Raw genomic sequence first — 112,062 nt, forward strand, 5'->3', positions numbered from 1 at the left:
AAGCCCTCCCATCCCGGAGGGCACTTTGCGTTTAGAGCCTTGGATACCGCAAATGAATTGCTGGCGGTATAGCCACGTGGGGCTCTGATAGCGTGCAGCGGTCGATCCATTACGCCCACTCGAGCTTCGCGAACTCAACAGGCTCACGGCCCCAATTCATTGAACACCTCCATCAAAAGTTCTTCTGACCCCATCAAACAGCCTATCGTGCTAGGTCTAAGGCAGCCGAAAGTGACCCCGATCGTGCGGGATTACCGGGTGGCTTTGGACAATGCCGAGTACGCTTATGGACCTGCCGAAGATAAAGACGCTGATTGATTTTGTCGGACGAACGAACGTCACCGAACTCATGGTGACAGAGAAAAGCGTAACTGTGCGGATATTCAAAACCGCACCTCGAACAGAGACTGGCAGCAATGTCCCGGTCAAAGCCGAGGATGACGCGCTGATCGATCGGTCGGAGTCGATCCTTCCCGCCACCACATCGGCCACCTCCGTTCATGCCCCGATTTTTGGCGTTTTGCATCGCGCTTCCGCGCCTGGACAACCTTCATTTGTCGAGGCTGGAGATGTGGTCGAGGAGGGGCAGGCCCTCTTCATCATCGAAGCCATGAAAGTCTTCAATAAAATTGTTGCGCCACGCGCTGGCCGGATCACCTATCTGACGGAGGTTGATGGTGGCGAGGTTGAGGCCAATGATTTGCTGGCGGAGATCGCGTAGTGACGGAAGGTCTCAACACCACATCGGATATGCCGGGTTTCGACACGGTTCTGATTGCCAACCGGGGTGAAATTGCTGCACGCATTCAGCGCGCCTGCCGCGAATTGGGCTTGAAGACCGTAGCCATCTGCTCTGAGGCGGACAGGCAGGCTCCATATGGCCAAACGGCTGACACCTTCCTTTGTGTTGGCCCGGCGAATGCTGCCAAGAGCTATCTCAATCAGAATGCTATCTTAATCGCTGCCCGTCTGACGGGTGCGGGTGCGATCCATCCCGGTTATGGATTTCTGTCCGAAAATGCCGCCTTTTCTCAGGCTGTCGAAGATGCCGGTCTCGTATTCATCGGTCCGGACGCAAGGTCGATCTCCACGATGGGCGACAAGATCGCTGCCAAACGGGCAATGATTGCGGCCGGTGTGCCATGTGTACCGGGACCGGATACAGCGCTTCCCGAGGATGCTGCAACGGTTGAGCGTATCGCGAATGAGATCGGCTATCCAATCATCATCAAGGCTGCGGGCGGTGGTGGCGGGCGTGGCATGCGGGTGGTGCAGGAAGCTGCCTTGCTTCATGAAGCCATTACCTTGACGAGGGAGGAGGCGAGGCAGGCTTTTGGCTCTGCTGTCCTCTACATGGAGAAGTTTCTCCAGCATCCCCGTCATATCGAGATACAGGTCTTGTGCGACACGCACGGCAATGCCGTCTGGCTTGGTCACCGCGACTGTTCGATGCAACGTCGTCATCAAAAAGTGGTCGAAGAAGCGCCAGCGCCTGGAATTTTGGTCGATGTGATCCAGCCGGTTGGTATGGCTTGCGTCGAGGCTTGCCGGCAGATCGGCTATCGCGGGGTGGGAACTTTCGAATTCCTGTTTGAAGACGGCAAGTTCTATTTCATCGAGATGAATACGCGCTTGCAGGTCGAACATCCCGTCACGGAAATGACGAGCGGCATCGACATCGTTCAGGCCCAGATCAAGGCGGCGCAGGGTAAGCCTCTGGACTTGCGGCAGGCAGATGTTATCTGCGACGGACATTCTTTCGAATGCCGGATCAATGCCGAAGATCCTGATAAGTTTCTCCCCTCGGCAGGCATCGTGACCGATCTTGTGCTGCCGGAAGGAGAGGGGATTCGCGTCGATACCCATATCCATGTCGGCTACCGGGTGTCACCCTATTATGATTCCTTGATCGCCAAGTTGATCGTACATGCGCCGACCCGTGCTGAAGCCATGGTTAGGATGCGCCAAGCGCTTGCGGGTACACGGGTGGAGGGTATTTCGACCAATCTTCCGCCCCTGCGCGCCCTGTTTGAGGACGAGGCTTTTGCGCAGGGCGAAACAGACATTCACTATCTTGAACAATGGCTAAAAGAACGGAGCGCGGCATGAGCAGGCCCGACTTTAGCGACCCCGTCTTACTCACAGCTTTGACCGATATGCTGACGGATGCAGGCGTGGACGGCGTGGAAATCACGACGCCTGAGGGTCAGGTACGCATTATTGTTTCTGCCTCGGCAAGATCTGCAATTTCCGTCGCTGGCACTGTTTGCTCACCAAAGGCCGCTGTTTCGAAAGTGGTGGTAAAAGCGCCGATTGCCGGTCTCTTCTGCTCTTCTAAGCCTGCTCTGCCTGCAAAAATGCAAAATCTTCCGCGTTTGGTTGCTGCAGATGACGTGATTGGATTTATCCGGATCGACCACATTCTCATCCCCGTTGTCGCGGGTCGTAACGGTTCGCTCGTCAATCAGCTTGCCGTGCAGGATGCTCTGGTTGGTTTTGGTGATCCGCTGTTCGAAATCGAGCTTCAATCATGATTGCGACATCGAACACTCTAGCACCTCGTCACGAAATCCAGCCCGTCATCAAAGGCCAGGCGCGCGTTTCGTTCATAGGCTCCCGGTCATTCTTGCTCGAAGCATCCGGCGAATTTGATCTGCCAGCACAACGCTGGATCTGGGCGCTTTCGCAAACGGTAAAAGTCTGGGCAGGTGTTGCGGAAGTCATTCCCGGCATGACGAACCTTCTGGCGATTTTTAAGGAAACGCCTGAAGATCCAGAGTCCATCGTGTCTCAGTTGCTCGATGCCTGGGATAAAGCAGCCAGTCTGGATATTGTCGGGAAGACAGTTGAAATACCGGTACATTATGGGGGCGAATACGCTGCCGACCTTCCAGCCATCTGTGATTTTTCAGGGCTGAGCGACCGCGAAGTCGTGCGGATTCACCATGAGGCGACCTACCGCGTCTTCGCGCTTGGGAGCGCGCCGGGCTTTGGCTATCTGCATGGTCTTGATGCGCGCATCTATATGCCCCGAAAAACCGTGCCATCGATCAAGATGGAAAAGGGTTGCGTGACGATCGGTGGAATGCAGACGGGTGTGGCGATGTTGACCGGACCGAATGGGTGGAATTCCATCGGTTACGCCGATTTGCAGATGTTCGATCCCGCCTCTTCTGCGCCAGCTCTTTTGGCACCCGGAGATACGGTACGCTTCATACCTACAGGGATCGAGCTATGATCGAGATTATCGAAACCGGCCCCTTCAACACCGTGCAAGACCTCGGTCGCCCCGGTTACCGTGACATCGGAGTTTCTGCTGGCGGTGCCATGGATCCTCTGTCGCTTAAGATCGGCAATATTCTGACCGGTAATGCCGCAGATGCTGCCGTCATCGAGGTCCAGACTTTTCCATTCAGATTGCGTTTTACGAAAACAGCAACATTTGCCGTTACCGGGACGGATGGGCGCCCGTTGCTTGACGGGAAAGAGCTGCTTTCCTGGTGCGCTCATATCGGCAAGGAAGGTCAGATACTGGAACTGAGGCAGCCGCCGAAACTCGCCCGCGCCTATGTCGCGGTTACGGGCGGGGTGGACGTTCCGGTTTTGATGGGATCTCGAAGCACGGCACTGCGCGGCAGTTTCGGCGGTCACGATGGGCGACCGCTTGCAAAAGGTGACAGGCTGGAAATAGGGGCTTCCGCCGATCTGTTACCACTGCCATCAAACGGGCTTGGTGTAGTTGAGCCTTCCGTGGCTTTAAGCGATATTTTCCCGCCTGTAGTGGACGGCGTTTTGCCGATACGTGCTATTCCGGCCGGTGAACAAAAGCTGTTTGCCAATGATGGCGAGGAATTCTGGAGCCAGATCTGGCGCATATCCTCCCGCAGCGACCGGACCGGTTACCGGCTGTCGGGTGATCCTATAAAACCGACCGAAACCATCGAAATGCGTTCCCACGGTGTGATGCCGGGCGTTGTACAGGTGCCGCCAGGTGGCGAGCCGATCATCCAGATGAGCGATGCAAATACGGCGGGCGGTTATCCAAAGATTGCCGGCGTGATCGAAGCCGACCTGTGGCGGTTAGGACAGGCACGCGCGGGTGGGAAGATCAAATTCGTGAAGTCCAATCACGAGGAAGCGCGTGTGGCCGAGCGGGCAGTTGCGAAATACGTCGATGATGTTCGCCAGACCTCACAAATGGTCAAGCGAGCGCTGAATGCGATGGGTTGACGGACAACCAGGGAGCAAAGGGAGGAAACGATGAAGATTGATCTGAACTCCGACATGGGCGAAGGCTTCGGTCCTTACCGGCTCTGTGACGACGAAGCGATGATGAAGATCATATCGTCGGCTAATATTGCCTGTGGTTTTCATGGCGGCGAGCCAGATACCATGGCGCGAATGGTTCGCCTTGCCAAAGAAAATGGCGTTGGCATTGGCGCGCATCCGGGATTGCCTGATAGGGCGGGCTTCGGCCGACGCGAAATGCCCTTTCAGCCGGATGAGTTGAGACAGCAGATGCTCTATCAGCTCGGGGCCTTGATCGCGATTGCCAAAAGCGAAGGCGTCGAAGTCGGGCACTTCAGTTTTCATGCGGCCATGGGCAATATGGTCAATCGCGACCCGGCGCTTGCCGATTTGATGATGAATGCCATTTCTGCCGTTGATCCGAAGCTTGTGGTGTTCGTAACGCCGGACAGCGAAATCGAGAGAGCGGCAAAACGCGCTGGATTGAAGACCCTGGCATTGTTTTTGGCCGATCGCGCCTATGACGCCAAGGGAAGCCTTGTCGCGCGGGGTCTTCCCGGCGCGCTGGTCAAGGATGAACCATCGGTGCGCGCCCGTGTCCGCCGGTTCCTGACCAATAGCACGGTCGAAGCCATCGATGGCACGATCATCACAATGCCGGCTCGCTCCATCCTCGTCCACAGCGATACGCCCGGTTCGCTGGAGCTGGCGCGTATCGTGCGTAGTGAAATCAGCGCCTCCGGCGCAACGCTCGCGCCTGCCGCAGAACTCGCGTCTTAATGGGCCTCTGGTTGGCCCGTTCTCTAAATCTTACTGAAAGATCATGCAGATGCCCTCTACATCAGACCGCCTGAAAAACGTTTCCATCTCCGCTTCCGCCGCCATGACCCAACGCGCCAGAGAGCTCGCCGCGCAGGGTGTCAAGGTGGTCAGCCTCTCCTCAGGTGAACCGGACTTCCCGACGCCTGCTCACGCAATCGAGGCCGCGCACGAAGCAGCCCTTGGCGGGCAGACGAAATATCCACCGATGGATGGCACGCCTGCGCTCAAAGCCGCGATTGCCAGAAAGTTCAAGCGGGACAATAATCTGACATACGATGCCAGCCAGATCATCGTTTCCGCAGGCGGCAAACAGGTAATCTTCAACGCCATGCTTGCAACCTGCAATTCGGGCGACGAGGTCGTTATTCCCACCCCGTCATGGGTCAGCTATGCGGATATCGTCAAATTCGCAGGGGGTGTTCCCGTCGCTGTGCCGTGCGTCGAACAAACCGGTTTCAAACTGCGTGCCGAAGATTTGGAAGCTGCGATTACGCCACGTACGAAGTGGCTCATTCTCAATTTTCCCAACAACCCCACCGGCGCCGCCTGCTCCCGTGCGGAGATGAAAGCAATCGCAGAGGTTATGCTGCGTCATCCCCATGTCTGGATCCTGACTGACGATATTTACGAGCATCTTGTCTATGATGGCTTCGAATTCGGCACAATTGCCGATGTGGAGCCGCGGCTTTATGACCGCGTTCTGACAATGAACGGCGTGTCGAAGGCTTACGCCATGACGGGATGGCGTCTGGGCTATTGCGCCAGCGGCTCGAAGGAACTTATCGCCGCAATAAGCAATGTAAACGGTCAGAACGGCGGCGGCATTGCCACTGTTTCGCAGGCGGCAGCGATTGCAGCGCTGGACGGTCCCCAGGATCTTCTTAAAGAACGCGCCGCTATCTATCGCGACCGTCGCGATTTTGTTCTGAGCAAACTCGGCGAGATTGACGGTTTGCGCTGCCATAAGCCGGAAGGCGCTTTTTACCTCTATCCCAATATGTCTGGGCTTATCGGCAGGACCACCAAAGGCGGACGCAAAATCGAAGGCGATGTGGATTTTGTGATGGCGCTGGTGGATGAGCATCACGTGGCAACGGTACAGGGCGCCGCCTATGGTATGAGCCCATACTTTCGGATTTCCTATGCGACGAGCATGGAGATGTTGAGCGAAGGTTGCGCCCGCATTGCGCAGTTCTGCCAGGATATGCGTTGATCCTGAAAACGATCCTTTGGCTCGGTTGCCGGGCCAAAGGATACTCTAAAGTTTCAATTTTTCCGTCAGTTCCACCAGGATATCCTTGACAGCAAAAGCCGGCTCAGACAGCGAATTCTGGTCGGACATGCAGAGCGACAGTGTTTCTTCGATCCGTGGCGACAGCAGCCGGCAAATAAGTGGTTCGCTCGTTTCCGAGACGATCCGGTTGGCTATCGCTTTTGGCATGATGGTTGCGCCGAGACCACTGGCAACGGCGCGGGCAAGCGTCCTGACGATTTCCACTTCCGCGACGACCTTCAGATTGATCCGGCTGCGGGTAAATGCCGTGTCTACAGCGCGCCTGACAAAATTATACGCGGGTGGCATCAGCATGGGCATGCCATCAAGCGCGGCGATCGGCACCGGTTTTGAATCCGCTTCGATTGCGAAATCGCGATGTGCGACAAGATAAAATTCTTCGCTGAGCATGGGCTCGAATTTTACGCCCTTGATTGGTCCGACGCCGTGGATCAAGGCCAGTTCCAGACGTCCATTCATGATCATCTGGCTATAGGTTTGTCCCACACTTTCCGTCAGGTGGATCAATATCCCCGGATGTCGCTTGCGCGTTTCCGCCAACAGCTCCACGGAAAGCGTTGCAGCGCTGCTGAATGGGACGAGACCGACAGAGACGCGTCCCGCAATTGAGTTACCCGCCGCCGATACGTCAACCTGCGCCTGTTCCATCTGGCGCAATATGATCTGTGCATGGCGGTAAACGGCATGTCCCGCATCCGTCATCGTCACGCCCTGCTGGCTGCGGATGAGCAATTTCTGGCCGAAATGATCTTCAAGCGCGGCTAGTTGCTGGCTGAGTGCCGGTTGCGCCAGATGCAGAATATCTGCGGCGCGCGTGATGCTGCCACTGTCTACGATGACGATGAATGATTTGAGACGTCTTATATCCATGCTTGGCGCAGCTTACAGGCTCGCACGCGTTTTGCAATCTGGGCGCCAGAGCGGAAAGCTCCTGACTGGAACAAGAACATCCCGGAATTCCGTCTCTAATTGCCTGTTTGCGGGTCTCCATAAAACTTACTTATTACTCCAAAAATAATCGGTCTTAGGCAAGCAGGGAAAGCTTCGCTAGTGTTGATGGTAACAAAAAAGGGGATCAGAATGCCATTCTCCGATTACAAGACCGCTTTGGTCACCGGTGCTTCATCCGGTATCGGTGCCGCTGTCGTAGAGCGGTTTTGCCGCGAAAACATTGAAGTCCACGCGGTTGCCCGCAGCGCCGGCGCCCTGAATGAACTCGCCGAACGCACCGGATGCATACCGCACGCGATCGACGTTACCGATCGCGCTGCAATTGCCGATCTTGCAAACAAGGTGCAGTTCGACATTCTCGTGAACAATGCCGGCGTCGACAGGCCGAAGAAGTTCCTTCAGGCTGATGCGGAGGATATCGACCTTTTGATCGATGTGAATCTCCGTGCCGTTCTCCACATCTGCCGGCTGATTGTTCCGGGCATGGTGGAGCGTGATCGCGGGCATGTCGTCAATATCTCGTCCATCGCCGGAAACTATAATTTCGGCGGCAACTCGACCTATCATGCCGTTAAAGCTGGTGTCGCCATGCTTTCGAACCAGTTGAGGCTGGATGCATTCGGCAGACGCGTCCGCGTAACGGAGATCTGCCCCGGCCGCGTGGCGACGGATATCTTCACTCACGTTCACGGCAACGATCCGAGCGTGCGCGAGCGCTTCATCGATGGTTTCGAGTTGCCGAAAGCGGAAGATATTGCCGACGCGATAGCCTTTGCCGTTGCCGCGCCAGTTTCCATGAATATCGGCCATATGGAAATCACCCCGACATTGCAGGTTATGGGCGGACTTCAGACGGCCAAACCGCAGACTGTGGCGCAAGCTGACGCAGCGAAGGAACAAAAGCCGTGAGCGGTTTCGACCTGTCGGCAATCCTGAGCGACCCGCAATATATTGCAATGCTTTGGCACGGATTGCATATGACCTTCGTCATCTTTATCGGGTCATGGTCTCTCGCCATGACGCTCGCGCTGGTCCTGTTATGCGTGCGGTTTTCATCGTCGCGTTTTGCTGATCGCGCCGTGGCGGCCTATGTTTCCTACCACCGCAATGTGCCCACACTCGTGCAATTGATGCTGTGGTACTTCGGGATATTCACGCTCCTGCCTTCAGGTTTGACGGACTGGCTGATCGGTCACAATGCCGAAGCGATCTTTGCCGTGGTGGGTCTTGGTCTCTGTCAGGCAGCCTATTTCAGTGAGGATCTGCGTTCAGGCCTGCGCTCCGTCAGCCCGGGACAGATGGAAGCGGCCAAGGCATTGGGCCACGGTTATCTCTCCGCGATGCGCTTCATCATCATGCCGCAAGGCGTGCGCAATGCCCTGCCGCCGCTCATCAATCACAGTGTCTCCCTGTTCAAGAACAGCAGCCTCGCCCTCATTATCGGCGCTTCCGAATTGACGCATGCCATCAAGGAAATTGAAAATCTCAGCTTCCAGACCTTCGAGATCTATCTTGTCGGAACCGTTCTGTACCTCTTCTTCTCGCTGTTGATCATGGGTGCCGGTGCGTATCTTTCGATGCGCCTTGATCCGGCGTGGAGGGCACGCGGATGATCGGCGACATGATTACCATCGTTCATGACAACTGGTTGCTGCTGCTGATCGGGCAATATCCGAACGGCCCGCTTGGAGGGCTTGCGAACACGATCATCCTGTCTGCCCTTGCCATCGCACTGGCCTTTCCTGTCAGCATCCTTATGGCGATGGCGCGCCTGTCCAAGTGGCGGCTCCTGCGGTGGCCGGTAACGGGGCTGGTCTATGTCACGCGCGGCGTGCCTTTGCTCATGCTCATCCTTTGGAGTTATTTCCTCGTTCCGCTCTGGACCGGCGCAGACGTGCCGAGCTTCGTCATCATGTTGACGACGCTTGTCATCTATCAGGGCGCATTTCTCAGCGAAGTCGTAAGAGCGGGTATTGTCGCTCTTGGTGCGGGGCAGATGGATGCGGCGAGAGCGCTTGGCCACAGCTATCTCGGTGCAATGCGCTTCATCATCTTGCCGCAGGCGCTTTACAACATGATCCCCAGCATGATCTCGACATTCGTCGCCACGATCAAGGATACGACGCTCGGTTACGTCATCAACGTACCCGACCTCACCTTTGCGGCAAGTCAGGTCAATAATCAGCTTCTGACCCAACCATTCCAGGTCTTCCTCATCCTCGCGGTTGTCTACTACGCCATTTGCTGGAGCTTGACGTATCTCGCAAATGCCGTCGAGCGGCGTATCGCCAAACGCCGTGCCGGTGTGGTCGGTCGCCGGCAACAGGCATTGCAGGCGCAGGCAAAAATCATAACGGAGCAGCCATGACAAACACGGCATCATCAACACAGCAGACCATCCGCATTTCCAATGTCTGCAAGAGTTATGGCGACTACGAGGTTTTGAAGAATGTCGACGCCGAAGTCGCGCGGGGCGAGGTTATCGTCATCTGCGGCCCTTCCGGCTCCGGCAAATCCACATTGATCCGTACCGTCAATCGTCTCGAAGAGATCAACAGCGGATCCATCACGCTCGATGGGCAGGATATTCACGCGGCAACCAAGACAAAGGAACTCAATCTTCTGCGCAGCAGAGTTGGTTTTGTGTTCCAGAATTTCAATCTCTTCCCGCACCTGTCCGTTGTCGAAAATGTCACGATTTCCCCGATCCGGGTGAAAGGCGTCGCACCTGATGTTGCCCGCCAGAAAGCTTTGAAGCTTCTGGATCGGGTAGGCCTCTCCGACAAGGCCGGGGCCTATCCGGGGCAATTGTCCGGTGGTCAGCAGCAGCGCGTGGCAATTGCGCGTGCGCTGGCCATGGAGCCGCCCGTCATGTTGTTCGATGAACCGACAAGCGCTCTCGACCCGGAAATGGTTGGAGAGGTGCTGGCCGTCATGAAGGGGCTCGCGGCAGAGGGCATGACCATGCTTTGCGTGACCCACGAAATGGGCTTTGCCCGTGAAGTTGCCGACCGCATCTGGTTCATCGACGCCGGCGAAATTCTCGAAAAAGCGACGCCGGAAGAGTTTTTTACAGCACCACGCCATCCGCGCGCGCAGCGGTTCCTTTCCGATCTGCGCCACTGATACCAATCAATCATAAGAGGAGAACTGACCATGAACTGGAAATGCCTGACACTTACCGTTGCACTGGCTGGAACCGCTCTCGCGTCACCAGCGGCGGCTGATCAACTCGATACGATCATGGCGAACAAGGTGCTTCGTTGCGCAACCTTTGCTGATGTCGTGCCATTCGCGGCACCCGATCCGAAGACCCGTGAAATGGCCGGTTTTGACGTTGATCTTTGCAACGCGATCGCCAAGGAACTGGGCGTGAAGGCCGAAGTCAAACCGGTGTCGGTGGAAGCCCGTGTGCCGGAAGTCAAGCTTGGCCGCGTCGATATCACTGTCGCCAATCTCGCCTACACACAAAGCCGCGCCGAGCAGATTCAGTTCAGCGATCCCTATTATCTCGCCAAGGAAATGCTCATCGTGCCGGTTGATGATGCCGGCAAGAAGAAGTCGGATTACGAAGGCCAGCGTGTCGCCTCCACCAAGGGCTCGACCTCTGAAATGTCTATCAAGCTCAACAAGTCCGAGCCGCTGACCTTCCAGGATACTGCCTCTGCCTATCTTGCCGTTCAGCAGGGCAAGGCGCGGGGTATGGTGGCCAACACCATGACCACCACCAAGTTCGTCAATGAATCGAAGATCAAGGGCAAACCGATGCGCATGATCGAGGAGCCGATGCTCTATCAGCCGATCGGTGTCGGCATGGCAAAGGACAATCCTGCCCTCACAGCGAAAATCAATGAAGTGCTGCGCACACTCGACGCCTCCGGCGAGATAAACAAAATCTGGGACAAGTGGCTTGGCCCGAATACCGAATACAAAATGACCCGTACGGACAAGGTCGTCCCGCTCTCCGAGCTGAAATTCGACCCGATCCCCTGATCCCGCCTGGCTTCAAGCCACGGCAACGATTGACACATGACAATTAAACTCAATGCGAGTGGCGGGACGTTCCCGCCGCCAGCCTTACCGTGGGAGGTTTTATGATCCACATTAAAGATATAGCAGAACGGCCAAGCAAGGCAGACATCGAAGCCCTTTCGAAGTTTTCGCCGGCAACCATCCACGAGGCACAGGGTCGCAGGGGCGCACTTTCCTCCCGCATCAAGCCTGTCGATTACCGCATGAAACTGTGTGGTCCCGCTTTTACCGTCAAATGCGCGCCGCGTGACAACATCATGTTGCAGCTGGCCATTAATTACGCCAAGCCCGGCGACATCATCGTGGTTTCAGCTGGTGAGTACGAAGAGGCTGGTTCCTTTGGCGACGTGCTGGCAAATGCCTGCCTTGCAAAGGGGATCGGTGGTCTGGTGACGGATACCGGTGTGCGTGACACCTTGCAGCTTCGAGACCTTGGCTTCCCTGTGTTCTCGTTCAGCGTCTGCATCAAGGGTACCGTCAAGGAAACGATTGCCGCAGTAAACGATACGATCATCATTGGCGATGAGATCGTCAATCCCGGCGACATCATTGTTGGCGATGCGGACGGTTTGGTGGTTGTGCGTCGTGCTGACGCTCAGGAATCGGCACGTCTTTCGCAAATTCGCGAAGATGCTGAAGCGGGCTTCATTGAAGCTTACAAGCAGGGCAAATCCGTTATCGAGGTTAGCAATCTGGAGCCCGTCCTGAAGGCAAAGGGGCTTGTCGTCGATATCTGATTTTTGCGTGGTGCAGCGAGGCGCGTTTGGCGTTTTTGGACTTTTAAAACCGTCGCAACCATAGCTACAATCAATGCAAACAAAAGCCCTTCCCCCGTGGAGGGCTTTTGGCTTCACGTCTGACGAGACCATCGAACTCCAGGAAGCCCCAAGGGCGGCCCTTCTTGCGCGCTGCGTGTCCAAGGATCCAGTACCGGCGGATCGCGGTTTTTTATGCGTTCCGAGCTATGAAGATGCGTCCGATCGTGTTGAGCAGAATCTGCGCAGCCAGAATGGCGGTGGAGCCGGTGTGATCGTAATCAGGCGCGACCTCGACCAGATCAATGCCGACGATCTCGCCACGCTTCGCAAGACCTGCAATCAGTTCCAGTACCTCGTAATAGATGAAGCCGCCATGGCTCGGGGTCCCGGTTCCTGGCGCGATGGACGGGTCGAAGCCATCGATATCGATCGAAAGATAATAGCGCTTGCCCGCGGGGATGCGCTCCACTACGGCGTCCACGCCGAGTTTGCGGATCTGGCGCACGGAGAGAATATCCGAGCCCTGGGAGCGGGCATAGTCGTATCCTTCCTTTGCGGTGGAGGAGACGTTGCGGATACCGAGCTGGGTCATTCCGGTGACCCACGGTTTTTCCGAGGCGCGGCGCATGGGGCTGCCATGTCCGAAGCGGACGCCGTGACGCTCATCGACGAAATCCAGATGCGCGTCGATCTGCACCAAATGGATCGGCTCCTGATCGCTGAAGGCATTGATGCAGGGGATGTTGATGGAGTGGTCTCCGCCAAGCACTACAGGCAAGGCGCCGGCTTTAAGGATTTTGCGGACGCCGAACTCGATATTCGCGTGGCTGTTCACCGTATCGGTATGAACAATGTCGGCGTCGCCTATATCGACGATCTTCACGCCTTCCAGATATGTGACGTCGTCCTCGTGATCGTAGGCGCCCGCGTGGCCGAAGGAAAACAGGGTGGAGGCCTCACGGATGCTGCGCGGCCCGAAGCGGGCGCCGGGGCGCCATTGCGTCCCAAAATCGAACGGGGCACCGACAACCGCTACATCCGCGTCGATCGCGTCCCAGTTTTCGACGTAGGGACTTTTGGCAAAGGTGGAAATACCGACGAATGGCAGGTTCAATCGTCCGCCGTCATAGCCGTGGGCAGTCATGGAGATGTCCTTTCAGATATCAAAGTGCGCGCTCGCGCCAGGTTTGCAGAAATTGTGAAAGGCGTTCGCTCTTCGGATTACTGAAAAGCGTCTGCGGCGCGCCTTCCTCGACGATCTCGCCGTCATCCATGAAGACGACACGGTTGGCCGCATGCGCGGCAAAACCCATTTCGTGCGTGACGATGACCATGGTCATTCCTTCCGCCGCGAGCGTCTTCATGACGGAAAGCACTTCACCGACAAGTTCGGGATCGAGTGCGGAGGTCGGTTCGTCGAACAGCATGGCGCGGGGGTTCACCGCCAGTGCGCGGGCGATGGCGACGCGTTGCTTCTGCCCACCAGACAGGCCGTCGGGTCGGCGGTCAGCGAAAGCGGCAAGCCCGACTTTATCCAGCATGGCGCGGCCGCGCTTTATCGCTTCGGCCTGGGGAAGACCATGGACGAGCCTGAGCGCCAATGTCACGTTTTTGATGACGCTCATATGCGGCCACAGATGAAAGTGCTGAAAGACCATTCCAAGCGGGCGGCGCGTCTCTGCCAGTTCTTTCGGACCGGCGCGTTCGCGGCCAAGCGGGGTTTCACGCCAGCCGATCAGGCGGCCGAAGACATCGACATCACCCGCGTCATAGGGATCGAGAAATGCAAGCGAGCGCAGAAGCGTGCTCTTGCCCGATCCCGAAGGTCCGATGATGCACAGGACATCACCCATATGAATGTCGAGATCGATGCCTTTCAGAACGGTCTTGTCACCGAACCTTTTCTCCAGGCCGCGCGCGGAAATAACAACTGTTCGTTCGCTCATGTCAGGAGCCTTCGGTGGAAAGGCGGCGTTCGAGATAGAGGCCGAGCCGCGACAGGATTTCGACGATTGCCCAGTAGAGCAGGGCAATGGTGAGATAAGGGGTTACGACCGCGAAGGTGATCGAGCTGATCGTACCGGCGACCTTGGTCAGCTCGCTGAGCGTGATGACGGACAGAACGGCGGATTCCTTGACGAGATTAATGGCCTGGCCGACGGAAGCCGGCAGCGTCAGTGCCAGCGCCTGCGGCATCTGGATGTGGAGAAAGGTGTCGCCGGAGGTAATGCCCAGCATTCCCGCCGCTTCGATCTCGCCTCTTGGAACGGCATTGAAACCGGCGCGGAAAATCTCCGCAAAGGGGCCAGCGCCATAGAGGCCGAGACCGACGATGCCGGCGGCATAGGGGCTGAGGATCAGCCCCAATTGCGGGCCGCCATAATAGAAAAGAAACAGGATCAGCGCGAGCGGCGCGCCGCGGGCAAACTCCACATAAAGCCTTACCGGCAGGGAGATGGCCATGTACCGCGACCGTAGCGCCGCAGCCAGCACGATACCGATGATGACGGCCAGCGCGATACCCGCAATGGAAACTGTCAGTGTTGTGAACAACCCGGCCGCATAGAGAGGAATATCGTTCAGGAAGCCGGAAATCATCGCGTCGCTCCCTTTGTCAGGTGGCGTTCGACAAGGAGGCCTATTCCCGCAAGCAGCGCTCCAACCGCGACATAAAGCAGGAGAGCCGAGAGATAGGCGTCGAGTGGCCGGAAGGTGGTTGCTGCATATTGCTGGGCACGGCGCGTCAAGTCGGTGACGGCGATGACCGAAACGAGTGAGGAGTTCTTCACGAGAGCCTGTATCTCGCCGACAAGTGCCGGCAACATGGTTCTGAAGGCCTGAGGCACTTCAATGTGCAGGAATGTACGACCTGCGGAAAGGCCGAGCATGGCGGCGGCTTCCCGTTCTCCCTTTGGAATGGATTGCAGGCCTGCCCTGTATATCTCCGACTGGAAGGCGGCTGTGTTTAGCGCCAGCGCCAAAGTTGCGGCAGCAACCGGCGTCAGATCCAGCCCCAGAAGTGGCAGGACGTAGAAGACGATCAGCAGCTGGACTAGAATGGGCGTGCCTCGCCAGAAGGAGATGTAGAGACCGGATGCCAGGCGGGGCAGGCGGCCGCTGCGACCGCAGGCCGCGAGGAGAAGGGCCAGCGGCGCTCCCAGAAGAAGCGCCGAAAGGCTGACGGTCAGCGTGGTGAAGAGGCCGTCCACAAGAACCGGCCAGATGGCAAAAGATATCTTGTCCATGACCGGTTCGACCTGCCGGTCACTCAGTCGCCGGCAGAGTGGCGGGAAGCTCCATCTGCGCGCCGAACCATTTCTTCTGGAATTCGGCCAGTTTGCCGGATGCATTGAGCTTTGCCAATTCACTGTCCATGAAGGCATTTAGCGTCGCACTGTCAGTATCGTTGCGGCCCGCCCATGAGAAATAGGTCTTCGGTCCGAAGGTCGGCAGAACGACTTCAAAAGCATCCGGCCGCTGGCGTGCAGCTTCCAGAAGGTTTGGAAGCGAGTTGACGACGGCGCGCAGGCGCCCGGCACCGAGGTCGGCATAAGCTTCCGAGAAATCCGTGTAGCTGGAGACCGTCGTGGCATCCTTGCCGGCCGCCTTCAGTTCGGCGGAAAACGTCTCAAGCGCCTTGAGCTGCGCGGAGCCCGCCTGCGAGCCGACGGGCTTACCCGCGATATCTTCCGGCTTGGAGATCTCGGCATCGCCCTTGCGTTTCAGGATTGCCATCGTCGCATCGGCAACGGGTGCTGAGAGCTTGTAGGCCTTCATGCGTTCCGGCGTCACGGTGACCGAGGTCACGACATAATCGAAGCGGCTGGCGGCAAGGCCTGGCAGGATGCCCTGCCAGGGCAGATCGAGACGCTTCAGCTCAACGCCCGGCAAGGCTTTCATGACTTCTTGCATGATGTCAGCGGAATAACCGACGATCTTGCCGTCCTCGACAAATTCGAACGGCGCAAACCGGGCCTCGGTTGCGACAGTGAAAACCTTATCGGCCTTGATCTTTTCCAGAAGATCGGCGGCATGGGCGGATGCGCCGAGGCTGACGGCGAAGACTGCGCAGAGCGTGAGAGATTTCAGAGTGGGCAGGTTTTGCATGGTTTCGTTCCCTTATTGGTTTGTGATTGGGGAGGAGGAAACCATGGACATTATTCCAGAAAAATAGGAAACTGATGGAGTTTATATTTGTAAAATTGATGTAACGGTCCCCATGCAGCTCGCGCAATCCGACCTTCGTTCTCTCGCCGTCTTCCGCGCCGTCGTGGAGCACAAGAGTTTTCTCGGCGCGCAAATCACGCTCGGGCTGAGCCAGTCCGCTGTCAGTTTCCATATCAAGGCGCTGGAAGACAGGCTCGGTTTCAAGCTGTGTCGGCGAGGGCGATCCGGTTTTGAATTGACGGATCGCGGCGCGCTCGTACATGAGCGTTCGAAAGTGCTGTTCCTGGCGCTGAACGCCTTCGAAAGCGATATCGGTACGCTCAAGAACCGTATTACCGGTACGTTGCGACTGGGACTTGTGGACAACACGATTACCGATCACGACCTGCCCATTCACCGGATCATCGCCCGCATCAGCGAAAAGGCACCGGAAGCACGTATCGAGCTGGTGATCGACACGCCGGACGCCCTGTTGTCGGAAATTGCCAATGGCGGCCTGGACATCGCACTTTTACCGGAAACGCTGCCGTATCAGGGCCTGAAGCTTTCGCGCTTCAGGGAAGAGGCGCATTCACTGTATTGCGCGAAGGGACACCAGCTCTTTCATCTTCCCGATGCCGAACTTTCCGTCGAGCGCATCGAATCCTTCGATTTTGTCGTGCGGCCCTATGCCAATATGCGTGAGCTGCAATATTTTCCGCAGGCACGGGCGCGCGCTTCGGCCTCCAACATGGAGGCGCAGGCGATGTTCGTGATGTCCGGCCACTATGTTGGGTATCTGCCTGATCATTATGCGGATGATTGGGTCCAGAAAGGAATTTTCCGGCCGTTGATGGCAGCAAAGACCCGTATCCAGTCCACCTTCGTTATTGCCACGCGGTCCGCTGAAAAGCCTTCGACGGTGCTCGATTTCTTCATTCGCGAACTCGCCGGTTTCGCATCAGAGGCGTTTCACAAGAACGCGCGCAAGGCGTAGAGCATACGCCGCTCATAGCCCCGTCGCCGCGAACGCCTACGTATGTTCCAGAGGGGCAAGTGTGATCTCGGGAAGAAATTGCCTTGCCGATGGCATCGCCGTTCGCTATCCATACTTCAATAATTCAAGGATTATTGAAGTATGGATCAGCATCAGGCTCTTTCGGCATTTGCTGCCCTCTCTCAGGAGACGCGCCTCGCGATCGTTCGAGCACTTGTCGTTGCCGGTCCTGACGGACTGGCCGCCGGTGCAATCGCCGAGCGCATGGGCGTCTCGGCGACGAACGTGTCGTTTCATCTCAAGGAACTGGAGCGGTCTGGCCTGGTCTCGCAACGACGAATATCGAGGTCTATCCTTTACAGCGCCAGCTACGACACTTTGGCCGAGCTTGTGAAATTCCTGGTAGAAGACTGTTGTGCCGAACATCCGGCGATTCTGGAGAATGTCGAGCGAAGCGATGGATGCGCCAGTCCGGCCGGCACTTCCTCCGATGGGGGCAATGTCGTTGCATAATTCGAAAGTACCTGCTGGCATCGTCTCAGCGCTTGGCCTCACGCAGATCATCGGTTACGGCACTCTCTATTACAGTTTCAGTATTCTTGCCCCCGGCATGGCGGAAGACCTCGACCTGACATTGGCGGAGGTATTTGGCGTCTTCTCGGTGTCGCTTTTCATCGGAGGTCTGTCGGCAACCTATATCGGCAGGCAGATGGATAGGATCGGAGCCGCCACGGTGATGACGGTCGGCTCAGGCCTTGCGGCCTTGATGCTGTCGCTCTGTGCCTGGTCACCGTCAGTCGCAATCTTCGCCGTTGCCATCATCCTGCTCGAGGTATCGTCCGGAATGGTGCAGTATCAGGCCGCATTCGCGACGCTGGTCGAAAGCGATCCCAGAACCGCATCCAGGAGCATCACCTACCTCACGCTGATCGGTGGGTTCGCATCGACGATCTTCTGGCCGATCTCGGCCGCGCTTTCCGAATGGATGTCGTGGCGTGAGATCTATCTGGTCTTTGCAGCGCTGAATCTGTTCCTTTGCATGCCTCTACACGTCTGGATCATGCGCGTCGGCAAGACCGGACCGAATGCGGATGCGGCCGTCCCTCGCGAAGCCATAATCGGAGCAATCCCCCACGATGCGCGCCGCCGAAGCATGATCATGGTGTCGTTCGCCTTCGCGCTTCTCGGATTTTCGCTTGCCGCGATCCTCGCGCACATGGTGCCGATGCTCGGTTCCATCGGGCTAGGTGGCGCGGCAGTAGTTATAGGATCTCTGTTCGGTCCGGCACAGGTCGCAAGCCGCCTGATCAACATGGTCTTCGGAAAGAACCTGTCGCCGCCAGCGCTCGCCGTCCTGTCGGCGGTGCTGATCGTGTTCGGCATCCTGATCTTGCTGGCAACGCGAGACTGGCTACCGGGGGCAGTCGCGTTCGCAATCTGCCTCGGGCTTGGGTCAGGCATCAACAGCATCGCGCAGGGCAGCCTGCCACTCTATCTGTTCGGATCGGAAGGGTATGGCGCGATCACGGGCAAGATGGCGGCAGCTCGACTGGCGCTCGGAGCCGGGGCACCCTTCGCGTTCGCGGCGTCCATGGAAAACTTTGGCCTGAGCCTGTCACTCATTGGAAACGCATGTCTCGGCGCGGTCAGCATCACGGCATTCGTTGCGGTGGCAGCATCCTGTCGGCGGCCAGCCACCGCAACAACCTAGGTCGTCAGATCGATTTCAGGGAGACCCGCTTCTCCAACTCGACCGCTTCTTCCTTCCGCTCGCTGTAGCGGTCGGTCAAATAGGCCGAGGCATCGCGGGTCATGATGGTGAACTTCACCAGCTCCTCGCAGACATCTACCACCCGGTCGTAATAGGGAGACGGCTTCATCCGTCCGCTAGCATCGAACTCCTGATACGCCCTTGCGACCGACGATTGGTTGGGGATGGTGATCATCCGCATCCATCGCCCGAGGATACGCATCTGGTTCACGGCATTGAAGGACTGGCTGCCGCCGGAAACCTCCATGACGGCGAGCGTCTTGCCCTGTGTCGGGCGAACAGATCCGAGTGAGAGAGGAATCCAGTCGATCTGCGACTTCATGATGCCGGTCATCGCGCCGTGGCGCTCGGGGCTTACCCAAACCTGCCCTTCCGACCATTGCGAGAGCTCACGCAATTCCTGCACCTTCGGGTGGCTCACCGGTGCTTCGTCGGGCAAAGGCAGGCCCTTCGGATCGAATATCCGAACTTCGCATCCAAGCCGTTCGAGCAGCCGCCCTGCTTCGAAGGCAAGCAAACGACTGTAGGATACCTCGCGTAGCGAACCGTAGAGGATCAGAATGCGGGGCTTATGTGTCGAAAAGGCCGGACGCAGAGCATCGAGATCAATCGCGTGCAGGTGCTGGCCCTCAAGTGCGGGGAATGTGTCAGGCAATGCGCTTTCCTTCATCATCGAGGACCTGTTCGCCGTCTTCTTTGGTAAACGGCCCCTTGAATGCGTCTGCCGGAAGTATATCCAGAACCACTTCCGAGGGGCGCGACAACCGCGTACCCATCGGGGTGATGACGAATGGCCGGTTGATCAGGATTGGCGTCTCGAGCATGGCATCGATCAACTGGTCATCGGTCAGTTCAGGATATCCAAGCCCAAGCACCGTATAGGGCGTGCCCTTCTCGCGGATCGCCTCGCGGACGGTCAGCCCGGCGTCGGCGATCATCTTGACGAGTTGCTCGCGGCTCGGCGGGGTTTTCAGATACTCGATCACAGTGGGTTGAATACCGGCGTGCTCAATGAGTGCGAGGGTGTTGCGCGAAGTGCCGCAATCCGGGTTGTGATAGATGGTGACGTCCATGCTCATTGCCTTTCGGTAATTGTGTTTCGGGAAACGGCTGGGGCCGCCTCGTACCAATCCTTCGAGCGGTTCACGATCCAGACGACCGAGAGCATGACCGGAACCTCGATGAGGACACCGACAACGGTTGCCAGTGCTGCGCCTGATTGAAAACCGAACAGGCTGATAGCGGCCGCAACTGCGAGTTCGAAGAAATTGCTTGCACCGATCAGTGCCGACGGACCGGCAATGCAGTGCCGTTCGCCGCTCATCCGGTTCAGAAGATAGGCGAGCCCGGAGTTCAGATAGACCTGGATAAGGATGGGGATTGCAAGCAAGCCAATAACGGCCGGTTGGGCGATAATCTGCTCGCCCTGGAAGGCGAAGAGAAGAACCAGTGTTGCAAGCAGCGCTAGCAGCGAAATCGGCTGCAGCCTTGCGAGAATGCGATCGAGCATCCGTGACGTTCCGTCCGCCATGAGCCGGTGCCGGATGAACTGCGCGAGGAAGACGGGCACGACGATATAGAGGGCAACGGAGAGGACGAGCGTGTCCCATGGAACGGTGATTGCGGACAGGCCAAGCAAAAGGCCGACAATGGGAGCAAAGGCGATGACCATGATCGCATCGTTGAGTGCGACCTGCGAGAGCGTGAATAGTGGTTCGCCGCGTGTCAGGTTAGACCACACAAAGACCATGGCAGTGCAGGGCGCTGCGGCAAGAATGATCAGTCCCGCAATATAGGAGTCGATCTGGTCAGCGGGAAGATAGGGGCGGAACAGCCAGCCGATGAAGAGCCAGCCCAGCAACGCCATCGAGAACGGCTTGACGGCCCAGTTGATGAACAGCGTGACGCCGATACCCCGCCAGTAGGTGCCGACCTGCGTGAGAGAGCGGAAATCGATCTTCAGAAGCATCGGAATGATCATCAGCCAGATCAGGATTGCGACCGGGATATTCACCTTGGCAATCTCGGCCGCGCCAATGAGCTGGAAGACGCCGGGCAGCAAATGGCCGAGGGCGACACCGACGATGATGCACAGAAACACCCAGACGGTTAGGTAACGTTCAAATGTGGACATCAGGCGGACTTTCCCGCGTGTGGAGTGCAGCAGGGCGTCAACTCGGCGATCAGCGGAGCGCAAAGCTCTGCCGATCCACCACAACAATCTTTCAGGAGAAACAGCGTCATGTCGCGAAGCTGTTCTATCTGCGCGCGATACATGATGATTCTGCTCTGGCGTTGCGATGATACGAGGCCCGCGCGTGACAGAACATTCAGATGCGCGGACATGGTGTTTTGCGGCACCACCAGCGCGCGCGCGATGTCACCCGCCGGCAAGCCTTCCGGTGCGTGCCGCACAAGAAGCCGAAAAGTTTCGAGACGGGTTGGCTGGGCAAGCGCCGCCAAAGCGAGAATAGCTTGTTCTTGTTCCATATATCCAGATTAATGGAAATATAGGCATAGTCAATGTGTTTTTGCGGGTGTTACCAAACACCACAAACTCCAGGGGATCATTTTACGACTATCGACAGAAACCCATTTCGGGCCGGTTTTTAGTGCGAAAAAGTCGTCGGCCCAGTCGCTTCGGCGACTTGGTATTATTGTACATGCGAGTCCGCCTGCATGAGTGGGACGCTACCCATGCAGGCTTGCTTCAAGGCATTGCGGACGAAACCGGCAAGCGTTCTGTTCGGCTCACGCGCCCGAACGGTCTCTCTGTTCGCGCCATACGGCGAAAGCTTTCTGGTGTTCGTCCTTCGTGCAGGGATAAAGACCGATGATGGTTGCGCCGCCCTTCACCTGTTCGACCACGAAATCCTCGTAAGCGGTCATTTCCACCGCTTCTGTCGCGATTTCGTCGGCAATTCCGGCGGGGATGACGATGACGCAATCCGCATCACCGACAATGATATCCCCGGGGAAAATCGGGGCATCGCCGCAGCCGATGGGGCCGTTGATTTCAATTGCTTCGTGTTTCGTGAGGTTTGTAGGGCTGGATGGTCGGGTGTGGTAGGCTGGAATATCCAGCTCCGCAATCGTCGCAGCATCGCGGAAACCGCCATCCGTAACGACGCCGGCAGCACCGCGCACCATCAGGCGGGTGATAAGAATATCACCAGCGGATGCGGCGCTCGGGTCTTTGCGGCTGTCCATGACCAGTACGTGGCCGGGCGGGCAGGTCTCAATGGCGACGCGCTGGGGATGTGCTGGGTTGCGGAATTCCACCAGCTGGTTGCGGTCTTCGCGGGCGGGCATGTAACGCAGCGTGAATGCAGGCCCGACCATGTTCGCGCCCTTGTGGCCAAGCGGGTGGACGCCCTGAATGACCTGGTTGCGCAGGCCGCGCTTGTAGAGTGCGGTTGCGAGGGTGGCGACGGAAACCGTCATCAATTTTTCCCTGGTTTCTGTATTCATCTTATTCTCCTCGAATAGCGTGAGTGTCTGCACATCAGTTTTTGTGGATCGGTTCGTCTATGAAAACGCCGCCCTGGTATTTCGCGATTGCGGCATCCGGATCAGGGCGAGGGACATCCCGTTCGATATCGGCCCGGAAGCGTGCGGCATTATCCCGCCGCTGCCAGCCGAGAAAATCGACGTGGGAATTATCCCACCAGCTGTCGTCATTGGCAGAGACGCCCCAGATGACCAGGCAACCGAGTTTTGGCGCGTGAAATACGGCCTCTACCAGGGAGACCAGATCGTCATGGCTGAGCCAGGTGGATAACATGCGCCAGTTGGTGGGCTTCTCTTCGCAGGAGCCAATGCGGACGATGGCCGTTTCCTGTCCGAATTTGGAATGGTAGAGGCTCGCCATTGCCTCGCCGAAAATCTTCGAGACGCCGTAAAGGCCATCCGGCAAAAACGGCGTCTGCGGCGATAGCTGCTCACCCTGCGGATAATATCCGATGGTGTGGTTGCTGGAGGCAAACAGGATGCGTGGCATGCCAGCAAGCCTTGCTGCCTCGTAAAGATTATAGACACCGCGCAGATTGGCGGCCTCGATGGGATCGTAAGCCTTTTCGACGGAGATGCCGCCGAGATGGACGATGCCGTCGCAATCCTTGACCAGCGTATGGACGGCGCCACCGTCCTCCAGAGAGCAGCGGATGATCTCTTCATTCGCTGCCGCCGCACCCATATCAACCACATCCGAAAGGCGGATGATCTCCGCGAGATGGCCGAGCCTGCCGCGCAACATGCTGCCCAGCTTGCCGCCGGCGCCCGTAATCAGCAAACGTTTCATCATTTTGCGCGCTCCCGTCTCAGAATATGTCGGGTTCGCCAGCTGTGCGGCCGAAATCCGTCTGCAGGAAATCGAAATCGCATCCGGCATCCGCCTGGGTAACGTGTTTCGAGAAGATGTAGCCATAACCACGCTCGTAACGCGGCGGCGGCGCCTGCCATGCGGCCCGACGCTGGGCGATCTCCTCTTCGCTGACCAGCATGTCGAGACGGCGCTGGGGCAGATCGAGCCGCACGATATCGCCGGTCTTCAGCAGGGCAAGTGGACCGCCGACGAAGCTTTCCGGCGCGACATGAAGAACGCAGGCGCCATAGGAGGTGCCGGACATGCGGGCATCGGAAATGCGCACCATATCGCGGTGACCCTTCTTGATCAGCGCCTTGGGGATGGGCAACATGCCCCATTCGGGAAAGCCTGGGCCGCCAAGCGGGCCCGCATTACGCAGAACCAGAACGTGATCGGGCGTCACATCCAGATTTTCATCGTCGATCGCCGCCTTCATCTCAGGGTAGCTATCGAAGACCAGCGCCGGACCTTCATGGAAATGGAGTTTCGGATCGCAGGCGGCGGGCTTGATCACAGCACCATCCGGGCAGAGATTGCCGCGTAGAACGGCAAGCGATCCTTCAGCGTAAACAGGGTTATCCAGCGAGCGGATGACGTCGTCATTATAGACCCGCGCGCCTTCGAGGTTTTCGCCCATGCTGCGGCCGGTGACGGTGAGCACGGAACAGTCTAGACGGCTTTCGATCTGCTTCATCAGGGCTCGCAGACCGCCCGCATAGTAAAAATCCTCCATCAGGTAATCTTTGCCGGAGGGGCGAACATTGGCGATAAGCGGCGTCACGCGGCCGAGTTCGTCCAGCTCGTCCAGCGTCATCGGCACACCGGCGCGGCGCGCCATGGCAATCAGATGCACGACGGCATTGGTGGAACAACCGGTCGCCATGGCAACGATGGCCGCATTCCGAAACGCGGGCGCAGTCAGAATACGATCCGGGGTCAGCTCCTCGGCCACCATTTCCACAATGCGACGGCCACAGCCTGCCGACATGCGTTGGTGTTCGGCGTCCACCGCCGGGATGGAGGAAGCGCCGGGCAAAGTGAGACCGAGCGCATCGGTGATTGCCGTCATGGTCGATGCCGTACCCATGGTCATGCAGACGCCGGCGGAGCGGGCAATGCCGCCCTGCACGCCGCGCCATTCTTCATCGGTCACGTTACCGGCCCGGCGCTCGTCCCAGTATTTCCAGGCATCGGAGCCGGAGCCCAGCACCTTGCCGGCATAGTTGCCGCGCAGCATCGGCCCGGCCGGAAGATAGATCATCGGCACGCCGGCCGAGATCGCTCCCATGACGAGGCCGGGGGTGGTCTTGTCGCAACCACCCATCAGCACCACGCCATCCAGCGGATGCGAACGGATCATTTCCTCCGTCTCCATGGCGAGCATGTTGCGATAGAGCATGGAGGTCGGCTTGGTGAAACTCTCATCGACCGAAAGCGAGGGCATCTCGACCGGGAAGCCACCTGCCTGTAGAACGCCGCGCTTCACATCCTTCACACGTTCGGGAAAATGCGAGTGACAGGTATTCAGCTCCGACCAAGTGTTGAGAATGCCGATGACGGGCTTGCCGGCAAAATCCTCCTCCGAATAGCCAAGCTGCATCATGCGTGAGCGGTGGCCGAAACTGCGCAGATCGTCGGGCGCGAACCAGCGGGAGGAACGGAGTTTTTTGTCGGTCATGTCAAAGGTCCTGCTTTACGGGGGCGTGGCGACGGAGGCTTAGTCCTGCTTCAGCGTAAGCCCGCTTTTCGTATCGAAGAGGTGGATATGTTGGAGCGGCGCCGACATGCGGATGACTTCGCCAGCTGATGTCGATGTCTGCCCCGCAAGATGCAGGGTGACGTGGCTGCCGTCACCGAGGTTGCCATAGAGATAGGATTCCCCGCCGAGCTGCTCTGCCGTGCGCACGGACATGGTCACCGCACCATCCGGTGTGGGCTGCACATGGTTGGGGCGAATGCCGAGCGTGACCCTCTGGCCGGGTGCGTAGGAAAAGCCGCTCTGCGGCAACGGGATCAATTCGCCGGTCGCGATTTTAAGGGACGGCTGACCTTCTGCTACTACTTCGCCGGCGAAGAAGTTCATCTTCGGCGAACCGATGAAGCCTGCTACGAAAAGGTTTGCGGGGCGATTATAAAGATCGAGGGGAACGCCGAACTGCTCGAGCTTTCCGGCGCGCAGCACGGCAATCTTGTCGGCCATCGTCATGGCCTCCACCTGATCGTGGGTCACATAGATCATGGTATTGCCAAGACGCCGATGCAGGCTGGAAATCTCGCCGCGCATATCCACGCGCAGTTCCGCATCGAGGTTCGACAGCGGCTCGTCAAACAGGAAAACCCGCGGTTCGCGCACGACAGCGCGACCGATCGCGACGCGCTGTCGCTGGCCGCCCGACAGATCCTTCGGCCGCCGCTCAAGCAGCTGGTCGATCTGCAGCATCTTGGACACCTGTGAGACCTTCTCGACGATGTCTTTTTTCGGAGTGCCGATGTTTTCCAGGCCGAAGGACAGGTTTTCCCGGACCGTCATATGCGGGTAGAGCGCGTAGGACTGGAACACCATGGCAAGCCCGCGATCGGCAGCCGGAACCGCGTTCACCACATCGCCGCCGATGACGATATCGCCGCCGCTCAGCTCTTCAAGACCGGAGATCATGCGCAGCAGCGTCGATTTTCCGCAACCGGACGGGCCGACGAAAACACAGAACTCGCCGTGCTTGATATCGAGATCGATACCCTTGATGACGTCGAGGGCGCCATATGTTTTTTTGACCTGACGAAGCTCTATACTTGCCATTGTGTCATTCCCTCCCTTGAGGATCATTTTCCGCCGGTCGATGCGATGCCGGTGGCGATATATTTTTGCAGGAACATGAAGACCAGCGCGATTGGCGCCAATGTCAGCACCGTCATGGCCAGCAGATTGCTCCACTCTGTCGTCATTTCGCCCTGGAAGGAGTTGAGCGCCAGTTGCAGGGTGAAATTGTCGTTACGCGTCAGCACGATAAGCGGCCACAGGAAGTCGTTCCAACGCCACATGATGGCGAGGATGGCCAATACCGCGAGCGCCGGTGCAGACAGCGGCAGGATGATGCGCCAGTAGATTTTCCATTCGCTGGCCTTGTCCATGCGTGCCGCATCGAGGATTTCATCCGGGATGGTCAGCATGTATTGGCGCAGCAGAAATACCCCTGTCGGTGTGGCCGCTCCTGGAATGATCACACCCCACAGGCTGTTGATCATGCCGAGCTGGCTGGTGATGAGAAAAAGCGGAACGAGCACGACGGTCTGCGGGATCATCAACGTTCCGACGACGAGTGCCAGAACCACGCCTCTGCCCTTGAAGCTGTATTTCGACAGTGCAAAGGCCGCCATGGAGTTCACGATCAGCATGATGACGGTCGACGTCACGGTGATGAAGGTCGAGTTCCAGAAATAAAGCGGAAAGTTGAAGCGCTGGAAAAGCTCGGTGTAGTTCTCCGTCGCCAGTGCAACCTTCTCGGCCGGGCGCAGCTCGTTGAACGGCATCTTCATGACTTCGCCGGGCTTTGCCGGATCCACCACCTGGGCGACGAGCCCGACGCGCCTGATCATGCCGAGCTTGCGGCCTTCCTTGTCGACAAAGGCCGGCAAAGGTGCGGCCTGACCGTCAATGACCACCGTTTCCTGCGCATAGGGAAGCAGGCGCGGCGGAAACCGCTGGAGGTCGGCTTCCGTCTTGAAGGAGGAGAGAACGAGCCAGAGAACGGGTCCGAACATCATCAAAACGGCAACGCCGAGATAGGCGTAGGACAGCCAGTCGGTCCAGTGCAATTTGCCGTTTCTGCCGCGTGTGCGGGTTAGAAATGCGCCAATCCTAGCCATCGACTTTGCTCCTGTTGGCCCGGAATTGCAGGGCAGTCAGCACCACGAGAACCACGGCAAGCAGCAGCGAAGCGGCCGCGGCCAGTCCGAAGTTGCGGGGTGTTCCGGCAAAACCAGTCTGATAGATGAATTGAATGATGAAGGTCGTCGCCGAACCCGGCCCACCGCCGGTAAATGCGAAGACTTCATCGAAGGTCTGTACGCCCTTGATGAGGGACAATACGAGAACCACCAGCATGGTCGGGGCGAGAAGCGGCATTGTGATCCGTCGGAAAATCCGCCACGGGCTTGCCTTGTCCAGCTGTGCCGCCTCATAGACGTCACGCGGAATGGCCTGAAGGCCGGCAAGCAGGATGAGCGTGTAGAAGCCCATATGCGCCCAGACGGACAGGAATACCGACCATCCAAAGGCAAGGTTGGCCTCCAGCAGCCAGTCCACCGAACCGATACCGAGGGAATCGAGCGCAGCGTTCAGGACGCCGAAACGCTGCAATATCCACTTCCATATCAGCGCCACGACCACCGGTGAAAGCAGCACGGGAAAGAAGAAGACGGCGCGGAAGAAACCGCGTGCCCTGATGTCACGGTTGAGCACGACCGCCGTAATCAGCGAGAAGCCCACCATGAACCCGACCTGCAGCACGACGAAGAAAAGCGTGTTCCAGACGGAGCGCCAGAAAAGATCGCGCTGACAGGAATTGGGATCGAAATAGTTCTGGCACGAGAGAAGGACCGAGAAGTTTTCGCCGCCCACGGAGGGGCGTTCCGACAGCAGGATATGCTCGCTGCCGGTCACTGAATAAGCCATGTTGAGAACGATCGGCAAAAACGCGAAGACCGCAAACAACAGGAGGTTGGGCGTCAGAAACACCCATGCGATGCGCCGATGCCCGAGCATTTTCTGCAAGAGGGCGAAAGGCAGCTCTATGATGCCCATGACGGGCGCAAGAAGTCTGTACATTGATGGTCCTCCTTCGATCCGGCGCGGCGCGGCAAGGCCGCGCCGGAAGGCGATGGATCACTTCGCCTGTTTCAACGCTTCCTCAAGATCGGCCTTCGCACGTGTCATGGCGTCGTCAACCGAGCTTTCGCCAACAATCGCCTGCGTGACGCGCTGGACGGAAATGTTGAACATCGCACGGTTGTTCTTGTAGCCCTGATAGGCGTAGGCGACGGGGCTGATACCGGGGACCTGATCCAGCCACGCGTTCATGGCCTTCTGGGTCGCCGGGGTTGCGCCGGTGTAGTCGATAGGCTTTGCGCCGACGGCCTTGTGAGCCGGGACGTTGCGGGTACGGACGGTGAAATCGAGGTAATTTTCGTCCTGCGCGAGGAAGTTCAGAATATCCGCGACGATCTTGGGGTTCTTGGTCTGTTTGAAGCCCACGATACCCGTTCCGCCCGGCATGCCGGTGCATGCGGCCGGTCCGCATGGCTGCGACACGACTTCCCAGTCGAAAGCATCGCCGACCTGACTGTCGAAGCGCGCTGTCTGCCAGCTGCCGGAATAATAATAGACGAGCTGACCGTTGATGAATTCCTGCGCCGCATCGCGGTAGGTGTTGCCACCCTGACCGGCCCAGACGTCGCGCGCCATGGTACCGTCCTTGTTCCACTCGACGAATTTCTTCACGAAAGTGGTGAAGCCCTCGTCGACCAGGATCGGCTTGCCGTCGGCGTCGAAAAGTTTCGCACCGTAGGAAATAGCCGGACCGGCGATACGGTGACCGGAGCGGTCGATCGCCATGGGGTATGGCGAGCCGGTGGCCTTGGCCACTTCATTTGCTGCCTTCGCCCAGTCGTCAAAAGTCGCATCCTTGCCGGGAACGGCGACTTTCGCCTGATCGAACAAGGTGCGGTTGATGAAGGCGCCGGTAATGGTAAGCTGCGTCTGCATACCATAGATGCCCTTGTCGTCCGGGCCGCTACGATACCATTTCAGCACATCGCCGAAATTGTCCTGCCAGTACTTCGCATCCACGTAGGGCGTCAGGTCGAGATAATAGCGATTGAGGCCGCCAAGATCGGTGACGGTTGCGAAATCCGGGCCGCTGCCGCCGGCGAGCTGCACCGGCAGGCCTTCGAGAAGCGCCTTGTAGGGCACGATATCCGTAACGATCTTGACGTCAGGATGCTGTTTTTCGTAACGCGACAGGATGTCCTTCAGGACTTCGCAGCCGTTGCCGTCATAGGCGCAGGTGAAGCGAACTTCCTGTGCCTCAGCGGCACCGGCAAAAGATGCCGTCCCCAGGGCCAAGGCAAACGCCAGGCTGTATTTTCTGCTCATCTGGTTTCCTCCCTTTAGATGATTATGCCGTGGCGGACGCGCGCGGAGCCCAACCCTTGAGCCGCTCATTGTCAGCGGTCAGCGGCAGGCGAACGGCCGTGCCTTCCTGTACCGATGTGTAGATTGCGGTTACGAGTTCGATGGACTGCAAGCCGTCCGTAATCGTCACTTCCTTGCCCCCGCGACCCTCCATCGCATTGGCAATCGCCTCGACAAAACCGGTAAAGCCGTTTTCGCCATCTTCCACCGTTGCGAGAACGGCGTCGATCTGGTCCTGCGTGGTCGGCGCCCGCGCCGTAAAGTGCCATTTATCTTCCGCCGGACGATAGGGCAGCGTTCCGCTTTCGGCCGTGAAGCCTTCGAAGCAGAACCGCAGACGGGACGTGTCGTCGGCTGCACCAAGCGTGACCGAGCTGGTGGCGAGCGCGCCGCTCTTCATGCGGAAGCTGATGGCGGCGCAGTCTTCCGTCTCGATCCTGTTCACCCGGGTGTCGGCCATGGCGAAGACCTGTTCCACCGGACCTAGGACATGGCACAGAAGGTCGTGGGCATGGATGGCGTGACCGAGGATCGCGCCGCCGCATTCACCCTTCCAGGTGCCGCGCCAGGGAATGTCGTAGTAGCTCGCGCCACGGTTCCAGTGAACTTCCGAGCTTGCCACATAGGCTTTGCCAGCAAGTCCGGCGTCGATGAGGGCGCGCAGCTGCCGCAGGGCGGGACCAAAACGATACTGGAAAACCGGAAAGACGCGCCGTCCGGTCTTCTTGACAGAGTCCATCAGCGCATTTGCTTCCTCCAGCGAACGCACCAGAGGCTTTTCGCAGACCACGTCCTTGCCGGCCGCGTGGGCCTTCAGCATTACGGGGAAATGCAGATGCGGCGGCAGGCAGACGTCTATGAGCGAAATGCTTTCATCGGCGAGGACTTCTTCGAGATCCGCCGTGATGCGGATGGAAGAATTTTCGCCAGCCACCGCCCGTGCCCGCTCCACATCAAGATCGCAGATCGCCTTGACGGTGAAACGTTCCGGCAGCGCCAGATAACCGGTGAGATGCTGTGCGCCGATACCGGCGCCGATAATGGCGACGCCGATCATGCTGCGGTTCCTTCAGCCTTGGCCTGCGCCTGAAGCGAGAGGTCACAAACCTTGAAGACGTGTTCCTGCGTCATGGCAGTTTCCGTGCGGTTGCGGATATCGTCGCATACACGGGCGAAGTAGGGCAGGCCGGCACCGGATGCGTCGACATATTCGCAACGGTCGCCATTGACGAGGATCAGACGGTCTGTCCCCTCGGTGTTGCCGACATCGACGTATTTGCGCAGTTCGATATAACCTTCGGTACCGAGGATCGTCAGGCGGCCATCACCCCATGTCGGCAGTGCATCGGGTGTGTACCAGTCGACGCGGATATACCCATGGCCCTTGTCGCCGCGCAGCACGACTTCGCCGAAATCCTGCAGGCCCGGATCGCCCGGGTTGGCGTAATTGGCAACGGTGGCAGATACGATCTCAACTTCGGTGGAGCCGGTAAAGAACATGAACTGGTCGATCTGGTGGCTGGCAATATCGGTGAGAATGCCGCCATAGGCCTCGCGTTCGAAGAACCATGTCGGGCGGATTTGTCGGTTCAGGCGGTGCGGACCAAGGCCAACCGTCTGGATGACGCGGCCGATGGCACCCTGTGCAACCAGCTCGGCGGCTTTCGTGACGCTCGGGACTTCGAAGCGCTCGGAAAAATCGACGGTCCAGATTCTTTTGGTCTTGGCAACGGTCTGGCGCAGGCGCTCAAGCTGGTCGAACGTGGTGCAGCCCGGCTTGTCGGACATGACGTCCTTGCCCGCTTCCATGGCAGCGATGGCAAGATCGGCACGCTTGGACGGAATGTCGGCAATGATGACGAGATCGATGGTTTGGTCAGCCAGCAAATCCTCCTTGGAGGCAGCACGCGGCACGTCCGGGAAGCGCTTTACGAAACCTTCGACCACGTCCGGCTCGCCTTGCGTCCACCAGCCCGCAAATTGCGCACCGGCATCCAGCATGTTCTGCGCCATGCCGAAAATGTGCCTGTGCTCTATGCCGAGAGCCACGAACTTGATTGGTTTACTCATCCTGCAGTTCCACTTCCTTGCCGGTTTCGGCTGAGTTGATGATCGCGTCGATCAGTCTGTGAGACAAAAGAGCTGCTTCACCGGTGACGACCGGCGGGCGCCCTGAAGAAATGGCGTCGACGAAATCGTCGAAAACGCCCTGATGCCATTCATGCGTGAAAGCCATAGGATCGGCGCCGCCGCCGGTGCCGGAAGCGGCACCACCGAAGGTTTCCTGGCGGCCGTCGCGCCAGTCTACATGCAGCAGGCCGGATGCGAGCCGCAGGCTTGCCTTGTCGAAATGGAGAAGAATGGATTCAGGCGCACCGGGAAAGCTTGCGGTGCTCGCGACGAGCGAGCCGACGGCGCCGTTTTTGAAACGAAGGCCGGCCGATACGTAATCCTCGGTTTCCATCTTGTGAAAACGCGTCGTTGCCGCCATGGCCTGCACGCGGGCCACGGGGCCTGCAAGGCTCAGGGCCAGATCGATCGTGTGGATTGCCTGCGATATCAGAACGCCGCCGCCGTCACGCGCAAGCGTGCCGCGTCCCGGCTCATCATAATAGGCCTGGGTACGCCACCACGGCACCGAAATCTCGCAAAGGCCTAGTTCGCCGAGCGTGCCGGATGCGACCAGTTCGCGCGCCTTTTGCGATGCGGCGCGCATGCGGTGCTGGAAAATGATACCGAGCGTTACACCCGCATCGCGGCAGAGCGCTACCAGATCGGCCGCTTCCCGCGTGTTGCGGGCGACAGGCTTTTCGAGAAGAATGTGTTTGCCGGCTTTTGCAAGCGGACCGACGATATCGGCGCGGGCATTGGGCGGCGTTGCGATGATGGCGAAATCGACATCGCCGTCACGCGCGGCTTCCTCGATTGACGCGTATACGGCAACGTGGTGACCGGTGTGTTTTGCCGCTTCGGCAGCCAGCGCTTTCGCGCGGCCGGAGCCACCGTCAACAATCGCTTTCAGGCGGATTTTTTCAGGGCTTGCCGCACAGGCAAGCACATGCGTCTTCGCTACCATTCCGGCACCAACGATGACGCAGGTCTTGATATTTTGCATTCGGGAGCCTCCTTCCCATGGCCATTCAATTGCATACCGGTATGCCGGTTGTCAACACACCAGTGTTCCGGTATACCGGTTATAGAGAAAGACATTTGGAGAGCGTATGCCAAAGATCCCGATGACAGGCGGCACGGTGCCGATGATGGAACGACTGGATTTCAACCGACCGGTTGTGGACCAGATCTATTCGGCGCTGAAATCTGCCATCCTTTCGAGGGAGCTGTTTCCGGGCCAGGCCGTGTCGGAAAACGAGATTGGCCAGTCCTTCAACTCCAGCCGCACCCCGGTGCGCGAGGCGTTGAGCCGGCTGCGAGATGACGGTTTGATCGTCACCCTGCCGAGCCGCGGGACCTATGTCTCCAGACTGTCGGACAAAAATATCCGCAGCGCGCAGTTCATTCGTGAGGCGCTGGAGGTTGCCGCTGCCCGCAGGCTCTGCCAGACCGGCATTCCGGCCGAAGCGGACCAGGAAATCCTGCATGCGCTGGAAGGCCAGCGTGTGGCGATGGAGCTTGGCGACAAAAAGGTCTTCCGTATCCATGACGACCAGTTCCACAGCGCCCTTGCCGCCGCAACCGGCCTCGAAAGGCTGGAGACCCTGTTGATCCGGGAAAAGGCTGGGCTAGACCGCCTGCGAGCGCTGGCGATTACCGACGAAGCACACATGGCCAGACTGCTGACGGAGCATGAGGCCGTATACAATGCAATCAAGGCGCGTGAGGAGGAGAGCGCGGTGGATTATCTGCGCCAGCATCTCCGCCGCGTCCTCGGCATTCTGTCGCAGATCTTCGAAGCACATCAGGAATATTTCGAATAACGCCACGCTGCGCAATTCAACGGTTCAGACAGAAAATGACAACAGCAAATTTCGACAACGCGCCTGCGGTCGATCAGGCAGGACTACTGTGCGACGAAATCAGCATTCTTGCGGAAAGCCCGGTGTGGGACGAAAGACGTCAGGTCCTGTTCTGGTGTGACATTCTTGGCAAGAAGCTACGTTCAGCTGGGCTGGGCGGCGTCCAGTATCGTGAATGGACGTTCCCGGAAACCGTCTCCAGTCTTGGGCTCTGTCAGAGCGGTGATCTGATTGCCGCTTGCGGGATGGATATACTCATCCTCAATCCGGAAAGCGGCGCGCGGCGCACACTTCATTCCATTCCCGCACCTGAAGGCATCGCCTGCCGGCTGAATGACGGACGTGTCGGTCCGGATGGAGCTTTCTGGGTTGGTACCATGCACAATGTCCCGCTCTCGCAGATGCAGCCCCATGGAGAGCTCTGGCGTATTACGAATAACGGGGCCGAACGTATCCAGACCGGACTGACATGTCCCAACGGCCTCGCTTTTTCGCAGGACGGTTCCGTCATGTGGCAAAGCGATTCCGTGCAGAAATGGATACGCAGGCGGAATTTCGACAAAACCAACGGTGTATTTGATGAAGGTGTGCTCGTCGCACAAATGCAGGAAGAGACCGGAAGGCCCGATGGTGGATGTCTTGACATAAGCGGCCGATATTGGAGCGCGGGTGTCTCTGCGGGCGTTTTGAACATTTTCTCGGAAGACGGCAGTCAACAGATCGGGACGGTAAGGATGCCTGTTCCGCATCCAACGATGCCCTGCTTTGGCGGGCCGGATTTCGGCTCGCTTTTCGTGACATCGCACCGCCATAACATGACGCAAGACAGGCTGAGCGAGGTACCTCTTTCCGGTGGCGTTTGGGTCATTCCGTCCGACATCAAGGGCTTTCCCGCATTCCGTTTTGAGGATGGCAGGTGAAGCCCAAATCGTAAGTCTTTGTTCTTTGTTGCCCAACGCAAGTGATGGGTTTCGGCCAGTCTACGTCAGGCAAATTCGTCCTGTTGATCCTGTAGTCTGGCCGTAATCAGCATCGCTTCCGCATTGGTAGATATTGCGGTCGAGATCAGCGTGTTCCGTGCTTTTCCTGCAAAAGCCGGATGGTGAGGTGCTGGAGCAGAATGATGGTCTTGGCGTCGCGAATATCGCCGCGGCTGATCATCTGCATAGCGTCTGGCAGAGCGATTTCCAGCACGTCTATGTCTTCTCCCTCGTCTGCGGAGCCGCCGCCTGTGCCCACTTTATGGTTCTCGGCATATTCGCCGTAGAAAAAGGCGAGGTATTCGGTGACCGATCCGGGACTCATATAGATATCGAACAGATGGGTGAGCTCGGAAACCTCATAACCGGTCTCCTCCATCAGTTCCGCACGCATGCGCGCTGCCGGTTCAGCGCCTTCCAGCAGCCCCGCCGGTGTCTCGATCAGCGACTCGAGGCCGCCGTTCAAGAGAACCGGCAAACGGAACTGGCGGGTGAGCAAAACATGGTCGTTTGCGGGGTTGTACAACAGGCATGTCGCTCCGTTGCCGCGATCATAAGCCTCCCGGGTCTGCCGTTGCCAGCTTCCGTCCCTTAGCTGAAGTTCATACTCATATTTGGTCAGCCGTCCCCAATCATCCGCCAATACGCGTTGCGAAATCGGGCGGTAAACACTGCTATTCATCGAGTCACCTCGTCATTATCTGTCTTTTCAAAGGCCGTGCAGCCGGCCTTCGACTTGCGTGCGTGTCTCGCCGCCGACCCATATCTGGCCGGTATCATCGCGGGTCAGGTAAATGCGGCCTTGACGGCCAAGACGTGTGCCCTGGGCGGCGACATAGTCTTCCGCGACCACGCCTGTCGCAAACAGCCATTGCGCCAGCGAGGCGTTGAGGCTTCCGGTGACAGGATCCTCGGCGATGGCGCCCAGATGATCGCTGAAGAAGGCGCGAACCTCGAAGGCGGCTTCGCCGCCATTTGCGTGCGGACCAACGACGCCAACGTCAATGCGGCCGGGCCAGCTGCGGACCGGCTCAAGGGTAAGCACCTTCTCAGCCGATGCCAGCCTGATCCCCAACCAGCCGGGGCCATTGTCGATCCATGCGGCATCAACGATGTCGCGTGTCTCTATTCCCAGCAGCTGCCGGGCCTCTTCCAGCTCTGCGGGTGTCGGCGCGCCGGAACGGACAAGGGGCGGAGCGGCAAAGGAAAGTCGACCATGCGCGTGCCGGATCGTCACCAGACCGGCACCGCATTCCTGAACGATGCCCGTTTCGCTTTTGGGCAGGCCGTTTTCGGAAAGCCAGGTATGGCAAGTGCCGAGCGTAGGGTGTCCGGCAAAAGGCATCTCCCGGTCCAGTGAGAATATCCGGACACGGTAATCAGCCTGGGGGTGGGTGGGCGGCAGCAGAAACGTGGTTTCGGACAGATTGAACCACCGCGTCAATCGCTGCATGTCATCCGTGGTCAAGGTGTCTGCACCCGTGACGACCGCCAGCGGATTGCCAGAAAGCGGGCCGGAGCCGAATACATCGATCATATGGATAGTAAAGGTCATGGCATCGTTCTTTCTGTTCGGATCGATTGTCGGCGCGCACTGTCTACTGCGTAATCCGTTCCAGCACGCGGCTCAATGCCCGCTTCAATGCGCTCGAACCGCCATTGCCGTCAAAGTCCTGAAGAACCTGCTCGTTCAGGCCACCCTTGGTGGCGAATTCGCGGCTGAGATCGGTAAAGTCCGTGTCCTTGCCGGCAAGCAGCGCCACTTCGGAGAGGCCGGCGAAGAGGGGTGCAAGATAGGCGCGGCCCTTTTCTTCCGGCAGGCCGTTTTCGGCCAACCACTCCGTCGTCTGTTGCAGAATGCCGAAATAGGTTGCCATCAGGGCGCTTGCGGCGGCGAGAAGGTCGTATTCCGCCTTTATTTCACATTCCACCGCATTGCCGAGCACGTTGAAGATCGCGGCGGTATCCGCATCGGAGGGGTAAACGGCCGTGACGCCTTTGCGGCGGGCGACAAAAGGCAGCGGGATCGCCTGGGTCAGGCGCACATCCGCGCCGATCCAGTCAAGCAGTGCATGTCGACCGGTTGCGGCAACGACGCTTATGACTTTCTGCCCCTCGCGAAACCGCAGCGGCCGGATGACGTCCTCGGCGATCTGCGGGCGGATGGCCAGAACGACGGTATCGCAGCCGTCAACAATCGCCTGAATGTCGCTGGAGACGATCACCTGCGGGAAATCGGCGGCAAGCCTGGCCGAGATATCCGCGCTGCGCTGGGACACCATGACATGCGGCACGGCGGAAGGCGTGCTGAGGAGCCCCCGCACCATCGCATCGGTGATAGCGCCGGTTCCGATAAAGCCGATTTTCTGGGGAAGGGACATGATGACTCCATTGCATTGATAGGAAGGACGATACATCGGTACGGCTGACGCAGGAAGGCAATGAAACAATCTCTAGATTGCCGGGGGCTGGCATATCTGCCGAAGAAATGGCTTGGCAACCGGATCGGCCACTTCACATAACCTTCAAATCTCTCCGAACCAACGGGCTGCTGCCCTTGCGAATTTCTCCTTGTCCGGAGCAGACTCCGTGGCACAGGCGACGATACCATCGGGGCGCACCAGGACTGTGCTCAAGCCCAATTGGTCGACGGCATTGCCGGCGACATAGGAGATCCGGCCGTTCCAGCGGCCTGCCAGCGCTTCGCGCGATGCGTCCGCGCTAAAGTGCAAAAGCAGACCTTTGCCCTCTCTCAGAAGTTCGCCGGTCCTCCTCCCGTCCGCCAGTGCGAAGTCCGGAACGCTGCAGCCCACCAGCGGATGGTTGCCGCCTAGCTCATAGCGGATGGAAATGCCCCATACTCGTTCGGCGAAATATGTCGCGCCATCGCGGGTCTCGATGAGATCGCGGATGATGGCTTCCAGCGCCCGTGTACTCCGGCTTGGGCGCATCCGTGCGACCTGGGCGCGCGACCAGTCAAGGACCTGTGCACCCACTGGGTGTCGCTCACAGTCACGGCCGATGCTCCCGGAAAGCGGCGGCCAGTGTGCGCAGCGCCTCACGGGATCTGCTGTCGGTAAGGGTCGAGAACATCACGATCTCGGTGGAAGGCAGCGGCGGGAGGCTGAAACGCTGGCTGACCTCGATTGTACCGGGTGGCGCTAGGCGGCAGGAGAATGCCGAAATGGCGAGACCTGCCGAAACGGCCGCGGTCACCATCGATGAGGTGCCGCCAAGAAAGACTTCCGTCCACGCGATGGCGGCGGAATCAAGAGCACGGGCGGCGATGTCGCGTACACCGCAGGCGGGCGAAAGCGCCGCCAGTCGCAGCGGCTCGCCCTGACGATGCTCGAATTGCGGGGCTGCGAACCAGCCGAAATGCTCTGGCCCGAGCACTTCGCCATCACGCCTGTCATCCTCGCGCCGGATGATTGCAGCATCGATCTCGCCGCGGTCGAAGGCATCCAGCAACGTGCGGGAATTGTCCATCCGCACTTCTATCGTCAGTCCCGGATCGTGCGCGTTGAGCCGCGCCAGCAGCGTTGGCACTTCCGGCCCGGCAACATGGGCGGCGATGCCAAGGCCAAAGCGTCGGCGCGTGGAAAAAAGCCCTGCCATGGCGCGATCGTGCGCGGCAAGGAATTCGCGGGCTGGTGTGAGAAACACGGCGCCTTGCGCGGAAAGCCGCACCGAACGCGGCGTCCGTTCAAGAAGCCGCTGGCCGAGCCGGTCTTCCAGCCGCTTGAGCTTGACGCTGATGGCACCCTGCGTGGTTCCGAGCGTTTCGGCAGCGCGGGTAAAGCTCTGCAGATCGGCGATGGTGACGAAAGCCTGAACGGCATCCACATCCAGAGTGGTCACTTTTAATAATCCAAATTTGTTGTCTCTGAAATATCCAAGCATCCAATTCAGTTATGGTCAAGCTTTCACTAATTTGCCTTGGACTCTGCAAAACACGGATCGAAGCGTGCATGTCTTCTGATGCTTCAGTCCGAACCACGAAAGGCTGAAGAATGACCCTTGCCGTTACCGCCCCAACCCGGAGTAGAAGTGCCATTGCGCTCGCAGCCGTCTGTCTCTCCGCTCTGATGTTCGGGCTGGAAATCTCCAGCGTGCCGGCGATCCTGCCGACGCTCGAGCAGGTGCTGCACGCGGATTTCCGGCAGCTTCAGTGGATCATGAACGCCTATACGATCGGCGTGACGATGGTGCTGATGGCAACCGGCGCGTTGGCCGACCGCTTCGGTCGCAAACGCGTCTTCATCGCGACCATCGTCGCTTTCGCCATTTCCTCCCTCGCCTGCGGCATGACTGAAAGCGTGGCGGTGCTGATCGGCGTCCGCTTCCTTCAGGGACTAAGCGGTGGAGCGATGCTGGTATGCCAGATCGCCATTCTGTCACATCAGTTCCGCACGGCCCGCGAGCGTGGAATGGCTTTCGGCTGGTGGGGTATTGTCTCCGGCGTCGGGCTGGGTTTCGGGCCGATCATCGGCGGAGCCATCGTTGCGCTGTGGAGCTGGGAGTGGGTATTCCTCGTTCACGTGGCCCTCGGCATTGTGACACTGTTCCTTGCAGCAAGCGGTGTCGAAGAATCGCGTGATCCGGATGCGACCCGTCTTGATCTTGCCGGTATCGCCACACTCTCGGTTGCCGTGTTCTGCCTTGCGTTTTTCATCACCCAGGGACCGGAACTCGGCTTTGCCAGTTCAAAGGCACTTCTGATCCTTGGTCTATCAGTCGCGAGTTTCATCGCCTTCGTGATCGTCGAAAAGCTCACGCCAAGGCCGATGTTTGATTTCTCCGTATTCCGCATCCGGCCATTTTCCGGCGCGATTATCGGCTCGGCGGCGATGAACATCAGCTTCTGGCCGTTCATGATCTATCTGCCGATCTGGTTTCAGGCGGGCCTTGGTTATGACAGCGTCACCGCCGGTCTCGGTCTGCTTGCCTATACGCTGCCAGCGCTGATCGTACCGCCGTTGGCCGAGCGTCTGTCGCTGCGTTATCAACCCCGTCTTGTCGTCCCGGCCGGGCTGTTCACCATCGGTCTCGGTTTCATGCTGATGAAACTTGGCAGCAGTGTCGCAGATGCGAGCTGGCTCACCATGCTGCCCGGCTGCATCCTGTCCGGTGTCGGGCTTGGCCTCACCAACACGCCGGTCACCAATACGACTACCGGTGCCGTTCCCGCTGCCCGTTCCGGCATGGCCTCCGGCATCGACATGAGCGCGCGAATGATCTCGCTTGCCATCAACATCCCGATCATGGGCTTCATTCTGGTTGAGGGCGTCTGGTCGTCGCTTAGGGTCAACCTGCCGTCCGGCGCGGATTTGCCCGCCCTGCGTTCGCTCGCGGAGAAGATCGCGGCGGGAACCGCGGGATCGTCGGTTGAGCGTGTTTCGGATGCACTCGTCCATCAGGCACTCGCAGACGGTTTCGGTCTGGTCATGCTTTATGCCGGCATCAGTGTCTGGTTGCTCGCCGCTCTGAGCTTTGTGGTTTTCGGCCCGGCGCGAAAGCTTGCCCACGGTTAGTGGTGCCCTGGCGCTGGGACGATAGTCAGGCGGATTTCAGGATTTGCAGTCCTGCCGAAGGTTGGGCGGCCGCAGTCTCCTCGCGGCTCCAGCGGCCAAAGGCGGAGCGGCCCAAAATCGCAATCGACGTATCCTCCTGCGGCGCATGGACGAGCACCGTCTGGATGTCGCGGAAATGTCGTTCGAGGCCCAGTTCGCTACCAAGACCTGGATTGCCGATGCCGCGCACTGCGATCTCGACGGCATCACGCAGCTGCCGGCCGGCAAGCAGCCTTGCCCTGATGAATCCTTCCGCATCGCCATTGTTGTTTTCGAGCGTGCCGAAAATGATCTGGCGGGCGCCTGAGACCAGAAGATCGATTTCGCCTGAAAGCGTTATGAAACGTTCCGTGCGGGCGATGGGATGGCCGAGATTGGCCGGCACACGCTCATGCGCGAAGCGGATGAACTTGGCCTGAGCGGCTTCTGCCACGCCGAGGTAAAGCGCTGTCAAAGCCAGCGTGAGTGCCGCATGCGCCCGGTTGTCCTGCTGGGCGACCGATGGATCGACGAGGTCGATGACGTTTTCTGCCGGGATTTCGACATTGGCATATTCGACATCGTGCGATCCCGTAGCGCGCATGCCGAGGCTCTGCCAGTTCTCGATGACCTTGATGCCCGGCAACCCATTCGGCACCACGAATGTTCCCACCCGCGCCGGCGTTTCGTCAGTATGCGCCCAGACAAGGAAATGCGTGAGACCATATGCGCCCGTCACGAAGCGTTTTCGGCCCGTGATAGACCAGCCATTGTTTGTCCGGCGGGCGAGCGTCGCGGGCAGGCCACCGCGCGCCGGCGACCCCAGCTCCGGCTCGACACGCGCGGCATTGAGCAGCAACGGCCGTTGTTTGGCGTCCGTCAGAAGCCGCCGGTAGAGATCTTCGGGCCAGTGGTTTTTCGCGGCCTGGGCGAGATGGGTAAAGATCGTCATGGCGCTGATCAGCGCCACGGAAGGATCGCCCCGGCCAAGTGCCGCCAGAATGTGGGCGGTATCGGCAAGCGTCGCCCCCTGGCCGCCATAACGTGTCGCAACCGTGCTTTCGAGGAGGCCGCTTTCATGAACGGCACGGATACCCGTCCAGGGAAACTGGCCAGTCTGGTCCGCATCCGGTGCGGCCTGTTCAAGGATGCGAGCGGTTGCGTCTAGGACAGTTGGGTCATGAGACATGCGTGGTCGAGGCTCTCTGGCTGTGGGGAATACCATTTCCCCATCAGGGGCGATTGGCTCCGTCTGCACTTCAAAAAAATGCCCGGTCAGGCGACCGGGCTGGATCGCGGCATTATGCAGCGGTCTTTTTCTTCGCATCTTCCCGTTCGCGAATGCCTTCGCGGACAAGAGGCAGGATGTAGCGGCCATAATCCACCGCGTCGTTGTAATTGTCGTAGCCGCGGATCGAGATCAGGTCAGCGCCAAGATCGATGTAGTCGAGGATGGAATCCGCAATGGTGCGTGGCGAACCGACCAGCGCAGTGGTGGCGCCGCTGGCATTGGTGGCGGTGACCGTCGGATACCAGAGGGCGCGATCATGCACATCGCCGCGTGCGGCGATTTCCAGAAGCCGTTGCGAACCGACATTGGCCGGGCGCGGCGCGTTGAGCGGTGCGCGTGTTACACCTTTCTGGCGGTTCTCGTTCAACCGATCCAGAGTTCTGTGAGCCTTTTCCCAGGCAAGCTCATCCGTCTCGGCGACGATTGGCCGGAATGTGACCCAGATCCGGGGGCGATCCGTGCGGCCCGCCTTTGCGGCTTCCGCATAGACCCGCTCGATCTGCTGCTTGGTTTCGGCAAGCGGCTCTCCCCACAGGCCGAAGATATCGCAGAGCGAACCGCCGATGCGATAGGCGGCGTCCGAGGAGCCACCGAGCGAAATCGGAATGAGCCCGTTTGTGGGCCGCACCGCGCTGCGGAATTGCTTGAACTGGTAATATTTTCCGTCGAAGTCGAAGGGCTCTTTCGAGGTCCAGGCCAGGCGCAGGATGCGGATATATTCCTCCTGGCGCTCATAGCGTTCTTCCTTGTTGAGGAAGTCGCCTTCACGCGCCTGTTCTTCATCGCTGCCGCCGGCAATGAAGTGCACCACGACACGTCCACCACTCAACTGATCGAGCGTCGCGAGCGACTTGGCCGCAACTGTGGGATAAACCGTGTTCGGCCGCAGGGCGACGATGATCTTGATGTTTTTCGTGTGCGCGAGCACCGTGGCGCCCAGCGTGAAAGGATCGAAAGACGATGAGGAGTAAGGGATCAGCGTATAGTTGAAACCGTAATCATCAAGGGCGCGGGCATAGCGCTCCAGAAAAACAGGATCCACAGGTGCGTCTGGAACGGGGTTTAGATCGTTCGATGCATTGGGAAAGCTTACGCTGATAAATTCCGCGGACATGGGCGCTCCTTCAGGTTCAATGCAAGCATGTTAGGGCGCGGCGCAGGAACGAGGAAGACAGGTCTTTCTTTTTCTATCGAATATGTAGAAAATATTCCCTGCGACGGCCTTCGATATAGGACCAGCAACCGCCGCCGCGTTTCCGTCTTCAAGTCGCGGCCACGAAGTGGCAATCGCTCGGTGCCCTAACGGTTAAAAGGTGGGCGACCAGCCCAGGCTCGGAGCCACCGTGTCCGCCAGATCGGTCAGCAGTTGTATGTTTTCGGCGAGACCGAAGGCAGGCGGCAAAAACAGTACGACCTCATCGGCTGCTGCAAGGCCCGGATCGTTGAATACCGATTCCAGCACCTGATCGGGCGTGCCCTGGAAAACGGGCGAAATTTGAAACCCCGCTGGCTGGGCTGCCTGTTCGAGAGCGCCTTTGGGGCGAGATGCGGCAATACCCTTGGTACGCCGCTCCAGATCATAGGCGGCGTATTTTTCGCGAAGCTCGGCTGTGGTGCCAACCAGGATGGAGGCGGCGACGGCGACCGACGGCGGTTCCGTTGTCCATGTCTTTCGCCATGTGGAACGGAAGGCCTCGATGATTCGGGCCTGATATTCCCCGAAGCTCTCGCCTTCTGCCTGATCGTGCTGGACGGTTCCCGAGATAAGGCCGATGCCGAGTTCCGCCGCCTGCACAGCCGAAGCAATGCTTGCTGCACCCTGCCGGATGCGCGAACGCAGTGTCGGGCTATGCGGCGTGACACGCAGTGCCGTGCCCTCCGGGTTGGATTGGCCGCCTTCGACACGGTGCAGGACATCGCCAGCGATTGCCGAGAGGAAGCGGGCCTGACGACGCCTGGCCTCTGTGCGGGCATCGGTGTCGACCGTGCCGAATACCGCGTCAAAGGCGGCGTTTGCGCCGGTCGAAATGGCAAGTTCCAGTCGCCCATCAATCAAAAGATCGGTCGTGCCGGCCGCCTCGGCAAGCAGGATCGGATCCTGATAGCGCATGGGGATGACCGCAGAACCGAGCGTAATATGCCGGGTATGCTGGCCGGCAGCGGCGAAGAACGGAAGTGGCGAGGACAGATAGTGATCGAAATGCCGCTGATAGGCCCAGCCGGACTGGTAGCCCAGTTGTTCGGCAACCTTGAACAGTTCGATACCCTCACGCAGCCCCTGCGCCGGCCCGGCATCGTCGCTGAAGGATACACGGGTATTGAAGCCGAGCCGCTGTTTGGGGCGGAAGGACGTAGACGCAGTATTGATGGGTGCAGCGATGGTCATGCGATCTTTTCCTTATCGTGAACCCGCCGGGGCAGCGGCTGTGGCGCACGGGCGATGGTTGCGGCACCGGATGGGATCGATTCCAGCAGCGACGCGGTATAGGGATGCTGCGGATTGTCGAAGATATCGACGACCGTTCCATGTTCGACGATACGCCCGCGCTGCATCACCGAAACGGTGTGGGCGAGCTGGCGTACCAGTGCCAGATCATGCGACACGAAAACATAGGTCAGGCCGAGCTTCGCCTGCAGCGAGAGCAGCACATCGACGATGTCTGCCTGGACGCTGACATCAAGTGCGGAGGTCGGCTCGTCGAGCACGATCACATCCGGTCGGAGAACCAGCGCCCTTGCAATGGCAACGCGCTGGCGCTGGCCACCCGAAAGGGCCGTCGGCTTGCGGTTGAGAAGGTGTTCGCTCAAGCCCACATTGGCCAAAGCCTCACGAACAGTTTCGAGCCGTTCCGCACGGGTTCCGATCTTGAAACGATCAAGCGGCTCGCGCACCAGCTGTTCGACGCTCCAGGTGGGATCAAGCGAGGTAAACGGGTTCTGGTAAACGAACTGAAGATGGCGCCATGTTGAACGCAGCGACGTGCGGGAGCGACCGGTCAATTCTTCGCCGGCTACCGATATCGTGCCGGTGTCGGGTTCCTCGAGGCCAAGCAGCAGCCGAATGGTTGTCGTCTTGCCAGAGCCGGACTCGCCAACCAGCGCATGGGTGGTACCTGCAGGCACGTTGAAGGAGACGTTGTTGACCGCCGTCAACACCCTGTCGCCGACCCTGAAATTCTTGGTGACGGCATTGACCGCGATCTTTGGCGTCGTGGTGGACTCTGCCTTCAGCAGACGGAAACCCGGATCGCGCAGCCGGGCGTAGCGATCCGGATTGAGTGCCGGCACGTCCGCATGCAGCTTCCTTGCATAGGCAGAGGCCGGTGCGGAAAACACCGATGCGGTGCTTCCGGCTTCCTGAACCTTGCCACCCTTCAGGACTACCAGCGAATCCGCCCGTTCGGCGGCGATCGCCAGATCGTGTGTGATGAGGAGCAGGCTGATATCCAGCTCGTGCTGCAACCGCGAGAGCAGATCGAGGATCCGCTTCTGGATCGTCACATCGAGCGCAGACGTTGGCTCGTCTGCGACCAGAAGTGACGGGCGCGGCAGAACCGCAAGGCCTATGAGCACCCGCTGCAACATGCCGCCGGATAATTGGTGCGGGTAGGACTCGTAGACAACACCCGGGTTGTCCAATCCCACCTGCGCGAAGGTCTCGAGAATGAGGGCCTTGCGGATCGCCTTGTCAGGCTCGTCGAGAAGTGCGGCCGCCTCCATGGCCTGCGCGCCGATTGTCCGCACCGGATTGAGCGAATTGCCTGGATCCTGCGGGACAAAGCCGATGGCGCGTCCCCGCAGCGGTCGGAAGCTGCGCTCTGGCAGTCCCAATATCTCCTGATCACCAAAGGTGACGTGGCCGGTGGCATGTCCCCCGCTTGGCAAAAGCCGCAGGACCGCACGGGCGATTGTCGATTTGCCGGAGCCGGACTCGCCAATAAGGGCAAGGCTCTTGCCACGGCCGAGTTCGAAACCGACATTGCTGACGACCTCCTGGCCTCCATAGGCGACCGAAAGATCGTTGACCCGGAGAAGCGGGACAGGAGCCTGCTGCGGCTGCGGTCTGGCCGCAAAGGTAACGGGGCGGGCGATAGTGGTGGTCAGTCTGTCTTGCGTAGCCATCGGCTGATCCTGTTTACAGAGAGGACGGTCGCGATTGTGACGAAGGCGGGGGCGTATACGAGCCACGGCCATTTGAGGTAATCCTTGCCGATCGAGATCAGCAGGCCCCAGTCGGAGGCGGGCGGCGGGTCGCCGTATCCGAGAAAGGCAAGGCTTGCGATCACGAGGATCGACTCGCCGAACTGCAACACGGCAAGCGGCAGCACCGAGCGCGACGCGTTAGGCAGAACGTGGCGCAGAAGGATGAACCAGCGCGAGCCGCCGAGCAGGTACGAAGCCTCCACGAATGTCGCCTGTCTGGTCTTGATGACCTCCGCACGCGTGACGCGGGCAAAGACCGCCACGGCGGAGACGCCGGTGGCGATGGCGGCATTGATGGTCTCGAAACCGATGGCGGTGACCACGATCACCGCCAGCAGAAACTTTGGAATTGCCAAGAGCACATCGACCAGCCGGGCAAGTGTGATATCGACCCAGCCGCCGAGAAAGCCCGCAAGAAGCCCGATGAGACCGCCAGCGAAGACGCCGATCACGACCGCGACGAGTGCGCTGGAGACGGAAGAGGACGTGCCATAAACGACGCGTGCATAGACATCGCGGCCGAGGTGGTCGGTGCCGAACCAATGCGCAAGACTTGGGCCGAGCAATTTGTTCGTCGGCACCCCGACGACCGGGCTGTGACTGGTAAACAGGCCGGGCGCCAGTGACCAGGCGACGACGAGCGCGATAATGGCGAAGGACAAGGCGACGGTCAGCGGTATCCGCAGGCCTGTCAGCCTGTTTGCAGGGGTCGCACCCGGCAGGGAAGCGTTCGAGGCGAAAGTCATGGTGTCACCGCCTTGGTGGTGGTGGAGGAATCCTCTGTAATGGCCAAGCGAGGCTTTCGCGCGCCGAGAATTTGCACGCGTGGATCGAGCAGGGGATAAAGAAGATCGGCAATCAGGTTGACGAGCACGAACACCACGGCTCCCAGCGAAACGATCGCTTGCAGGACGGGCAGGTCCTGCGTGCTCACGGAGCGCTGCACCAGGCTGCCGAGACCGGTTCGCCCAAAGACAGACTCGGTGATGAGTGAATTGCCAAGCAGTTCACCGACGGTGATGGCGATCACGGTGACGACGGGCAACGAGGCAGGCTTGAGCAGATGCTGTGCAAACAGCCGCGCCTGTCCGATGCCGCGGCTGCGGGCGACGGCCGCGTATTCCTGTTCTGCCTCCCTGTCGAGGTTCGCTATAAGCACCTCGGCGATTTGCGCAGAGAAAGGAATTCCGATTGTGATTGCGGCAAACACCGTTGCCCAGAAGCTATCTGGTTCGATAACGCGGAAGAGGCGCAGCTGAAAGCCGAAGAGATGGATCAGTATCAGACCAATCACAAAATTCGGTGTCGAGAGAAACAGCGATGGGAAAGCTCTTAGCAATCCCTGGCCGTAGCGCTTTGGTACCACCTGGGTTCCGTAAGCAACGGCCATTGCCAGAATCAAGGCGACGGCAAGTCCCGTGGATGCAAGGATCAGTGTCGATGGCAGCACTTCAGCGATGAGGGTCGCCACCGGCCGGTTGGAGCGCATCGACATGCCCAGATCACCAGTCAGAAACCCCGACAGGGACGACCACAGCTGCACGAGAACCGGTCTGTCGAGGCCCTGCGCGGCGATGATTTCCGCGATCTCCTGCTCGGTAAACCCGTTTTGCGGGTTCCTGAGCACGCTGGTGATCGGGTCGCCAGGCAGGATACTGACGACCACGAAGGTGAAGACATAGGCCAGCAGTATGACGACGACCGCCTGGCCAAGCCGCTTTGCGGCGTAGGTTAGGTAGGCATTGCTCATGCCGGTGACCTCCTTCAACGTTGCCTTGTTGTGCGCGTCAGTCGCTGATGGAGGCGGTGTAGTAGCTGGCATAAGCCACGCCGTTATACACTTCGCCCTTCAGCTTCGGGGACTGCACGTAGATCCGCTGCACGATCTGCGTTCGCGGAATGAAATAGCCCTGCTCAAGGACATATTTCTGCAGCTCATCGAGAAGCGGGCTGCGCTCGTCGACAGAGCCGGCGCCGGCGATCTTGTCGCGCAATCCGTTGAGCGTCGCGTCACGGTCGTCAAGGGCGAACCAGTTCTCGCCATTGTTGGCGTTGGTGAGAATGCTGGCGACGGTGCCTGCATCGATGAAGCTGCGCGTCACCTCATAGGTCGGGATGGCCGCACCGCCGAATTTGACCTTTTCACCAAAGGTCACGACGTCGTAAGCGCGGATAGCGACTTTCCAGCCGAGCTTGCCGAGTTGCTGGGCGATGAGTTCATCGACCGACTTGGATGTCGCGAGATAGGGATTGGAGTGGATCGTCAGCGACAGCGGTTTGCCGTCTTTGGTCCTGATACCATCGGCACCCTTGACCCAGCCCGCCTCGTCGAGCAGCTTTTCGGCCTTGGCGGGATCGTAAGCGAGAAGTGCGCTGTGGTCGGTCGCGCCCGGCACGTTGCTTTGGATGAAGGACGTGGCGAGCTTCCAGTCTGGCGTATAGACGGTGTCGATGATTTCCTGACGGTTCACGCCGGCCTGCAGCGCCTGGCGAACCTTCACATCATCATAGGGCGGAAGCTTGGTGTTGACCGCCCAGCCGTTGACGAAGCCGAGATAACGCGGCGTTGCGACGGTAAAGCCCTCTTCGTGCAGTGACTTCAGCTCCTGCGGCGAAGCATTATAGGCGACATCGGCCTGGCCGGACTGGACCGAGGCGACACGCAACGACGGTTCCGACACCAGCTTATAGGTGATGGAATCGAGGAAGGCCGGGCCGGTGTGGCCAACGGCGGCAGGACCCCAATTGTAATCCTTGCGCTTGACCAGCTTGACGTAATCTCCCTCCTTCCAGGATTCGACCACATAGGGGCCGCTGCCGGAAGTCTTGCTGAGATCGGCCTGCTGGGTGGCGGGCTGGGCGATGGTCTTCGGCGAGATCAGGATCGAGCCGTGGTAACCGAGCGTCGGAATAAAGCCGAGCGTCGGCTTCTTGAAGAAGACCTTCACCGTGGATGCGTCCACCGCTTCAGCATGGTCGTAGGTCTTGGGGAAAAGACCGATCGGGTTGATGCCTTCGCTCTTGCGTCCGGCATACCAGATGTCGAGATTGGCGACGACCGCCGCTGCATCCAGCGGTGTGCCATCGGAGAAGGTCACGCCGTTTTTGAGGTGAAGCGTGAATTCGGTGGCATTGTCGTTCTGCTCCCAGCGCTCGGCAAGCCAGGGGCTGACCTTACCGTCGGCATCGACATAAAGCAGCTTGTCGGCGACATGGCCCCAGATATGGCCCTGAAAGCTGGAAATGGCGCTGTTGTTCGGGATCCAGGTGTCGCCGAGAGAATCGATGAGGAAGGTAATGTCGCCGCCATTGCGTGGGGTATCGGCTGCCTCAACCGGAGCAGGCCCCATCGTCGTCAGAAGCGCGATTGCCCCTGCGAGAGTGGTGGTCAGCAGACCCCGACGGGAGAAGGAAAAAAGCGAAGAACGTATCGTCATTAAGAAATCCTGATTGGTCGCGTTGTTTCTTGTCTTTGTGATTTCAGGAACTATCGCCGCTCTGCGCCGGTCTTTTGCGGCCACACGAAAGGCTTCACACGACAGCGTTGCCGGTGGTTTCAATGTCCTGAAATCGGGAAAAATGTGCCTGCTTTACCTCTTGGAGGGTCCGACCGATGTTACGGCTTAGCCGTTACTTTCAGCCATTGACGGCTCGTTCGATCGCAGGCCGTGCTTGCTGATACATCGTGCGGTCATGACGCGGTCCCTTGTTTCGAAATTCGGTTCTTGATGTCTAACGTAGCAGGGTGGCCAGAAGGAGAAAGACCAGTTGTTCTTTTTCTATCGAATTAATGGATTATTTTGCCGCGGTTTCCGAAGGTGGTAGGATCAGCTTTTCCGACGCCCGAAATACGTTGGCGGTGCGATTTTTCAGGCAGTGCCGGAACACCCGTCCCCCACTTATTTTGCAAATGCCATCTTTTCGAAAATCCGCACCGGAGGCGCCTCACCGGCAAAACGTTCCACCTCCACTCTGGTAATCTGACCGGTCGATCCCTGCGCCAGTTTCGAGGTGCCGATGTCGCGCGTCAGGATGTTCGGATTGCCGTGAATGCACGTCGCTTGCTCTGCATGCCGGTCATGCGGTTCGAACCACGCACCCGTTGCCAGCTGCATCACGCCGTTGCGCACATCCGTGCTCAGGACGGCTGCGGCGAGGCAGCTGCCACGACTGTTGAACAGCCTGATGATATCGCCATCGGCAATGCCCCGGTGGGCTGCATCTTCGGGGTTGATGCGCACGGGTTCCCGGCCCTTAATCTTGGTGGAGCGGCTGAAAGCGCCATAGTCGAGCTGGCTGTGCAGACGCTGATGCGGCTGATTGCACACCAGATGCAGCGGATAGAGCGCTTCGTCTTCCGGTTTCGTCCTGCCGGGATACCATTGCGGATGGCCGCCGCAATCGTCATAGCCGAAACCCTCGATCGTCTCGGAGAAGATTTCGATTTTACCGGATGGTGTCTTCAGAGGGAAGGCTATGGGATCATCACGGAAGGCACGCGCAGGCCCTCCGTCATCCGGCTTGAGCGGCAGACCTATCTCTCCACGTTCCCAGAACGTTTCGAAATCGGGAGCCTCGTACCCACCGGCGGCAAGCGCCCCACGCGTTGTTTCATAGAGGAAGGCAAGCCATTCCCGGCTGCTGCGACCTTCGGTGAAGGTTTCGAATTTGCCGAGCCGGCGCGCGATCTCGGAGAAGATTTCATAGTCGTCGCGCGCCTCACCAACCGGTTCGATCAGCTTTTTCATCGCGATCATCAGAGGATCGCGGTCGGCGGCGCCAATGTCGTCGCGCTCCAGAGTTGTCGTCGCCGGCAGCACGACATCGGCATGCCGCGCAGATGATGTCCATGCGGTTTCATGCACGATGATGGTCTCGGGCCGTCTGAACGCTGCCCGTAGCCGGTTGATATCCTGATGGTGGTGGAAAGGGTTACCACCCGCCCAGTAAACCAAGCGGATATCGGGATAGTGCATCCTCTGGCCGTTATAGTGAAATTCCCCACCCGGATTGAGCAGCATGTCGGCGATGCGCGCGACCGGAATGAAATCCGCGACCGGGTTTTTGAACTGGCTAAGTGTCGGCAGGGGAACGGCCAGCAGGTTCTTGCCGACATTGCCCAAAGCGCCGAGGGAATAGGAATATCCGCCGCCGTCGAGGCCAATCTGACCGAGCATGGCGGCAAGAACGATCCCCAGCCAGACGGGTTGCTCACCATAATCGGCGCGCTGAAGCGAATGGCTGACAGTGATCAATGTTCTCGCGCGCGCCATGGTGCGGGCGAGTTCCCTAATAGTTTCCGTGCCGATGCCGCAGAGCCCGGAAGCCCATTCGGGGCTTTTCGCCACACCATCGGTCCGGCCGAGCAGGTAGTCTTCGAAACGCTGATAGCCGACGGCATAGCGGTCAAGAAACGCACGATCGTGCAGGCCCTCGGTGACGAGAACATGCGCAAGTCCGAGCATCAGCGCGACATCGGTACCGGGTATGACCGGCAGCCACTCCGCATTGAGGTCTTTCGGAAAATCGTCTTTTAGCGGGCTGATCAGCACGAATCGCGCGCCGCGTGCACGTGCGCCATTCAGCTTCTGTGGCACGATATGCACGCTGTTGCCGCCGCCATGCACGTCCGTATTCTTGATCGCCATGCCGCCGAAGGCGACGATCAATTCGCTGCTGCGCTCGATTGCATCCCAGGTAACGCTCTTGCGGTCGAAATCATCGTAGGGTCCGAGCACATGCGGAATGATGACCATCGCCGCGCCGGAACTGTAGGTGTTGACGGAGCGCACATATCCGCCAAGCGTGTTCAGAAAACGGTGGACCTGGCTTTGCGCGTGATGGAAACGCCCGGCGCTCGACCAGCCGTAGGAGCCGCCGAACACGGCCTGTGGGCCGTAATCGCCGTAAACCCTTTGAAGCTCCTTCGCGACGAGGTCCGCCGCCTGCGGCCAATCGACCTCCACATAGTCGTCCGCCCCGCGTATCTGCGCGTTGCCCGGTTTCCCCTCCAGCCAGCCGCGCCTGACCGCCGGACGCCGGATGCGCGCGGCGCTATCGGCGATTGCCGGCAGATTGGCGAGCAAGGGCGAGGGGTGTGGATCGTCCGGATGTGGACGGATATCGAGCTTGCCATTCCGGTAGCTGCCGGAAAAGGCGCCCCAGTGGGAGCTGTGGGTCTTGTAATTATCCATCTGCGAAATCCCGCACGGTCAAAGCGTTTCTCGGCGGCTGGGCAAGTCTTGGCTCGGCAGGATCTTGCCCGGATTCATGATGCCGGCCGGATCTATGGCGTTTTTGATGATCGCCATGAGGTCCACCGCGTCGCCGTGTTCCTGCCGCAGATAAGCGATCTTGCCGGTGCCAACCCCATGCTCGCCGGTGGAAGTGCCGCCAACCGAGATGGCGTGCTGCACCATCTTTTTGTTGATTGCCGCCACCTCGTCGAGTTCGGCTTGATTTGCAGGGTCTACGGCGAAGACCACATGATAGTTGCCATCGCCGACATGGCCGAGAATGGCGGCGGGCACGCTGCAGTCGCGTAGCAATTCCCGGGTCCTGACGATGCAGCCGCTCAACTCGGATACCGGCACGCAGACATCGGAAGACCAGCCCTTGGCGTTCGGGCGCTGCGAGACCACGGCGTAAAACGCGTTGTGGCGCGCCTTCCACAGGCGGTTGCGGTCCTCCGGCGCATTCGCCCATTCGAAATCCCTGCCGCCATTGTCTTCCACTATGGCAGCGACCATCTCGACCTGTTCCTTCACGCCAGCAGGCGAGCCGTGGAACTCGAAGGCGAGCGTGTCCTCGACCTTGAGGGAAAGACTGGAATAGGCGTTGACGGCCTCGATCAGGCCACGGTCCATTAATTCCATTCTCGCAACTGGAATGCCGAGCTGCACGACCGTAATGGCTGCGGCAACTGCCTGTTCGACGCTTTCGAAGGAGCAAAGTGCAGCCGAGATGGTTTCGGGAATTCCGTAGAGTCGCAATGTCACTTCCGTGATGATGCCGAGCGTCCCCTCGGAGCCGACGAACAGCCGCGTTAGGTCATAACCTGCTGATGATTTACGCGCCCGCCCGCCGGTGCGGATGACCTGGCCGTTCGGCAAGACGACTGTCAGCGACAGCACGTTTTCTCGCATTGTGCCGTAACGCACGGCGTTTGTGCCGGAAGCGCGGGTTGCCGCCATGCCGCCGATGGACGCATTGGCGCCAGGATCGATCGGAAAGAACAGGCCCATGTCGCGCAGATGTGTGTTCAGTTGCTCGCGCGTGACGCCGGCCTCCACCGTGCAATCGAGATCCTCGGCGCTGATGCGGACGATTTTCGACATGCGCGACAGATCGACGGAGACACCGCCACGCACTGCCGTCAGATGGCCTTCGAGCGAAGTGCCGGTGCCGAAGGCGATGACGGGAACACCTTCAGCGGCGCAAAGCCGCACGGCTTCCGCCACATCATCCGTGCTCTCGGCGAAAACGACGGCATCCGGGATCGCCGGCGTGTGGTGGGATTCGCCACGGCCGTGTTGTTCCCGCAATGCCTGCGCGGTGGAAAAACGCTCGCCGAAACGGTTGCGCAAAGAGTCCGAGAGAGCGGGAGGCAGTGCGCTCATCGCGATACTCCGCGCGAGGAGGGCGGGAAAAGAGACATGAGAAACTCCACGGGAATGGTCTGGAGAGAGCCATGGCCGGGTTGCGGCCACGGCGTGACAGTCACCCGGTTTTCGGCGGGGATCAGGCGGCCAGTTTTTCGCCCTTGAGATGACGTTCGAGGAAGGGCAAGCTGTCCTGTCCCCAATACAGTTCGTCCTCGTAGCGGAATGTCGGAAGCCCGAACACACCGGCTGCCTTTGCGGCCTCATAATTGGCTTTCCGGATGGCTTCCACGGCATCGCTTCCGCCGCGTTCGTCCAGCGCCGCACCGTCGAAACCGGCCTTGTCAGCGATTGCGCGGCGAACTTCGGCATTGCCGATATCTTCGCCGCCTTCCCAGAAAGCTTCCTGAAGCGCCTTGGTCAGCCTCAACCAGTCCTCGCCCGCATCGATCGCGGCAATGACCATGAAGCCGGCCGGCGTGGGATCGGAAAGGGCGGCGCGATTGTCGAAGTTAAGGGACTTGCCGCGCAACGCCGCCCATCGCTTCAAATCCTTCGTCCAATAGGCGCGGCGCGCTTCCGGACGGTTGCGTGAGTAGATGGCGCCATTATCCTCGATCAGCGGGATGACATAGGGCCGTATCGTGGCGTTGTGCTCGTTAGCGAGCGCGGCGAAAGGATCCAGGCCGAGAAAGGCCCAGGGGGAGCCGATGCCGAAGAAATAGTCGATGGTCTTGGTCATATCTTGTCTCCTGAGGATATCTTGCCGGTGGCGAGATCGAACACCGAGAGCGCACAGTCCCGGGCGATGAGTACGGCATGCGGATCGCGCCCGACCGCGACGGTGGCAAGTGCGCCTTCGTAAAGAAGCGAAAGGTGGGAGGCGGCCTGATCCAGTCGCACCCCCGCTTTCGACATGACGGTCTCGAAAATATCCCGCACCATTCTTTTGTGGGTTCGAGCCACGGTGACGACGCGTTCGGAATCGCCGTGTTCGGCAACCGCGAGTGCAAAGGCACAGCCCCTGAATTCAGGGCTGTCGGCCTTCTCGTAAAGCCGCTCGAAAATCACCTGCAGCTGGTCCCTTGGATCAATCGTCGCCGTCAGAACATCCTTCAGCGAGCGAATGACACGATCGTGGCGATCCTGAAGATAGGCCGCGACAAGATGATCCTTGGACGGAAAATGCCGATAGAGAGTAGCTTTTGCGACCTTCGCTTCTTCGATGATGCGGTCGATACCGACCGCCCGGATACCTTCGGTATAAAACAGCGCTCCGGCGGCGGTGAGAATCTGGTCTGGAATGGCTTCTCTCATTTTATCGCTTCAGCTTGGTGGTTTCATGGGAAGAACAGGTCGCACGCATCATTGCGCGGCGGCGAGACCGGTTTTGTCGCGCTCGTGGAGCTGCCCGACAAAAGAAAGGATCGCGTCAAGCGGCACCGCCCTCGAGAAGCCGCCCTGATGCGCCAGCCTGCCGCCAAGAGACTGGATAGCCTCGTTATACGGTGTCGCGACGTTATGCAGACGGCCGAGCAGCACAATCTCACCGTTGAGAAAATCGACCTCGCTGGAAGCGCCTCTGGCAAAGCTCTGCCAGGTCGATTGCTGGCCGGGCTGAATGCCGCTGTTTTGAGCGATGCTCCAGCCTGAAATATCGACAGCCCGTTCAGAGGGAGAGGCGAGATTGTAGCCTGCTACCTCAAGCGTCTGGCGGGCTTCATTGACCAGCGCTTCGGCGATCGATGCTCGCAGATCGTCTTCTCCGTCGAACAGATCCAGCGCATTGCGGACGTTATGAAGCAGTTTTGCCGATTTCCAGCGGCGGATATCGCTGCTGGTTTCCGCAAGATAATTGGCGCGTGTGAGGTCTGCGGCAATCTCCTTCGCCGTTTCGTCGGAACCGGCCGGGAAGCGCCCGATCGTGACCACGCCGACCTGCGGATTGCCGGCCGCCGCAACCGCGCCGGTTTGTGTAAACCGGGCAGGGGTCAGAATACTGGCGCCGTAGACATTGGCGAAGGTCCTGAGCGCCAGCGCTTCCGTCGCCAGACCGTTCTGAAAGGTAACCACCGGCAACTGCGTGGCTGTTAGACCTTCCACGCCGGATACCTGTCGCCATGACCAGTCTGCCAGAGTGGCTGCCGCATCCTGCGTTTTGACGGTCAGCAGCAGGATATCGTCGGGCGCCAGGTCCGGCGGAGCGGATACGTCGAAGGCGTTCAGCCTTATTTGCTGCGTGCCTGAGGGGCGTTGGTAGCTCAGCCCCTGTTCAATGATGGAGGCAATTTGTGCGCCGCGTCCGACCAGAGCATATTTGATGCCGGAAAGCTCGAACTGTGCGGCAAGGCTCGCGCCAACCGCGCCTGCGCCAATGATAACGTATCGTGTCACCTTTTCCTCCAATTCAACCGGGCCGATAATGCGCCAGTATCAATTGCAGCGGTGCAGTTTGCTGGATCGATACGGGATTTCGCTCAACATCGGTCCTCCCTGACGGCGACCAATGATGACAGCTAAACTAGGCATGAGGAGCGCCTCAAGAAAGACAGGTCGTTCTTTTTCTATCTATTTTATAGAAAATAATTCGGCGTAGGGAAAATTTGCGATCACCTTATTCCCGACAGCAGTCCTGGCGCGGTGAACCGTGGAATAAGCCCCAACGAAGCACACCGTCAGCGCGCATGGGAGAGCATCAACTCGCCGGGATTTTTCAGGAGGCCGCCTTGAAGAGAACCGTGACGACGGTTCCGCCGTCCTGTCGCGGATCTATCTGCAAATCGCTGTCATGCGCCCTTGCGATCGCTCGAGCAATCGACAGGCCGAGGCCGGTGCCACCGGTCTTACGTGCACGCGACGGCTCTGTGCGCCAGAAGAGTTCGATGCCGTGTGCCTCGATGCCGGGGGGAAAACCCGGCCCCTTGTCTTCGATTGTTATGAAGGGACGTCCTTCCCGGACTCCGGTCGAGCAGAAGAGGCTCTTCCCGCTCGCCGCATAGCGGCGTACATTATCCATCAGGATGAGCAGTAGCTGTTGAAGGCGTTGAGGGTCGCCGCTAATGGGAGCCGTCTGCAGCGACATATCGAGACGAATTCCTGCCTCTTCGAGAAGAGGCCGTGCCGCCTCCGCCACGGCCGCGCATTCGGTAGCGAGATCGAGTGGCCGCATCTCCGTAACGAGACTGTTGGTTTCTGCCAGCGAAAGCGTCCGCAGATCGTCGACGAGACGCGCAAGTCCTTCCACATGGCCGATGAGGTGGCGAATGGCCTGCTTGTCGAGCGGAAAGACGTCATCGGCAATGCCGTGTAAACGGCCTTGCAGGATGGTCAGCGGGGTGCGCAGCTCGTGGGCTACCGCCATGGTGTTGAACTTCAACCGGCGCTCCATCATCTGAAGCTCCTGCGTCAAAGTCTCGAAACTGTCGACCAGAAATCCGACTTCGGCGATGCGGCTCGCCTTGATCTTTGCGCCTCCGCTGAAGTCGCCGGTCGCCATGCGCCGCGCCGCGTCGGCAAGTTCGCCGAGAGGTGCTGCAATGCGGCGGGAGATGAAATAACCAAGCAAGCTGCACAGGAAGACACCGAGCAATCCAAAGAGGAACACCGATTTGAGAAGTTCGCTATCTGCCTGGTCCTCCAGGCCCGGTAAAACCTCGATAAGGGCCTGAAGCTGGCTCTGATCCGGCATCACGCCCCGGTCAATATCCGAGAAAGCCTTGGCGGCATCAGGCGACAGTTGGGCAAGGATGCGCTCCTCAATGGTGTCCGAATACCAGGAAACGCCGAAATAGACCAACGCAACCGCAAAGATGAGCATTGTGGTGATTGTGATCGCCGTCATCGTGCGCAGGCGGAGCCGCCGGAACCTCATGATGTCTGCTCCCTGGCAAGCCGGTAGCCGATGCTGCGCACCGACACCAGATAACCGCCAGCACCGTGATCCGTCAGTTTTTTACGCAGATTGGCGATGTGCGTATCGACCGTGCGTGCCAGCGCATCGCTTTCCGGCAGGCAGGCATCCAGAAGATCGGCCCGCTGAAAGGCATAGGTGGGGCGACGCGTCATATGGGCAAGAATTCTGAATTCGCTGAGCGTCAACGGCAGAACGGTTCGTCCCGCATCGCTGCAAACAGCCGCGATGTAAGCTTCGGTATCTATTTCGATGGCGCCGAAACGCAGGATCCCTCCGCCAGTTGGCTGACGCGAGCGTTTTAGAACGGCATTCACCCGGGCGACCATTTCCTGCGGGTTGAAAGGTTTGACGATGTAGTCGTCGGCACCCAGGCGCAGACCGGTCAGCTTGTCCATATCTTCGGCAAGGGCGGTGACCATGATGATCGGTGTATCACGCTCCCGCCGTATGCGTGTCAGCACATCGATGCCATCGAGCTTCGGTAGCCCGATGTCGAGAAGAATGAGATCCGGCCGCAGCATGGAGAAATGCGTCATGGCCGTCTCGCCATCCCCGGCTCTAACGGTTCTGTATCCGTCACGAATGAGATAGGCGTCCAGAATCTGCATGATGTCGGGGTCGTCTTCGACGATGAGAATGAGCCCTTTGTCCATGCTGACCTTACGAACTTACTGATATTACCGCTTTATTGCCGGGACGCTAAGCCGACGCAAAGCGCCGGGCAAGAGCCGTCTCACGAGATAGATGCGGCAGGCACGCTTTTCCTCTCAGTCTTGGGACTTCCTCCGCAGAACCTTGACATTTCTACGGAAGAAAGCTGGCTATGCACCAGTATCTCTCCCATAAGACCGAACAGAAATGGCCAGGCCGGCCCGAAAAACCGAAGTTCCGCTTTGCCGTCATCCCCACGGCGCGCCAGACTTTCGCATGGGTTTCCGGCAGCCCATCTCTGCTCGCGCTTTCGACCACGCTTGCAATGATGGTCTTCTTCACTGTCAGGCCGGATATCGATCTTGACGCCAGTCGCTGGTTCTGGACAGATGGTTTTCGTCTTGGCGAGGATCAATTCCTGATTTCCGTCCGCGATCTGAACCGCGCACTTCCCGCCATTTTATTGTCCACGCTTGTCTGCCTGCTCCTTGCCACGCCATTTGTCTCCGGCGTGCGGCGTGCCATCCGCCCTCACAAACTGCTACTTGTTCTCACCTTTTATGCGCTTGGGCCGGGTGCGACCGTGCATGTGCTGAAAGACCTGTTCGGACGTGCCAGACCGCGGCATATCAGTGAATTCGGGGCGGATTTGTTTTTTACGCCCGTTCTTTCCCTAGATGGCAGCTGTTCGCGCAACTGCTCCTTTCCATCCGGCGAAAGCGCGTCGGCAATCGCCCTGCTGGCGTTCATCATCTTCCTGCCGGAAAAATTCCGCCTGAGCGCCACGGCGATCTTGATGCCGTTCATCGTGCTTTGCTCCCTAAACAGGGCAGCTATGGGCGCACATTTTCTCTCCGATGTCCTGATTGCATGGCCACTGATGCTCGCCGTGTTCCTCTCACTGCATCGGCTGTTCACGAAGCATGCGGACACAATCGACACTGCGTTTCTGCGCTAATTCATGGGAATACGGCATAGCGCCGAACAAAGGTCATGCCCCGAGCAATAAATTTGTGTTCGGGGTTCGTCCGCCGCCTGCTCAAATCGCACATGCCCGTGCCTGTGGTCTGGTACGGGCATGTGCAGACGGTGACTGCCTTATTTCACCTGGGCGACGACCAGCTTGCCATCCGCACGTTCGGCGATGAACTCGATGTTCGCGCCTTCCTTGAGCTTGGCGAGCAGGGCATCGTCCTTGACTCGGAACACCATCGTCATGGCGGGCATGTCAAGGTTCTTCAGTTCCTCATGAATGATGGTGACTTTCTTGGCGGTGGCGTCGACCTTCTTCACCGTACCCTTGGTGAATTCCTGTGCGAATGCGCCAAAGGGGGCTGTAAGCAACAAAGCGGCTGCAAGGGTAATTTTAACGATCGTCTTCATGGTCAGATTCCTTTTTTCGATTGGTTACTTGGCCGAAACTTTGAGATCGCCGCGCATGCCGGCCTCGTAATGTCCGGGCTTCAGGCAGGCGAATTCGAACATGCCGTCATTGGTGAATTTCCAGATGATTTCGCCGCTTTCGCCCGGCGCAAGGCTGATTGCGTTCGGATTGTCGTGTTCCATCTCCGGGGCCTTTGCCATGGCGGCCTTGTGCTCCAGATTTGCGCTCTGTTCGTCGAGAATGAATTCATGGTCCAGCTCGCCGACATTCTTCACGGCAAAGCGAACGGTCTTGCCCTTCTTGAATTCGAACTTGGCGGGCGTGAACAGCATCTTGCCATCAGGCGTTTCCTTCATGGTGACCTGTATGGTCTGGGTTACCTTGGATTTGTCGCCGGGTTCGCCGATCGCCATCGCTTCATGGCCGCCGCCGTGGGTGCCCGATGCGAAGGCGGGTGTGGCAAGAGCGGTGAGAAGCAGTGCAAGTTTCAGTCTGGTCATCGAATTTTTCCTTGGTTCTGGTGGGGATATGGTCTGCACGATCAGCCGTGTTTCATCGGTTTCGGCGTTATCTGTGTTTTCGGATCATTGGTCTTTTCGGTATCCGGCACGTCGCCGGTCCATTCCCAGGCCTGGGTACCGGGCGGGTTTTGGTACCAGCCGGGATCTGAGTAATCGCCCGCGGAGATGCCTTCGCGGACCTTCACCACGGAGAACATGCCGCCCATTTCGATGGGGCCGTGCGGACCCCAGCCGGTCATCATGGGAACGGTGTTCTCAGGGATTTCCATCTCCATCGCGCCCATATCGGCCATGCCGGCTGTACCCATCGGCATGTATTCCGGCCGCACCTTGCGGATCTTTTCGGTGACGGTCTTCTTGTCGACGCCGATGAAGGTCGGGACATCGTGTCCCATCGCATTCATCGTGTGGTGCGACTTGTGGCAATGGATCGCCCAGTCGCCGACATATTTGGCGTCGAATTCATAGGCCCGCATGGCGCCGACGGGGATGTCGATGCTGACCTCCGGCCACCGGGCCTCGGGCCGCACCCAGCCGCCATCGGTGCACGTCACCTCGAAATCATAACCGTGCATGTGGATCGGGTGGTTGGTCATGGTCAGGTTTCCGACCCTGACACGCACCCGGTCGTCCTTGGAGACCACCAGCGGATCGATGCCCGGAAATACCCGGCTGTTCCATGACCACAGATTGAAGTCCGTCATGGTCATGATTTTCGGAACGTAGGAGCCGGGATTGATGTCGAAGGCGTTGATCAGGAACACGAAGTCGCGATCAACAGGCATGAAGGTCGGGTCCTTTGGATGGACCACGAAAAAGCCCATCATGCCCATCGCCATCTGCACCATCTCGTCTGAATGCGGGTGGTACATGAAGGTGCCGGACTTCACGAGATCGAACTCGTAGACGAAGGTCTTGCCAACGGGGATATGCGGTTGCGACAGGCCGCCGACACCGTCCATGCCTGATGGCAGGATCATGCCGTGCCAGTGGACCGTTGTATGTTCCGGCAGCTTGTTGGTCACGAAAATCCGCACCCGGTCGCCTTCTACGGCCTCGATGGTCGGGCCGGGTGACTGGCCGTTATAGCCCCAGAGGCGGGCGGTCATGCCCTCCGCCATCTCGCGTTCCACCGGCTCGGCGACAAGGTGGAATTCCTTGACGCCATTGTTCATCCGGAAGGGCAGGGTCCAGCCGTTGAGGGTGACGACCGGATTGTAATCGGGACCGGTAGTGGGCTTGACGGGGGCTTGCGTTGCTGCCGTTTCCATCACGGCTGCTTCCGGCAGGCTGCTATTCGATGTCTTTGCCCAGGCCGCCGTGGAGACCATTGCGGCGCCGACGCCCAGAAAGTTTCTTCTATTGAACATGGTCGTTTCCTTTCTCAGTGTCCGCCACCGCTGCCGCCACCAGTGGCGGCAACTTCGGTCTCCGCGCCTGCCGTACCCGCGCCACCGCCGTAGATGGCGGGCGCAAGGCTGGCTTCCGCGAGCCAGAAGTCACGTTTGGCATTGATGGCGAGCAGGTTCGAATTGACCTTTTCGCGGCTGTCGGCGAGCAGTTCGAAGGTGTTGGTGAGCATGCCGTTATAGGTCAGCAGCGACTCCTCCTCGATCTTGGTCCGCAGCGGCACCACGCTGTTGCGATAGTGCCGGGCGATGTCGTAGTTCGAGCGATAGGCCTGATAGGCGGAGCGGGCTTCGGAGCGGATATTGACCGCTTTTTCGGCCAGCAGGTTTGCTGCGCGCATATAGGCGAGTTCGGATTCCCGCATTCTTGCCCGACCGGAATCGAAGATCGGAATGACGAATTCCAGCTCGGCATTGCCGGTCGTCTGTTTGTGTTTTTCGCCGTCTTCAAGTTCGCGTTCGGTCTCGAAGCCGGAACGAAGTTCTAGATCGGTAACGTATCGGGTGGCTTCTGTGAGTTTGAACGACCGGGCGGTCGATTCCAGATCGAGCTTCGCCATCTGCAAATCCACCCGGCGCTGCAGCGCCTCAGCCTCGATCATCTCACGTTTGGCCAGATCCTTTGGAAGCTGGGGCAGGCGGTTGGGGATGGAGTAGTCTATGTCCGCGCCCCACAGGCCCATCAGCCTTGTCAGTTCCTCCTTCGCAAGCCGGGCTTCAAGCCGCGCCTTGGCGATCTGGCCGGTCAGTTCGGCATAGAAGACCTGCTCGCGAGCCTGGCCTTCCTTGTTCAGCGAGCCTGCTTCGCCAAGCCTCCTCGCAAGTTCCGAGGCGGCATCCGCGGCTGTCTGGGCCTGAGCCAGCTGGCCGACATTTTCCCAGGCAGCAACCGCCGTGATCCAGGCGCGGCGGGTATCTGCCGCCAATTGCAACGTCTTCAGCGCGGCTGCGAGCTGCGCCTTTCGGAAGCCGGTATCGGCAATCTCGACATTCTGTTTGAGCGTGGCCAGTGCCAGAATATTGGTGACGATCACACCCTCGATCGCCTTGTAGGCCCGGAGCCCCGGAGTGCCGATCCCCGTCAATCCGATGCCGACCCTCGGATTGACCAGCATGGTCGATTGCCAGGCGGTTGCGGCCGATTCACCCAGATCGGCATAGGCCGCCTGAAGGCCCTTGTTGTTGAGGAGCGCGACCTGAACTGCCGTCTCGACATCGATTGTTTTCGCTGACATCAGCGATTTGACGCGGGTTGCGGTTGCCTGCGCCTCGGCCCGGTTCTGTATCCAGACAGTCTGCTTTCCTGTCGCCTCGGTCGCCCTGGCCGAAACGGTGGTGAAGCCTGCGTTCTTCGAGGTGTAGTCGGCGGCCGTGACGCAGCCGCCAAGAACGAGCGGGACGGAAAGGACGGCCGTGAGTTTGATCACGCGTAGCGTCATGATGCGTCTCCTTTCGGAGCCTGCGCATCGTTCTGGTTTCGCCAGGGCTTCGGGTCCACCGGAGCACGGTGCGAGTAACCTGTGACCGGTGTCTTATAACGCAGAGGGGTGACGCCGAGCGACGGGTTTGTCGCGTCTTCATACGAGGCGGCCTCGTTCATCGAGGATGTGGCTGTGCAGCCGCCCAGCAAAAGGGGCGCTGCAACCACGATGTAGATAGGGTTCATGGTAATTTCCGAACAGGAGATGCAACGGCGCGACGGCGCTAAAGCCGTTCACGCACGATCATTGCCCGAGAGGCGGGCTTTGCCTGTTCAGATATTCGGTGGACGGTGAAGCAGCGGGATCTGGCCCACGGTCTTGCTGTCGTCAAGGAAGGAACGGATGGAATTGACGACTGGTCCGCCAAGGGCGTCATGCGCAATCAGCACCGCCATGCCGAGACAGAAATCGTTGCAGCATTCCTGCTTCACGGGCTTTTTGACGCCGCTGTCGTGGTCTGCCGTATCCATATTATGGTGGTCGCTGGACATCATGGCCGAACCGCCATGGTCCATCATCGCGCGGTGATCCATCATCATGGCGGATTGGGTGGTCTGCATTTCCGCGGTATCGGGACCATGCATTGCGGCATTGACGGTGGAAACGCTGTATCCCGCCAGTGACAATATCATCACCAGTCGAAACAGCAGTGCCGTCAATTTCGATGTTCGCAACATCCCACGCATGCCCTGTAGAAGAGCCGCAGTCCTGAAGTTTGTCAATGGATATCGCTCATAACCATCAATAAATAGCACGTCTGCCGGTTCTTAAACCTCACACTGTCTCCATAAAGGCATCGTCGAGAATGAGGAGTTTACGTGCCTGCATGCGGGCATATTCCTCGTAAAAGCCCGTGGAGATCCAGAGAGCGGAACGCCCCTTCCGTCCGCTCCAGCCGATGCCGCCGATCAGTTCGGCCGCGCCAAGCTTGCGCCTGACATGGATTCGGGAAAGGGAGAGCGATGCCGCCAGTTGCGATGCTGTTTTCACATCCGTCAGGTGTCTGCCCTGTTCTGTCGGCTTTTCCCAGTCGATCCCGGCGATCAGGCGGTCCATCAGCAGCCCGCCCGCGTCGAACCAGTTGAAGATGCGCGCACTTCCGGCATTGCAGGCGAAAGTCGTCCACGCGCCGTTATGGCTAATCGAGCGATATGCGTCACATCGCGCACGGAATCGATGAGCCTGCTGTGTTCGCCGTTCAGCGCGTTGAAGAGCGCCCGGAACGGCCGGGAGAAGGCGGTCTTGTCGGCGTAACGCGTGGCGAACAGGTCATCGGCCGGTCGGCCAAGCATGACTTCGTCGTCGACGGGGATCTTGAGCATCTTGTAGTGAAAATCCGCCTCACCGCCCGGTATCGCGTCATAGGGCAAGTCCGAATAGTTGATGGTGAAATCACCACCGCTAACGGCATGGATCCTGTCTCGGCCGGCATGCAGCAACCCCGAACCCTTCACCTGCAAGCCAATGCAGAGGCTGTCGCCGGCAATGCGGGCAATATCGGCTTCCGTGCGGTTGACCCGGTAAGAGGAAGCGCGCATTTCGCTTACGACGGCGCCTGCAACAGAGCGCGCCTGAAACGACCCGCTGAAGGCCTGGCGGCGATCCGGCGCAAGCTCGATGGTTACGCCAAACAGGCTTTTGCCGCGCACTTCGCGCCATTGGTCGAAGCGGTGCTCGGGCTGAAAATCCTCGGTTGCGAAACGGATGATGGTGTTCGTGGCTTGCTCCCCCCAGACGAGCCATGTCCCCCCGGCTTATTGTTCGGTTGCGCCAAACCCAAGATGGACGAGCGGATAGGGACGTCCCTGCCCGTCGAGGTCGGAGCGTCCCGTCGGCTTGAAACCGAGCCGGCGATAAAAGCCCATGGCCTGCGTATTCTGTTCGTTGACATCGGTGGTCAGCGCGGGGTGTGTGGCAAGTGCTGCCTGCACGAGCGCCTTGCCGATGCCTCTGCCGTGATAATCCGGATCGATGAAAAGCGCTTCCATGTGCCCTTCATGCAGAAACATGAACCCGAGAGGCTTATCCGACGCATCGACGGCGAGCATCAAAGCGGCCTCGGGAAGAAAAGCCGTCACTTCTTCCTCGATTGCGGCGCGATCCGCTCTGTGAAGAAAATCATGGGTATCGTCTACGGCCTTACGCCATATTTCAAGGATGCGGGCCGTGTCGCGAGCGTTGGCGGAACGAAGTGTGATCATGCCTCACCTTTAGCAATTGCGGCGTTTTTGCGCCATGGGTCTTTTCCGCAAGGCGTTTTCCCACTCGCTAAATCCCCGCAGCCAAACGCCGCAGTCTTACCCCGCATATTTCTTCGACCTCCGGTGACTGACGTTTTTCTCGAAAAAAGTTCTTGCAAAAAGGTCCGATAAAAAAATAGATAAAAATAAGTTCTATCTATTTATTTGAAGGGAAAATCGCCGGATGGATCAGATTGTTATGGAAATTGAACAAAATCAGGCGCCAGTCCCCTCAATCAAAGTGGATTCTTCACTCGAAGAAGCAAAAATTATCTATAATTTACCATTTAATGACCTCCTGTTCCGGGCGCAGCAGGTGCATCGTCGCCATTTCGATGCCAACGCCATCCAGATGAGCCGGCTTTTATCGATCAAGACCGGCGGCTGCCCGGAGGATTGTGGTTATTGCAGCCAGTCCGCCCGCAATCCAACAGGTCTGAAGGCTTCCAAACTCATGGAGGTGGAGCGAGTTCTGGCAGAGGCGCGCAAGGCGAAAGAGGGCGGGGCGACGCGCTATTGCATGGGGGCGGCGTGGCGCAACCCTAAGGAGCGCGACATGGAGGCGGTGGTGGCCATGGTCGAAGGCGTCAAGTCGCTCGGCATGGAAACCTGCATGACACTCGGCATGCTGACGCCGGAACAATCCGAACGTCTCGCTCACGCCGGGCTAGATTACTACAATCACAACGTCGATACGTCGGAGCGGTTCTATTCGGAGATCATCACCACCCGCACCTTCGAGGATCGGCTGGAAACGCTCGCCAATGTTCGTGATGCCGGCATGAAGGTCTGCGCCGGCGGCATTCTCGGCATGGGAGAAACGGTCGAGGACCGTATTTCCATGCTGGTAACCCTTGCTAATCTGCCGGTTCCGCCGGAAAGCGTGCCGATCAACATGCTGATCCCGATCCCCGGCTCGAAGCTTGCCAAGGCCGCTCCGGTTGATCCGATCGACTTCGTCCGCACCATTGCGCTTGCGCGCATCCTCATGCCCCGTTCGCATGTGAGGCTTTCCGCCGGACGTACCGAAATGAGTGATGAGACGCAGGCGCTCTGTTTTCTGGCCGGGGCGAATTCCATCTTCGTCGGCGAGACGCTGCTGACGGCGGATAATCCGGGGGAAGATCACGATACGGCGCTGTTCCGGCGGCTGGGCCTGAAGCCGATGGCGTTGCAAACGGCGGAAGCGGGAGAGACCCGGTGAATTCGTCGGCGCTCTCCGCCTATGAGCTGAAGCTTGCCGGTCTGCACCGCAAGTCGCGCCTGCGGGCGCTAGCGCCCCGGCAGGGTATCGACTTCACCTCCAACGACTATCTCGGGCTTGCCGATGCACCCCGGCTGAAGGCGGCGATCACTGACGCAATCGAGAGCGGCGTGCCTGTGGGTGCCGGTGGTTCGCGGCTGCTTCGCGGCAACCATCCCGAACATGAGGCGCTTGAAACGGAGGCGGCGGTATTTTTCGGCGCTGAGAGGGCGATCTATTTCGGTAGCGGATTTGCCGCCAATGTCGCACTTTTTTCCGCACTGCCGCTGCGGGACGACCTCGTTCTCTACGATGCGCTGATCCATGCCAGCGTGCATGACGGCATTGCCGCCGGCAAGGCGAAGGCGGTCGCTGTGCCGCATAATCAGGTTGAGGCATTCGAACGGGAAATAAACCGATGGCGGCAGGCGGGCGGCAAAGGTCGCCCGTGGATCGCGGTGGAGAGCCTCTATTCCATGGATGGTGACCGGGCGCCGGTTGCGGCCCTTGCCGACCTCGCCGGGCGACATGGCGGCTTTCTCGTCGTCGATGAGGCGCATGCCACCGGCGTGTTCGGGCCGGGCGGGCGCGGCCTGGCCGCTGAACTGGAAGGTCGCGGTAATGTCGTGGCGCTGCACACCTGCGGCAAGGCGCTTGGTCTTTCCGGCGCGCTTATCAGTCTGCCTGCGGTTCTTGCCGATTACCTCACCAACCGCGCCCGCGGTTTCATCTATTCGACCGCGCCGTCACCGCTGATGGCGGCGGCTGTGCGGGAGGCCTTGCGGATCGTCGCCGACGAGCCCTGGCGGCGCATCCGTCTGGAAGAACTGATAAATTTGGCCAGCGAACAATTACGATCCGGGCTGGGCGTGACGCCCGGCGGCTCGCAGATATTGCCGGTGATGATTGGTGACAATGCGCGTGCACTGAAGATCGCCACGCGTATGCGAGACGGCGGCTTCGACGTGCGCGCTATCCGCCCGCCAACGGTGCCGGAAGGCACGGCACGCCTGCGCATATCCATTACGCTCAATGTCGAGGAAAGCCAGATCGCCGATATGGTCGGGCTGCTCGCCTTCGCCATGGAGGAGGAACGATGAGCCTCCGTTTCATCGTCTCGGGCACCGATACGGGTATCGGTAAGACGGTTTTTTCTGCGGCGCTTACTCACGCATTGCAAGCCCATTACTGGAAGCCGGTGCAATCCGGGCTCGAGGAAGAGACCGACAGCGAGGTGGTGGAGCGGATGGGTGGCGTGCCGCGCGCGCGCATCCTGCCGGAGGCCTATCGCCTGAAAATGCCGGCCTCACCGCATCTTTCGGCCCGCTTCGACAATGTCACGATCGAGCCCGAGCTTTTGCTGCCGCCGGAAACCGATGGGCCGCTGGTGATCGAAGGGGCGGGCGGTCTGCTGGTGCCGCTGACCGACACATTGCTGTTTGTCGATATTTTCGCCCGCTGGCGAATTCCGCTGATCCTGTGCGCCAGAACCTCACTCGGCACCATCAACCACACGCTGCTGTCGCTCGAGGCGCTGCGGCTGAGAGCCATTCCGGTGCACGGCGTGGTCTTCATCGGTGATGAGAACCGGGAAAATCAGCGCATTATCGCCGATATAGGCCGAGTTCGCTCGCTTGGCCGCTTGCCTCGCATACCGGAGATGACTGCCGAGGCGCTGCACGATGCATTCGCTCAACAATTCGATCTCGCTGATTTCCTGGAGGTGCCGGCATGAGCCGTTCCCGCGTCTGGCATCCTTTCACCCAGCACGGGCTGGAACCGCCGATGAAACGCATCGTCTCGGCGGAGGGCGCCTATCTGGTCGATGAGGATGGCCAGCGGTTGTTCGATGCAATTTCATCCTGGTGGGTCATCACTCACGGCCACCGGCACCCGGCAATCATGTCCGCCATCCGCGCAGCGACCGAGACCTTCGACCAGATCATTTTCGCCGAGTTTTCGCACGAGCCGGCCGAAACGCTGGCCAAAGGGCTGATCGAACTCGCGCCTGCCGGCTTGGAACATGTGTTTTATTCCGATAGCGGTTCGACCTCGGTGGAAGTGGCGCTGAAAATGGCGCTCGGTTATTTTCACAATTGCGGTGAAAAGCGAGATCGCATCGTGGTCATGGAGCACGGCTACCACGGTGATACGATCGGCGCCATGTCGACGGGCGAACGCGGCGTGTTCAATGCTGCGTATGAACCACTGCTATTCGGCGTCGACCGACTTGCTTTTCCGGAAGCGGATTGTGAGCAGGAGACGCTCGACATGTTCGAGAGCTTTTGTCGTTTGGGCCGAGTCGCCGCCTTGCTGATCGAGCCGCTTATTCTCGGTGCCGGTGGCATGAAGATTTACCGCGCGGAAGTTCTCGCCGGACTGAAACAAATTGCCGAACGCTACGGTTGCCTTGTCATCGCCGACGAGGTGATGACGGGCTGGGGCCGGACAGGAACCATGTTCGCCTGCGAGCAGGCGGGAGTTTCACCGGATATTCTGTGCACCTCCAAGGGGCTGACCGGTGGCTCCCTGCCGTTGGCAGCGACCTTGTGCAGTGGCGAAATCTTCGACGCGCACTTCTCGACCGATCGCCGCAAGACCTTTTTCCATTCGAGTTCCTACACCGCCAATCCGATTGCCTGCGCTGCCGCTGTCGCCAATCTGCAGGTTTGGCGCGATGAGCCAGTGGTACAGCGCATCGGTCAACTGCAAGAAGTGCTGCGCGACAATCTCGGGCGATTTGCGGATGACAGGCGCTTCACGAACATGCGCCAGATTGGAACCATCGCAGCGCTTGACCTCGTCGTGCCCTCTGGCGGTTATCTCGCGGAGGCGGGGCCACGCATGCGGCAATTGTTCCGCGAGCGCGGGCTCATCATCCGCCCGCTCGGCAATGTGCTCTATCTGATGCCGCCCTATTGTTCGACGGCGCAAGACCTCACCCGCGCCTTTGACGCCATGGACGAAGTGGCCTCGATCGTGACTGAAGCCGCTCCGGGAGAACCCGGCGCGGCCGCGATCAAAAACCGTCTCCGAAAGGCCTGACAATGCAGACCCGTTCTTCCCGCATGGCTGGCTTCGGGCATGCCGTGCCAGCGCGATGTGTCCGCAACGCCGAGATTGAGACGCGTCTTGGGCTGGAGGCTGGCTGGATAGAGCGTCGGACGGGGATCCGCACACGTTATTGGGCGCAAGAGGGCGAGACGCTGAGCGGCCTTGCCGAAAAAGCCGGCCTCATGGCACTGGAAAACGCGAGAATTGGCGCCGAGGATATCGCACTGACATTGCTTGCGACGTCCACGCCAGACCATCTTTTGCCGCCTTCGGCCCCGCTGCTTGCGCACCGGTTGGGCCTCACACAATCCGGGGCGATCGATCTTGCCGGGGCCTGTTCCGGTTTTCTTTATGCGCTCACTCTTGCGGATGGTTTTGTCCGCACCCACGGCCGCGCGGTGCTGGTTGTTGCCGCCAATATCTTGAGCCGTCGTATCAATCCGGCGGAAAGGGCAACTGCGGTTCTGTTCGCCGATGCTGCCGGCGCCGTCGTGCTTGTCCCCTGCCGGGATGCGCAGCGCGGCCTTTTGTCTGCCGATCTCGTTTCGGATGGGAGCGGTTACGACCTGATCCAGATCGCGGCGGGCGGCAGCAGCCAGCCTTTTTCCAATGATACAGAGGCTGAAGATACCCTTATGACGATGCGGGACGGCCGCGAGGTCTTTTCCCGTGCCGTCGCAACAATGACGCAGACCTCACAGCGCGCTCTGCAACGCGCAGAAATGACGGCCACCGATATCCAGCGGTTCGTGCCGCATCAGGCCAATGCCCGCATGTTCGATGCCGTCTGCGGCAATATCGGCATCGACCGGCAAAAGACGGTACGTACAGTCGAAACCTTCGGCAACTCTTCTGCCGCCACTATTCCGCTTTCGCTTTCCGTTTCCAATGCTGAGCGGCCCATCACGGAGGGTGAAACGCTGTTATTGACGGCGGCAGGGGCGGGGATGACTGGGGGGGCGGTGGTGTATCGAGGCTAAGGCCAGCTGGAGACGGAAATGTCTTAGTCGGATCGAGCCGCGCGCACAACGTTGGCAGATATAGGCAGAGCGCGGTGATGCAGCTCAAGTGCTCGAAAAAATTTGATTTTGTTTGGAGAAATTTGGCTGGGGAACCTGGACTCGAACCAAGATTAACGGAGTCAGAGTCCGTCGTTCTACCATTGAACTATTCCCCAAAAGCCCGAAGCGGGTTACCGCGTTCGCTTTGGTGGGTCGTCATATAGATGATTTCTTGCGGGGCGCAAGTCGAAAAAATCGAAAAATGCGTTTTCGTCGCTCTTTTGCGTCTGTCTCCTGCGTCAGAGTCGCGCACGGGTGGAGCGTGGGGTGGAGAGCAGAAGGCTGGTCTCGCTGCCGGTAATGCCAGGGACAAGGCGGATACGGCGGAGCACCGCGTCGAAATCGCTGAGAGTGGCGGCGTTAAGTTCTACGATCAGGTCCCAGCGGCCGTTCGTGCTGTGGATTTCGGATATTTCCGGGAAACCGCCGAGAGTGCGGATGACGCGGTCCGTCACATGTCCTTCAATCTCGATCATCATGATGCCGCGGATCGCCGCCTCCACCGCATCGGCACGCAGGATGACGGTGTAACCGATGATAGTGCCGTCATTTTCCATTTTTTCGATGCGTGAGCGTACCGTTGCGCGCGAGGTTTCCGTCTCGATCGCCAGATCGGAAATGCTGCGTCTGCCGTTATGCCTCAAAAGGGTCACGAGCCGTTCGTCGAGATCATCCATTGGTAGCCATTCTGATAAATAGATTTGACCAAATCGATAGCCTATTTCGATAATATTGCCAATATTTGATGTTCATTCCGCCATGTCTGTGTGGTTTAGTGAGGTTATCGGTTGATGAAAGCGAGGGCTCAAATGGATATCAGGCTGATCGGTGCGCCGTTGCAAATCGGAGCCGGGCAATTGGGGTGTGAGATGGGGCCGAGTGCGTATCGCATCGCCGGTCTCACGCGGGCGCTCGAAGATCTGGGCCATCGGGTGGTGGATACCGGCAATGTGACGCCGGCGCCGCTGAGGGAGTTTAGCCACCCCAATCCGGCGGTGCATCATCTCGCTGAGACGGTGGCCTGGACCGAGGCGCTGACGGAGGCCGCCTATCGAGAAAGTGCTGCCGCCGTGCCGATCTTTCTTGGCGGCGACCACGCAATTTCCGCGGGAACCGTCGCCGGCATGGCACGGCGGGTGGCGGAGAGTGGCCGGCCGTTTTTCGTGCTCTGGCTCGATGCCCATACTGATTACCACACGCTTGAAACGACGCGCAGCGGTAACCTGCATGGCACGCCGGTCGCCTATTTCAGTGGTCGCGACGGATTTTCGGGTTACTTTCCGCCGCTCTCCCATGCAGTTCCTGAGGAAAATATCGGCATGATCGGCATCCGCAGCGTCGATCCAGCCGAGAGAGCCGCACTGGAAGACAGCGGCATCACCGTTCACGACATGCGCTCGATAGACGAGCATGGTGTCGCGGTTCTGCTGCGCGCGTTCCTTGCGCGGGTGCAGGCGGCAAACGGCCTGTTGCATGTCAGTCTCGATGTCGATTTCCTCGAACCGTCGATCGCGCCTGCGGTCGGCACCACGGTTCCGGGTGGGGCGACGTTCCGTGAGGCGCATCTGGTGATGGAGATGCTGCATGATAGCGGGCTTGTGTGCAGTCTCGATCTCGTGGAGCTTAACCCGTTTCTCGATGAGCGCGGCAGGACGGCGACGCTGATGGTCGACCTGGCTGCCAGCCTGATGGGCAAGCGGGTTATGGACCGCCCGACGCGGGCCGGCTAAGGGGGATGATGCAATGACGATTATACCGAACCTTAATATCGTACCTTTCGTCAGCGTCGATCATATGATGAAACTCGTGCTGCGCGTGGGGATCGATACGTTTCTGCGCGAACTTGCCGACGTCGTGGAAGAGGATTTCCGCCGCTGGGAAAGTTTCGACAAGACGCCGCGCATCGCATCGCATTCCCAAGAGGGCGTCATCGAGCTGATGCCAACCAGTGATGGAACGCTGTATGGCTTCAAATATGTGAACGGCCATCCGAAAAACATGAAGGAGGGCCGCCAGACGGTGACTGCTTTTGGGGTGCTTTCCGATGTCGGCAACGGCTATCCACTGCTCCTGACCGAAATGACCATTCTGACGGCGCTGCGCACCGCTGCTACTTCGGCTGTCGCTGCAAAACACCTAGCCCGCAAAAATGCCCGCTCGATGGCCATCATCGGTAATGGCGCGCAGAGCGAGTTCCAGGCGCGGGCCTTCAAGGCTATTCTTGGCATCGACACGGTGCGGCTTTTCGATATCGACCGGACCGCCAGCGAAAAATGCGCCCGCAATCTTGTCGGGCAGGGCTTTACCATCGAAATTTGCGATAGTGCGCAGGGCGCAGTGGAAGGTGCAGATATCATCACCACCGTCACGGCTGACAAGCAATATGCGACAATCCTGACCGACAACATGGTTGGCCCCGGCATTCACATCAATGCCGTCGGCGGCGATTGTCCCGGCAAGACGGAACTGCACCGGGACATTCTGCTGCGGTCGGACATTTTTGTCGAATACCCACCGCAGACGCGCATCGAAGGTGAAATCCAGCAATTGCCAGCGGACTACCCTGTCACAGAACTATGGCAGGTCATATCGGGTGAAAAGCACGGGCGGGTAAACGACAGGCAGATCACGCTGTTCGACAGCGTCGGTTTCGCGACCGAGGATTTTTCGGCGCTGCGTTATGTGCGCTCGAAACTGGCCGCCACCGGGCTTTACACGGAGCTGGATCTGCTGGCCGATCCGGATGAGCCGCGCGACCTGTTTGGAATGCTGTTGCGCTGCGAGGCGGCTCTCGCCTGAGAGGACGTTCAACCGGAATGACGTCAGCCAGCCCGCCTGCGTTCCCTGCGGGCAACGGCATGTTCCCGCCAGATGGTGAAGAGACCGGCGGCGATCACGATTGCAGCACCCAGAACCATGTTGGATGTCACGACCTCGCCATAGATGGTGACGCCGATGATGGAGACGAGCACGAGCTGGTAATAGGAAAACGGCTGCACCGAGGCCGCATCCGCCAGCTCGAATGCCTTGATCAGGCAATAATGGCCGCTCATGCCGGTAATGCACAGCGCCAGCATCCAGCCCCAATCCTGGGGTGCAAGGCTAACCCAATAAAACGGACCCACCAGCGTCAGCGCTGCCGCACCGGCCACGCCGGTATAAAAGAAGCTCGTCATCGCTGAATCGCTCTTGCTGCCAAGGCGGGTCAGGACGCTGTAGAGCGCAAGCATGAAGGCGGCGATGAAAGTGATCAGCAGGCGGTTGTCGAACCCTTCGCCATCAGGTTTCAGAATGACGAGAACGCCGACGAAGCCGACAAAAATGGCGCACCAGCGCCGCCAGCCCACATGTTCGCCAAGCAACGGCACGGACAGTGCGGCGACGATCAGCGGCGCCGAAGCGAGGATGGAGTGGCTGTGCGCCAGCCCGACAACGGCGAAGGAGAAAATGGAAAAAACAATCTGCACGGCAAGAAGGACGCCGCGGCTGATCTGCAGCCACGGACGGTTTGCCATGACAGCGCCCCGAATGCCGCCAGAGGACCTTGCAGCCATCAACAAAACGAAGACGGCGAAGGCCCAGTATCGAAGCATGGCGACGAAGACGGGCGGATAAGAACTGCCAAGATGTTTGGATATGCCATCCTGCGCTGCAAAGATCGTGAATGCTATGAGCGCATAAAGATAACCGGTCTTGGGTGATGGCATAAATAAACCACTGTCCGGCTGTTGCCGGCAAAAAGAGGATTCGGCGTGAATAAGGTGAATAGCAGCCATATGGTCTGGCCGTATCTTGTCAGACAACCTTATTTTCCGAATAGCTGCCATGCAAGTCCGAAGACTGCCTCTGCCCGGTCAAGTTCACGGGTGGCGCCGATGCTGGCGAAAGCTTTGCGAATAGCTGTTTTCCTGTCCGCCATGCGTTAACGCACCGCGGACAGGATGTCGGTTACGGAGTGATTTCCGCGTCGATCAGCCGATCGTCACGGCCGCCTTCGAGGTGACGGATTTCAGCGCAGCGTCGGCCAGTTTCAATGCGATCAGCCCATCCTTGATGGAGGGTGACGGAGCTACATTGTTTTCGATGCAATCGATGAAAGCGGTAATTTCCGCCGCGTAGGCCGCCGTATAACGCGTCATGAAGAAATCATGCAGCGGCGGGCGGGTGTAGCCCTCAGCATTGGCGATCTCGATGGAGACCGGCCGCTGGTTCTCGGCCGCAGCCGAACCGAGCGAACCATGCACTTCGATACGCTGGTCATACCCATAGGTCGCGCGTCGCGAATTCGAAATGCTGGCTTGCCTGCCGCTTTTCGTCGTCAGAATGATGCTGGCGCTATCGAAATCGCCGAGTGCACCGATCTCCGGATTGACGAGAACGGAACCGGTGGCGAATACGCTTTCCACTTCCTCGCCGAGCAGGAACCGCGCCATGTCGAAATCATGAATAGTCATGTCACGGAAAATGCCGCCGGAAACCTTGATGTATTCGGCTGGCGGCGGGCCGGGATCGCGGCTGGTGATGGTCACCATTTCGACCTTGCCGATGCGGCCATCCTCGATTGCCTTGTGCACGGCCTGAAAATGCGGATCGAAACGCCGGTTGAAACCGAGCATCACCTTTGCACCGGTTTCCTCAACCACCTTGGCGCAGGCTTCCGCACGGGCCACATCCAGATCGACGGGTTTTTCGCAGAAGATGGCCTTGCCGGCACGGGCGAAACGCTCAATCAGATCGGCATGGGTGTTGGTCGGCGTGCAGATGATGACGGCGTCGATCGTCTTGTCAGCCAGAACCTCGTCGATTGTGCTGACCTTGCACTGCGCTTCGCGGGCGATTGCTTCCGCAGCACCGGCAACGGCGTCCACAACGGCCACCAGCTTCGCACGGCTGTCGGTGGTGATCGCCTTGGCGTGGACCTTGCCGATCCGTCCAGCGCCGAGCAGTGCCAATTTCGTAACCATCTTTCCTCCGGTTCCTCACACCCGTCTTCCACTCCCGGAAAGACAGAATATGAACGCAAACAATGTTTCGATATGGAATATATGTTCTATTTTGCTAGATCGACATCGGAGGCGTGTCAAGCGTTTTGACGACGGGCAGGGCAGCGGAAATCATCTCTTCGGGAGGTTGCGCAGCACGGGTGAGCGCTGCGTTGAGAAAGCGTTGAAACGGGAATAAAGTCCTGACCGGCAGTCAGTCGACAGAGGGTGCGAGGACCTCCTGTTGGGGAAGCGCATAAACCTCGACCGGGGTTTCAAGGCCGCGCAGAAGCCATGGGCCGAGATTGTCCAGCTTGTCCTCGTGTCCGGCCATACGGACAAATTCTTCGGAAAACAGGACGTTGCGGCCGGTTTCCTTGGTCAGGGTTTCAAGCCGTGATGCGATGTTCACGGCCGGACCGATGACGGTAAAATCGAGGCGGGTTTTCGAGCCGATATTGCCATACATGACATCGCCAACATGGACGCCGATGCCGTAACCCAGAGGGTCATGGCCTTTCTGGCAATTGATGTCGTTGAGGGCAACGAGACTTTTCTGTGCGCTGGCAATGGCTTTCAGCAGGTTTTCACAAGCCTGTGGATCGCTGAGCGGGAAAATCGCCAGCAGCCCATCGCCCATGAATTTCAGGATTTCACCACCGAATTCCTCGATCGGATCGCACATCGCGTCGAAATAACCGTTCAGCAATTCGATCACATCATCGCGCGGCCAGAGGTCGGAAATATGGGTGAAGTTGCGCAGGTCGCAGATCAGGATCGCCGCGCCGACCGTTATGCCGCTGCCGCGCGTCGTTGCGCCATTGAGGATTTTTTCGCCCGCATGCGGCCCGACATAGGTCTCCAGCAGGGTGCGCGTCATGCGGTTTTTCAGGCGAATTTCGCTGACCAGCGCGAGCGCCGGTAGCAGGTTTTTCAACGCAAGGACTTCCGCTTCCAAAAAGCCACCGGGCCGATCGCTGGAAAAAGTGGCGACATGGCGCTTGCCGAACGTATGTTCGATCGGCCAGGCGAAATAATCCGTCAGCCCGTCGGCGCGCAATTCCTCATAGATCGGATAAGCGGATGGCTCGATTTCGTCGCCGGTCAGCCGGTGGCGGATTTCGGTTGCGCCCTGATGGATGTCGTTGATGGGGCTGTTCAGATATTCGGGCGAGCTCTCCGCCCCATAGCCATAGGTGGTGATCTCGGCCGACGATATGCCGGCCTTCCACAGGATGCGCGCGCCAAGCCATTGCGGGTGACGAATGCGGAAGGCAAGTGCGCCCCGCGCTATGGAAATTCCACTTTCGCGCAACCTGCTACACAGCTCGAAGAATATCTCATCGATAAAGCGCTCGTCCTTTGTGCCGGTGACGAGCCAGTCGAGAATTTCCGTTTTCTCCGTTGGCCACAATTCATCCAATGCTGAAGAAACCCGTTCTTCGGTGTTAAGGCTGAGTGTCATGGCAGGATTCCGGAAATTATTGGTGCTCTCGCGCAGGCGGGCCACATGGCGAACATGTCCCGTGCGGACATCATGTGGTGCCGGATAACGGAAATGTTAAGAGAGCGGAGCGGAAAATGTTCCGGAGAGACTTGTAGCGTTCAAACCGCTACGCGCGCCGCCCGGATGTTGCGTGAACATCGTCCCCGGCGGCGCTGAGATTTGGTTCGGATCGTTGTGAACGATCAGATAACGGTTTCGACTGGAATATGCAGGGCGGCGGCAACGCGCCTGATGCGCAGAGGATCGCTGTCTGAGCCGTCTTCCAAGGCGCGGATTTCATTGGCTGTCAGGCCGCAGGTGATGGCAAGCTGATCGACCGTATATCCGGCGAGATTGCGCGCCATCAGGACTTTTCGGGCGAAAGGAGCATCTGTTTCCTGATCGGAATCGAGTTGTGAGACTGAAATTGTCATTTTTTGCATCTCCCTCATGGTGGACACTTTAATGCGGATGGCAAAGAAAGGTTGCCGGAGCCGAATGCGACCGCGTTACCGGAGAAAAATCGTGTTGCAACGCAGCGAGAACATAGCCGCTTCATCCACCTACGCAATAGTTAAATTTTGTTAAGATTCGTGATCGCAGGATTCCTGCGGGATTCATCGCAGGAACAAGGGGTTGAGAAAAATACTATTTTTCCGGGGTTTAGGCGGATGAAGACTAGCGGCTTGTGCTACAGCATGCCCCAGGCACGGAAGCGGCCGCGGCCCGTAACCTCCCTCAACTCCAGTTGATTGGCGAGCCCTATCGCGCCCTGCGGCGTGGTGCCGAGTTCCCTGACGATCATGGCCGCCGAAACCACCGGCCGGGAGACGACAAGCTCCACCAGCTCTGGAAGACGCGAAGACGAGCGTCGGCCGGCCAGCTTGCGCATCATGCGTTCTCTGGCGTGGGTCAGCCTGTCATGTTCCTTCATGCTGGCCAGCGCCGCCTCGTAAAAGCTGTCGAGAAGGGCGACTAGGCGTTGCGTCTGGTTTCTGGCGTGCCGGCGCTCGCGCGGGACGGCACGAAGACCAGCGCTGAGCGCCGGCAGGTGGTCGGGAGAGACAGCCCCGTCGCGCAGAAAAGCGGCGGCCATGAGCCTGCCGAGCCAGGGGCTGCGTTGCAGAACCTCGATCATATTCCAGGCATCCAGCAGGATTGCGGTGCGCAGGATCGGGGGCAACTCCTCCGTCTGGCCAAGGACCTGCCGCCATTCCTTCAGCCTTTCCTCCTCGTCCCAGTCGGGATCGTTGATCATCGGATGGGCCTCTTCCCGATGTGTCACCGGCGCAAGGGTGGTGCCGGCGGTGATCGCGTCCAAAGTCGCGGCGCTTCGCGCCAGAAGTGCGTCCAGCTCGGAAAAGGCCCCGTCCAGCGGTGTCTCGCCTTCTGCATCAGCCTCTTCGTTGCCGGAATGATCCACCGTTTCCGGGGCAAATGCCGTCGCGTCGGCGGCAATTCCCATTCTTCCGCGCAGACGGGAAAGGCCTGGTGCAGTGAAGGCCCAGCCTGGCGCGTTTGAAAAAATCAGCCGCCTTGAGCGGACGATCCGGTGCGCCGCCGTCATTTCATGGGTTGGCGCCCGCACATCCATATGGGCGTCATGCAGGACCAGATCTTCCATATGGACAAGTTCGCCATCAACCCACATGGAGGAAATCGCGTCGGTAAAGTCCTGCCTTTCGATGAAGCCGTGTTTCATCGGCGACCGGCTTATCCTCTCATCCAGTCGTGCCAGCGCTTCACCCGCGCGCGCGGCGGGGATGAGAAGCTTTTCGATATGGATGTCCGATGTATCGTAAATCATTGATATTTTTTAGTTTGAGCACGGCCGGGTGACAAGGCGTATTAGAATGGTCCGGCGCGGAAGATGGCGAGTAGACGCTGCCATTGCCATGCTGCGATGCGGCGTAAACTTGCGCATTGCAATATGGCGGGTATATACCCCCTCCGAGAGCGACAAATTATCACACCTTCCGTTCGCCCTTCCACCTCCAGGCGAGATGAATTGGAGTTTACCGTGAATATTATGGCAAATGGTCCCGCTACGGCACCGGATCAGAAAACCCGTTTGAAATCCATTATCGGCGGATCGGCGGGCAACCTCGTCGAATGGTACGACTGGTACGTTTATTCGGCCTTCACCCTTTATTTCGCGCCGGTGTTTTTCCCTTCCGGAAACCAGACCGCCGAATTGCTGAGCGCGGCCGCCGTTTTTGCCGTCGGATTTCTGATGCGGCCCATCGGTGCGTGGTTCATGGGAACCTATGCCGACCGCAAGGGCCGCAAGGCCGGCCTGACCTTGTCCGTTACCTTGATGTGCCTCGGCTCGCTGTTGATCGCAATTACACCCGGCCACGAGACGATCGGCATTGCAGCGCCTGCCATTCTGGTGTTTGCCCGCCTGCTGCAGGGCATCAGCGTCGGCGGTGAATATGGCGCCAGCGCGACCTATCTCAGCGAAATGGCCGGCAAGAACCGTCGCGGCTTTTTCTCCAGTTTCCAGTACGTGACGCTGATTTCCGGCCAGCTTCTGGCGCTGGCGGTGTTGCTGGTTCTGCAGCGGGTTCTGACACCCGAGCAGCTCGGCGCCTGGGGCTGGCGCATTCCCTTCTTCATCGGTGGCGTTCTTGCAATTGCGGTGTTTTACATCCGTCGCGGCCTTGCCGAGACGCAGTCCTTTGAAAATGCCAAGGCGGGCAACGCGGACAAGCCGAAATCGAGCGGATGGGCGCTGTTCAAGCATTATCCGCGGGAAGCGATGATGGTCATGGCGCTGACATCAGGCGGCACGCTCGCCTTTTACGCCTACACGACCTATCTGCAGAAATTCCTCGTCAATACCTCCGGCTTCAGCAAGGAAAGCGCGACCGAAATCACCACGGCAGCCCTCTTTGTCTTCATGCTGTGCCAGCCGATTGCCGGTGCGCTGTCGGACAAGGTGGGTCGCAAGCCGCTGATGGTCGGCTTCGGCATTCTTGGAACGCTGTTCACCTATCTCATCTTCACGACGCTGGCGACGACAACCGACCCGATCATGGCTTTCGCTCTCGTTCTGGTCGGCCTGTTGATCGTCACCGGCTACACTTCCATCAATGCGGTGGTGAAGGCGGAAATGTTCCCCGCCCACATCCGGGCGCTCGGTGTGGCTCTGCCCTACGCGCTGGCGAACACGATTTTCGGTGGAACGGCAGAATTCGTAGCCTTGAAGTTCAAGCAGATCGGCCACGAAAACTGGTTCTTCTGGTACGTTACGATCATGATTGCGCTGTCGCTGGTGGTTTATGTGAAGATGCGCGATACGCGCGACCATAGCCATATTCACGAGGATTGAGCGGCCACAATAATACCAGCGAAAGCCCCGCCCCCTGGCGGGGCTTTTTGTTTTCAGCGCATTCCGGCGTCTTCGACCGGAAGCACGATGCGGGCCTCAAAACCGTCCTGTCTGCCGGGTGCGGGGGAGGATAGCACGAGTTCGCCGCCAATCTGTTCCATCAGGCTTCTGACGATAGCGAGGCCAAGCCCGGTGCCATCAGCCTTGGACGGGCCTCGGACAAAGCGCGTCGTCAGTTTGGGAAGAAGCGCCTTGTCGATCGCCGCGCCGGAATTGACGATAAGGATCGTACCGTCCTCTTCGGCCAGTATGTGCACCGGGCTTTCCGCCGGACTGTGGATCAGGGCGTTTTCGAGTAGGTTGCGGATGATGATGCCGAAGGCATCCGTGCCCAGCTTGCAGTTCAGGCCGCCTTCGCAGCGATTCGTGAAGCGGATGCGGGACGTGCCGATCGCCGTTCTGCTCATATCGTCGATGATGAGCTCGAGAATGGGGATGAGGTCGGTCGCCGTGTCTGTTACCCCGATCCTTGCTTCCGCGCGCGACATCTGCAGCAGTTTTTCGGCGAGATGGCCGAGATGCATCAGGGCTTTCTCGATATTTTCCACGCGCGGTGCAAGTTCAGGCGGAATATCGGCGTGCAGCCGCTGCGCCTGCGCCAGCGCGCCGGCAATCGGCGTGCGCAATTCATGGGCGCTGTTGGCGGTGAACTCCCTTTCCGCTTCGATTGTCGATCGCAGCCGCCTCAGCAGCAGATTAACCGAGCGGGCAATCGGGTGAAGTTCAGCCGGAAACGGCAGGGTTTCCAGTGGCGCGAGATTGCCGCCGTCTTTTTTCCCGATCTCGTCGCGCAAGGTCTGTATCGGTTGCAGGGTTTTGCGCACCACGAAGATAACGGCAAAGATGCTGGCGGGGATAAGAATGAGAACGGGCAGCAAAATTGCAGTGCCGGCTTCCTCGATTGCCTCACGCCGGTTGGCGAAGGCATCTGCGACCTGAAGGAAGTAATTCCCGTCCGGTGTCGCCACCGTGTAGATGCGCTGGGTCGCCGTTTCAGAAAAACCGGGGTCGAGAGAGACCTCGAAAGGTTCGGTCGAACTGTCATGTGAATGAAGGACGACCTGTCCTTCCCGGTCGCGAACCTGATAGGTCAGATATTCCGCCGCATGTGCAGACTGGTTGAGTTTTTGCGAGGCGGGGCCCGTGTTGTTTTCCCTGAGATCGTCCACCAGCAGTGGCAGCAGTCTTTCGGCTGTTTCCTCAACGCCAGCGTCGAAAATTTCAGCGAACTCGTCCTGCATCACCATGACGCCTAACCCGCAGGCGATAAACCAGGATATGGCGACAACGCTCGTCAGCGCCGTGACGAGCTTGCGGGTCATGCTGGTTGGTCTGGCCATTTCTGTCTACCTGATGGTGTAGCCGACGCCGCGCACGGTCTCGACGCGGTCATGGCCGATCTTCTTGCGCAGCCGGCTGATATAAACCTCGACCGTATTGCTTTCTATTTCCGCGCCGAATTCATAGAGCGTGTCGTGCAGTTGAGATTTAGAGACGACCGCACCGGGATGCTCGACCAGCTTTTCCAGCACGGCCCATTCTCTGGCGCTGAGCGTTTGCGCTGTTCCGTCAACGACGATATTGCGCGCCACCTGGTTGATTTCGATGCCGGGCAGGCGAATGACGGGGGCGGAGCGCCCCTCGTAACGCCGCGAGACCGCCAGCATGCGTGCCGAAAGCTCGTTGAGATCGAAGGGCTTGACCAGATAGTCGTCCGCACCGGCATTCAGTCCGGCAATCCGGTCGGACACCTGGTCGTGCGCCGTCAGAATGATCACCGGCGTCGAGTCATCGCGGTTGCGCAGTGATTGCAAAAGGGTGATGCCATCGCCATCCGGCAGCCGCATGTCGAGCAGGATGAGCCCGTAGGCCATGGTCAGCGTCGCCGCCGTGGCGTCGTCGAGCAACTTAAACCAGTCGACGGCGTGGCCTGCCGCGGCGACATGGTCTCGCAGCGCCTCTCCCAGCACATGATCGTCTTCAACAAGCAGAACCCGCAAGACAGCTCCTTTATCGCGTCGTCTTGCGTATCGCTTTCACGGGATAAGCGTCAAGCACTGTATGTTCAGCTATTCTGGCGCTGGGTGCAGCCGCCGAACACGTCCTGCGCGGAATCGTAGACGGAGGTGGAGACGTTCATCATTCCAAGGATACTGTGGAAATAATTGTCGTGCGAGCGCCCGCCCTTTGCTGCGCCTTTTGCAAGGCATGCGCGATCCAGCCCCATTGATTTGGCGAAATCATCATCGAACCAGACGAGAAACGGCACATGGGTCTGCTGGTCGGGTGCCAGCAGATAGGGTGCGCCGTGCAGATAGACGCCGTTTTCGCCAAGCGATTCACCATGGTCCGAGGCGTAGATCATCCCCGTCGCCAGCGTGTTGGAGCGTGCCTTCAGCTTGTCGATCACGGTCGACAGGAAATGATCGGTGTAGAGAAGCGTGTTGTCATAGGAATTCACGATTTGCGCGTCCGTGCAATTGCCAAGCTCAGCGGTTCGACAGTCCGGGGTGAACTTCCGGAATTCGTCTGTGTAACGCAGATAGTAGGTCGGCCCATGGCTGCCCATCTGGTGCAACACGATGACACTGTCCTTCTTGACGTTATCGAGCCATGCGTCGAGCTTGTCGAAGAAGATATCGTCGCGGCATTCTCCGCCAGTGCAGAAGCGGGTGTCGTTGGTGGAAGGCAGGTCGAAAAAGGGAATGCGGTCGGCCACGTTCTTGCTGCCGGTGTTGTTGTCCAGCCAGGTTGCACCGACACCGGCATGGACAAGAACATCCATGACGTTCTCGTTGGCGAGCGCCTTGTTGTGGCTATACTCAGAACGCGGGAATTTCGAGAACATGCAGGGAATGGAAATCGCCGTCGCAGTGCCGCAGCTGGTTGTATTAGGGAAATAGATCACGTCGCGCTTTGCCAGTTCCGGGTTGGTGTCGCGCCCATAGCCGTTCAGGGAAAAGTTCGCAGCGCGCGCGGTCTCACCAGCCACGATGACGGTGATGCGTGGCTTGTGGATGCCACCCAGCGCCGGCAGGATTTTCGCATCCTTGCCGATCGGGCTCACCTGTATGTCAGCTTCCTTTTCCGCCTGCGTCAGATAGTGAATGGTGGATATGATCGGCGACAAGGGATTGACGCTTTTGACGATATCCTTGTGCTGGCGCACGGCGGTGGTGAATGTTTTGGAATTCGCAAAGCTGATGATGCCGGCAACGGTGAGGCAGATCAGGATGCTGACGGTGTTCCACAGCAACTTGTCGATGATCGGCCGATGCCGAACCCGGACGGCGGCGATGACGAGCGACGGCACCAGCCCATAGATCGTCAGATGCCAGAAAAGGCCAGGTGTCATCAGATTGCCCGCTTCCGCGCGCGTGGTCTCCACGGCGTTGCGGATCATGTCGCTGTCGATGATGATGCCGTAGCGGTCCATGAACCATGAAGCCGCCGCGGCCGCGAATATCAGCAAGATAAGAAACGGCTTGATGAGATATTTGGCGGAAAAAATGGTGATGAGCGCACCGAAAAGCGCCGCTATGGCGACATAAAGCGCGACGATGGCAACCGGATAGGCGGAAAGATAGGTGTGAACCTTCGACCAGAATGTCCGGTTCGTGAAAAACAGCAGATAGGCCGCCGTCAGCAGGCTGAGCGGCACGCTGCCGATCTCCGGACGATACGTTATTGTTCCCGTCGCTTTCGCGGTAAAAAGAGCCACTGCCAGATCCACCAGATTTCCGATAGGCCGGCGGCAACGAAAAAGGGGCGGGAACGCCGCTGTCCAAGCTGCCGCATGGGCCGATCAATGGCGGATGCTTCATTTTGCTGACATCAACCTGAAAGCTTGTCATGAAAGTGTCACACTCCTTGGTGGGCTTCTGGCGAGGGCTGCGTTTCAGATCGAGGAGATCAGCCGGCGATGGAGCGCTCAATTGAGCCCCAGAATGCCTGTGGCGGTGGTGCGGGTTGCAAATATGCGGGTGGCCCTGACCGGCAGCAGGCTGCCTGCGGGCAGGTTCTGGAAGGTCACCGTCGCGCCGGAAAGCAGGGTCAGGCAGAGATGACCACCATTGCCCACATAGATGGCGCGCGTGGGGGAAGGAAGCGGGTTCGTATCATCAGGAACAACCTCGAAAGCATGGGATGCCGGGGATTCGAGGCCTGCGGCGTGGTGTTCGTAAGTCTCAGCCATTGCTGTCTCCCGTAAATCGAAATCTGCCGCGATTATACGGTGCGCCGCGGCTGCGGGGAAAAGCGGGAACAGAAAATATCCGGACGGGATTTAGGCCTTGCTTCCGGTTTGCCGAAAAGAGCGCCATTCTTTCCGTAATCTCATGTGGTTGCGTCGCTTGGCCTGTTGCCACCGATGCCGCGGAAACGGACGATGACGGGTTTTTCGTCCACGGGATCGGCAGCCGGGTCGTGGATATTCAGCGCATGGGCGGGTGCGGTCGCGTCAATTGCGGGTATGGAGAATGAAGGCCCTGACGGCGGGAGAGGCTTCCGTTTTCCGGTGGGCGATGGCGAGGTCGGAAGTCGTGGCGCTTGCTGCAAGCGGCACGTAGCGCACGCCGGGCAACCGCAGACAATCGAGCGAGCGCGGCACCAGCGCCACACCGAGGCCGATCGCCACCATGCTGGTTATGGTGGTGTAATCCCGGCCTTCCGGGCTTATCGTTGGCTGGAACCCGGCCTCGTTGCAGGCTTCTATCGTATTGTAATGAAAGCCGACATCCGGCGGCTGCCGCGGTGTGATGAAGGTCTCGTCGGCAAGGTTCTTGAGGTCGACCTGCAGCGCAAAGGCCAGGGGATGGTTTTCAGGAAGTGCGGCCACCAGCGGTTCGCGCAGAACCACATGGGTTGTGACACCTTCCGGAACGGGCGCAGGCGGGCGGATGAAGGCAAAATCCAGATTTCCGTCGGCGATCTTGGCGAGTTGCAGCCGCATCTCCATCTCGATCAGTTGCAGTTCCACATCGGGATGAGAGGCGCGGAAACTGGCGATGGACTGGATCATCAGGCCGGAATAGGCGGCCGAAGCGACATAACCGATGGAGATGCGGCCCGTCTCGCCGCGATCGACGCGTTTAAGCGCCGCAAGTGTCGCCTCGGCATTGGCGAGAATTTTGCGGGCATCCTCATAAAGAAGCTGGCCAGGCGTGGTGAGCTTCACCGATCGCCGTGTCCGGTCAAGCAACGGCATGCCGACGATCTGCTCGAGCGCCATGATCTGCTGGCTCAAACCCGGCTGGGCAATGCCGAGGCGGGCGGCGGCGCGCTCGAAATTGCGCTCATCCACCAGCGTGGTGAAATAGCGCAGGTGCCGCAGCTCGAACGCGTCCGCCCGGTTTGCCGGTTTCCTGCCCATCATCACTGCCTTTCCTGACGGATTTGAATAATTCCAAGCTATTATCCGTAAGAATTTTCATAATCAGTAGTTCTGAAAAAATCCAGTTTCACTTATTGGATCACAATCCGCTCCTTGCGTAATAAGATGACTTAAATTCTCCAGAAAAATAACCGTCTCATGGCGGCGCGGTTGATGAAGGGTCTTGGCGTGCAGGGAAAATCTAAACACATTTCCATTCTGGCGGGCGGTTGCGCTGCCATCGCCTATGTGGCGTTCGTGACCTCCGGCGTTGCCCTTGCGCAGGAAGCCGGAACGACGGTGCTGCAGACCATCACCGTGGACGGCGCGAAAAATCAGGACTCCAAGGCGCCGGTGAAGGGCTATGTGGCAAAAACCAGCGCCAGCGCCACCAAGACGGGGCGATCCCTGATCGAGACGCCGCAATCGGTTTCCGTCATCACCAGGGATCAAATGGATGCGCAGAATGTCCGTAATCTCAGCGAGGTGCTGAATTATGTGCCTGGCGTCGTCGCGCAGCCGTTTGGGGCGGATCCACGTTTCGATGCGCCGCGCATTCGCGGCTTTCAGGGTAACCAGCTGCAGTTCCTCAACAGTCTGCGGCTGATGCGCACGGCCGGTGCGCCGTCTTATGAGGTCTACGGTCTGGAGCGGGTGGAAGTCATTCGCGGGCCGGCCTCGGTGCTTTACGGTCAGGGTAATCCCGGTGGCCTCATCAATCTCATCAGCAAGCGGCCGACTTTCGAGCGTTTCGGCGAAGTCGGAGCGCAGATCGGCAGCTTCGATTATTACCAATCGATGTTCGATATTGGTGGGCCGGTCGCGGATAGCGACAGTTTTGCCTATCGCCTGACCGGCCTTGCCCGCAACGCCCATCTTCAGACGGACAATCTGCAGAACGATCGTTATTTCATCGCCCCGGCGCTGACATGGCAGCCCGACGAGGATACGAAACTGACGGTTCTCGCCTCCTATCAGCACGACAATCCGAGTTCGCCGTCTGGCCTGCCGCCGGCGCTGACCTATCTGAGACCAGGCAATATGCTGGACCGCAGCTTTTATGTCGGCGATCCCTCTTTCGATACCTCAAGCCGCAAGTTCACTAATATCGGCTATGAGTTCGAGCACCGTTTCGACGAGACCTTCACCTTCCGGCAGAATGCGCGTTATTCCAATTTCGACTGGTCCTACCGCGCGCTCGGCATGTCTTCGACCAGCGGCGGCATGATCGGCAATCTCATCCGCCGCAATGCGACGTTCCAGGATGAATTGCTGAACACCTTCAACATCGACAACAGCCTGCAGGCGGAGTTCTCCACGGGACCAGTCGACCACACCCTGCTTGTCGGGCTGGATTACCGCTATTTCGACAATAACGTCAAAACCGAATTCTGGGCCGCAACGCCGCTCAATCCCGTCAATCCTGTTTATGGCGGGCCAATTAGTCTCACCTCGCGCACGCTTTATGCCGATGTGAAGACGGATATTTCCCAGATCGGTCTTTATGCGCAGGACGAGATGGCCTTTGAGAACTGGCGGGTCACCGCCGGTCTGCGGCAGGATTGGGCAAGCACCGGCGGCACGACGTTCAACGGAACGACCTACCGCACTCTCGACAAGGACGACCATAAGCTGACGGGCCGTGTCGGGGTCAGCTATCTCTTCGATGGCGGCATCGCGCCGTATGTCAGCTACGCGACCTCCTTCGAGCCCGTGCCGCAGCCGGCTGTCGGTGATGCGCCGAAACCGACCACGGGCGAACAATGGGAAGCGGGCATCAAATATCAGCCCGAGGGCTTTGACGGTTTCTTTTCCGCGGCGATCTACGATCTGAAACAGAAGAACGTCACGACGACGGTGGGCGGGGTGACGCAGCAGATGGACGAGGCGCAGGTGAGAGGCCTCGAACTGGAAGGCGTCGCAAGCCTTGCAGACGGGCTCGACCTGCGGGCGGCCTATACCTACATGGACAGCGAGGTCTCCGGCCGTGTGAACAACGGCAAGGAGCTGGATAGTACGCCCCGGCACGCCGCCAGCCTCTGGCTCGACTACACCTTCCCGGAAGATACGGCGCTTGAAGGTTTCGGCATCGGCGGCGGTGTCCGTTATGTCGGAAAACGTTATGGCGATGCGGCCAATGCCTTCGAAATGAAGGGCCTCGCCCTGCTCGATCTCGGCGTGCATTACGAGAAGAACGGCTACCGCGCCTCGCTTCTGGTGCAAAACTTGACTGATAAAGAATATATTTCTAGTTGCTCCACTTTCGGATGCTATTACGGTGACGGCAGAACCGTTATGGGCAAGCTGACCTACCGTTGGTAACGCCATATTAAAGTGAAGCAGCAGGGGCATGACGCGTAAGGATCGATGGATTTCCCCCCTCTGGGGGCGGCGGGAATTTTTAAGCCTGCTCGCCGCCTCGGCTCTTGCGGGCAAGGCGCGGGCAGCAGTGATGCCGCGCATCGCCGCCATCGACTGGGCCATGCTGGAAACATCTGTGGCGCTCGGCGTCATGCCGGTGGCGGCGACCGAACTCATCCAGTTCCGGTCCGGCGCGGTCGAGCCTGATATCCCTGAAACCGTCGCCGATCTCGGCCTGCGCGGCGCTCCGAATTTCGAGCTTCTGCAGCTCACCCGGTCGGAGCTCATTCTGATTTCGCCTTTCTACACACGTTATACCGGCAGGCTGGAAGCGATCGCCCCCGTCTTTTCACTGCCCTTTTACGTGAAGGGTGAGCCGCCTTTCGAAAAGGCGCTGGCGGCGGTCACCGCGCTTGGTGAAAAGCTCGGGCGGGCCGAAGAGGCGCGCAAGGTTCTGGGTGAAACGGAAGCGGCACTGCACGCCATGCGGGCCCGTCTTGCCGGGTTTTCCGCACGGCCGACCTATGTCATCAACATAGGCGACGCCCGGCATTTTCGTGCCTTTGGTGCGGATAGCATGTTCGGGGATGTTCTTGGCCGTCTGGGGCTGACCAATGCCTGGGTGGATCGGTCGCAATTCACCTTCGCGGCCCCGGTGCCGCTTGAAAACCTCGCCGCCTCATCCGATGCGCGCATCGTCATCGTCTCCGATATTCCGGTGGAGGCGCGGGAAACTCTGCGCAACAGCGCCATCTGGCGCGCGCTGCCTGCCGTTCGGGAAAATCGGGTGGTGACGCTTGCCAATGTCGGCCCCTATGGCGGCATCACCGCCGGCATGCGTTTCGCGAGGCTTCTGACCGAAGCGCTCTTGGCACGGGGAGAAGCCTTGTGACGGCGCGGCCTCTCCCGCTTTTCTTCGGGCTTTTGTTCATTCTGGCCTGCGGTCTTTCCCTGCATGCCGGGTTGCTGCGGCTGCCTTTCGGTGCGTGGCCCGGCCTGCCTTTTGATGCCGCCGCTATGTCGATGGATCAGGTCATCCTCGCTTTCAGCCTGATGCCGCGTGTGGCGGTCGCCATTCTGGCGGGCGCGATGCTGGGTCTCTCGGGCGCGCTTTTTCAGCAATTGCTGCGCAACCCGATCGCTGATCCCTCGACGCTCGGCATCTCGGCTGGCGCGCAACTGGCCATCGTCATCGCCACGCTGTTCTTTCCCTCGGTGCTGGATGGCAACCGCGCACTGGTGGCGCTTGCCGGCGCTGCCGCTGCCGCCGGTATTGTCTTCCTGCTTGGCTGGCGACGCTCCTTCGAACCGGTAACCATGGTGGTGGCAGGGCTCCTGGTCGGCATCACCGCCGCATCCGTTTCCGCGGCGCTGACGCTCGCGCAGGGCGAATATCTGATGTCGCTCGTGGTCTGGAATGGCGGCTCGCTCAGCCAGCAGGATTGGTCGAACGCCCTGTCTCTCACCTTTCAGCTTCTCGTGGGGCTTGTCCTGACGGGCCTGCTGGTTAGGCCGCTGACGGTTCTCGGTCTCGGTGATTCCGGCGCGCGATCGCTCGGCGTATCGCTGTTTTCGATCAGGCTCGCCGTCGCCGCCGTCGCCGTCATGCTGGCCGCCTTCGTCGCTTCGGCGGTTGGCCTCGTCAGCTTCATCGGCCTTGCCGCCCCTGCGCTCACCCGGGCGCTTGGCGTGCGGCGCTCCTCTTCGGTGCTCTTCGTTTCCCCGCTTCTGGGCGGCCTGCTGCTCTGGTTCTGCGACGGTATCGTGCAACTTCTGGCAAACAAGACGGCGGAAGTTTTCCCGACCGGCGCGGTGACGGCCCTGATCGGCGGCCCGCTGCTTCTCTGGCTGCTGCCGAAAATCCGGCCGACCGACGTGCATCGCGGCGAAGGCGTCGATCTCGCGACAAGACGCGGGTTTACGGCCCTGCTGCCGATGCTCATCGTCATGGCCGCGCTGATCTTTGCAGCACTCGCCATCGGCAGGGGGCCTCAGGGCTGGACGATGCTGGGGGCGGGTGACCTGCAAAGCCTTCTGCCCTTCCGCTGGCCCCGGCTGATGGCGGCCATCGCCGCTGGCGGTCTTCTCGCCATGGCGGGTGCTCTTTTGCAGCGGCTCACCGGCAATCCGATGGCAAGCCCGGAGGTCATCGGCGTCAGCGGCGGCGCAGGCCTCGGTTTTGCCGCCGCCATCACGATTTTTCCGGCGGCCGGTCTGTTCGAGCTGTTTTGCGGCGCCGGCATCGGCTCGGCGGGCGTCATGATCCTCGTCCTGTTCTTTTCCGTGCGCCGGCATCTGGCGCCAGAAAAAATCCTGCTCGCCGGCATTGCTATTAGTTCGCTCTGCTCGGCGGTGCTTTCGGCGCTGCTTGCGATTGGTGACCAGCGGGCATGGCAGATTCTCGCCTGGCTCAGCGGCTCTGGTTCGACCGCGACACCGGCTTCGGCAATCTTTCTCGCCATTCTTTCCATCGTGCTTCTGGCGGCTGCCCTGTCGGTGACGCGCTGGTTGACGATCCTGCCGCTTGGCCGGGATGTGCCGCTCTCGCTCGGGCTGCCGCTCGGCCTGGCGCGTATCGCCGTCATCGCGGTGGCCGGCATCGCCACGGGGGCCGCCTCGCTGCTCGTCGGTCCCTTGAGCTTCGTCGGGCTGATGGCGCCGCATATTGCGCTTCGCGCCGGCTTCACCACGCCGCGCGATCATCTGTTAGCTTCTTTCCTGTTCGGCGCGGTGCTGATGGCGCTTTCCGATCTCGGGGCGCGAACGGTGACCTTTCCCTATGAACTGCCGCTCGGGCTTTTTGCGGCTCTGGCCGGCGCGCCCTATCTGATCTGGCTTTCAGGCAGGCGCCAATGATTTATTTGAACATTTACGGAGATGAGAACCATGGGTGAGGCAGCACTTGCCGTCGATTACGACGATATCCCGCTTTTTTCTCTTGATGGCGTCATGATGGAAGTGCCGGGCAGGACATTGCTGCACCCGCTGACGGCAAGTTTTGCGACCGGCAAGACCATCGGTCTGATCGGTCATAACGGTTCGGGAAAATCGACGCTGCTCAAGATTCTCGCACGCATTCAGGAACCGACGGCGGGCAAGGTCTCGTTCGAGGGAAAATCACTCGGCGCCTGGGGCAATCGCGAATTTGCGCGAAAGCTCGCCTATCTGCCGCAATATACGCCGGCTGCTTCCGGCATGCTGGCCAAGGAGCTGGTGGCGCTCGGCCGTTATCCCTGGCACGGGGCGCTCGGGCAATTTAGCAAGGCGGATCAGGAGAAGGTGGAAGAGGCGATCGAGCTTACCGATACCGTCGCTTTCCGCGACCGGCTGGTGGATACGCTTTCCGGCGGCGAGCGCCAGCGCGTGTGGCTTGCCATGCTGGTGGCCCAGAACGCCGAAAGCCTGCTTCTAGACGAGCCTATCTCCGCACTCGACATGGCGCACCAGATCGAAGTGCTTTCGCTGGTTCAGAGACTGTCGCGCGAAAAGGGTCTTGGCGTCATCGTGGTGCTGCATGACGTCAACATGGCAGCACGCTTCTGCGATGAGATCGTTGCGCTTCATTCCGGCCAGCTTATCGCACGGGGAACGCCGCAGGAGATCATGACGCCGGAGACGTTGCAGCGCATCTATGGCGTTCGCATGGATGTCATGACCCATGCCGCCACCGGCTTTCCCGTCGCTCTGCCGCTTTGACATCGTTGCAGCAAAACAACGCCCTGAAGTACTCGCGTTTAACAGGAATTCGACAGGCGTTTCCCGCCCTAACAATGTCTTAATGGCATCCTACCGCCAGTAGACATTGTTAACCGTTTTGCTTTCCTTGCACCCAATTCAGTTGTTTTGGATCGATTTCGGGGAACAAACGTTAACAGTGCGGAATTCAATATCCGGAGAGGGCAATAAGGGCTGCTGCGGGTAGGAATAAAACAGGAGAAAATCAGATGAAAAAGGCTGTTGCCGTAACTTTTGCCGCATTGACGATGGGTCTCGGTGGAACCGTGTCCGCACTCGCTGCCGACCTTGCAAGATATGAGCCGGCTCCGCAGGAGCAGGACGAACGCAATGGCGTCAAGATCGGTTACCTCACCTGCGATATCGGCGGTGGCGTCGGTTACGTAATCGGCTCGGCCAAGGAACTGGATTGCACCTTCCAGTCCACCATGGGCGCGCGTCGCACCGATCATTACACCGGCGCCATCCGCAAGATGGGCGTTGACCTTGGCTTCACCACGCAGGGCCGTCTGGTCTGGGCCGTTTTCGCCCCGACAGCGGGTTACCACCGTGGTTCGCTCGGCGGCCTTTATCAGGGCGCCACGGCTGAAGTGACCGTTGGTCTCGGCGTTGGCACCAACATCCTCGTCGGCGGCACCTCGGGCTCCATCCAGCTTCAGACGGTCAGCGTAACGGGCCAGGTCGGCCTCAACCTCGCCGCAACCGGTACGTCTGTGACGCTCACGGCGATGAACTGATCATCGACGTACTGCCCGGCTTATAACGCCGGGCATTCTGTCGCATGTCAAAAAAACGCCCTCTTCGTTGTCAGACGGAGAGGGCGTTGTATTATGCGGGGCATGATGATCTCGGCATTCAGAACGCTTCCGGCTTCAATGGCTTTTTTCCTCTGTATTGCTGCGCCGGCATTGGCCGAAGGCGATGCGGTGCACGGGGAAAAAGTTTTCAGCCGCTGTTCCACCTGCCACAGCATCGATGCGCCGCGCACCCGCATGGGACCGCATCTGATGGGCGTGGTGGGCAGGCCGATAGCCTCCGTAGCTGGTTACGGCCATTATTCGCAGGCGCTGAAGGATGCCGGTGCCGCGGGTCGGGTGTGGACGGAGGAGGAGCTGCAAAGTTTTATCTCGAGCCCAAAAAAGGCGATCCCTGGAACCTCGATGCGCTTTTTCGGGCTGTGGAGCGAAACGGATATTGCCGATCTGATCGCCTATCTGAAAACGCATCCGATGCCGCAATAACCCTTAAAGCGGTGCTTCCGAAACGATCTCTTCTGCCTCTTCCACCGTCATCGCCATCACCTTCGCGCCGATTTCGAAGCCGAAGCCGTTGCGGGCGAATGCGGAAAATTCCTTCGACTTGCGTTTTTCATCAAGCTCGACACGGCGAAAGGGGCCGAAGGCGCGCTTGCGCGCAAAGATGACGGCCGCCACCAGATCGTTGGTTTCCTGCAGCGCGACTGCGGCCGTTTCCCGATCAATGCCCTTGATCTGAAGTTTTTGCGCAAGCCCGCGCTTCGACTTGCCGCTGCGCTGGCCACTTCGCACGGCAATTTCTGCATAAGCCGTATCGTCGAGCGCCTTGATGCCATAGGCGAAGGTCACGGCGAATTCGCCAAGCGCCTTTATCTGAGCGGGGCTGATATCCTCGAATTTTTCCCGCGCCTTGCGGGTGATCGCATCGCGCAGCTGCTTTTCCGTCATCATCCGCTGTTCCAGCCGGTAGAGAGCGGAATTGCGCGCCCATGACAGCATGCGGCTGGTGGGTTCGATGGCCTGCGTTTCGCCATCCAGTGCCATGTCGTCGGTCAGGAAGGGGCTGGAATCATCGTTCATCCCGCTTTTATAGCGCAGCGAAGCCGTCTTGCCAGTTCCCGTCTGCTACATGCCCTCCGGTTTTTCCAGCGTATCAGGGCGTCTGCGCGCCGGTTGCGGCGACGTAGACTGAATAGAGCGATTTCGTTGCGGTGATGAACAGGCGGTTTTTCTTCGGGCCGCCGAAGGTGAGGTTTGCGACCGTCTGCGGCACCTTGATCTTGCCAAGCAGCGTACCGTCAGGCGAAAAGCAGTGCACGCCATCGCCGGCACTGGTCCAGAGATTGCCCGCTGTATCCAGACGGAATCCATCAGGCAAGCCATTGTCGAGATTGCAGAATTCCCGGCCGTTTGTGAGCTTCACGCCGTCCACGACATCGAAAACGCGGATATGGCGTGGGCGGGATACATCATGGCTGTAGGAACTGTCTGCGACATAGAGCTTGGTTTCATCAGGCGAGAAAGCCAGACCGTTTGGCTGCACGAAGTCATCGATGGCGATCTTGATTTCACCGGTTGCGGGATCGAGCCGGTAAACATTGCGCGTCTTCTGTTCGGGTTCCGCCTTGTAGCCCTCATAATCGGAAAGAATGCCGTAAGTGGGGTCGGTGAACCAGACGCTGCCATCGGATTTCACCACCACGTCATTAGGTGAGTTCAGCCGCTTGCCGCCGTAGCTGTCGGCAAGAACGGTGATCGAGCCGTCGACTTCGGTGCGGGTGACGCGACGGCCGCCATGTTCGCAGGAAACCAGCCGTCCCTGCCGGTCGCGCGTATTGCCATTGGTGAAGTTGGAGGGTTGGCGGAATACCGAAATCCCGCCATCCGGCACCCAGCGCAGCATGCGCTCATTGGGAATGTCGCTGAACAGCAGGCAGTTCAAATCGGAAAACCACACCGGGCCTTCCGCCCAGCGGCAGCCGGAATAAAGCTCTTCCAGTTCCGCATTGCCGACAATCAGAAGGCGGAAGCGTTCATCGTGAATTTCGTAAGGGGAGGCATTGTCTGTGGTCATGAGCGTGGTCCGCTTGAGGGCTTTTCGTTCGGGGTTCAGCGTGTGGCCTTGGGGCCGCTTGCCAGAAGAATCACGGAAATGATGATGAGGCCGGTGAGGATGAGGCGGATGCCCGCGCCGAAACCATAGGTGTTCAGCATCGAGACCACCAGGAACATGAACAGCGAAGCGCCCCAGATACCGGGTACGTTGGAATCGCCGCCCGCAACCGCCGTGCCGCCGATCACCACCACCGCGATGGACATCAGCAGATATTCCGATCCCATGTTGAGTGCTGCGCCGCCGGAGAAGCTGGCGAGCAGATAACCCGCGATCGCCGCCAGTACCGCGCAGAGCACATAGGTGACGAAGCGTGCTCCATCCACTGGAATGCCGGTCATGCGGGCGGCGAAAGTGCTCTGGCCGATGGCGGAAATCCAGCGTCCGTAAAAGGTGCGGTCGAGCAGCAGCCAGGCGATGACCGAGAGGACAAGGGCGACGAGGGCAACATTCGGAATGCCGAGAGAGCTCGACGTGGCAAAGGTGGCCAGTGTTTCCGGCGGCTTGATCCGCAGGCCGCGGTTGGACCAGATGGCGATGGACTGCACGATGAAGCTCATCGAAAGCGTCGCGATGATCGGTGGGATGCGCAGAAGCTTGATCAACGTATAGTTGCCGATGCCGATGGCGATGCCGATCAGGATGGCGATCAGCAATCCCGGCAGGATGAGACCATCGGACACATCCATGAATTTGAGCGCCAGTGTGCCTGATAGCGTCATCGTGGCGGGAACGCAGAGGTCGATATTACCAGGCCCGAGCGTGATGACGAACATCTGGCCGATGCCGACGATCACGGAAAAGGCTGCGAAGGTCAGCGCTGCGTGCGACAGGCCGAAGGAGCTGGCGCCGCCGGTGAACATGACGGTAACGATCCAGACCGCAGCCGTTGCGGCGAACGACCATATCCATGGTTTTTTCGAGAGAGACGAAAGCCCGTTCATTGGTTTTTCTCCCGCTTTTCGAGACGGTTGAGCAGGATACGGAGCGCCAGCACGATGATGAGGATCGCCCCTTGCGCGCCGATCTGCCAGTCCGGCGAAATGCGCATGAAGGACAGGAACGAGCCGGCGAGGGTGAGCGTCAGCGCGCCGATGACAGCACCGATGGGCGAGACCCGACCGCCGACGAATTCGCCGCCGCCCAGAATAACGCCGGCAATCGACAACAGCGTGTAGCGAAGCGCGATATTGGCATCTGCCGATGTCGTCAGCCCGACGAGCGCTATGCCCGACAACACCGCGAAGAAACCGGCCAGCGCGAAGGTGGCAGCACGTATGCCGATGACCGACCAGCCGGAGCGCTCGACGGAGCGGAAGTTACCGCCGACGCCGCGCATCAGCACGCCGAAGGAGGAGCGCATGACGATGTAGTGGGCAACGACCGCAATCACGATGCTGGCAACGATGGCAATTGGCACGAGCGGCGGTTTTGCCGTCATCAGCGCCCGGATGAAGGCTGGCGCCTGGCCGCCGGGTGAGGGGAGGATGAGGACGGCAAGGCCGCCCCAGACAAAGCTCATGCCAAGCGTGACGACGATTGAGGGCAGGGCGCGGATGTGGATGATGGCGCCCAGCATCGCATAAACCGCAATCGCACCGGCGAAGATCGCGATACCGAGCAGTGGCGTCGTTTGCAGGAAGGTGGCGGTGACGCAGGCGCAGAAACTGACGAAGGTACCCATCGACAGATCGAGATCGTTGACGGACATGATCAGCATCTGCGCAATGGTGGCAAGTGCAATCGGCACCGCCAGATTGAACAGCAAGTTGAGTCCGTTATAGCTCATGGCGCGCGGCTGCATGTAAAAGACGGCGGCGAGCAGGAAGGCGAGCGAGGCGGCGGGAATGATGAGACGAAGGGCACTGGCGGAGAGTTTCATGCGTGGTCCTCTCCGGAAAAGGAAGCGGCCAGCACATTCTGTTCGGTGATGTCCTCTCCCACCAGTTCCGCCTGAATGGCGCCGTCGCGGAAAACATAGACCCGGTCGCAAAGGCGGATTTCATCCATCTCGGTGGAGTACCAGATGAAGGTGCGGCCGTGGGAGGCTTCGGTTCTCAAGATATCGTAGACCTCCTGTTTGGTGCCGATATCGACGCCACGCATCGGGTCGTCCATCAGCACGGTGCTGGCCGTGGTGGCGAGCGCGCGGGCGAAAAGCACCTTCTGCTGGTTGCCGCCGGAGAGCGAAAGGATTTTGTTGCCCATGTCGGGCGTGCGGATTTCGATGCGCTTTTTCCACTGCGCGCCAAGCTCGGTTTCCTTGCCCCTGTCCACCATGCCGGCGGATGAAATATCCCGCAGCGAGGCGATGGAAAGGTTTTTGAGGATGCTCCACAGCGGGAAGGTGCCGTTCAGACTGCGATCACCCGCCACGAAGGCGATGTCGGTCTTGCGCGCGGGCAGCCAGCTGCTGTTGCGGGCAAGGTAGAGATCGAGTAGCGCTTCGGTCTGGCCGTGGCCGCCGAGACCGGCAAGGCCGATGATTTCACCGCGGAAAGCCTCGAAGGCGAGGCCTTCGCCCCGGCGCGCCGGCATCGAAAGCACCTTCTCTCCCGCCTTGCGGTTTTCGCCCTTTTGCCTGTCCTGTTCCTTGACGACGCTGCCCATGGCTTCCACCAGCGTGCGCGTCGTGAACTCGCCCGCTGCCCGATCAGCGACCACTTGGCCGTCCTTCATCACCACGATGCGGGTTGCCGTCGACAGAATCTCGCCGAGAATATGCGAGATCAGCAGCACGGAGCCGCCGGTGCGCACGAAACTGCGAACATAATCCATCAATTGTTCCGCAAGACCGGCATCGAGCGAGGAAGTCGGTTCATCGAGGATCACCAGTCTCGGCGCATCCGGGGTTCGACAGAAATTGATGGCGATTTCTACCATCTGCCGCTCGGCGATGGAGAGTTCCGCGATCGTCAACTCGCAATCGATACCGTGGCCGGGAAAAATCTCGTCCAGCGTATGCCGGATCATGGTGAGGGCACGTCCGCGCCAGTTCCGCCCGTTCATCGCGGCATGCATGATGCGGACGTTTTCGCTGATCGTCAGGTTCGGGCAGAGCGACAATTCCTGAAACACGCAGCGAACGCCGCTGGCGCGTGCTGCCGCGATGCCTTGACGGCCTTGTTCGCCGCGATAGGAAATGGACCCCTCATGCGGCGTCAGCCCGCCATTGATGACGTTGACGATGGTGGATTTTCCCGCACCGTTATGGCCGACGAGCCCCAGGCATTCGCCCGAACGGATGACGAGATCGGCCCCATCAAGCGCCCTTACCGCGCCGAACACGACCTTCACGCCGCGCGCGGCAACGACTTCTTCCGCCTCGATGATGTCATTCATGAGCATTCACGCCAGTGATCTGAAACTTGGATAATATAGGTGGCAGTTGCGGCGCCCGTTCAGGGAGCGCCGCAATCGCTTGTGTCCGGAAATCATCCGGCCTATTTGGCGGAGGCGATGGCCTTCTGGGCGTCTTCCTGTGAATATTCCACATTCGCGACGCCGCCCTTCTGGGTGTTCTTGAGGTTTTCCTCAAGATTGCCCTGATCGATGCGCAGGAAAGGTACGGTCAAATCCTTTTTGACATCCTTGCCGTCGAGGATTTGCTGCGCCACCCAGAAAGCGAGCGTGGAAACGCCGGGGGCGATGGAGACCGACATGGTCTCGTAGCCGCTGGCATCCTTCTGCTGCTTCCACCATTGCAACTCGTCTTCGCGGTTGCCCATGACGATGGTGGGTGTCGGGCGCTTGGCGGCGGCAAAAGCCTGTGCTGCACCGTAACCGTCACCGCCCTGCGTCACGACTGCCGCAACTTCGGGAAGGCTCGGCAGAATGCCGGCGACAGCGCGCTGTGCGACGTCCTGCGCCCAGTCGCCATTGACCGAACCGACAATCTTGAACTGCGGGTTCTTGGCGACGGCGTCGACGATGCCGGCATGGATTTCATCGTCCACCGAAACGCCCGCGAGGCCGCGGATTTCGAGCAGGTTGCCACCCTTCGGCATCGCCTTGGCGAGATAGTCGATCTGGCTTGCGCCCATCGCCTTGAAATCCACGGCGATACGCCAGGCGCAAGGCTCGGTGACGATGCCATCGAACGAGACGACGGTAATGCCGGCGTCACAGGCTTCCTTGACAGCACCGTTAAGAGCGGTGGGCGAGGCGGCGTTGATGACGATGGCGTCGTAACCCTGAAGAATGAGGTTCTGGATCTGCGCCGCCTGTTCGGTCGCCTGATTTTCGGCTGTCGTGAAGGCGTCAGCGGCAGCGACCTGCTTGTCTGCAACTGCCTGCTTGGTGATTTTGTCCCAGCTCGTCAGCATTGCCTGACGCCAGGAATTGCCCGCGTAATTGTTCGAAAGCGCGATTTTTTTAGCCGAGGTATCGGCGTGAGCGGTGATCGGCAAAGCTGCGCATGCGACAGCGGCCGATGCCAGAAGCATCTTTCTGAAAGCCATTGATTTTCCTCCCTGGTGGCTTGCCCTTTTTGAGCTCGGAACCCGCTTTCCCGCAAATCTCCTAGGCGGCAGGCGGAATTCCTTTGCACTGGAGCTCCTTTCCCCAGTAAAAGCGAGAATGACCAAGAAGGTTTGGCTTGTACAGGCGGATAACGGCAATCTTCCTGCGGGTTTCCGCAGAAACGATGCGGGAACCCGCAGGACGAAACGCCACCGCCGGGCGCAGAATAGCCGATACGGGGCAGGTCGCGCCGCCACAAGTTGACAAGGCAGGCGCTTGGGAGGGTGTCCGCACATGCTGGATACGCCGAAAAGCGCTCTTTTCCATCACTACATGGGCATTTCGCGGCTGCTCGCCGGGCAGCTCGAATTCAACGCCATCATTCAGGCGGTCGCCACCGAAATCACCCATATCATTCCTCACGTCCACATGGATGTCTGCATCAAGCAGCTGGATGACAAATTTCACATCGCCTATGAAAGCGGTCTGGCAAGCGCCTGGAGCCGCCAGCCGCCCGCCCTTCTGTCCGGCAGTCCCATCCGTTCCGTGCTCTCGGGCGAGGTGGAATATCTTTTGAGCGGCGATGCCTGCGTCGATCCGCGCTTCCATTTCGAAGGCGCATTTTCCAGCCCGATCATCGAGCTTGATCTGCATAGCCGCCTGCACGTGCCGATGAAGGTGCATGGCGACATTATCGGCGCGCTCAGTTGCTCCTCGCACCAGTCGGATGCCTATACGATGGAGGATGTCGCCAATGCCCGCGCGGTTGCGGATTTGCTGGCGCCCTATTTTTACGCCATCCGCGCCGCCGAACAGGCCAAACGGTCTGCGATCGAGGAGGCGCGCGCCAATGCCCGCGAGGAGGGGTTGCGGCTGGGTGCCCTGCAATTGACCGAAGCGCTGGAGGCCGAGCGACAGCGGATCGGCATGGATTTGCACGACCAGACGCTGGCGGACCTGACGCGGCTTGCACGGCGCATCGAGCGGATGAGCCACGCACCGGACGTGTCGGGCGAGATGCTGGAACCGGTGGTGCGCAGCCTGCAGCACTGCATGCAGGATCTGCGCGAGATCATTGAGGAGGCGAAACCCTCCATCCTGCAATTGTTCGGCGTCGTGCAGGCCATCGAGACCTATGTGGATCGCTCCGTGCGCGACAGCGGCTCTTCTATCGACTGGTCGGTTACGGACGAGACGGACGGGCTTGTTGAGACACTCGATAAGACCGTTGCCATTTCGCTGTTCCGCATCGTGCAGGAGGCGGTCAACAACGCCATCCGTCACGCGCAGCCGGAAACGATTGCGGTGACACTGTCGTTAACGGATGGCGGGTTGCGGGTGACCGTGAGCGATGACGGTAGCGGCCGTGGCGAGGGGGCTGTCTCTGGTGGACTAGGCATCGGCAACATGAAAACGCGGGCACGGCTGATTTCAGCCAGATTCGATATTGGTGGCAATGGCAAAGACGCTGGAACCCGCATTACCGTGACGTTGCCGGAAGGCGCTTTCGACCGGCGGGAGGAAATATGACATGGATGTGCTGATCGTTGAGGACGATGCGCTACACCGCGCCTATCTGAACGAGGCGGTGAGAGCCGCCCTGCCGGAATGCGACAAGGTGCTGGAGGCGGCAAACGGCAGAACCGGCGAAAAGCTGGCGCGGGAAAACCGCGCCGCCCATATCGTCATGGATTTGCAGATGAACGAGCGCAACGGCATAGAGGCGGCGCGCACCATCTGGAAGGAGCGGCCGGACACCCGCATCCTGTTCTGGTCCAACTATTCCGACGAGGCCTATGTGCGCGGCGTTTCCCGCATCGTGCCCGAAGGTGCTGCCTATGGCTACGTGCTGAAATCAGCATCTGACGACCGGTTGAGGCTGGCGTTGCGCAGCATCTTCATCGAGGCGCAATGCGTGATCGATCGGGAAGTGCGCGGCCTACAGGAAAAAAGCCTTGGCAAGGCGCATGGCTTCACCGATTCCGAATATGAAATCCTTGTTGATGTTGCGCTGGGCCTGACGGACAAGGCGATTGCTCGCCGCCGTAACCTTTCGTTGCGCAGCGTGCAGAACCGGCTTCAAAGCCTCTACGAAAAGCTGAACGTCCATCAGGCGGCCGGTGATGACGAGGCGGAAGGCCGTTATAATCTTCGAACCCGCGCCGTCACCGTCGCTTTCCTGCGCAAGCTGTTGAATTACAGCGCGCTCGAAAGGGCCGAGCGGGAATTGGGCGAATGGGCGACTGGCCGCTGATTATCACGGCAGGAAGGCAAGCAGACGTCTTTCATCGGCCCTGAGGCCCGAGACCGGCTTTGCGCCAACCTTCAGAATACGGCCAAGCTTCTTCTGCGCCTTCTCCTCCGTTGCTATATCGAGAACGGCGGGATGTACGTAGCTCTTGCGGCAAATGGCGGGTGTGTTGGACAGTTCCGTCGCCGCTGCCTGACACATACCCTTGATGCTGGGTTTTTCACCCGCAGCCACATGTTCCATCGCATGACAGAAGGCCGCAAGTGTTCCGCCCCAGGTACGGAAAGTCTTGGCGGAAATGCCTTGTCCGCCGACGCGGGAAAGATAGGCGTTGAGATCGCTTGAATCGACGGAGTGAACCCGGTTTTCACTGTCCTGCCAGACAAACAGCTCCTTGCCGGGCAGATCGGCGATTTCCTCGAGGATTTTTTGAAGGCGCGGGTGGCGCAATTGCCGCTTCACCTTCTGCCCGCCCTTGGCTGCAAAGCGCAGTTCGATTGTCTCGCCGAAGGACACGTGGCGCTTGAGCAATGTGGTTGCGCCATAGGTACCGTTGGTTTCGAGATAAGAACGGTTGCCGACGCGTAGATAGGCGGCATCGAGAAGCAGCGTCAGGGCCGCCAGTGTCATGTCCTGACCGTGATCCTGTTTTGCAATGTCAGCCATGGCGCGTCGCCGGATGGCAGGCAGCGCCTTGCCGAAGCTTTTCAGCTGAAAGAACTTCGTCTCACCGCGCAATGCGTGCCAGTCGGGATGGTAACGATATTGCTTTCGCCCGCGCGCATCAAAGCCCGTTGCCTGCAAATGCCCGGATGGGTCGATGCATATCCAGACATCTTTGTAGGCAGGCGGGACACCGAGCGATTTGATGCGCTTCAACTCCACGTTATCGGACAGAAGTTCGCCGCCCGGCAACCGGTAACAAAAACCGCGCCCGCGCCTTTCTCGGGCTATGCCCGGCTCCTGATCGTTGACATAGGCAAGTCCGATTTTGGCAAGAAGGCGGGTGGGCGGTTGTGGCATCGTTTTTTCCGGCAGGTTTAAGGTTGCAGGAAACGAGAAACAGGCCGCCTTCGTTCCGGCGGCCTGCTGTTCCGGTCATGACTTTCTCAGCCGGCCTTGGCGATCCGCAAAATTTGCGAGTTGCCGCCGCCGCGCTCTTCGGTCACGGCATAGACGGCGCCATCCGGACCCACTTTCACATCACGAATGCGCGCTTCCAGCGGCAATCGGCTTTCCGTCGCAACCTTGTCTCCGTCAATGTGCAGGATGACGAGGCCCTGGCTCACCAGACCGCCTACGATGAAGGCTCCCTTCCACTCGGAAATCTGGTCGGCGTCGTAAAAGGCCATGCCGGACGGGCCGATGACGGGGTCCCAATAATAAACCGGCTGTTCCATGCCTTCCTTGGCGGTGGCACCTTCGCCAACGGACCGACCGCTATATTCGACACCGTAGGTGATGACCGGCCAGCCATAATTGAGGCCCGCCTTCGGCAGGTTCATCTCATCGCCGCCTTTCGGGCCATGTTCCACTGTCCAGAGCCTGCCCTGTCCATCCAGTGCTGCCGACTGGAGGTTACGGTGGCCATAGCTCCATATCTCGGGGAGGGCGTTCTGCTGGCCGGCGAAGGGGTTGCCCTCGAAGGCCTTGCCTTCGGCATCAATGCGGAAGACCTTGCCAAGCCCGCTCGACAGGTCCTGCGCCTGCACACGCGGCGTTGCGTCTGAACGTTCACCGACGGTGACGTAGAGCTCGTTGTTCTGGCCGAAGACGAGGCGGGAGCCGAAATGCTTATCGCCATCATAGGTCGGCATCTGGCGGAAGATCACCGAGACATCTTCCAGTTTTGCTGCTCCACCCTCTTCGGTCAACTTGGCCGATGCGACGGAGGTGCCGTTGCCGCCATCCCGGGGCTCGGAAAAAGAGAAGAAGATTTTACGGGAGGTTTCGAAATCGGGAGCCAGCGCGATGTCGAGCAGACCGCCCTGTCCGTCGGACGCCACCTCCGGCACGCCTTCGATCGCTGGGCCAGCTTTGCCGTCTGCGACGATGTGAATTGCGCCTTCCTTGGCCGCCACGATCATGCGGCCATCGGGCAGGAATTCCATCGACCAGATATGCGGTAGGTCCTCGGCAATGACGGTTTTTTCGACATCCGGCTGAGTGGCGGCTTGCGGCGCACGGGTCTGACCCTCGAAAGCCGGTTTCTGATCCGGCGCATTGGGCCGTTTCGTCTCGACTGCCGGGGCGGTCTGTGCGTGGGCGGCGCTGGCAAGTGGTACGGCCAGCAGCGCGAATAGCATCGTCGAACTCAGAAATCGGTTGTTGCGGAACATGGGTCTCCCTTCCTTTGTCTGCATCAGGCAGAGAACCATTTGGGGAGGAATTCGTTTCTTGCGATAGTTTCAAGAAAACTTGATGAGGCCGTGTACGGGCGGCATCCTCTTTTTTCATCCATGTAAACTTACAGGGAACCGCAAACCCGCGCCTACGTTTTCACCCTGGTTACACGGAGGGCGCCGCCATGCAGATCATCGACAATAAGAACATAGACGGGAACAGAGCCAAGCCAATTCTCAATGTTGCGGAGTTTTGCCGCCGTTACCGGCTGGACAAGGCCGAGGAGACACGGTTGAGAAGGCTGTTCGGAGAATTCGCATCCCGGCACGAGCTTTTGATGAACGCTCAGCGCAAGCCGAACTTCCGCTGATCATTCCTCCGGATCTAGAGATTTTCCGAAAATCATGAAGACATCATATCGGGTGTTCTTTCCCACTATCTGGTGCGAAGGCTTGCGAATGCCGGGCATAGGTTCGGCGCGCAGAGGCCATTTTAGAACCACCCGCTTTGTCGCATGTTCAAGCGCAGCCTCCATCAGCTCTACCTGATCGGGATCGGATCCCACCAGTTCCCGCAGCACCCGCATTTCCTTTTTCACCAGCGCCGAGTTGTGGCGCGGCGGATGCATGGGATCGACGATCACCACCTCCGGTGAAAGTTCTTTCAGCAGAAGCCGGGAATCGCCCTGCAGCAGCGTCATGCGGGAGGCAGCCTCGGCATAGGCTCCACCCGCCTCCAATGCGCGGCGAATGCCGTCAGCAAGGTGGGCGTGCATACCGGGTGAACGCTCTATCAGCGTAACTTCGGCTCCGAGTGACGCCAACAGAAAGGCGTCGCGCCCGAGCCCTGCCGTGGCATCGACGATTTTTGGCGTGCGGCCTTTGGTGAAGCCCGCGGCCTTCGGCAGAGCCTGTCCGCGCCCCTCGCCGGAGCGGAAACGGTGACCGACCGCACCGCCAACAAAATCCACCACGAAGCTTTCGTCTTGTTCTTTCATCGCAGGCCTCAGAAGGGGCAGGGCACGGTATAGGTGACGTCGCGGCCATCCGGGTGACGAAAGCCCACCGCCTCGGCATGCAGCATAAGACGCGGCGCGGCGGCGAGCGCTTCACCTTCTGCATAAAATTCATCGCCAAGGATAGGGTGGCCGAGAGCCTTCATATGCACCCGCAATTGATGGGTGCGGCCGGTGAGAGGGGCAAGTGCGAGCCTCGTAGCGGGAAGCGGCAATCTTTCCAGCACGCGCCAAAGGCTTTGCGCCGGCTTGCCATGGTCGTGGTCCACCCGGTGGCGGGGCTTGTTTTCGGGGTCGATCGCGAGTGGCAGGTCCACCTTGCCCTCTTCACCCTCGACTTCACCCCAGACGACGGCGACATAGGATTTGCGGGTCTGGCGGTTCTCGAACTGGGCGGCGACGGCCGCGTGCGCCTTGCGGTTCAGGGACATCAACACGATGCCTGATGTATCCTTGTCCAGCCGGTTGATCATCAGTGCTTTTGGAAACTGTTTCTGCACGCGCGTCAAAAGACTGTCGGAGAGCGCGGGATCGCGTCCCGGCACCGAAAGAAGTCCGCTCGGCTTGTCCAGCACCAGTAGATCGTCATCCCGGTGCACGATGGTGAGCCACGGTTCGAGCGGCGGATTATAGACGGGGTTGGACAGCACAAGTGACATTGCGCTTCCTTAGCACAAATCGGGCATGGGGCCAGATGCCTGCCCCGCAATATGATTAGTCCGGAATATGAAGATTGACGCGACCACTGGTCAGATCGCTGATGAGCCGTGTTAGACGCTCGGCTTCCTCTACGGGAACCGAAAGCTGCATATCCGCGCCGGTGCCGGTGAAGTCCTCCTTTTCCACTCGCAGGTTTTGCGTGGCGGCGAGGCGCGATTTTACCAGGGCCAGATCGGAGAAGGGGCAGCTCAAGGTCGCGCTGACATAGGCGATGACCGGTGACGTCTCGCCAAGCCGAAGGCAGGCCGCCGCCGTGCCGCCATAGGCGCGCATGAGGCCGCCGCTGCCGAGCAGAATGCCGCCGAACCAGCGGATGACGAGGACCGCGACATTGTCCAGCGCCTGACCGTCGATAGCCTGAAGGATTGGCTTTCCCGCCGTGCCGGAGGGCTCGCCGTCGTCACTGAAACGATAGGTCTGGCCGGTTCGCCATGCCCAGCAATTGTGGTTTGCGTCGAAGTCAGAATGCGCCGCAAGGAAGCTTTTCGCATCCTCCTCGCCAGTGACAGGTGCTGCAAAGGCAATGAAGCGGCTTTTCTTGATATCCTGCGAAAAGGTGACGGGTCGGTCGAGCGTGAACATGCGCGTTTCAATATCGCATATATTCGCGCGCGGAAATCGGTATAAGGCCACAATGGCGAAGATGCGATGGAGCGGGTTTTGAAGAAGGCAAGGCAGGTCGCGATTGTCGGCGGCGGGCCAGCGGGCCTGATGGCGGCCGAAGTGCTGTCTGCGGCTGGCCATGCCGTAACGGTGTTCGAGGCCATGCCGACCGTCGCGCGCAAATTGCTGATGGCCGGAAAATCCGGTCTCAACATCACCCATGCCGAAGACTACGACATTTTCCTCCACCGTTTTGGCGACGCGGAGCAAAAGCTGCGCGCCGCCCTCGATGATTTCACGCCCGGCGCGCTGCGTCACTGGGCGCAAGGTCTGGGGCAGGAGACCTTCGTCGGCACGTCGGGCCGGGTGTTTCCGACCGCCATGAAGGCCTCGCCGCTGTTGCGGGCATGGCTTGCCCGGCTGGAGGCGCACGGCGTGATCATCAAGACGCGGCATCGCTGGATGGGTTTTTCCGCAGACGGGCTGGTTTTCGCGACACCGGAGGGCGATGTCTTCATGAAGGCCGACGCCGTTCTTCTGGCGCTCGGCGGCGCAAGCTGGCCGCGTCTGGGTTCGGATGCGGCATGGGTGCCTGCACTCGCGGCTGAAGGCGTGGAGCTTAATCCTTTCCGCCCCGCCAATTGTGGCTTTGATGTCGATTGGAGCGATGTCTTCCGGCAGCGTTTTGCCGGTGAGGCGTTGAAATCCGTCACCACCATTTCCCCGGCCGGGGCGTTTCAGGGCGAGTTCGTGGTGACGCAGCACGGCATTGAGGGCAGCGTCATCTATGCCCATTCCGCCGCACTTCGCGACCAGCTGGAACACACGGGGAAGGCGACACTCGCTGTCGATCTGGCGCCGGGACGTACCGTGGAGCGCCTTGGCCGGGATCTGGCAAAGCTTGGCCGCAAGGAGAGTTTTGCAAACCGGTTGCGGAAGGCCGTGGGCCTCTCCGCCGTCAAGGTCGGACTTCTGCGGGAAATCTTTCACGATATCTCGGCGATGCCGGATGATCTGGTCGCTGCAAGGATCAAACATGCGGAGATACCGCTTGCACGGACGAGACCGATTGCCGAGGCGATTTCATCGGCTGGGGGCGTTGACTGGCAAGGTATCGATGAGAACTACATGCTGAAAAAACTCCCCGGCATTTTTGCTGCCGGGGAAATGCTGGACTGGGAGGCGCCGACCGGCGGTTATCTGCTGACCGCCTGTTTTGCCACTGGCAAGGCCGCCGCTAGGGGCATGACCAAATGGCTCGACGGCTTGGCCTAACCGGCCTCGGCCAGTTTTTTTTCCGCGCTTGGCGTGGTCCTGACGAGGCAGCGCATGATGGCATCCGTGGTGACGGAGCCGAGTGACTTGCCGTTTTCGCCGATGATGACGGCACTGCCGACATCCTCCCTGACGAGCGCGCGCAAGCCTTCCTCGACGGTCATGTCCGCATCGAGCTGAAGACGCGACTGGCCGGAAAACTCCGGCTGGACGATTGCGCCGAGACGAATGACCCGGCCACGATTGACCTCTTCCACGAAGGCTTCGATATAGCTGTCTGCCGGACTCATGACAATTTCGGCGGCCGTACCCTGCTGGATGATCTCGCCGTCGCGCAGAATGGCGATCTTGTCTCCCAGCCGAAGGGCCTCATCCAGATCGTGGGTGATGAAGACGACGGTTTTCTTCAGCTCTTTCTGCAATTCCAGCAGCACTGTCTGCATGTCGACGCGGATGAGTGGATCAAGTGCCGAATAGGCCTCGTCCATCAGCAGGATTTCGGCGTTGTTGGTCAGCGCGCGGGCGAGACCCACGCGCTGCTGCATGCCGCCTGAAAGCTGGTTCGGATAATGGCTCGAAAAGCCTTCCAGCCCCACCCGCTTGATCCAGACGTCGGCTTTTTCTTCACGCTCTCCCTTGTCGACGCCCTGCACCTCAAGGCCATAGACGACGTTTTGCAGCACGTTGCGGTGCGGCAGCAGGCCGAATTTCTGGAATACCATCGCCGTCTTGTGGCGGCGGAATTCCAGAAGTTCCGCTTCGTTGAGGCGACAGACATCCGTTCCGCCATAAAGGATTTCTCCCGCTGTCGGGTCGATCAGGCGGTTGACGTGGCGGATCAGCGTCGATTTTCCCGAGCCGGAAAGGCCCATGATCACGGTGATCTGCCCGCCCGGCATGGTGATGTTGATGTCGCTGAGGCCGAGCACGTGGCCGTGCTTGGCGTTCAGTTCCGCCTTGGACATGCCGCCCTTCACGGCGTCGATGTAATTCTCCGCCTTGGAGCCGAAAATCTTGTAAAGGCTGCGGATTTCGATCGATTGACTAGCCATGCGCCACTTCCCGGTGTTTTTGCAGGCGAAGGCCGTAGGCCTGGCTGATGCGGTCGAAGATGATGGCGATGCCGACGATTGCCAGGCCGTTGAACACACCGAGCGTGAAATACTGGTTGGCGATGGCCTTCAGAACCGGCTGGCCAAGGCCCTGAACACCGATCATGGAGGCGATGACGACCATGGCGAGCGCCATCATGATTGTCTGGTTGATGCCTGCCATGATGGTGGGGAGTGCAAGCGGTAGCTGCACCTTGAAAAGCTTCTGGCGCTTCGAGGAACCGTAAGCGTCTGCCGCTTCCAGCACGTCCCGGTCAACCATGCGGATGCCGAGATTGGTAAGCCGGATCATCGGAGGAATGGCGTAGATCACCACGGCGATGACGCCCGGGACCCGGCCGATGCCGAGCAGCATGACGACGGGAATGAGATAGACGAAACTCGGCATCGTCTGCATGACGTCGAGAACGGGGTTCACGATACTCTGCAGGCGGTTGGACCGCGCCATGGCGATGCCAATCGGCAAACCGATCACGATCGAGAGCACGGCGCAGACGAAGATCATCGAGATCGTCTTCATCGTGTCTTCCCACATGCCGAACCAGCCGATGGCAAAGAGAATACCGCAACATAGTCCAACAATGGTGGCGCTGCGGCTGGCAAACCAGGCGAGTACGCCGACAATAAGAATAACGACCGGCCAGGGGGTGCCGATCAAAAGCCTTTCCGCCCAGATGAGGAAGCTCTGGAGCGGTGTGAACAGCCCCTCTATCGTGCCGCCATAGGCTCTGGTGAAACCCCGAAACCCCTCGTCGATCACTTTCTTCAGCGCACGCAGGGCATCGTCATTCATGGTCGGAAATTTGAAAAGCCAATCCATATCCTGTTCTCCACGACGAACCGGGGCCGGCGGGCAATATCCGCCGCGCTCCGGAACTTAAAAACGGCCGGGCGCCGCCATTGGCGGGCCAAGCTGTCGACCACATATGTCGTGCCGCCCTTTTAGAGGGCAGCCTTGACCTTTTGCGCGACGTCGGGGGAAACCCAGCCCGTCCACAGAGCCTCGTTTTCCTTCAGGAAGTGTTTCGCACCATCTTCGCCGGTTGCCTGATTGTCGGTCATCCAGGCGATCAGCTTGTTGACGGTGTCGTTGGTCCAGGCGCGTTTGTTCAGATAGTCCATGGCCGGGCCGGCGCGGTCGGCAAAGGTCTTGCTGACCAGCGTCTGCACGTCGTCAACCTGCCATGCATTGGGCTTCGGGTCCGCGCAATCGGCAACCGAGGTGCAGCGCTTCCATTCGGCAGAGTCATATTCCGTGCCGAAGCCGAGCTTCACCATCTCATATTTGCCGAGCAGCGAGGTCGGAGCCCAGTAATAGCCTACCCACGGCTGTTTCGCTTCGTAAGCCTTGGCGACCGAGCCGTCGAGACCTGCGGCGGAACCGGTGTCCACCAGGGTGAAGCCGGCCTTTTCACCACCAAAAGCCTTGAAAAGCTGGGCGGTGACGACGGTGCCGCCCCAGCCCTGCGGGCCGTTGAAGACGGCGCCCTTTGCCTTGTCTTCAGGCGAGGGGAAGAGCTCGGGATGCTTGAAGAGATCAGGAATGGTCTTGAGATCGGGGTTGGCATCGGCGACATATTTCGGGATCCACCATCCCTGCACAGCGCCGTCCGACAGGATCTTGGCGGCCGCCACGACCTTGCCGCCCTCAAGTCCCTGTTTGACGATTTCCGGCTGCAGGCTGACCCAGGCCTCCGGCGCGATATCAGGCTGGCCCTTTTCGGCCATGGAGGTCAATGTCGGTACGGTGTCGCCTGTGACGATTTCAGCGCTGCAACCGTAACCCTTTTCCAGAATGATCTTGTCGAGATTGGCGGCGACTTCAGCGGATTGCCAGTTCATGCTGGCGATCGTGACGTTTCCACAGTCCGCAGCAAAGGCTGCACCGCCTGTAAGGGCGAAGCCGGCGGAAAGAATTGTGGCACCCAAAAGTATTTTCATTTTTGTTCCCTCTGGTCGCGGTGTGCGAAGACCCGGGCGCTGACGGCACCGCGACCGCCAGCACCCGCATTGAGCGTTAATAATTACTTTGTTGCCGTTCCGTTTGCGGCAGTTTTTGGCGTATTGAGGATGGCAATCGTCAATCAATCATCACGCTTGTGGGGTGCTTCTGCGAAATTTGCGGCGTGCGAATTCCCCAGTCTTGCCGGTCGCGCTTCTGAAAAGCCGTGAACAACAAGCAGAAGTTTCTGTTTTCTTGGACATTTATTCCGTTCTGTACTACGGAAAATTTCGTCTCTTTTTTGTGGTGATATTGAATGACCAATCTTCGTGCTGCCCCGGTATGGCCGATCGGCGGCGGTGAAACGGGTGAGCTTGTGCGTGGCTTCGACTGGTCGAAGACATCGCTCGGTCCGATTAGCGACTGGCCGCAGAATTTGAGGCAGAAGGCCAATTCCGTCGTCAACTCTCCCATTCCGCAGGTGCTGATGTGGGGTGCGGATCATGTGATGATCTACAATGACGGCTATGCGGAAATTGCCGGCAATTATCACCCGCGGGCGCTGGGCGGAACGGTGCCAGGTATCTGGCCCGAGATCTGGGACTGGAACAGCCGCATTCTGGAGGCCGGCTTTCGTGGCGAGGTCATGGCTTATCGCGACCAGCCGATGACGCTGATGCGGCACGGTCAGCCGGAAGAGGTGATCTTCGATCTGTTCTATACGCCGATCTACAATGATTGCGGCGCGGTGGACGGCGTCCTGTGCACGGTGCTTGAAAACACCGAAAAGGTGAAGGCCGTGGAAGCGCTGGAGCAGAGCCGCAAGGAGCTGAGCCGGCTTACCAATGCCCTGCCGATCCTGGTGGGATATGTCGATCGCGACTATGTCTATAAATTCGCCAATGACGGTTATCTGGAGTGGTTCGGCCGCAGCGCCGAGGAGGTGATCGGCCGCAGCGTTCCGGAAATTGTTGGAGACGCGTTCTTCAGTTCGCGCAGGGCCTATCTCGATCGTGCGCTCGGCGGCGAAAAGATCGTTTCGGATACGGTGATCAGCAGACCGGATGGCAGCAAGCGAGCCGCCGAAATCCGTTATGTTCCCCGCTATATCGCCGATGGCTCGGTTGACGGCATTTATGTGCTGATCATCGATATCGAGGACCGGAAACGTTCCGAGCACGAAATCGTGCTTAGCAATAACCGTTTCCGCGCCGCTGTTGATGCGGTCCACGGCGTGCTTTGGACCAACACCGCCGACGGCATGATGCTGGGTGAGCAGCCTGCGTGGGGTGCACTTACCGGGCAGAGCTTCGACGAGTATCAGGGGTTCGGCTGGGTCGAAGCGGTTCATCCCGAAGACAGGGACCATTCGCTGGAAAGCTGGACAAAAGCCGTTTCCGCGCGGGCGACCTATATTTGGGAGCATCGCGTTCGCCGCCATGACGGCGTCTACCGCACATTTGCGATCCGTGGCGTTCCGATTTTCGACAATTCCGGTGATATTGCGGAATGGGTCGGTGTCCACACGGATATCACCGAACAGCGGCTGGCCGAGAACACGCTTAAAGAACATGCCAGCAATCTGGAACGCGAGATTCGCCACCGCATAAGAGCGGAAGAGCAGCTTCGCCAATTGAATGAAGGGCTGGAAGCGCGGGTCGAGACGGAAATCGCCGAGCGCCGCCAGACCGAAAGAGCGTTGCAGCAGGCGCAGAAAATGGAATCCATCGGCCAGTTGACCGGTGGCGTCGCGCATGATTTCAACAATCTTCTTCAGGTAATCGCGGGCAATCTGCAATTGCTGTCAAAGGACGTGATTGGCAACGAGCGTGCCGAACGGCGGCTGGAAAATGCGCTGGCCGGCGTTCATCGCGGTGCCAAGCTTGCAAGCCAGCTTCTGGCCTTTGGCCGCCGTCAGGCGCTGGAACCTCGCGTTATCAACATCTCCCGGTTCGTTACCGGCATGGACGATCTCCTGCGCCGTTCGCTTGGTGAGGCGATCGAGGTTGA

Annotated in this window: 109 protein-coding genes, 1 tRNA gene and 3 pseudogenes (1 of these 113 only partly in view); 39 read left to right on the forward strand and 74 right to left on the reverse strand. The window is 59.3% G+C overall.

All coding sequences use genetic code 11. The features are described from left to right. The first annotated feature begins 286 nt into the window (after positions 1-286). From ACQZ63_RS22830 to ACQZ63_RS22860, 7 genes are read left to right on the forward strand one after another with little or no spacing between them, the layout of a single operon-like run. Entirely contained in the window at positions 287-721 is a 435-nt protein-coding gene (locus ACQZ63_RS22830) for an acetyl-CoA carboxylase biotin carboxyl carrier protein (protein WP_065658785.1), read from the forward strand. A gap of 29 nt (positions 722-750) precedes the next feature. After that, a complete protein-coding gene (locus ACQZ63_RS22835; RefSeq protein ID WP_112182964.1) occupies positions 751-2,109 on the forward strand; it encodes an acetyl-CoA carboxylase biotin carboxylase subunit in 1,359 nt (452 codons plus the stop codon). Beyond that, positions 2,106-2,534, forward strand: a complete 429-nt coding sequence (locus ACQZ63_RS22840) for a hypothetical protein (RefSeq protein ID WP_026330987.1) — start codon at positions 2,106-2,108, stop codon at positions 2,532-2,534. The genes ACQZ63_RS22835 and ACQZ63_RS22840 overlap by 4 nt, the downstream gene beginning before the upstream one ends. Next, positions 2,531-3,238 carry a 5-oxoprolinase subunit PxpB gene (gene pxpB, locus ACQZ63_RS22845; RefSeq protein WP_025595282.1) on the forward strand — a complete coding sequence of 236 codons (708 nt, stop codon included), beginning with the start codon at positions 2,531-2,533 and terminating at the stop codon, positions 3,236-3,238. Before ACQZ63_RS22840 ends, pxpB begins: the two co-directional genes overlap by 4 nt. Beyond that, complete coding sequence (locus tag ACQZ63_RS22850; protein ID WP_111788737.1) at positions 3,235-4,230, forward strand: 5-oxoprolinase subunit C family protein; 996 nt, start codon at positions 3,235-3,237, stop codon at positions 4,228-4,230. Before pxpB ends, ACQZ63_RS22850 begins: the two co-directional genes overlap by 4 nt. Positions 4,231-4,260: 30 nt before the next feature. Next, positions 4,261-5,028, forward strand: a complete 768-nt coding sequence (locus ACQZ63_RS22855; protein ID WP_111802069.1) for a 5-oxoprolinase subunit PxpA — start codon at positions 4,261-4,263, stop codon at positions 5,026-5,028. Between the two features lie 49 nt (positions 5,029-5,077). Next, positions 5,078-6,283: a pyridoxal phosphate-dependent aminotransferase gene (locus tag ACQZ63_RS22860; protein ID WP_111802079.1), complete on the forward strand. Its 1,206-nt coding sequence runs from the start codon at positions 5,078-5,080 to the stop codon at positions 6,281-6,283. A 45-nt stretch (positions 6,284-6,328) separates the two neighbouring features. On the opposite strand, the gene nac is transcribed toward ACQZ63_RS22860, so the two are convergent. After that, the gene (gene nac / locus ACQZ63_RS22865) at positions 6,329-7,234 is read right to left on the reverse strand and encodes a nitrogen assimilation transcriptional regulator NAC (protein WP_003518016.1); all 906 of its coding nucleotides are present in this window, start codon (positions 7,232-7,234) and stop codon (positions 6,329-6,331) included. 210 nt (positions 7,235-7,444) lie between these two features. On the opposite strand from nac, the gene ACQZ63_RS22870 reads away from it, so the two are divergent. From ACQZ63_RS22870 to ACQZ63_RS22895, 6 genes are all read left to right on the forward strand, one after another. Continuing rightward, positions 7,445-8,224: an SDR family oxidoreductase gene (locus tag ACQZ63_RS22870; protein ID WP_003518017.1), complete on the forward strand. Its 780-nt coding sequence runs from the start codon at positions 7,445-7,447 to the stop codon at positions 8,222-8,224. Continuing rightward, the gene (locus ACQZ63_RS22875; RefSeq protein WP_111802068.1) at positions 8,221-8,928 is read left to right on the forward strand and encodes an amino acid ABC transporter permease; all 708 of its coding nucleotides are present in this window, start codon (positions 8,221-8,223) and stop codon (positions 8,926-8,928) included. Before ACQZ63_RS22870 ends, ACQZ63_RS22875 begins: the two co-directional genes overlap by 4 nt. Continuing rightward, positions 8,925-9,683 (forward strand): amino acid ABC transporter permease, encoded by a 759-nt coding sequence (locus tag ACQZ63_RS22880; RefSeq protein WP_003518019.1) that lies wholly within the window; start codon positions 8,925-8,927, stop codon positions 9,681-9,683. The genes ACQZ63_RS22875 and ACQZ63_RS22880 overlap by 4 nt, the downstream gene beginning before the upstream one ends. Further along, positions 9,680-10,441 carry an amino acid ABC transporter ATP-binding protein gene (locus ACQZ63_RS22885; protein ID WP_003518020.1) on the forward strand — a complete coding sequence of 254 codons (762 nt, stop codon included), beginning with the start codon at positions 9,680-9,682 and terminating at the stop codon, positions 10,439-10,441. Before ACQZ63_RS22880 ends, ACQZ63_RS22885 begins: the two co-directional genes overlap by 4 nt. 30 nt (positions 10,442-10,471) lie before the next feature. Continuing rightward, on the forward strand, positions 10,472-11,308 hold the full coding sequence (locus tag ACQZ63_RS22890) for an ABC transporter substrate-binding protein (RefSeq protein ID WP_111802067.1): 837 nt from the start codon (positions 10,472-10,474) through the stop codon (positions 11,306-11,308). Positions 11,309-11,409: 101 nt separating this feature from the next. Then, a complete protein-coding gene (locus ACQZ63_RS22895) occupies positions 11,410-12,084 on the forward strand; it encodes a 4-carboxy-4-hydroxy-2-oxoadipate aldolase/oxaloacetate decarboxylase (RefSeq protein ID WP_003518022.1) in 675 nt (224 codons plus the stop codon). Between the two features lie 211 nt (positions 12,085-12,295). Here the strand turns inward: ACQZ63_RS22895 and speB are convergent, their stop codons facing one another. Genes speB through ACQZ63_RS22920 form a run of 5 tightly spaced genes read right to left on the reverse strand, consistent with a single transcriptional unit; the run spans position 12,296 to position 16,212 of the window. Then, positions 12,296-13,249 (reverse strand): agmatinase, encoded by a 954-nt coding sequence (speB, locus tag ACQZ63_RS22900; protein ID WP_111802066.1) that lies wholly within the window; start codon positions 13,247-13,249, stop codon positions 12,296-12,298. 19 nt (positions 13,250-13,268) lie between these two features. Then, entirely contained in the window at positions 13,269-14,051 is a 783-nt protein-coding gene (locus ACQZ63_RS22905) for an amino acid ABC transporter ATP-binding protein (protein WP_111802065.1), read from the reverse strand. Between the two features lies 1 nt (position 14,052). Continuing rightward, positions 14,053-14,703 (reverse strand): amino acid ABC transporter permease, encoded by a 651-nt coding sequence (locus ACQZ63_RS22910; RefSeq protein WP_003518030.1) that lies wholly within the window; start codon positions 14,701-14,703, stop codon positions 14,053-14,055. Next, positions 14,700-15,350 carry an amino acid ABC transporter permease gene (locus tag ACQZ63_RS22915; protein WP_035199833.1) on the reverse strand — a complete coding sequence of 217 codons (651 nt, stop codon included), beginning with the start codon at positions 15,348-15,350 and terminating at the stop codon, positions 14,700-14,702. Before ACQZ63_RS22915 ends, ACQZ63_RS22910 begins: the two co-directional genes overlap by 4 nt. A 19-nt stretch (positions 15,351-15,369) precedes the next feature. After that, positions 15,370-16,212 carry a transporter substrate-binding domain-containing protein gene (locus ACQZ63_RS22920; RefSeq protein WP_111788743.1) on the reverse strand — a complete coding sequence of 281 codons (843 nt, stop codon included), beginning with the start codon at positions 16,210-16,212 and terminating at the stop codon, positions 15,370-15,372. Between the two features lie 112 nt (positions 16,213-16,324). On the opposite strand from ACQZ63_RS22920, the gene ACQZ63_RS22925 reads away from it, so the two are divergent. From ACQZ63_RS22925 to arsK, 3 genes are all read left to right on the forward strand, one after another. After that, the gene (locus ACQZ63_RS22925; RefSeq protein ID WP_003518035.1) at positions 16,325-17,248 is read left to right on the forward strand and encodes a LysR family transcriptional regulator; all 924 of its coding nucleotides are present in this window, start codon (positions 16,325-16,327) and stop codon (positions 17,246-17,248) included. A 141-nt stretch (positions 17,249-17,389) separates the two neighbouring features. Beyond that, positions 17,390-17,761, forward strand: coding sequence for an ArsR/SmtB family transcription factor (locus ACQZ63_RS22930; protein WP_013761980.1), 372 nt, complete (start codon positions 17,390-17,392; stop codon positions 17,759-17,761). Further along, positions 17,748-18,959: an arsenite efflux MFS transporter ArsK gene (arsK, locus tag ACQZ63_RS22935; protein ID WP_111802064.1), complete on the forward strand. Its 1,212-nt coding sequence runs from the start codon at positions 17,748-17,750 to the stop codon at positions 18,957-18,959. Before ACQZ63_RS22930 ends, arsK begins: the two co-directional genes overlap by 14 nt. Positions 18,960-18,963: 4 nt before the next feature. Here arsK and arsH read toward each other — a convergent pair whose 3' ends face one another. The 14 genes from arsH to ACQZ63_RS23005 form a co-directional block, all read right to left on the reverse strand. After that, complete coding sequence (gene arsH / locus ACQZ63_RS22940) at positions 18,964-19,692, reverse strand: arsenical resistance protein ArsH (protein ID WP_035199836.1); 729 nt, start codon at positions 19,690-19,692, stop codon at positions 18,964-18,966. Continuing rightward, the gene (gene arsC, locus ACQZ63_RS22945; RefSeq protein ID WP_003518039.1) at positions 19,667-20,092 is read right to left on the reverse strand and encodes an arsenate reductase (glutaredoxin); all 426 of its coding nucleotides are present in this window, start codon (positions 20,090-20,092) and stop codon (positions 19,667-19,669) included. The genes arsH and arsC overlap by 26 nt, the downstream gene beginning before the upstream one ends. 2 nt (positions 20,093-20,094) lie before the next feature. Next, positions 20,095-21,153, reverse strand: coding sequence for an ACR3 family arsenite efflux transporter (arsB, locus tag ACQZ63_RS22950; protein ID WP_111788747.1), 1,059 nt, complete (start codon positions 21,151-21,153; stop codon positions 20,095-20,097). After that, positions 21,153-21,509 carry an ArsR/SmtB family transcription factor gene (locus ACQZ63_RS22955; RefSeq protein WP_003518041.1) on the reverse strand — a complete coding sequence of 119 codons (357 nt, stop codon included), beginning with the start codon at positions 21,507-21,509 and terminating at the stop codon, positions 21,153-21,155. The genes arsB and ACQZ63_RS22955 overlap by 1 nt, the downstream gene beginning before the upstream one ends. A 261-nt stretch (positions 21,510-21,770) precedes the next feature. Then, entirely contained in the window at positions 21,771-22,490 is a 720-nt protein-coding gene (locus ACQZ63_RS22960; protein WP_003518042.1) for a ribonuclease activity regulator RraA, read from the reverse strand. 34 nt (positions 22,491-22,524) lie between these two features. Next, the gene (locus ACQZ63_RS22965) at positions 22,525-23,322 is read right to left on the reverse strand and encodes an NAD-dependent epimerase/dehydratase family protein (protein ID WP_111802063.1); all 798 of its coding nucleotides are present in this window, start codon (positions 23,320-23,322) and stop codon (positions 22,525-22,527) included. Positions 23,323-23,338: 16 nt separating this feature from the next. Beyond that, positions 23,339-25,063 carry an L-arabinonate dehydratase gene (araD, locus tag ACQZ63_RS22970; RefSeq protein ID WP_003518044.1) on the reverse strand — a complete coding sequence of 575 codons (1,725 nt, stop codon included), beginning with the start codon at positions 25,061-25,063 and terminating at the stop codon, positions 23,339-23,341. 39 nt (positions 25,064-25,102) lie between these two features. Beyond that, positions 25,103-26,182 (reverse strand): ABC transporter ATP-binding protein, encoded by a 1,080-nt coding sequence (locus ACQZ63_RS22975; RefSeq protein WP_003518045.1) that lies wholly within the window; start codon positions 26,180-26,182, stop codon positions 25,103-25,105. Positions 26,183-26,205: 23 nt separating this feature from the next. Next, on the reverse strand, positions 26,206-27,249 hold the full coding sequence (locus ACQZ63_RS22980) for a carbohydrate ABC transporter permease (RefSeq protein ID WP_003518047.1): 1,044 nt from the start codon (positions 27,247-27,249) through the stop codon (positions 26,206-26,208). Further along, the gene (locus ACQZ63_RS22985; protein ID WP_003518048.1) at positions 27,242-28,210 is read right to left on the reverse strand and encodes a carbohydrate ABC transporter permease; all 969 of its coding nucleotides are present in this window, start codon (positions 28,208-28,210) and stop codon (positions 27,242-27,244) included. Before ACQZ63_RS22985 ends, ACQZ63_RS22980 begins: the two co-directional genes overlap by 8 nt. Positions 28,211-28,267: 57 nt before the next feature. Beyond that, positions 28,268-29,536, reverse strand: a complete 1,269-nt coding sequence (locus ACQZ63_RS22990; RefSeq protein WP_065663186.1) for an ABC transporter substrate-binding protein — start codon at positions 29,534-29,536, stop codon at positions 28,268-28,270. A 22-nt stretch (positions 29,537-29,558) separates the two neighbouring features. Then, positions 29,559-30,632: a Gfo/Idh/MocA family protein gene (locus tag ACQZ63_RS22995; protein ID WP_111802062.1), complete on the reverse strand. Its 1,074-nt coding sequence runs from the start codon at positions 30,630-30,632 to the stop codon at positions 29,559-29,561. Next, complete coding sequence (locus ACQZ63_RS23000) at positions 30,629-31,645, reverse strand: Gfo/Idh/MocA family protein (protein WP_111802061.1); 1,017 nt, start codon at positions 31,643-31,645, stop codon at positions 30,629-30,631. Before ACQZ63_RS23000 ends, ACQZ63_RS22995 begins: the two co-directional genes overlap by 4 nt. Further along, on the reverse strand, positions 31,638-32,690 hold the full coding sequence (locus ACQZ63_RS23005; protein WP_013761993.1) for a Gfo/Idh/MocA family protein: 1,053 nt from the start codon (positions 32,688-32,690) through the stop codon (positions 31,638-31,640). The genes ACQZ63_RS23000 and ACQZ63_RS23005 overlap by 8 nt, the downstream gene beginning before the upstream one ends. A gap of 106 nt (positions 32,691-32,796) precedes the next feature. Here ACQZ63_RS23005 and ACQZ63_RS23010 point away from each other — a divergent pair, with 106 nt between their 5' ends. Together ACQZ63_RS23010 and ACQZ63_RS23015 are read left to right on the forward strand one after the other, a co-directional pair. Next, the gene (locus ACQZ63_RS23010) at positions 32,797-33,510 is read left to right on the forward strand and encodes a GntR family transcriptional regulator (RefSeq protein ID WP_162633778.1); all 714 of its coding nucleotides are present in this window, start codon (positions 32,797-32,799) and stop codon (positions 33,508-33,510) included. Positions 33,511-33,545: 35 nt separating this feature from the next. Then, positions 33,546-34,469, forward strand: a complete 924-nt coding sequence (locus ACQZ63_RS23015; RefSeq protein ID WP_162633779.1) for an SMP-30/gluconolactonase/LRE family protein — start codon at positions 33,546-33,548, stop codon at positions 34,467-34,469. 145 nt (positions 34,470-34,614) lie between these two features. On the opposite strand, the gene ACQZ63_RS23020 is transcribed toward ACQZ63_RS23015, so the two are convergent. The 5 genes and pseudogenes from ACQZ63_RS23020 to ACQZ63_RS23040 all read right to left on the reverse strand — a co-directional run bounded on the left by ACQZ63_RS23020 (position 34,615) and on the right by ACQZ63_RS23040 (position 38,390). Then, on the reverse strand, positions 34,615-35,211 hold the full coding sequence (locus tag ACQZ63_RS23020) for an NUDIX domain-containing protein (RefSeq protein ID WP_019566599.1): 597 nt from the start codon (positions 35,209-35,211) through the stop codon (positions 34,615-34,617). 27 nt (positions 35,212-35,238) lie between these two features. Beyond that, on the reverse strand, positions 35,239-36,084 hold the full coding sequence (locus ACQZ63_RS23025) for a PhzF family phenazine biosynthesis protein (protein ID WP_111802060.1): 846 nt from the start codon (positions 36,082-36,084) through the stop codon (positions 35,239-35,241). A 43-nt stretch (positions 36,085-36,127) separates the two neighbouring features. Further along, a complete protein-coding gene (locus ACQZ63_RS23030; RefSeq protein ID WP_111802059.1) occupies positions 36,128-36,910 on the reverse strand; it encodes a pyrroline-5-carboxylate reductase in 783 nt (260 codons plus the stop codon). Between the two features lie 144 nt (positions 36,911-37,054). Then, a pseudogene (locus tag ACQZ63_RS23035) lies at positions 37,055-37,540 on the reverse strand (aromatic-ring hydroxylase C-terminal domain-containing protein); the annotation flags it as partial. A gap of 1 nt (position 37,541) precedes the next feature. Further along, a complete protein-coding gene (locus tag ACQZ63_RS23040; protein WP_025595263.1) occupies positions 37,542-38,390 on the reverse strand; it encodes a LysR family transcriptional regulator in 849 nt (282 codons plus the stop codon). Between the two features lie 152 nt (positions 38,391-38,542). On the opposite strand from ACQZ63_RS23040, the gene ACQZ63_RS23045 reads away from it, so the two are divergent. Then, positions 38,543-40,063, forward strand: coding sequence for an MFS transporter (locus tag ACQZ63_RS23045; RefSeq protein WP_448799405.1), 1,521 nt, complete (start codon positions 38,543-38,545; stop codon positions 40,061-40,063). 25 nt (positions 40,064-40,088) lie between these two features. On the opposite strand, the gene ACQZ63_RS23050 is transcribed toward ACQZ63_RS23045, so the two are convergent. The 14 genes from ACQZ63_RS23050 to ACQZ63_RS23115 form a co-directional block, all read right to left on the reverse strand. Continuing rightward, positions 40,089-41,270, reverse strand: coding sequence for an acyl-CoA dehydrogenase family protein (locus ACQZ63_RS23050; RefSeq protein WP_003518063.1), 1,182 nt, complete (start codon positions 41,268-41,270; stop codon positions 40,089-40,091). Positions 41,271-41,382: 112 nt separating this feature from the next. Continuing rightward, positions 41,383-42,486: an LLM class flavin-dependent oxidoreductase gene (locus tag ACQZ63_RS23055; RefSeq protein ID WP_003518064.1), complete on the reverse strand. Its 1,104-nt coding sequence runs from the start codon at positions 42,484-42,486 to the stop codon at positions 41,383-41,385. 192 nt (positions 42,487-42,678) lie between these two features. After that, entirely contained in the window at positions 42,679-43,758 is a 1,080-nt protein-coding gene (locus ACQZ63_RS23060; RefSeq protein WP_448799406.1) for an LLM class flavin-dependent oxidoreductase, read from the reverse strand. Then, a complete protein-coding gene (locus ACQZ63_RS23065) occupies positions 43,755-45,494 on the reverse strand; it encodes a dipeptide ABC transporter ATP-binding protein (protein WP_035199859.1) in 1,740 nt (579 codons plus the stop codon). The genes ACQZ63_RS23060 and ACQZ63_RS23065 overlap by 4 nt, the downstream gene beginning before the upstream one ends. Next, positions 45,473-46,321, reverse strand: a complete 849-nt coding sequence (locus ACQZ63_RS23070; RefSeq protein ID WP_013762004.1) for an ABC transporter permease — start codon at positions 46,319-46,321, stop codon at positions 45,473-45,475. The genes ACQZ63_RS23065 and ACQZ63_RS23070 overlap by 22 nt, the downstream gene beginning before the upstream one ends. Further along, positions 46,318-47,325 carry an ABC transporter permease gene (locus ACQZ63_RS23075; protein WP_003518071.1) on the reverse strand — a complete coding sequence of 336 codons (1,008 nt, stop codon included), beginning with the start codon at positions 47,323-47,325 and terminating at the stop codon, positions 46,318-46,320. Before ACQZ63_RS23075 ends, ACQZ63_RS23070 begins: the two co-directional genes overlap by 4 nt. A gap of 37 nt (positions 47,326-47,362) precedes the next feature. Further along, positions 47,363-49,012: an ABC transporter substrate-binding protein gene (locus tag ACQZ63_RS23080; RefSeq protein ID WP_003518073.1), complete on the reverse strand. Its 1,650-nt coding sequence runs from the start codon at positions 49,010-49,012 to the stop codon at positions 47,363-47,365. A gap of 462 nt (positions 49,013-49,474) precedes the next feature. Beyond that, entirely contained in the window at positions 49,475-51,769 is a 2,295-nt protein-coding gene (locus ACQZ63_RS23085) for a molybdopterin guanine dinucleotide-containing S/N-oxide reductase (RefSeq protein ID WP_448799407.1), read from the reverse strand. Between the two features lie 18 nt (positions 51,770-51,787). After that, positions 51,788-53,194 (reverse strand): FAD-binding oxidoreductase, encoded by a 1,407-nt coding sequence (locus tag ACQZ63_RS23090; RefSeq protein WP_019566586.1) that lies wholly within the window; start codon positions 53,192-53,194, stop codon positions 51,788-51,790. A gap of 121 nt (positions 53,195-53,315) precedes the next feature. Next, positions 53,316-53,918, reverse strand: a complete 603-nt coding sequence (locus tag ACQZ63_RS23095; RefSeq protein ID WP_019566585.1) for a 2-hydroxychromene-2-carboxylate isomerase — start codon at positions 53,916-53,918, stop codon at positions 53,316-53,318. Continuing rightward, entirely contained in the window at positions 53,915-54,493 is a 579-nt protein-coding gene (locus ACQZ63_RS23100) for a TetR/AcrR family transcriptional regulator (protein ID WP_004431568.1), read from the reverse strand. The genes ACQZ63_RS23095 and ACQZ63_RS23100 overlap by 4 nt, the downstream gene beginning before the upstream one ends. A 48-nt stretch (positions 54,494-54,541) precedes the next feature. Then, a complete protein-coding gene (locus tag ACQZ63_RS23105) occupies positions 54,542-55,570 on the reverse strand; it encodes a ketopantoate reductase family protein (RefSeq protein WP_035199867.1) in 1,029 nt (342 codons plus the stop codon). A gap of 319 nt (positions 55,571-55,889) precedes the next feature. Next, positions 55,890-57,047, reverse strand: coding sequence for an ATP-binding protein (locus tag ACQZ63_RS23110; protein ID WP_035199868.1), 1,158 nt, complete (start codon positions 57,045-57,047; stop codon positions 55,890-55,892). Then, on the reverse strand, positions 57,044-57,742 hold the full coding sequence (locus ACQZ63_RS23115; RefSeq protein ID WP_004431575.1) for a response regulator: 699 nt from the start codon (positions 57,740-57,742) through the stop codon (positions 57,044-57,046). The genes ACQZ63_RS23110 and ACQZ63_RS23115 overlap by 4 nt, the downstream gene beginning before the upstream one ends. Before the next feature lie 170 nt (positions 57,743-57,912). Here ACQZ63_RS23115 and ACQZ63_RS23120 point away from each other — a divergent pair, with 170 nt between their 5' ends. Further along, a complete protein-coding gene (locus ACQZ63_RS23120; protein WP_035199869.1) occupies positions 57,913-58,698 on the forward strand; it encodes a phosphatase PAP2 family protein in 786 nt (261 codons plus the stop codon). A 140-nt stretch (positions 58,699-58,838) separates the two neighbouring features. Here the strand turns inward: ACQZ63_RS23120 and ACQZ63_RS23125 are convergent, their stop codons facing one another. The 9 genes and pseudogenes from ACQZ63_RS23125 to ACQZ63_RS23165 form a co-directional block, all read right to left on the reverse strand. Further along, positions 58,839-59,123 carry a copper-binding protein gene (locus tag ACQZ63_RS23125; RefSeq protein WP_004431579.1) on the reverse strand — a complete coding sequence of 95 codons (285 nt, stop codon included), beginning with the start codon at positions 59,121-59,123 and terminating at the stop codon, positions 58,839-58,841. A 24-nt stretch (positions 59,124-59,147) separates the two neighbouring features. Beyond that, positions 59,148-59,624, reverse strand: a complete 477-nt coding sequence (locus ACQZ63_RS23130) for a cupredoxin domain-containing protein (RefSeq protein ID WP_004431582.1) — start codon at positions 59,622-59,624, stop codon at positions 59,148-59,150. Positions 59,625-59,665: 41 nt separating this feature from the next. Then, entirely contained in the window at positions 59,666-61,015 is a 1,350-nt protein-coding gene (locus ACQZ63_RS23135) for a multicopper oxidase family protein (protein ID WP_004431584.1), read from the reverse strand. 14 nt (positions 61,016-61,029) lie between these two features. Next, positions 61,030-62,493: a TolC family protein gene (locus tag ACQZ63_RS23140; protein ID WP_065703365.1), complete on the reverse strand. Its 1,464-nt coding sequence runs from the start codon at positions 62,491-62,493 to the stop codon at positions 61,030-61,032. Then, the gene (locus ACQZ63_RS23145; protein WP_019566580.1) at positions 62,490-62,720 is read right to left on the reverse strand and encodes a hypothetical protein; all 231 of its coding nucleotides are present in this window, start codon (positions 62,718-62,720) and stop codon (positions 62,490-62,492) included. The genes ACQZ63_RS23140 and ACQZ63_RS23145 overlap by 4 nt, the downstream gene beginning before the upstream one ends. 87 nt (positions 62,721-62,807) lie before the next feature. Beyond that, entirely contained in the window at positions 62,808-63,221 is a 414-nt protein-coding gene (locus ACQZ63_RS23150; protein WP_035199873.1) for a hypothetical protein, read from the reverse strand. Between the two features lie 88 nt (positions 63,222-63,309). Further along, positions 63,310-63,627: pseudogene (locus ACQZ63_RS23155) on the reverse strand (hypothetical protein); the annotation flags it as partial. Further along, positions 63,621-64,184: pseudogene (locus tag ACQZ63_RS23160) on the reverse strand (AraC family ligand binding domain-containing protein); the annotation flags it as partial. The pseudogenes ACQZ63_RS23160 and ACQZ63_RS23155, both read right to left, overlap by 7 nt. Before the next feature lie 105 nt (positions 64,185-64,289). Beyond that, positions 64,290-64,736: an acetyltransferase gene (locus ACQZ63_RS23165; RefSeq protein WP_035199874.1), complete on the reverse strand. Its 447-nt coding sequence runs from the start codon at positions 64,734-64,736 to the stop codon at positions 64,290-64,292. A 238-nt stretch (positions 64,737-64,974) separates the two neighbouring features. On the opposite strand from ACQZ63_RS23165, the gene bioB reads away from it, so the two are divergent. From bioB to ACQZ63_RS23190, 5 genes are read left to right on the forward strand one after another with little or no spacing between them, the layout of a single operon-like run. Beyond that, on the forward strand, positions 64,975-65,979 hold the full coding sequence (gene bioB, locus ACQZ63_RS23170) for a biotin synthase BioB (RefSeq protein ID WP_376940448.1): 1,005 nt from the start codon (positions 64,975-64,977) through the stop codon (positions 65,977-65,979). Next, positions 65,976-67,118: an 8-amino-7-oxononanoate synthase gene (locus tag ACQZ63_RS23175; protein WP_035199877.1), complete on the forward strand. Its 1,143-nt coding sequence runs from the start codon at positions 65,976-65,978 to the stop codon at positions 67,116-67,118. Before bioB ends, ACQZ63_RS23175 begins: the two co-directional genes overlap by 4 nt. Beyond that, positions 67,115-67,753, forward strand: a complete 639-nt coding sequence (gene bioD / locus ACQZ63_RS23180) for a dethiobiotin synthase (RefSeq protein ID WP_035199880.1) — start codon at positions 67,115-67,117, stop codon at positions 67,751-67,753. The genes ACQZ63_RS23175 and bioD overlap by 4 nt, the downstream gene beginning before the upstream one ends. Then, a complete protein-coding gene (locus ACQZ63_RS23185) occupies positions 67,750-69,063 on the forward strand; it encodes an adenosylmethionine--8-amino-7-oxononanoate transaminase (protein ID WP_035199882.1) in 1,314 nt (437 codons plus the stop codon). Before bioD ends, ACQZ63_RS23185 begins: the two co-directional genes overlap by 4 nt. Before the next feature lie 2 nt (positions 69,064-69,065). Then, a complete protein-coding gene (locus tag ACQZ63_RS23190) occupies positions 69,066-70,052 on the forward strand; it encodes a beta-ketoacyl-ACP synthase III (protein WP_448799408.1) in 987 nt (328 codons plus the stop codon). A gap of 123 nt (positions 70,053-70,175) precedes the next feature. On the opposite strand, the gene ACQZ63_RS23195 is transcribed toward ACQZ63_RS23190, so the two are convergent. Further along, positions 70,176-70,249: transfer RNA gene (locus tag ACQZ63_RS23195), tRNA-Gln, on the reverse strand. A 123-nt stretch (positions 70,250-70,372) separates the two neighbouring features. Beyond that, on the reverse strand, positions 70,373-70,810 hold the full coding sequence (locus ACQZ63_RS23200) for an Lrp/AsnC family transcriptional regulator (RefSeq protein ID WP_004431612.1): 438 nt from the start codon (positions 70,808-70,810) through the stop codon (positions 70,373-70,375). A gap of 132 nt (positions 70,811-70,942) precedes the next feature. Here ACQZ63_RS23200 and rocF point away from each other — a divergent pair, with 132 nt between their 5' ends. Together rocF and ACQZ63_RS23210 are read left to right on the forward strand one after the other, a co-directional pair. Continuing rightward, on the forward strand, positions 70,943-71,863 hold the full coding sequence (gene rocF, locus ACQZ63_RS23205; RefSeq protein WP_025595246.1) for an arginase: 921 nt from the start codon (positions 70,943-70,945) through the stop codon (positions 71,861-71,863). A gap of 13 nt (positions 71,864-71,876) precedes the next feature. Continuing rightward, positions 71,877-72,932, forward strand: a complete 1,056-nt coding sequence (locus ACQZ63_RS23210; protein ID WP_035199886.1) for an ornithine cyclodeaminase — start codon at positions 71,877-71,879, stop codon at positions 72,930-72,932. A gap of 23 nt (positions 72,933-72,955) precedes the next feature. On the opposite strand, the gene ACQZ63_RS23215 is transcribed toward ACQZ63_RS23210, so the two are convergent. The 5 genes from ACQZ63_RS23215 to ACQZ63_RS23235 form a co-directional block, all read right to left on the reverse strand. Beyond that, positions 72,956-73,840: a DMT family transporter gene (locus ACQZ63_RS23215; protein WP_035199888.1), complete on the reverse strand. Its 885-nt coding sequence runs from the start codon at positions 73,838-73,840 to the stop codon at positions 72,956-72,958. Positions 73,841-74,104: 264 nt separating this feature from the next. Next, positions 74,105-75,097 (reverse strand): inositol 2-dehydrogenase, encoded by a 993-nt coding sequence (gene iolG / locus ACQZ63_RS23220; protein WP_004431628.1) that lies wholly within the window; start codon positions 75,095-75,097, stop codon positions 74,105-74,107. 232 nt (positions 75,098-75,329) lie between these two features. After that, the gene (locus ACQZ63_RS23225) at positions 75,330-76,580 is read right to left on the reverse strand and encodes an adenylate/guanylate cyclase domain-containing protein (RefSeq protein WP_035199889.1); all 1,251 of its coding nucleotides are present in this window, start codon (positions 76,578-76,580) and stop codon (positions 75,330-75,332) included. 224 nt (positions 76,581-76,804) lie between these two features. Then, a complete protein-coding gene (locus tag ACQZ63_RS23230; protein WP_004431634.1) occupies positions 76,805-77,035 on the reverse strand; it encodes a helix-turn-helix domain-containing protein in 231 nt (76 codons plus the stop codon). A 257-nt stretch (positions 77,036-77,292) separates the two neighbouring features. Continuing rightward, the gene (locus ACQZ63_RS23235; RefSeq protein WP_035199890.1) at positions 77,293-78,408 is read right to left on the reverse strand and encodes an RHE_PE00001 family protein; all 1,116 of its coding nucleotides are present in this window, start codon (positions 78,406-78,408) and stop codon (positions 77,293-77,295) included. Positions 78,409-78,630: 222 nt separating this feature from the next. Here ACQZ63_RS23235 and ACQZ63_RS23240 point away from each other — a divergent pair, with 222 nt between their 5' ends. Then, on the forward strand, positions 78,631-79,935 hold the full coding sequence (locus ACQZ63_RS23240; protein ID WP_004431639.1) for an MFS transporter: 1,305 nt from the start codon (positions 78,631-78,633) through the stop codon (positions 79,933-79,935). 53 nt (positions 79,936-79,988) lie between these two features. Here the strand turns inward: ACQZ63_RS23240 and ACQZ63_RS23245 are convergent, their stop codons facing one another. The 5 genes from ACQZ63_RS23245 to ACQZ63_RS23265 form a co-directional block, all read right to left on the reverse strand. Next, positions 79,989-81,335 (reverse strand): sensor histidine kinase, encoded by a 1,347-nt coding sequence (locus ACQZ63_RS23245; RefSeq protein WP_035199893.1) that lies wholly within the window; start codon positions 81,333-81,335, stop codon positions 79,989-79,991. A gap of 6 nt (positions 81,336-81,341) precedes the next feature. Further along, entirely contained in the window at positions 81,342-81,995 is a 654-nt protein-coding gene (locus tag ACQZ63_RS23250; RefSeq protein WP_004431644.1) for a response regulator transcription factor, read from the reverse strand. A gap of 65 nt (positions 81,996-82,060) precedes the next feature. Then, positions 82,061-83,728 (reverse strand): phosphoethanolamine transferase, encoded by a 1,668-nt coding sequence (locus ACQZ63_RS23255; RefSeq protein WP_111788772.1) that lies wholly within the window; start codon positions 83,726-83,728, stop codon positions 82,061-82,063. Positions 83,729-83,926: 198 nt separating this feature from the next. After that, on the reverse strand, positions 83,927-84,190 hold the full coding sequence (locus ACQZ63_RS23260) for a spike base protein, RCAP_Rcc01079 family (RefSeq protein WP_003508451.1): 264 nt from the start codon (positions 84,188-84,190) through the stop codon (positions 83,927-83,929). 264 nt (positions 84,191-84,454) lie between these two features. Then, positions 84,455-85,369, reverse strand: coding sequence for a LysR family transcriptional regulator (locus ACQZ63_RS23265; protein ID WP_004431656.1), 915 nt, complete (start codon positions 85,367-85,369; stop codon positions 84,455-84,457). A 156-nt stretch (positions 85,370-85,525) separates the two neighbouring features. Between ACQZ63_RS23265 and ACQZ63_RS23270 the strand changes: the two genes are divergently transcribed. From ACQZ63_RS23270 to ACQZ63_RS23295, 6 genes are all read left to right on the forward strand, one after another. After that, positions 85,526-87,688 (forward strand): TonB-dependent siderophore receptor, encoded by a 2,163-nt coding sequence (locus tag ACQZ63_RS23270; protein WP_162633767.1) that lies wholly within the window; start codon positions 85,526-85,528, stop codon positions 87,686-87,688. A gap of 28 nt (positions 87,689-87,716) precedes the next feature. Then, positions 87,717-88,619: an iron-siderophore ABC transporter substrate-binding protein gene (locus ACQZ63_RS23275; protein ID WP_162695628.1), complete on the forward strand. Its 903-nt coding sequence runs from the start codon at positions 87,717-87,719 to the stop codon at positions 88,617-88,619. Next, entirely contained in the window at positions 88,616-90,583 is a 1,968-nt protein-coding gene (fhuB, locus tag ACQZ63_RS23280; RefSeq protein ID WP_013762035.1) for a Fe(3+)-hydroxamate ABC transporter permease FhuB, read from the forward strand. The genes ACQZ63_RS23275 and fhuB overlap by 4 nt, the downstream gene beginning before the upstream one ends. Positions 90,584-90,613: 30 nt before the next feature. Further along, the gene (locus ACQZ63_RS23285) at positions 90,614-91,423 is read left to right on the forward strand and encodes an ATP-binding cassette domain-containing protein (protein ID WP_111802044.1); all 810 of its coding nucleotides are present in this window, start codon (positions 90,614-90,616) and stop codon (positions 91,421-91,423) included. A gap of 248 nt (positions 91,424-91,671) precedes the next feature. Then, on the forward strand, positions 91,672-92,199 hold the full coding sequence (locus tag ACQZ63_RS23290) for a DUF992 domain-containing protein (protein WP_004431668.1): 528 nt from the start codon (positions 91,672-91,674) through the stop codon (positions 92,197-92,199). 93 nt (positions 92,200-92,292) lie between these two features. Continuing rightward, positions 92,293-92,703 carry a c-type cytochrome gene (locus ACQZ63_RS23295; protein WP_004431671.1) on the forward strand — a complete coding sequence of 137 codons (411 nt, stop codon included), beginning with the start codon at positions 92,293-92,295 and terminating at the stop codon, positions 92,701-92,703. Between the two features lie 3 nt (positions 92,704-92,706). Here the strand turns inward: ACQZ63_RS23295 and recX are convergent, their stop codons facing one another. From recX to ACQZ63_RS23325, 6 genes are all read right to left on the reverse strand, one after another. After that, a complete protein-coding gene (gene recX, locus ACQZ63_RS23300; RefSeq protein WP_013762039.1) occupies positions 92,707-93,297 on the reverse strand; it encodes a recombination regulator RecX in 591 nt (196 codons plus the stop codon). A 73-nt stretch (positions 93,298-93,370) separates the two neighbouring features. Then, a complete protein-coding gene (locus ACQZ63_RS23305) occupies positions 93,371-94,291 on the reverse strand; it encodes an SMP-30/gluconolactonase/LRE family protein (protein ID WP_111802043.1) in 921 nt (306 codons plus the stop codon). A 35-nt stretch (positions 94,292-94,326) separates the two neighbouring features. Further along, positions 94,327-95,274, reverse strand: a complete 948-nt coding sequence (locus tag ACQZ63_RS23310) for an ABC transporter permease (protein ID WP_004431681.1) — start codon at positions 95,272-95,274, stop codon at positions 94,327-94,329. Further along, positions 95,271-96,212, reverse strand: coding sequence for an ABC transporter permease (locus ACQZ63_RS23315; protein ID WP_004431684.1), 942 nt, complete (start codon positions 96,210-96,212; stop codon positions 95,271-95,273). The genes ACQZ63_RS23310 and ACQZ63_RS23315 overlap by 4 nt, the downstream gene beginning before the upstream one ends. After that, positions 96,209-97,672 (reverse strand): ATP-binding cassette domain-containing protein, encoded by a 1,464-nt coding sequence (locus ACQZ63_RS23320; RefSeq protein WP_111802076.1) that lies wholly within the window; start codon positions 97,670-97,672, stop codon positions 96,209-96,211. Before ACQZ63_RS23320 ends, ACQZ63_RS23315 begins: the two co-directional genes overlap by 4 nt. Positions 97,673-97,773: 101 nt before the next feature. Beyond that, positions 97,774-98,790, reverse strand: coding sequence for an ABC transporter substrate-binding protein (locus tag ACQZ63_RS23325; protein ID WP_004431691.1), 1,017 nt, complete (start codon positions 98,788-98,790; stop codon positions 97,774-97,776). 295 nt (positions 98,791-99,085) lie between these two features. On the opposite strand from ACQZ63_RS23325, the gene ACQZ63_RS23330 reads away from it, so the two are divergent. Both ACQZ63_RS23330 and ACQZ63_RS23335 read left to right on the forward strand, forming a co-directional pair. After that, complete coding sequence (locus ACQZ63_RS23330) at positions 99,086-100,321, forward strand: GAF domain-containing sensor histidine kinase (RefSeq protein ID WP_080849858.1); 1,236 nt, start codon at positions 99,086-99,088, stop codon at positions 100,319-100,321. A 1-nt stretch (position 100,322) separates the two neighbouring features. Continuing rightward, complete coding sequence (locus ACQZ63_RS23335) at positions 100,323-101,045, forward strand: response regulator transcription factor (protein WP_004431697.1); 723 nt, start codon at positions 100,323-100,325, stop codon at positions 101,043-101,045. Between the two features lie 3 nt (positions 101,046-101,048). Here the strand turns inward: ACQZ63_RS23335 and ACQZ63_RS23340 are convergent, their stop codons facing one another. Together ACQZ63_RS23340 and ACQZ63_RS23345 are read right to left on the reverse strand one after the other, a co-directional pair. Next, the gene (locus tag ACQZ63_RS23340) at positions 101,049-102,065 is read right to left on the reverse strand and encodes a DNA topoisomerase IB (RefSeq protein ID WP_060641902.1); all 1,017 of its coding nucleotides are present in this window, start codon (positions 102,063-102,065) and stop codon (positions 101,049-101,051) included. 86 nt (positions 102,066-102,151) lie between these two features. Next, positions 102,152-103,381 (reverse strand): PQQ-dependent sugar dehydrogenase, encoded by a 1,230-nt coding sequence (locus tag ACQZ63_RS23345; RefSeq protein WP_333717453.1) that lies wholly within the window; start codon positions 103,379-103,381, stop codon positions 102,152-102,154. A gap of 188 nt (positions 103,382-103,569) precedes the next feature. On the opposite strand from ACQZ63_RS23345, the gene ACQZ63_RS23350 reads away from it, so the two are divergent. Then, positions 103,570-103,755 carry a hypothetical protein gene (locus ACQZ63_RS23350; protein ID WP_004431706.1) on the forward strand — a complete coding sequence of 62 codons (186 nt, stop codon included), beginning with the start codon at positions 103,570-103,572 and terminating at the stop codon, positions 103,753-103,755. Here ACQZ63_RS23350 and ACQZ63_RS23355 read toward each other — a convergent pair whose 3' ends face one another. The 3 genes from ACQZ63_RS23355 to ACQZ63_RS23365 are packed head-to-tail and all read right to left on the reverse strand — an operon-like array spanning position 103,756 to position 105,702. Further along, positions 103,756-104,382: a class I SAM-dependent methyltransferase gene (locus ACQZ63_RS23355; protein WP_111802041.1), complete on the reverse strand. Its 627-nt coding sequence runs from the start codon at positions 104,380-104,382 to the stop codon at positions 103,756-103,758. A gap of 8 nt (positions 104,383-104,390) precedes the next feature. Further along, positions 104,391-105,059 carry a pseudouridine synthase gene (locus ACQZ63_RS23360; protein ID WP_111802040.1) on the reverse strand — a complete coding sequence of 223 codons (669 nt, stop codon included), beginning with the start codon at positions 105,057-105,059 and terminating at the stop codon, positions 104,391-104,393. 55 nt (positions 105,060-105,114) lie between these two features. Beyond that, the gene (locus tag ACQZ63_RS23365; protein ID WP_019566553.1) at positions 105,115-105,702 is read right to left on the reverse strand and encodes an IMPACT family protein; all 588 of its coding nucleotides are present in this window, start codon (positions 105,700-105,702) and stop codon (positions 105,115-105,117) included. 66 nt (positions 105,703-105,768) lie between these two features. On the opposite strand from ACQZ63_RS23365, the gene ACQZ63_RS23370 reads away from it, so the two are divergent. Then, on the forward strand, positions 105,769-106,998 hold the full coding sequence (locus ACQZ63_RS23370) for a TIGR03862 family flavoprotein (protein WP_111804736.1): 1,230 nt from the start codon (positions 105,769-105,771) through the stop codon (positions 106,996-106,998). Here the strand turns inward: ACQZ63_RS23370 and ACQZ63_RS23375 are convergent. The 3 genes from ACQZ63_RS23375 to ACQZ63_RS23385 all read right to left on the reverse strand — a co-directional run bounded on the left by ACQZ63_RS23375 (position 106,995) and on the right by ACQZ63_RS23385 (position 110,051). After that, complete coding sequence (locus ACQZ63_RS23375) at positions 106,995-108,050, reverse strand: quaternary amine ABC transporter ATP-binding protein (protein ID WP_019566551.1); 1,056 nt, start codon at positions 108,048-108,050, stop codon at positions 106,995-106,997. The two genes, ACQZ63_RS23370 and ACQZ63_RS23375, sit on opposite strands and share 4 nt — an antisense overlap. After that, positions 108,043-108,930 (reverse strand): ABC transporter permease, encoded by an 888-nt coding sequence (locus ACQZ63_RS23380; RefSeq protein WP_004431720.1) that lies wholly within the window; start codon positions 108,928-108,930, stop codon positions 108,043-108,045. The genes ACQZ63_RS23375 and ACQZ63_RS23380 overlap by 8 nt, the downstream gene beginning before the upstream one ends. 122 nt (positions 108,931-109,052) lie before the next feature. Next, entirely contained in the window at positions 109,053-110,051 is a 999-nt protein-coding gene (locus ACQZ63_RS23385; RefSeq protein ID WP_004431723.1) for an ABC transporter substrate-binding protein, read from the reverse strand. Between the two features lie 317 nt (positions 110,052-110,368). Here ACQZ63_RS23385 and ACQZ63_RS23390 point away from each other — a divergent pair, with 317 nt between their 5' ends. Beyond that, on the forward strand, positions 110,369-112,062 hold the 5' portion of the coding sequence (locus ACQZ63_RS23390) for a PAS domain-containing protein (protein WP_174012213.1). It continues 1,282 nt past the right edge of the window; only the first 1,694 of its 2,976 coding nucleotides appear in the window; it begins with the start codon at positions 110,369-110,371; its stop codon lies off the right edge, out of view.

It is taken from the genome of Agrobacterium sp. CG160-95, from assembly GCF_053521725.1.

What these genes read in the sequence shown, in the direction of transcription:
- ACQZ63_RS22830 (WP_065658785.1), top strand. Translation starts at nt 287, where the DNA reads ATGGACCTGCCGAAGATAAAGACGCTGATTGATTTTGTCGGACGAACG.
- ACQZ63_RS22835 (WP_112182964.1), top strand. Translation starts at nt 751, where the DNA reads ATGCCGGGTTTCGACACGGTTCTGATTGCCAACCGGGGTGAAATTGCT.
- ACQZ63_RS22840 (WP_026330987.1), top strand. Translation starts at nt 2,106, where the DNA reads ATGAGCAGGCCCGACTTTAGCGACCCCGTCTTACTCACAGCTTTGACC.
- pxpB (WP_025595282.1), top strand. Translation starts at nt 2,531, where the DNA reads ATGATTGCGACATCGAACACTCTAGCACCTCGTCACGAAATCCAGCCC.
- ACQZ63_RS22850 (WP_111788737.1), top strand. Translation starts at nt 3,235, where the DNA reads ATGATCGAGATTATCGAAACCGGCCCCTTCAACACCGTGCAAGACCTC.
- ACQZ63_RS22855 (WP_111802069.1), top strand. Translation starts at nt 4,261, where the DNA reads ATGAAGATTGATCTGAACTCCGACATGGGCGAAGGCTTCGGTCCTTAC.
- ACQZ63_RS22860 (WP_111802079.1), top strand. Translation starts at nt 5,078, where the DNA reads ATGCCCTCTACATCAGACCGCCTGAAAAACGTTTCCATCTCCGCTTCC.
- nac (WP_003518016.1), bottom strand. Translation starts at nt 7,234, where the DNA reads ATGGATATAAGACGTCTCAAATCATTCATCGTCATCGTAGACAGTGGC.
- ACQZ63_RS22870 (WP_003518017.1), top strand. Translation starts at nt 7,445, where the DNA reads ATGCCATTCTCCGATTACAAGACCGCTTTGGTCACCGGTGCTTCATCC.
- ACQZ63_RS22880 (WP_003518019.1), top strand. Translation starts at nt 8,925, where the DNA reads ATGATCGGCGACATGATTACCATCGTTCATGACAACTGGTTGCTGCTG.
- ACQZ63_RS22885 (WP_003518020.1), top strand. Translation starts at nt 9,680, where the DNA reads ATGACAAACACGGCATCATCAACACAGCAGACCATCCGCATTTCCAAT.
- ACQZ63_RS22890 (WP_111802067.1), top strand. Translation starts at nt 10,472, where the DNA reads ATGAACTGGAAATGCCTGACACTTACCGTTGCACTGGCTGGAACCGCT.
- ACQZ63_RS22895 (WP_003518022.1), top strand. Translation starts at nt 11,410, where the DNA reads ATGATCCACATTAAAGATATAGCAGAACGGCCAAGCAAGGCAGACATC.
- speB (WP_111802066.1), bottom strand. Translation starts at nt 13,249, where the DNA reads ATGACTGCCCACGGCTATGACGGCGGACGATTGAACCTGCCATTCGTC.
- ACQZ63_RS22905 (WP_111802065.1), bottom strand. Translation starts at nt 14,051, where the DNA reads ATGAGCGAACGAACAGTTGTTATTTCCGCGCGCGGCCTGGAGAAAAGG.
- ACQZ63_RS22910 (WP_003518030.1), bottom strand. Translation starts at nt 14,703, where the DNA reads ATGATTTCCGGCTTCCTGAACGATATTCCTCTCTATGCGGCCGGGTTG.
- ACQZ63_RS22915 (WP_035199833.1), bottom strand. Translation starts at nt 15,350, where the DNA reads ATGGACAAGATATCTTTTGCCATCTGGCCGGTTCTTGTGGACGGCCTC.
- ACQZ63_RS22920 (WP_111788743.1), bottom strand. Translation starts at nt 16,212, where the DNA reads ATGCAAAACCTGCCCACTCTGAAATCTCTCACGCTCTGCGCAGTCTTC.
- ACQZ63_RS22925 (WP_003518035.1), top strand. Translation starts at nt 16,325, where the DNA reads ATGCAGCTCGCGCAATCCGACCTTCGTTCTCTCGCCGTCTTCCGCGCC.
- ACQZ63_RS22930 (WP_013761980.1), top strand. Translation starts at nt 17,390, where the DNA reads ATGGATCAGCATCAGGCTCTTTCGGCATTTGCTGCCCTCTCTCAGGAG.
- arsK (WP_111802064.1), top strand. Translation starts at nt 17,748, where the DNA reads ATGTCGTTGCATAATTCGAAAGTACCTGCTGGCATCGTCTCAGCGCTT.
- arsH (WP_035199836.1), bottom strand. Translation starts at nt 19,692, where the DNA reads ATGATGAAGGAAAGCGCATTGCCTGACACATTCCCCGCACTTGAGGGC.
- arsC (WP_003518039.1), bottom strand. Translation starts at nt 20,092, where the DNA reads ATGGACGTCACCATCTATCACAACCCGGATTGCGGCACTTCGCGCAAC.
- arsB (WP_111788747.1), bottom strand. Translation starts at nt 21,153, where the DNA reads ATGTCCACATTTGAACGTTACCTAACCGTCTGGGTGTTTCTGTGCATC.
- ACQZ63_RS22955 (WP_003518041.1), bottom strand. Translation starts at nt 21,509, where the DNA reads ATGGAACAAGAACAAGCTATTCTCGCTTTGGCGGCGCTTGCCCAGCCA.
- ACQZ63_RS22960 (WP_003518042.1), bottom strand. Translation starts at nt 22,490, where the DNA reads ATGAATACAGAAACCAGGGAAAAATTGATGACGGTTTCCGTCGCCACC.
- ACQZ63_RS22965 (WP_111802063.1), bottom strand. Translation starts at nt 23,322, where the DNA reads ATGATGAAACGTTTGCTGATTACGGGCGCCGGCGGCAAGCTGGGCAGC.
- araD (WP_003518044.1), bottom strand. Translation starts at nt 25,063, where the DNA reads ATGACCGACAAAAAACTCCGTTCCTCCCGCTGGTTCGCGCCCGACGAT.
- ACQZ63_RS22975 (WP_003518045.1), bottom strand. Translation starts at nt 26,182, where the DNA reads ATGGCAAGTATAGAGCTTCGTCAGGTCAAAAAAACATATGGCGCCCTC.
- ACQZ63_RS22980 (WP_003518047.1), bottom strand. Translation starts at nt 27,249, where the DNA reads ATGGCTAGGATTGGCGCATTTCTAACCCGCACACGCGGCAGAAACGGC.
- ACQZ63_RS22985 (WP_003518048.1), bottom strand. Translation starts at nt 28,210, where the DNA reads ATGTACAGACTTCTTGCGCCCGTCATGGGCATCATAGAGCTGCCTTTC.
- ACQZ63_RS22990 (WP_065663186.1), bottom strand. Translation starts at nt 29,536, where the DNA reads ATGAGCAGAAAATACAGCCTGGCGTTTGCCTTGGCCCTGGGGACGGCA.
- ACQZ63_RS22995 (WP_111802062.1), bottom strand. Translation starts at nt 30,632, where the DNA reads ATGATCGGCGTCGCCATTATCGGCGCCGGTATCGGCGCACAGCATCTC.
- ACQZ63_RS23000 (WP_111802061.1), bottom strand. Translation starts at nt 31,645, where the DNA reads ATGAGTAAACCAATCAAGTTCGTGGCTCTCGGCATAGAGCACAGGCAC.
- ACQZ63_RS23005 (WP_013761993.1), bottom strand. Translation starts at nt 32,690, where the DNA reads ATGCAAAATATCAAGACCTGCGTCATCGTTGGTGCCGGAATGGTAGCG.
- ACQZ63_RS23010 (WP_162633778.1), top strand. Translation starts at nt 32,797, where the DNA reads ATGCCAAAGATCCCGATGACAGGCGGCACGGTGCCGATGATGGAACGA.
- ACQZ63_RS23015 (WP_162633779.1), top strand. Translation starts at nt 33,546, where the DNA reads ATGACAACAGCAAATTTCGACAACGCGCCTGCGGTCGATCAGGCAGGA.
- ACQZ63_RS23020 (WP_019566599.1), bottom strand. Translation starts at nt 35,211, where the DNA reads ATGAATAGCAGTGTTTACCGCCCGATTTCGCAACGCGTATTGGCGGAT.
- ACQZ63_RS23025 (WP_111802060.1), bottom strand. Translation starts at nt 36,084, where the DNA reads ATGACCTTTACTATCCATATGATCGATGTATTCGGCTCCGGCCCGCTT.
- ACQZ63_RS23030 (WP_111802059.1), bottom strand. Translation starts at nt 36,910, where the DNA reads ATGTCCCTTCCCCAGAAAATCGGCTTTATCGGAACCGGCGCTATCACC.
- ACQZ63_RS23045 (WP_448799405.1), top strand. Translation starts at nt 38,543, where the DNA reads ATGACCCTTGCCGTTACCGCCCCAACCCGGAGTAGAAGTGCCATTGCG.
- ACQZ63_RS23050 (WP_003518063.1), bottom strand. Translation starts at nt 41,270, where the DNA reads ATGTCTCATGACCCAACTGTCCTAGACGCAACCGCTCGCATCCTTGAA.
- ACQZ63_RS23055 (WP_003518064.1), bottom strand. Translation starts at nt 42,486, where the DNA reads ATGTCCGCGGAATTTATCAGCGTAAGCTTTCCCAATGCATCGAACGAT.
- ACQZ63_RS23060 (WP_448799406.1), bottom strand. Translation starts at nt 43,758, where the DNA reads ATGACCATCGCTGCACCCATCAATACTGCGTCTACGTCCTTCCGCCCC.
- ACQZ63_RS23065 (WP_035199859.1), bottom strand. Translation starts at nt 45,494, where the DNA reads ATGGCTACGCAAGACAGACTGACCACCACTATCGCCCGCCCCGTTACC.
- ACQZ63_RS23070 (WP_013762004.1), bottom strand. Translation starts at nt 46,321, where the DNA reads ATGACTTTCGCCTCGAACGCTTCCCTGCCGGGTGCGACCCCTGCAAAC.
- ACQZ63_RS23075 (WP_003518071.1), bottom strand. Translation starts at nt 47,325, where the DNA reads ATGAGCAATGCCTACCTAACCTACGCCGCAAAGCGGCTTGGCCAGGCG.
- ACQZ63_RS23080 (WP_003518073.1), bottom strand. Translation starts at nt 49,012, where the DNA reads ATGACGATACGTTCTTCGCTTTTTTCCTTCTCCCGTCGGGGTCTGCTG.
- ACQZ63_RS23085 (WP_448799407.1), bottom strand. Translation starts at nt 51,769, where the DNA reads ATGGATAATTACAAGACCCACAGCTCCCACTGGGGCGCCTTTTCCGGC.
- ACQZ63_RS23090 (WP_019566586.1), bottom strand. Translation starts at nt 53,194, where the DNA reads ATGAGCGCACTGCCTCCCGCTCTCTCGGACTCTTTGCGCAACCGTTTC.
- ACQZ63_RS23095 (WP_019566585.1), bottom strand. Translation starts at nt 53,918, where the DNA reads ATGACCAAGACCATCGACTATTTCTTCGGCATCGGCTCCCCCTGGGCC.
- ACQZ63_RS23100 (WP_004431568.1), bottom strand. Translation starts at nt 54,493, where the DNA reads ATGAGAGAAGCCATTCCAGACCAGATTCTCACCGCCGCCGGAGCGCTG.
- ACQZ63_RS23110 (WP_035199868.1), bottom strand. Translation starts at nt 57,047, where the DNA reads ATGAGGTTCCGGCGGCTCCGCCTGCGCACGATGACGGCGATCACAATC.
- ACQZ63_RS23115 (WP_004431575.1), bottom strand. Translation starts at nt 57,742, where the DNA reads ATGGACAAAGGGCTCATTCTCATCGTCGAAGACGACCCCGACATCATG.
- ACQZ63_RS23120 (WP_035199869.1), top strand. Translation starts at nt 57,913, where the DNA reads ATGCACCAGTATCTCTCCCATAAGACCGAACAGAAATGGCCAGGCCGG.
- ACQZ63_RS23125 (WP_004431579.1), bottom strand. Translation starts at nt 59,123, where the DNA reads ATGAAGACGATCGTTAAAATTACCCTTGCAGCCGCTTTGTTGCTTACA.
- ACQZ63_RS23130 (WP_004431582.1), bottom strand. Translation starts at nt 59,624, where the DNA reads ATGACCAGACTGAAACTTGCACTGCTTCTCACCGCTCTTGCCACACCC.
- ACQZ63_RS23135 (WP_004431584.1), bottom strand. Translation starts at nt 61,015, where the DNA reads ATGTTCAATAGAAGAAACTTTCTGGGCGTCGGCGCCGCAATGGTCTCC.
- ACQZ63_RS23140 (WP_065703365.1), bottom strand. Translation starts at nt 62,493, where the DNA reads ATGACGCTACGCGTGATCAAACTCACGGCCGTCCTTTCCGTCCCGCTC.
- ACQZ63_RS23145 (WP_019566580.1), bottom strand. Translation starts at nt 62,720, where the DNA reads ATGAACCCTATCTACATCGTGGTTGCAGCGCCCCTTTTGCTGGGCGGC.
- ACQZ63_RS23150 (WP_035199873.1), bottom strand. Translation starts at nt 63,221, where the DNA reads ATGCGTGGGATGTTGCGAACATCGAAATTGACGGCACTGCTGTTTCGA.
- ACQZ63_RS23165 (WP_035199874.1), bottom strand. Translation starts at nt 64,736, where the DNA reads ATGATCACACTTCGTTCCGCCAACGCTCGCGACACGGCCCGCATCCTT.
- bioB (WP_376940448.1), top strand. Translation starts at nt 64,975, where the DNA reads ATGGAAATTGAACAAAATCAGGCGCCAGTCCCCTCAATCAAAGTGGAT.
- bioD (WP_035199880.1), top strand. Translation starts at nt 67,115, where the DNA reads ATGAGCCTCCGTTTCATCGTCTCGGGCACCGATACGGGTATCGGTAAG.
- ACQZ63_RS23185 (WP_035199882.1), top strand. Translation starts at nt 67,750, where the DNA reads ATGAGCCGTTCCCGCGTCTGGCATCCTTTCACCCAGCACGGGCTGGAA.
- ACQZ63_RS23190 (WP_448799408.1), top strand. Translation starts at nt 69,066, where the DNA reads ATGCAGACCCGTTCTTCCCGCATGGCTGGCTTCGGGCATGCCGTGCCA.
- ACQZ63_RS23200 (WP_004431612.1), bottom strand. Translation starts at nt 70,810, where the DNA reads ATGGATGATCTCGACGAACGGCTCGTGACCCTTTTGAGGCATAACGGC.
- rocF (WP_025595246.1), top strand. Translation starts at nt 70,943, where the DNA reads ATGGATATCAGGCTGATCGGTGCGCCGTTGCAAATCGGAGCCGGGCAA.
- ACQZ63_RS23210 (WP_035199886.1), top strand. Translation starts at nt 71,877, where the DNA reads ATGACGATTATACCGAACCTTAATATCGTACCTTTCGTCAGCGTCGAT.
- ACQZ63_RS23215 (WP_035199888.1), bottom strand. Translation starts at nt 73,840, where the DNA reads ATGCCATCACCCAAGACCGGTTATCTTTATGCGCTCATAGCATTCACG.
- iolG (WP_004431628.1), bottom strand. Translation starts at nt 75,097, where the DNA reads ATGGTTACGAAATTGGCACTGCTCGGCGCTGGACGGATCGGCAAGGTC.
- ACQZ63_RS23225 (WP_035199889.1), bottom strand. Translation starts at nt 76,580, where the DNA reads ATGACACTCAGCCTTAACACCGAAGAACGGGTTTCTTCAGCATTGGAT.
- ACQZ63_RS23230 (WP_004431634.1), bottom strand. Translation starts at nt 77,035, where the DNA reads ATGACAATTTCAGTCTCACAACTCGATTCCGATCAGGAAACAGATGCT.
- ACQZ63_RS23235 (WP_035199890.1), bottom strand. Translation starts at nt 78,408, where the DNA reads ATGATTTACGATACATCGGACATCCATATCGAAAAGCTTCTCATCCCC.
- ACQZ63_RS23240 (WP_004431639.1), top strand. Translation starts at nt 78,631, where the DNA reads ATGGCAAATGGTCCCGCTACGGCACCGGATCAGAAAACCCGTTTGAAA.
- ACQZ63_RS23245 (WP_035199893.1), bottom strand. Translation starts at nt 81,335, where the DNA reads ATGGCCAGACCAACCAGCATGACCCGCAAGCTCGTCACGGCGCTGACG.
- ACQZ63_RS23260 (WP_003508451.1), bottom strand. Translation starts at nt 84,190, where the DNA reads ATGGCTGAGACTTACGAACACCACGCCGCAGGCCTCGAATCCCCGGCA.
- ACQZ63_RS23265 (WP_004431656.1), bottom strand. Translation starts at nt 85,369, where the DNA reads ATGATGGGCAGGAAACCGGCAAACCGGGCGGACGCGTTCGAGCTGCGG.
- ACQZ63_RS23270 (WP_162633767.1), top strand. Translation starts at nt 85,526, where the DNA reads ATGGCGGCGCGGTTGATGAAGGGTCTTGGCGTGCAGGGAAAATCTAAA.
- ACQZ63_RS23275 (WP_162695628.1), top strand. Translation starts at nt 87,717, where the DNA reads ATGACGCGTAAGGATCGATGGATTTCCCCCCTCTGGGGGCGGCGGGAA.
- ACQZ63_RS23285 (WP_111802044.1), top strand. Translation starts at nt 90,614, where the DNA reads ATGGGTGAGGCAGCACTTGCCGTCGATTACGACGATATCCCGCTTTTT.
- ACQZ63_RS23290 (WP_004431668.1), top strand. Translation starts at nt 91,672, where the DNA reads ATGAAAAAGGCTGTTGCCGTAACTTTTGCCGCATTGACGATGGGTCTC.
- ACQZ63_RS23295 (WP_004431671.1), top strand. Translation starts at nt 92,293, where the DNA reads ATGCGGGGCATGATGATCTCGGCATTCAGAACGCTTCCGGCTTCAATG.
- recX (WP_013762039.1), bottom strand. Translation starts at nt 93,297, where the DNA reads ATGAACGATGATTCCAGCCCCTTCCTGACCGACGACATGGCACTGGAT.
- ACQZ63_RS23305 (WP_111802043.1), bottom strand. Translation starts at nt 94,291, where the DNA reads ATGACCACAGACAATGCCTCCCCTTACGAAATTCACGATGAACGCTTC.
- ACQZ63_RS23310 (WP_004431681.1), bottom strand. Translation starts at nt 95,274, where the DNA reads ATGAACGGGCTTTCGTCTCTCTCGAAAAAACCATGGATATGGTCGTTC.
- ACQZ63_RS23315 (WP_004431684.1), bottom strand. Translation starts at nt 96,212, where the DNA reads ATGAAACTCTCCGCCAGTGCCCTTCGTCTCATCATTCCCGCCGCCTCG.
- ACQZ63_RS23320 (WP_111802076.1), bottom strand. Translation starts at nt 97,672, where the DNA reads ATGAATGACATCATCGAGGCGGAAGAAGTCGTTGCCGCGCGCGGCGTG.
- ACQZ63_RS23325 (WP_004431691.1), bottom strand. Translation starts at nt 98,790, where the DNA reads ATGGCTTTCAGAAAGATGCTTCTGGCATCGGCCGCTGTCGCATGCGCA.
- ACQZ63_RS23330 (WP_080849858.1), top strand. Translation starts at nt 99,086, where the DNA reads ATGCTGGATACGCCGAAAAGCGCTCTTTTCCATCACTACATGGGCATT.
- ACQZ63_RS23335 (WP_004431697.1), top strand. Translation starts at nt 100,323, where the DNA reads ATGGATGTGCTGATCGTTGAGGACGATGCGCTACACCGCGCCTATCTG.
- ACQZ63_RS23340 (WP_060641902.1), bottom strand. Translation starts at nt 102,065, where the DNA reads ATGCCACAACCGCCCACCCGCCTTCTTGCCAAAATCGGACTTGCCTAT.
- ACQZ63_RS23345 (WP_333717453.1), bottom strand. Translation starts at nt 103,381, where the DNA reads ATGTTCCGCAACAACCGATTTCTGAGTTCGACGATGCTATTCGCGCTG.
- ACQZ63_RS23350 (WP_004431706.1), top strand. Translation starts at nt 103,570, where the DNA reads ATGCAGATCATCGACAATAAGAACATAGACGGGAACAGAGCCAAGCCA.
- ACQZ63_RS23355 (WP_111802041.1), bottom strand. Translation starts at nt 104,382, where the DNA reads ATGAAAGAACAAGACGAAAGCTTCGTGGTGGATTTTGTTGGCGGTGCG.
- ACQZ63_RS23360 (WP_111802040.1), bottom strand. Translation starts at nt 105,059, where the DNA reads ATGTCACTTGTGCTGTCCAACCCCGTCTATAATCCGCCGCTCGAACCG.
- ACQZ63_RS23365 (WP_019566553.1), bottom strand. Translation starts at nt 105,702, where the DNA reads ATGTTCACGCTCGACCGACCCGTCACCTTTTCGCAGGATATCAAGAAA.
- ACQZ63_RS23370 (WP_111804736.1), top strand. Translation starts at nt 105,769, where the DNA reads ATGGAGCGGGTTTTGAAGAAGGCAAGGCAGGTCGCGATTGTCGGCGGC.
- ACQZ63_RS23375 (WP_019566551.1), bottom strand. Translation starts at nt 108,050, where the DNA reads ATGGCTAGTCAATCGATCGAAATCCGCAGCCTTTACAAGATTTTCGGC.
- ACQZ63_RS23380 (WP_004431720.1), bottom strand. Translation starts at nt 108,930, where the DNA reads ATGGATTGGCTTTTCAAATTTCCGACCATGAATGACGATGCCCTGCGT.
- ACQZ63_RS23385 (WP_004431723.1), bottom strand. Translation starts at nt 110,051, where the DNA reads ATGAAAATACTTTTGGGTGCCACAATTCTTTCCGCCGGCTTCGCCCTT.